Source organism: Nocardia albiluteola, from assembly GCF_018860155.1.
GTDB classification, from domain to species: domain Bacteria; phylum Actinomycetota; class Actinomycetes; order Mycobacteriales; family Mycobacteriaceae; genus Nocardia; species Nocardia albiluteola.
Window position 1 is genome coordinate 168,134 of record NZ_JAHKNI010000002.1, and the last position, 115,343, is coordinate 283,476.

At 69.0% G+C, this 115,343-nt stretch carries 101 protein-coding genes, 4 tRNA genes and 1 riboswitch (1 of these 106 cut by a window edge); of the genes, 52 read left to right on the top strand and 53 right to left on the bottom strand.

Translation table 11 applies throughout. The annotated features are described in order from the left end of the window. Positions 1 to 324, bottom strand: partial view of a helix-turn-helix domain-containing protein gene (locus KO481_RS06780; protein WP_215916142.1) — the 5' portion only. The gene continues 477 nt to the left of window position 1, outside the view; only the first 324 of its 801 coding nucleotides appear in the window; the start codon lies at positions 322 to 324; its stop codon lies beyond the left edge, outside the window. Between the two features lie 125 nt (positions 325 to 449). Here KO481_RS06780 and KO481_RS06785 point away from each other — a divergent pair, with 125 nt between their 5' ends. Continuing rightward, the gene (locus tag KO481_RS06785) at positions 450 to 1,292 is read left to right on the top strand and encodes an alpha/beta fold hydrolase (protein WP_215916143.1); all 843 of its coding nucleotides are present in this window, start codon (positions 450 to 452) and stop codon (positions 1,290 to 1,292) included. Positions 1,293 to 1,433: 141 nt separating this feature from the next. Here KO481_RS06785 and KO481_RS06790 read toward each other — a convergent pair whose 3' ends face one another. Together KO481_RS06790 and KO481_RS06795 are read right to left on the bottom strand one after the other, a co-directional pair. Beyond that, positions 1,434 to 2,414, bottom strand: a complete 981-nt coding sequence (locus tag KO481_RS06790) for an acyl-ACP desaturase (RefSeq protein WP_215916144.1) — start codon at positions 2,412 to 2,414, stop codon at positions 1,434 to 1,436. A 473-nt stretch (positions 2,415 to 2,887) separates the two neighbouring features. Then, a tRNA-Lys gene (locus KO481_RS06795) sits at positions 2,888 to 2,960 on the bottom strand. Positions 2,961 to 3,944: 984 nt separating this feature from the next. On the opposite strand from KO481_RS06795, the gene KO481_RS06800 reads away from it, so the two are divergent. From KO481_RS06800 to KO481_RS06825, 6 genes are all read left to right on the top strand, one after another. Next, complete coding sequence (locus KO481_RS06800) at positions 3,945 to 4,601, top strand: TetR family transcriptional regulator (RefSeq protein ID WP_215916145.1); 657 nt, start codon at positions 3,945 to 3,947, stop codon at positions 4,599 to 4,601. Between the two features lie 131 nt (positions 4,602 to 4,732). Further along, positions 4,733 to 4,805 (top strand) — tRNA-Glu (locus KO481_RS06805). Positions 4,806 to 4,835: 30 nt separating this feature from the next. Then, positions 4,836 to 4,909, top strand: a tRNA-Asp gene (locus KO481_RS06810). Positions 4,910 to 4,945: 36 nt separating this feature from the next. Beyond that, positions 4,946 to 5,019 (top strand) — tRNA-Phe (locus KO481_RS06815). An 823-nt stretch (positions 5,020 to 5,842) separates the two neighbouring features. Next, positions 5,843 to 6,019, top strand: coding sequence for a hypothetical protein (locus KO481_RS06820; RefSeq protein WP_215916146.1), 177 nt, complete (start codon positions 5,843 to 5,845; stop codon positions 6,017 to 6,019). 167 nt (positions 6,020 to 6,186) lie between these two features. Beyond that, a complete protein-coding gene (locus KO481_RS06825) occupies positions 6,187 to 6,888 on the top strand; it encodes a polyprenol monophosphomannose synthase (protein WP_215916647.1) in 702 nt (233 codons plus the stop codon). Between the two features lie 49 nt (positions 6,889 to 6,937). Here KO481_RS06825 and KO481_RS06830 read toward each other — a convergent pair whose 3' ends face one another. The 4 genes from KO481_RS06830 to KO481_RS06845 all read right to left on the bottom strand — a co-directional run bounded on the left by KO481_RS06830 (position 6,938) and on the right by KO481_RS06845 (position 12,146). Continuing rightward, positions 6,938 to 8,458 (bottom strand): HAD-IB family hydrolase, encoded by a 1,521-nt coding sequence (locus KO481_RS06830; protein WP_308166376.1) that lies wholly within the window; start codon positions 8,456 to 8,458, stop codon positions 6,938 to 6,940. 366 nt (positions 8,459 to 8,824) lie between these two features. Next, positions 8,825 to 11,200 (bottom strand): glycerol-3-phosphate 1-O-acyltransferase, encoded by a 2,376-nt coding sequence (locus tag KO481_RS06835; protein WP_215916147.1) that lies wholly within the window; start codon positions 11,198 to 11,200, stop codon positions 8,825 to 8,827. A 149-nt stretch (positions 11,201 to 11,349) separates the two neighbouring features. Continuing rightward, a complete protein-coding gene (locus tag KO481_RS06840) occupies positions 11,350 to 11,985 on the bottom strand; it encodes a disulfide bond formation protein B (protein ID WP_215916148.1) in 636 nt (211 codons plus the stop codon). Beyond that, positions 11,982 to 12,146, bottom strand: coding sequence for a DUF5993 family protein (locus tag KO481_RS06845; protein ID WP_215916149.1), 165 nt, complete (start codon positions 12,144 to 12,146; stop codon positions 11,982 to 11,984). The genes KO481_RS06840 and KO481_RS06845 overlap by 4 nt, the downstream gene beginning before the upstream one ends. Before the next feature lie 156 nt (positions 12,147 to 12,302). Here KO481_RS06845 and KO481_RS06850 point away from each other — a divergent pair, with 156 nt between their 5' ends. From KO481_RS06850 to KO481_RS06865, 4 genes are all read left to right on the top strand, one after another. Then, positions 12,303 to 13,178, top strand: a complete 876-nt coding sequence (locus tag KO481_RS06850; protein WP_215916649.1) for an oxidoreductase — start codon at positions 12,303 to 12,305, stop codon at positions 13,176 to 13,178. 164 nt (positions 13,179 to 13,342) lie between these two features. Continuing rightward, on the top strand, positions 13,343 to 13,813 hold the full coding sequence (locus tag KO481_RS06855; protein ID WP_215916150.1) for a carboxymuconolactone decarboxylase family protein: 471 nt from the start codon (positions 13,343 to 13,345) through the stop codon (positions 13,811 to 13,813). 167 nt (positions 13,814 to 13,980) lie between these two features. Further along, on the top strand, positions 13,981 to 15,066 hold the full coding sequence (locus KO481_RS06860) for a 3-deoxy-7-phosphoheptulonate synthase (RefSeq protein ID WP_215916151.1): 1,086 nt from the start codon (positions 13,981 to 13,983) through the stop codon (positions 15,064 to 15,066). A 340-nt stretch (positions 15,067 to 15,406) separates the two neighbouring features. Beyond that, positions 15,407 to 16,051: a LysE family translocator gene (locus KO481_RS06865; RefSeq protein ID WP_215916152.1), complete on the top strand. Its 645-nt coding sequence runs from the start codon at positions 15,407 to 15,409 to the stop codon at positions 16,049 to 16,051. Between the two features lie 159 nt (positions 16,052 to 16,210). Here the strand turns inward: KO481_RS06865 and KO481_RS06870 are convergent, their stop codons facing one another. After that, complete coding sequence (locus KO481_RS06870; RefSeq protein ID WP_215916153.1) at positions 16,211 to 17,878, bottom strand: MFS transporter; 1,668 nt, start codon at positions 17,876 to 17,878, stop codon at positions 16,211 to 16,213. Positions 17,879 to 17,955: 77 nt separating this feature from the next. On the opposite strand from KO481_RS06870, the gene KO481_RS06875 reads away from it, so the two are divergent. Then, positions 17,956 to 18,594, top strand: a complete 639-nt coding sequence (locus KO481_RS06875; protein ID WP_215916154.1) for a winged helix-turn-helix transcriptional regulator — start codon at positions 17,956 to 17,958, stop codon at positions 18,592 to 18,594. A gap of 154 nt (positions 18,595 to 18,748) precedes the next feature. Beyond that, positions 18,749 to 19,456 carry a class I SAM-dependent methyltransferase gene (locus tag KO481_RS06880; RefSeq protein WP_245400531.1) on the top strand — a complete coding sequence of 236 codons (708 nt, stop codon included), beginning with the start codon at positions 18,749 to 18,751 and terminating at the stop codon, positions 19,454 to 19,456. A 479-nt stretch (positions 19,457 to 19,935) separates the two neighbouring features. Here KO481_RS06880 and KO481_RS06885 read toward each other — a convergent pair whose 3' ends face one another. Both KO481_RS06885 and KO481_RS06890 read right to left on the bottom strand, forming a co-directional pair. Further along, a complete protein-coding gene (locus tag KO481_RS06885; RefSeq protein ID WP_215916650.1) occupies positions 19,936 to 21,117 on the bottom strand; it encodes a pyridoxal phosphate-dependent aminotransferase in 1,182 nt (393 codons plus the stop codon). Between the two features lie 114 nt (positions 21,118 to 21,231). Next, the gene (locus KO481_RS06890) at positions 21,232 to 22,239 is read right to left on the bottom strand and encodes a LacI family DNA-binding transcriptional regulator (RefSeq protein WP_215916156.1); all 1,008 of its coding nucleotides are present in this window, start codon (positions 22,237 to 22,239) and stop codon (positions 21,232 to 21,234) included. Positions 22,240 to 22,424: 185 nt separating this feature from the next. Between KO481_RS06890 and KO481_RS06895 the strand changes: the two genes are divergently transcribed. From KO481_RS06895 to KO481_RS06930, 8 genes are all read left to right on the top strand, one after another. After that, on the top strand, positions 22,425 to 23,840 hold the full coding sequence (locus KO481_RS06895) for an L-fucose/L-arabinose isomerase family protein (RefSeq protein ID WP_215916157.1): 1,416 nt from the start codon (positions 22,425 to 22,427) through the stop codon (positions 23,838 to 23,840). A 38-nt stretch (positions 23,841 to 23,878) separates the two neighbouring features. Next, positions 23,879 to 25,582, top strand: coding sequence for a sugar ABC transporter ATP-binding protein (locus tag KO481_RS06900; protein WP_215916158.1), 1,704 nt, complete (start codon positions 23,879 to 23,881; stop codon positions 25,580 to 25,582). Positions 25,583 to 25,690: 108 nt separating this feature from the next. Further along, entirely contained in the window at positions 25,691 to 26,923 is a 1,233-nt protein-coding gene (locus KO481_RS06905; RefSeq protein WP_215916159.1) for an ABC transporter permease, read from the top strand. A 62-nt stretch (positions 26,924 to 26,985) separates the two neighbouring features. After that, positions 26,986 to 27,963, top strand: coding sequence for a substrate-binding domain-containing protein (locus KO481_RS06910; RefSeq protein WP_215916160.1), 978 nt, complete (start codon positions 26,986 to 26,988; stop codon positions 27,961 to 27,963). Between the two features lie 207 nt (positions 27,964 to 28,170). Further along, positions 28,171 to 29,829, top strand: a complete 1,659-nt coding sequence (locus tag KO481_RS06915; RefSeq protein WP_215916161.1) for a DNA repair helicase XPB — start codon at positions 28,171 to 28,173, stop codon at positions 29,827 to 29,829. A gap of 178 nt (positions 29,830 to 30,007) precedes the next feature. Then, positions 30,008 to 30,673, top strand: coding sequence for a DUF3239 domain-containing protein (locus KO481_RS06920; protein ID WP_215916162.1), 666 nt, complete (start codon positions 30,008 to 30,010; stop codon positions 30,671 to 30,673). A gap of 88 nt (positions 30,674 to 30,761) precedes the next feature. Beyond that, on the top strand, positions 30,762 to 31,406 hold the full coding sequence (locus tag KO481_RS06925; protein ID WP_215916163.1) for a LysE family translocator: 645 nt from the start codon (positions 30,762 to 30,764) through the stop codon (positions 31,404 to 31,406). A 107-nt stretch (positions 31,407 to 31,513) separates the two neighbouring features. Beyond that, a complete protein-coding gene (locus tag KO481_RS06930) occupies positions 31,514 to 32,995 on the top strand; it encodes a M1 family metallopeptidase (RefSeq protein WP_245400532.1) in 1,482 nt (493 codons plus the stop codon). Between the two features lie 95 nt (positions 32,996 to 33,090). On the opposite strand, the gene KO481_RS06935 is transcribed toward KO481_RS06930, so the two are convergent. Continuing rightward, entirely contained in the window at positions 33,091 to 33,900 is an 810-nt protein-coding gene (locus KO481_RS06935; protein ID WP_215916164.1) for a hypothetical protein, read from the bottom strand. Positions 33,901 to 34,372: 472 nt separating this feature from the next. After that, positions 34,373 to 36,772: a helicase-associated domain-containing protein gene (locus KO481_RS06940; protein WP_215916165.1), complete on the bottom strand. Its 2,400-nt coding sequence runs from the start codon at positions 36,770 to 36,772 to the stop codon at positions 34,373 to 34,375. A gap of 138 nt (positions 36,773 to 36,910) precedes the next feature. Here KO481_RS06940 and KO481_RS06945 point away from each other — a divergent pair, with 138 nt between their 5' ends. Beyond that, positions 36,911 to 37,099 carry a hypothetical protein gene (locus tag KO481_RS06945; RefSeq protein ID WP_215916166.1) on the top strand — a complete coding sequence of 63 codons (189 nt, stop codon included), beginning with the start codon at positions 36,911 to 36,913 and terminating at the stop codon, positions 37,097 to 37,099. A gap of 66 nt (positions 37,100 to 37,165) precedes the next feature. Here KO481_RS06945 and KO481_RS06950 read toward each other — a convergent pair whose 3' ends face one another. Both KO481_RS06950 and KO481_RS06955 read right to left on the bottom strand, forming a co-directional pair. Beyond that, positions 37,166 to 37,861 carry a transglycosylase family protein gene (locus KO481_RS06950; RefSeq protein WP_215916167.1) on the bottom strand — a complete coding sequence of 232 codons (696 nt, stop codon included), beginning with the start codon at positions 37,859 to 37,861 and terminating at the stop codon, positions 37,166 to 37,168. Positions 37,862 to 37,869: 8 nt separating this feature from the next. Continuing rightward, a riboswitch (cyclic di-AMP (ydaO/yuaA leader) is annotated at positions 37,870 to 38,057 on the bottom strand. Positions 38,058 to 38,335: 278 nt separating this feature from the next. Continuing rightward, positions 38,336 to 38,569 (bottom strand): hypothetical protein, encoded by a 234-nt coding sequence (locus tag KO481_RS06955; RefSeq protein ID WP_215916168.1) that lies wholly within the window; start codon positions 38,567 to 38,569, stop codon positions 38,336 to 38,338. A 181-nt stretch (positions 38,570 to 38,750) separates the two neighbouring features. Between KO481_RS06955 and KO481_RS06960 the strand changes: the two genes are divergently transcribed. Both KO481_RS06960 and KO481_RS06965 read left to right on the top strand, forming a co-directional pair. Then, positions 38,751 to 39,170, top strand: coding sequence for a cold-shock protein (locus KO481_RS06960; RefSeq protein ID WP_215916652.1), 420 nt, complete (start codon positions 38,751 to 38,753; stop codon positions 39,168 to 39,170). 193 nt (positions 39,171 to 39,363) lie between these two features. Next, complete coding sequence (locus KO481_RS06965; protein WP_215916169.1) at positions 39,364 to 39,735, top strand: nuclear transport factor 2 family protein; 372 nt, start codon at positions 39,364 to 39,366, stop codon at positions 39,733 to 39,735. Positions 39,736 to 39,786: 51 nt separating this feature from the next. Here KO481_RS06965 and KO481_RS06970 read toward each other — a convergent pair whose 3' ends face one another. From KO481_RS06970 to KO481_RS06980, 3 genes are all read right to left on the bottom strand, one after another. Continuing rightward, complete coding sequence (locus KO481_RS06970; RefSeq protein ID WP_215916170.1) at positions 39,787 to 40,317, bottom strand: DUF2771 domain-containing protein; 531 nt, start codon at positions 40,315 to 40,317, stop codon at positions 39,787 to 39,789. 74 nt (positions 40,318 to 40,391) lie between these two features. Continuing rightward, positions 40,392 to 42,197 (bottom strand): MFS transporter, encoded by a 1,806-nt coding sequence (locus KO481_RS06975; RefSeq protein ID WP_215916171.1) that lies wholly within the window; start codon positions 42,195 to 42,197, stop codon positions 40,392 to 40,394. A gap of 77 nt (positions 42,198 to 42,274) precedes the next feature. Then, positions 42,275 to 43,066: a glutaminyl-peptide cyclotransferase gene (locus KO481_RS06980; protein ID WP_215916172.1), complete on the bottom strand. Its 792-nt coding sequence runs from the start codon at positions 43,064 to 43,066 to the stop codon at positions 42,275 to 42,277. Between the two features lie 17 nt (positions 43,067 to 43,083). Here KO481_RS06980 and KO481_RS44685 point away from each other — a divergent pair, with 17 nt between their 5' ends. Then, on the top strand, positions 43,084 to 44,973 hold the full coding sequence (locus KO481_RS44685) for a DUF3027 domain-containing protein (RefSeq protein WP_372451933.1): 1,890 nt from the start codon (positions 43,084 to 43,086) through the stop codon (positions 44,971 to 44,973). A gap of 53 nt (positions 44,974 to 45,026) precedes the next feature. Continuing rightward, positions 45,027 to 48,338, top strand: coding sequence for a sacsin N-terminal ATP-binding-like domain-containing protein (locus KO481_RS42800; RefSeq protein ID WP_308166380.1), 3,312 nt, complete (start codon positions 45,027 to 45,029; stop codon positions 48,336 to 48,338). Here KO481_RS42800 and KO481_RS06995 read toward each other — a convergent pair. Together KO481_RS06995 and KO481_RS07000 are read right to left on the bottom strand one after the other, a co-directional pair. Then, a complete protein-coding gene (locus KO481_RS06995; RefSeq protein ID WP_245400533.1) occupies positions 48,319 to 48,933 on the bottom strand; it encodes a TetR/AcrR family transcriptional regulator in 615 nt (204 codons plus the stop codon). The genes KO481_RS42800 and KO481_RS06995 overlap by 20 nt on opposite strands. A gap of 129 nt (positions 48,934 to 49,062) precedes the next feature. Next, positions 49,063 to 49,299, bottom strand: a complete 237-nt coding sequence (locus KO481_RS07000; protein WP_308166382.1) for a DUF2530 domain-containing protein — start codon at positions 49,297 to 49,299, stop codon at positions 49,063 to 49,065. A 64-nt stretch (positions 49,300 to 49,363) separates the two neighbouring features. Between KO481_RS07000 and KO481_RS07005 the strand changes: the two genes are divergently transcribed. Continuing rightward, complete coding sequence (locus KO481_RS07005; RefSeq protein ID WP_215916174.1) at positions 49,364 to 49,801, top strand: MarR family winged helix-turn-helix transcriptional regulator; 438 nt, start codon at positions 49,364 to 49,366, stop codon at positions 49,799 to 49,801. Positions 49,802 to 49,839: 38 nt separating this feature from the next. Here KO481_RS07005 and KO481_RS07010 read toward each other — a convergent pair whose 3' ends face one another. From KO481_RS07010 to pdxH, 7 genes are all read right to left on the bottom strand, one after another. Next, a complete protein-coding gene (locus KO481_RS07010; protein ID WP_215916175.1) occupies positions 49,840 to 50,241 on the bottom strand; it encodes a YccF domain-containing protein in 402 nt (133 codons plus the stop codon). A gap of 66 nt (positions 50,242 to 50,307) precedes the next feature. After that, positions 50,308 to 51,513, bottom strand: a complete 1,206-nt coding sequence (locus KO481_RS07015) for a GNAT family N-acetyltransferase (protein ID WP_215916176.1) — start codon at positions 51,511 to 51,513, stop codon at positions 50,308 to 50,310. 208 nt (positions 51,514 to 51,721) lie between these two features. Then, complete coding sequence (locus KO481_RS07020) at positions 51,722 to 52,897, bottom strand: AI-2E family transporter (RefSeq protein WP_308166384.1); 1,176 nt, start codon at positions 52,895 to 52,897, stop codon at positions 51,722 to 51,724. 108 nt (positions 52,898 to 53,005) lie between these two features. Further along, positions 53,006 to 54,676, bottom strand: coding sequence for an ATP-binding protein (locus KO481_RS07025; RefSeq protein WP_215916177.1), 1,671 nt, complete (start codon positions 54,674 to 54,676; stop codon positions 53,006 to 53,008). A 223-nt stretch (positions 54,677 to 54,899) separates the two neighbouring features. Beyond that, complete coding sequence (locus KO481_RS07030) at positions 54,900 to 56,213, bottom strand: citrate synthase (RefSeq protein WP_215916178.1); 1,314 nt, start codon at positions 56,211 to 56,213, stop codon at positions 54,900 to 54,902. Positions 56,214 to 56,394: 181 nt separating this feature from the next. Next, positions 56,395 to 57,678, bottom strand: a complete 1,284-nt coding sequence (locus KO481_RS07035; RefSeq protein WP_215916179.1) for an MFS transporter — start codon at positions 57,676 to 57,678, stop codon at positions 56,395 to 56,397. Between the two features lie 82 nt (positions 57,679 to 57,760). After that, positions 57,761 to 58,435 carry a pyridoxamine 5'-phosphate oxidase gene (pdxH, locus tag KO481_RS07040; RefSeq protein WP_281066040.1) on the bottom strand — a complete coding sequence of 225 codons (675 nt, stop codon included), beginning with the start codon at positions 58,433 to 58,435 and terminating at the stop codon, positions 57,761 to 57,763. Positions 58,436 to 58,656: 221 nt separating this feature from the next. On the opposite strand from pdxH, the gene KO481_RS07045 reads away from it, so the two are divergent. The 3 genes from KO481_RS07045 (at position 58,657) to KO481_RS42810 (ending at position 62,282) form a co-directional block, all read left to right on the top strand. Further along, positions 58,657 to 59,802, top strand: a complete 1,146-nt coding sequence (locus tag KO481_RS07045) for a citrate synthase 2 (RefSeq protein WP_215916180.1) — start codon at positions 58,657 to 58,659, stop codon at positions 59,800 to 59,802. Between the two features lie 411 nt (positions 59,803 to 60,213). After that, on the top strand, positions 60,214 to 61,179 hold the full coding sequence (locus KO481_RS42805; RefSeq protein WP_245400534.1) for a hypothetical protein: 966 nt from the start codon (positions 60,214 to 60,216) through the stop codon (positions 61,177 to 61,179). A 140-nt stretch (positions 61,180 to 61,319) separates the two neighbouring features. Next, on the top strand, positions 61,320 to 62,282 hold the full coding sequence (locus KO481_RS42810; RefSeq protein WP_308166386.1) for a polysaccharide deacetylase family protein: 963 nt from the start codon (positions 61,320 to 61,322) through the stop codon (positions 62,280 to 62,282). Between the two features lie 34 nt (positions 62,283 to 62,316). Here KO481_RS42810 and KO481_RS07055 read toward each other — a convergent pair whose 3' ends face one another. Next, entirely contained in the window at positions 62,317 to 63,081 is a 765-nt protein-coding gene (locus KO481_RS07055) for a hypothetical protein (protein WP_245400535.1), read from the bottom strand. A gap of 153 nt (positions 63,082 to 63,234) precedes the next feature. Between KO481_RS07055 and serC the strand changes: the two genes are divergently transcribed. From serC to KO481_RS07070, 3 genes are all read left to right on the top strand, one after another. Then, positions 63,235 to 64,362, top strand: a complete 1,128-nt coding sequence (gene serC / locus KO481_RS07060) for a phosphoserine transaminase (RefSeq protein WP_215916181.1) — start codon at positions 63,235 to 63,237, stop codon at positions 64,360 to 64,362. Between the two features lie 165 nt (positions 64,363 to 64,527). Continuing rightward, positions 64,528 to 65,784: a septation protein SepH gene (gene sepH, locus KO481_RS07065; RefSeq protein WP_215916182.1), complete on the top strand. Its 1,257-nt coding sequence runs from the start codon at positions 64,528 to 64,530 to the stop codon at positions 65,782 to 65,784. Between the two features lie 312 nt (positions 65,785 to 66,096). Next, positions 66,097 to 66,834: a DUF6928 family protein gene (locus KO481_RS07070; protein WP_215916183.1), complete on the top strand. Its 738-nt coding sequence runs from the start codon at positions 66,097 to 66,099 to the stop codon at positions 66,832 to 66,834. A 48-nt stretch (positions 66,835 to 66,882) separates the two neighbouring features. Here KO481_RS07070 and KO481_RS07075 read toward each other — a convergent pair whose 3' ends face one another. Together KO481_RS07075 and KO481_RS07080 are read right to left on the bottom strand one after the other, a co-directional pair. Further along, positions 66,883 to 67,203, bottom strand: coding sequence for a DUF2537 domain-containing protein (locus tag KO481_RS07075; RefSeq protein WP_215916184.1), 321 nt, complete (start codon positions 67,201 to 67,203; stop codon positions 66,883 to 66,885). Continuing rightward, the gene (locus tag KO481_RS07080) at positions 67,200 to 68,006 is read right to left on the bottom strand and encodes a TrmH family RNA methyltransferase (RefSeq protein WP_215916185.1); all 807 of its coding nucleotides are present in this window, start codon (positions 68,004 to 68,006) and stop codon (positions 67,200 to 67,202) included. Before KO481_RS07080 ends, KO481_RS07075 begins: the two co-directional genes overlap by 4 nt. A gap of 148 nt (positions 68,007 to 68,154) precedes the next feature. On the opposite strand from KO481_RS07080, the gene KO481_RS07085 reads away from it, so the two are divergent. Then, positions 68,155 to 68,514, top strand: a complete 360-nt coding sequence (locus KO481_RS07085; RefSeq protein ID WP_215916186.1) for an FKBP-type peptidyl-prolyl cis-trans isomerase — start codon at positions 68,155 to 68,157, stop codon at positions 68,512 to 68,514. A 61-nt stretch (positions 68,515 to 68,575) separates the two neighbouring features. Here the strand turns inward: KO481_RS07085 and KO481_RS07090 are convergent, their stop codons facing one another. The 4 genes from KO481_RS07090 to KO481_RS07105 all read right to left on the bottom strand — a co-directional run bounded on the left by KO481_RS07090 (position 68,576) and on the right by KO481_RS07105 (position 73,352). After that, on the bottom strand, positions 68,576 to 69,958 hold the full coding sequence (locus tag KO481_RS07090; protein WP_215916187.1) for a sensor histidine kinase: 1,383 nt from the start codon (positions 69,956 to 69,958) through the stop codon (positions 68,576 to 68,578). Continuing rightward, positions 69,955 to 70,662, bottom strand: a complete 708-nt coding sequence (locus KO481_RS07095; protein ID WP_215916188.1) for a response regulator transcription factor — start codon at positions 70,660 to 70,662, stop codon at positions 69,955 to 69,957. Before KO481_RS07095 ends, KO481_RS07090 begins: the two co-directional genes overlap by 4 nt. A 113-nt stretch (positions 70,663 to 70,775) precedes the next feature. Continuing rightward, positions 70,776 to 71,162, bottom strand: a complete 387-nt coding sequence (locus KO481_RS07100) for a hemophore-related protein (protein ID WP_215916189.1) — start codon at positions 71,160 to 71,162, stop codon at positions 70,776 to 70,778. A gap of 63 nt (positions 71,163 to 71,225) precedes the next feature. Beyond that, positions 71,226 to 73,352 (bottom strand): AMP-binding protein, encoded by a 2,127-nt coding sequence (locus KO481_RS07105; protein WP_215916190.1) that lies wholly within the window; start codon positions 73,350 to 73,352, stop codon positions 71,226 to 71,228. 318 nt (positions 73,353 to 73,670) lie between these two features. Here KO481_RS07105 and KO481_RS07110 point away from each other — a divergent pair, with 318 nt between their 5' ends. The 6 genes from KO481_RS07110 (at position 73,671) to KO481_RS07135 (ending at position 81,945) form a co-directional block, all read left to right on the top strand. Next, positions 73,671 to 77,774: a sensor histidine kinase gene (locus KO481_RS07110; protein WP_215916191.1), complete on the top strand. Its 4,104-nt coding sequence runs from the start codon at positions 73,671 to 73,673 to the stop codon at positions 77,772 to 77,774. Then, positions 77,771 to 78,184, top strand: a complete 414-nt coding sequence (locus tag KO481_RS07115; RefSeq protein WP_011207200.1) for a roadblock/LC7 domain-containing protein — start codon at positions 77,771 to 77,773, stop codon at positions 78,182 to 78,184. The genes KO481_RS07110 and KO481_RS07115 overlap by 4 nt, the downstream gene beginning before the upstream one ends. A gap of 7 nt (positions 78,185 to 78,191) precedes the next feature. After that, positions 78,192 to 78,566 carry a DUF742 domain-containing protein gene (locus tag KO481_RS07120; protein WP_215916192.1) on the top strand — a complete coding sequence of 125 codons (375 nt, stop codon included), beginning with the start codon at positions 78,192 to 78,194 and terminating at the stop codon, positions 78,564 to 78,566. After that, positions 78,547 to 79,149, top strand: coding sequence for a GTP-binding protein (locus KO481_RS07125; RefSeq protein WP_215916193.1), 603 nt, complete (start codon positions 78,547 to 78,549; stop codon positions 79,147 to 79,149). Before KO481_RS07120 ends, KO481_RS07125 begins: the two co-directional genes overlap by 20 nt. Before the next feature lie 298 nt (positions 79,150 to 79,447). Continuing rightward, positions 79,448 to 80,968, top strand: coding sequence for an acetyl-coenzyme A carboxylase carboxyl transferase subunits beta/alpha (locus tag KO481_RS07130; RefSeq protein WP_215916194.1), 1,521 nt, complete (start codon positions 79,448 to 79,450; stop codon positions 80,966 to 80,968). 119 nt (positions 80,969 to 81,087) lie between these two features. Further along, entirely contained in the window at positions 81,088 to 81,945 is an 858-nt protein-coding gene (locus KO481_RS07135; protein ID WP_215916195.1) for an aldo/keto reductase, read from the top strand. A gap of 21 nt (positions 81,946 to 81,966) precedes the next feature. Here the strand turns inward: KO481_RS07135 and KO481_RS07140 are convergent, their stop codons facing one another. Continuing rightward, positions 81,967 to 83,268 (bottom strand): NAD(P)-binding protein, encoded by a 1,302-nt coding sequence (locus KO481_RS07140; RefSeq protein WP_308166388.1) that lies wholly within the window; start codon positions 83,266 to 83,268, stop codon positions 81,967 to 81,969. A 159-nt stretch (positions 83,269 to 83,427) separates the two neighbouring features. Between KO481_RS07140 and KO481_RS07145 the strand changes: the two genes are divergently transcribed. The 5 genes from KO481_RS07145 (at position 83,428) to thpR (ending at position 89,626) form a co-directional block, all read left to right on the top strand. After that, positions 83,428 to 84,153 carry an enoyl-CoA hydratase gene (locus tag KO481_RS07145; protein ID WP_215916196.1) on the top strand — a complete coding sequence of 242 codons (726 nt, stop codon included), beginning with the start codon at positions 83,428 to 83,430 and terminating at the stop codon, positions 84,151 to 84,153. Between the two features lie 8 nt (positions 84,154 to 84,161). Continuing rightward, positions 84,162 to 85,307, top strand: a complete 1,146-nt coding sequence (locus KO481_RS07150) for an MBL fold metallo-hydrolase (protein ID WP_215916660.1) — start codon at positions 84,162 to 84,164, stop codon at positions 85,305 to 85,307. Positions 85,308 to 85,348: 41 nt separating this feature from the next. Beyond that, complete coding sequence (locus KO481_RS44690; protein ID WP_215916197.1) at positions 85,349 to 86,206, top strand: antitoxin; 858 nt, start codon at positions 85,349 to 85,351, stop codon at positions 86,204 to 86,206. Between the two features lie 473 nt (positions 86,207 to 86,679). After that, complete coding sequence (locus KO481_RS07160; RefSeq protein ID WP_215916198.1) at positions 86,680 to 88,941, top strand: ATP-dependent DNA ligase; 2,262 nt, start codon at positions 86,680 to 86,682, stop codon at positions 88,939 to 88,941. A gap of 109 nt (positions 88,942 to 89,050) precedes the next feature. Next, entirely contained in the window at positions 89,051 to 89,626 is a 576-nt protein-coding gene (gene thpR, locus KO481_RS07165; protein ID WP_215916199.1) for an RNA 2',3'-cyclic phosphodiesterase, read from the top strand. 30 nt (positions 89,627 to 89,656) lie between these two features. On the opposite strand, the gene KO481_RS07170 is transcribed toward thpR, so the two are convergent. After that, complete coding sequence (locus tag KO481_RS07170; protein ID WP_215916200.1) at positions 89,657 to 90,301, bottom strand: cysteine hydrolase family protein; 645 nt, start codon at positions 90,299 to 90,301, stop codon at positions 89,657 to 89,659. Positions 90,302 to 90,577: 276 nt separating this feature from the next. Between KO481_RS07170 and KO481_RS07175 the strand changes: the two genes are divergently transcribed. Further along, positions 90,578 to 91,897, top strand: coding sequence for a lipase family protein (locus KO481_RS07175; protein ID WP_245400618.1), 1,320 nt, complete (start codon positions 90,578 to 90,580; stop codon positions 91,895 to 91,897). Positions 91,898 to 91,963: 66 nt separating this feature from the next. Here KO481_RS07175 and KO481_RS07180 read toward each other — a convergent pair whose 3' ends face one another. From KO481_RS07180 to KO481_RS42820, 6 genes are all read right to left on the bottom strand, one after another. Continuing rightward, positions 91,964 to 92,812, bottom strand: a complete 849-nt coding sequence (locus tag KO481_RS07180) for a GNAT family N-acetyltransferase (protein ID WP_215916202.1) — start codon at positions 92,810 to 92,812, stop codon at positions 91,964 to 91,966. Between the two features lie 94 nt (positions 92,813 to 92,906). Further along, positions 92,907 to 93,584, bottom strand: a complete 678-nt coding sequence (locus tag KO481_RS07185; RefSeq protein WP_308166391.1) for a response regulator — start codon at positions 93,582 to 93,584, stop codon at positions 92,907 to 92,909. After that, positions 93,581 to 94,903 (bottom strand): sensor histidine kinase, encoded by a 1,323-nt coding sequence (locus KO481_RS07190; RefSeq protein ID WP_245400619.1) that lies wholly within the window; start codon positions 94,901 to 94,903, stop codon positions 93,581 to 93,583. Before KO481_RS07190 ends, KO481_RS07185 begins: the two co-directional genes overlap by 4 nt. A gap of 179 nt (positions 94,904 to 95,082) precedes the next feature. Next, on the bottom strand, positions 95,083 to 95,928 hold the full coding sequence (locus KO481_RS07195; RefSeq protein WP_215916204.1) for an ABC-2 transporter permease family protein: 846 nt from the start codon (positions 95,926 to 95,928) through the stop codon (positions 95,083 to 95,085). Beyond that, on the bottom strand, positions 95,925 to 96,860 hold the full coding sequence (locus KO481_RS07200; protein ID WP_215916205.1) for an ABC transporter ATP-binding protein: 936 nt from the start codon (positions 96,858 to 96,860) through the stop codon (positions 95,925 to 95,927). Before KO481_RS07200 ends, KO481_RS07195 begins: the two co-directional genes overlap by 4 nt. A 233-nt stretch (positions 96,861 to 97,093) precedes the next feature. Continuing rightward, complete coding sequence (locus tag KO481_RS42820) at positions 97,094 to 97,381, bottom strand: hypothetical protein (RefSeq protein ID WP_245400536.1); 288 nt, start codon at positions 97,379 to 97,381, stop codon at positions 97,094 to 97,096. Between KO481_RS42820 and KO481_RS42825 the strand changes: the two genes are divergently transcribed. From KO481_RS42825 to KO481_RS07215, 3 genes are all read left to right on the top strand, one after another. Then, positions 97,380 to 97,793 carry a lytic transglycosylase domain-containing protein gene (locus KO481_RS42825; protein ID WP_245400537.1) on the top strand — a complete coding sequence of 138 codons (414 nt, stop codon included), beginning with the start codon at positions 97,380 to 97,382 and terminating at the stop codon, positions 97,791 to 97,793. The genes KO481_RS42820 and KO481_RS42825 overlap by 2 nt on opposite strands. Positions 97,794 to 98,065: 272 nt before the next feature. Then, a complete protein-coding gene (gene secY, locus KO481_RS07210) occupies positions 98,066 to 99,379 on the top strand; it encodes a preprotein translocase subunit SecY (RefSeq protein ID WP_215916206.1) in 1,314 nt (437 codons plus the stop codon). A 55-nt stretch (positions 99,380 to 99,434) separates the two neighbouring features. Then, a complete protein-coding gene (locus KO481_RS07215; RefSeq protein ID WP_245400538.1) occupies positions 99,435 to 100,268 on the top strand; it encodes a LuxR C-terminal-related transcriptional regulator in 834 nt (277 codons plus the stop codon). On the opposite strand, the gene KO481_RS07220 is transcribed toward KO481_RS07215, so the two are convergent. The 8 genes from KO481_RS07220 to KO481_RS07255 all read right to left on the bottom strand — a co-directional run bounded on the left by KO481_RS07220 (position 100,265) and on the right by KO481_RS07255 (position 107,519). Further along, positions 100,265 to 100,540, bottom strand: coding sequence for a hypothetical protein (locus KO481_RS07220; protein ID WP_215916207.1), 276 nt, complete (start codon positions 100,538 to 100,540; stop codon positions 100,265 to 100,267). The genes KO481_RS07215 and KO481_RS07220 overlap by 4 nt on opposite strands. 16 nt (positions 100,541 to 100,556) lie before the next feature. Beyond that, positions 100,557 to 101,294 carry an energy-coupling factor transporter transmembrane component T family protein gene (locus KO481_RS07225; RefSeq protein WP_215916208.1) on the bottom strand — a complete coding sequence of 246 codons (738 nt, stop codon included), beginning with the start codon at positions 101,292 to 101,294 and terminating at the stop codon, positions 100,557 to 100,559. 49 nt (positions 101,295 to 101,343) lie between these two features. After that, complete coding sequence (locus KO481_RS07230; protein WP_215916209.1) at positions 101,344 to 103,467, bottom strand: ABC transporter ATP-binding protein; 2,124 nt, start codon at positions 103,465 to 103,467, stop codon at positions 101,344 to 101,346. A 120-nt stretch (positions 103,468 to 103,587) separates the two neighbouring features. Further along, positions 103,588 to 104,436 (bottom strand): LLM class flavin-dependent oxidoreductase, encoded by an 849-nt coding sequence (locus KO481_RS07235; protein ID WP_215916210.1) that lies wholly within the window; start codon positions 104,434 to 104,436, stop codon positions 103,588 to 103,590. Positions 104,437 to 104,671: 235 nt separating this feature from the next. Beyond that, positions 104,672 to 105,166 (bottom strand): hypothetical protein, encoded by a 495-nt coding sequence (locus KO481_RS07240; protein WP_215916211.1) that lies wholly within the window; start codon positions 105,164 to 105,166, stop codon positions 104,672 to 104,674. A 161-nt stretch (positions 105,167 to 105,327) separates the two neighbouring features. Beyond that, positions 105,328 to 106,527, bottom strand: a complete 1,200-nt coding sequence (locus KO481_RS07245; protein ID WP_308166394.1) for an MFS transporter — start codon at positions 106,525 to 106,527, stop codon at positions 105,328 to 105,330. Beyond that, positions 106,524 to 107,078, bottom strand: coding sequence for a Chromate resistance protein ChrB (locus KO481_RS07250; RefSeq protein ID WP_308166395.1), 555 nt, complete (start codon positions 107,076 to 107,078; stop codon positions 106,524 to 106,526). The genes KO481_RS07245 and KO481_RS07250 overlap by 4 nt, the downstream gene beginning before the upstream one ends. A 78-nt stretch (positions 107,079 to 107,156) precedes the next feature. Beyond that, the gene (locus tag KO481_RS07255; RefSeq protein WP_215916212.1) at positions 107,157 to 107,519 is read right to left on the bottom strand and encodes an ArsR/SmtB family transcription factor; all 363 of its coding nucleotides are present in this window, start codon (positions 107,517 to 107,519) and stop codon (positions 107,157 to 107,159) included. Between the two features lie 98 nt (positions 107,520 to 107,617). Here KO481_RS07255 and KO481_RS07260 point away from each other — a divergent pair, with 98 nt between their 5' ends. Next, positions 107,618 to 109,582: a heavy metal translocating P-type ATPase gene (locus KO481_RS07260; RefSeq protein ID WP_215916213.1), complete on the top strand. Its 1,965-nt coding sequence runs from the start codon at positions 107,618 to 107,620 to the stop codon at positions 109,580 to 109,582. Positions 109,583 to 109,747: 165 nt separating this feature from the next. Here the strand turns inward: KO481_RS07260 and KO481_RS07265 are convergent, their stop codons facing one another. Further along, on the bottom strand, positions 109,748 to 110,236 hold the full coding sequence (locus KO481_RS07265) for a MarR family winged helix-turn-helix transcriptional regulator (protein WP_215916214.1): 489 nt from the start codon (positions 110,234 to 110,236) through the stop codon (positions 109,748 to 109,750). Between the two features lie 78 nt (positions 110,237 to 110,314). On the opposite strand from KO481_RS07265, the gene KO481_RS07270 reads away from it, so the two are divergent. After that, the gene (locus KO481_RS07270; RefSeq protein ID WP_215916215.1) at positions 110,315 to 110,680 is read left to right on the top strand and encodes an antibiotic biosynthesis monooxygenase family protein; all 366 of its coding nucleotides are present in this window, start codon (positions 110,315 to 110,317) and stop codon (positions 110,678 to 110,680) included. A 156-nt stretch (positions 110,681 to 110,836) separates the two neighbouring features. Here KO481_RS07270 and KO481_RS07275 read toward each other — a convergent pair whose 3' ends face one another. Then, positions 110,837 to 112,306, bottom strand: coding sequence for a flavin-containing monooxygenase (locus KO481_RS07275; protein ID WP_215916216.1), 1,470 nt, complete (start codon positions 112,304 to 112,306; stop codon positions 110,837 to 110,839). An 81-nt stretch (positions 112,307 to 112,387) separates the two neighbouring features. On the opposite strand from KO481_RS07275, the gene KO481_RS07280 reads away from it, so the two are divergent. Then, positions 112,388 to 113,449, top strand: coding sequence for an AraC family transcriptional regulator (locus KO481_RS07280; protein WP_215916217.1), 1,062 nt, complete (start codon positions 112,388 to 112,390; stop codon positions 113,447 to 113,449). Positions 113,450 to 113,652: 203 nt separating this feature from the next. Here the strand turns inward: KO481_RS07280 and KO481_RS07285 are convergent, their stop codons facing one another. Both KO481_RS07285 and KO481_RS07290 read right to left on the bottom strand, forming a co-directional pair. Beyond that, positions 113,653 to 114,483: a metallophosphoesterase gene (locus KO481_RS07285; protein ID WP_308166399.1), complete on the bottom strand. Its 831-nt coding sequence runs from the start codon at positions 114,481 to 114,483 to the stop codon at positions 113,653 to 113,655. Between the two features lie 94 nt (positions 114,484 to 114,577). Beyond that, on the bottom strand, positions 114,578 to 115,339 hold the full coding sequence (locus KO481_RS07290) for an RluA family pseudouridine synthase (RefSeq protein ID WP_215916218.1): 762 nt from the start codon (positions 115,337 to 115,339) through the stop codon (positions 114,578 to 114,580). Positions 115,340 to 115,343: the final 4 nt, after the last annotated feature.

Genomic DNA, 115,343 nt, shown 5'->3' on the forward strand with positions numbered 1-115,343 from the left:
GGCCGGAAAGGGATCCTGGGTGTCGAGCAGCCGCTGCAGCGTGGCCTGCACCTGGCCCAGGCCCGGATCATCCAGCGGCGTGCGGGCATATCGGGGCGCATAGCCGGCGGCCAGCAGCCACTCGTTGCGTTCGTGCAGCGGTACGTCCAGCCGCTCCGCGATCCGCAGCAGCAGCTCCGGGCTGACGCCCGAGCGACCCAACTCGACGAAGCCCAGATGCCGAGTGGACACCCCGACCTCGAGGGCCAGCGCCATCTGGGAATAGCGGGCGCCCTCGCGGCGGCGCCGAATCAGCGTGCCGACCTCGCGCTTCGCCATTGCCATGGGCCGAATCGTAGGAGGCGCGACGGCCACTGTCGACTACCTGCTGGGTAGTCGACGGCACTGTCCGGACGGCCGCATGCTCGGTCGGTCGCATGTTCCACACCTCTGCAAGGGAGACCCCCGCCATGTACGTCGACAGCTCCGACGGAACCCGCATCCACTACACCGAATGGGGCGAAAGTGCCGATCCCGCACTGGTTTTGATCCACTCCTGGGGTGCTTCGGCAAAGATCTGGGAGTATCTGATCCCCGGTTTCGTCGCCGCGGGGTGGCGGTGCATCGCCTTCGATCGCCGCGGCCACGGGCGGTCCGATATCGCCCGCACCGGATACGACCTCGATACCCTGGCCGGTGATCTGGCGGCGCTGCTGGAGCGATTGGACCTGACCGGCGCGGTCCTCGTGGGCCAATCCCTGGGTGCGGCCGAAGCGATTCGCTACCTCTCGGTGCACGGCGCCGACCGGGTCGCCGGGCTGGTGCTGAGCGCCCCGACCGCACCGAGCCTGCGTAAATCCCCGGACAACCCGGCCGGACTCGACGACGACACTGTGGCCGCGCTGCGGCAGCTCATCGGCTCGGATATGGGCACGGTCGCGGCCATGCCGACCGAACAGTTCCTCGGGCCCGGCCACCGTATTTCGCCGCTGCTCGACGAGAGCGGGCGCCGGCACCTGATGGATCTCCCGGTGCCGGTGCTGCTGGCGACCTTCGACACCAACACCGACGCCGATCTGACCGCCGAGCTGCCCGGCATCACGGTCCCCACGCTGATCCTGCAGGGCGACCTCGACGTCAACAATCCGATCGAGGCCACCGGCCGTCGCTGCGCGCAACTGATCCCGCACGCCCGGCTGGTGGAATTCGAGGGGGCCGGGCACGGGGTGTACCTGTCCGGAGGAGACCGCTACCGGCAGGAAATCCTCGCCTTCACGGGTGAGGTGCAAGCAGCGCCCGCGGGCCGGCGGTGAGGTCGACCGTGCACCCCTCCGACGACCGCCTGCGCGACCGTCAGGCGGGTCGACCCCGACGGTGAGCGGAGTGCGCGGGACGAGCAGGCCTGAGCCGGGGGCGGTCGGCAGCCGACTCGCGCCCGGGCTCCGGGCGATGAGTTACTGCGCCGTGGCGCCGGCGAATTCGCGCTCGCGCTTGGCGGCCTCGCGGGCGAGCATGCGGTCGCGCTGTTCCTCGAAACGCACCACGTCCTTGGACATCTTCTCGAGGAAGGCGGCCAGGCTGTCGCGGATCTCCTCGCCGAGGGGCGTGAAGTCGGTGCGCTCGAAGATGTTCCACTTCTTCAGCACCGGCTGCACGACCTCTTCGAGGTGCTGGCGCAAGTCGTAGATGCCGTGCTTGGCCATCAGGACGCCGTTGCGGCGGAAGTTGGGCATGCCCGCGCCCGGCATCTGGAAGTTCTGCAGGATCAGGTTGATGGCCTTGAGAGCCTGGTCGGGGGACAGGTCCAGGGCCGCACCGCACATGTTGCGGTAGAAGATCATGTGCAGGTTCTCGTCGGCGGCGACGCGCTGCAGCATGCGATCGGCGATCGGGTCGTCGCACACCTTGCCGGTGTTGCGGTGCGCCACGCGGGTGGCCAGCTCCTGGAAGGTCACGTATGCCACGGAGTAGAGGAACCCGGCCTCGTTGGCCAACTGATCGGCGGGAGAGGCGAATCCGTTGGTCATGTGGATCATCCGGGCCTGTTCGAGCGCGACCGGATCCACGCCGCGGGTGACCACCAGGTAGTCGCGGATCGCGATGCCGTGGCGGTTCTCCTCGGCGGTCCAGCGGCCGACCCAGGTGCCCCAGGCGCCGTCCTGGGAGAAGTTCTCGGCGATCTCGCGGTGGTACGAGGGCAGATTGTCCTCGGTGAGCAGGTTGGTGATCATCGCCGCCTTGGCGACCTCGCTCAGCCTGGACTGCTCCGGATCCCAGTCCACACCGCCCAGCGCGGCGAAGTTACGGCCCTCGTCCCAGGGCACGTAGTCGTGCGGATGCCATTCCTTGGCCATGGAGAGGTGCCGATTGACGTTTTGTTCGGCAACCGGCTCCAACTCCGTGAGCAGCTCGAGTTGAGTCAGATCCCTTGCCATACCTACGCCCTTCAGTGTGTCGTCCTGCCAGCTTGCTCGTCGGCTCAGTGTTGCCGCCCCCCACATAACCGTGCTACCCCCTACCACTGCGGCCCATACCTTACGGCACCGTAGGTGTGATGCGAAACGCAGCGGACGAGGATTGTTGTCCGGTTATGCAACTCCTACGCCCTCGACTGGGCTGTCGAACAACGGTGGTTCAGTGCAGCGGTCGGGGAGCGGTCTGCCCGAGTCTAGGCGTAGGGGCGCCTCCGTGGGGACTATCGTCGGCAGGGCCACAGCGTTAGCCCACGCGGGCCGATCCCCGGACGGATTATTCACTCCGGTAGTTGCCGGCCTTTGCCTGCAAGCCGCCGAGCAGGGCGGGCAGCGCCTTGTGCACCGCATCGGTCGCGGTCGCCTCGTCGCCGGACGATACTGCCCCAGAACGGCTTCGGCCGGCCGGAGCGAAGGCTCCGACCGGCCGAATGACGTGCCCCCACCAGGGCTCGAACCTGGGACCTGCGGATTAAAAGTCCGTAGCTCTACCAACTGAGCTATAGGGGCGCGGTCCGCAATTCTAATGGGCTGCTCGCCGAAGTGGTAACCGGTATCCGGTCGCTCGGGTCTGCGCAGGTCGATACGACTCCCGAGGGGTCGGGAAGGGCGGCGGGGCCATCGGATCTGTGCGCGGGGCGGTCCGGTGGGCCGCAGCCGAGTACTGGGTACGGGTGCCGGCCGGCCCGTCCGTCGGTCGCCACCGGGACGGGAGCGGCGGGGCGGTCGGAGGTAGCGGATATCGGTCACCTCCGGGGCCCCGGACCCTCTGGTGACCTCGCGGGGCGCGAGGTTGGGGGTAATCCCATTGACTTCCAATTTGTTTCAGCGGCGAAGTGTGTAAACATCAACCAATCGCGGTGCGTGACAATGTAATTGGTAGTGGAGGTGAGGGTGTCGAGGGGATCGGCCCGGCGGGCGGCCCGTCGAGCGGGAGTGTGTCCCGGTGCGGGCGGCTCGCAGGGAAGGGCGCGCCCCGGCGATGAACCGCGCTGCGGCCTGGTGGAATTCGCGAAAGGAACTGTGGGGCGAGTGGGTAACCGAATATTTGCCCCAAACATCGGAAAGTGGATTTCACCCACCGACTTTCCGGTACTTCCCACGGTGGACAAGGATCGGGAGTACGGTGACCCGTTGGTGAATTCCGGAAGAACCGGCTGTGGCCCGATGGGAGGGGATTCGGCCTATGGTTGATGTGCCCGTATGCGTCGCGACCGGTGTGGCCGTTCGCGAGGCCCTGGAGATCGCGTCGCGGGAGGCAGATCCGAAGACGAACACAAAACACCCGGGTGCGCACCCCCTGCGGCGCACCCGGGCCTGGAGAACTATACCAGTTGGTGTGTTTCAGGTTTCCCCGCGACTTTTCGTACCTCGAGTTTGAAAAACCGGGCAGTAGCCCGGATCTTGGTATTTAAAAATCTCATAAACTCGCACCGAGGACTGTTCCCGACGGGGGGTCCTCCGGCGGTAAGTAGCTTCGGAGGCGTTTCGAGCATGGCACGGCAGCAAGAGCGGGCCCGCCGGACTCGCGCGGCGATCATCAGGTCGGCCGCCGTTGAATTCGGGAAAAGCGGCTACGCCGCCGCATCGTTGAACCGGATATTGGAGGGCTCGCGCGCCACCAAGGGCGCCATGTACTTCCACTTCGACTCCAAGGAGGATCTCGCGCGCGCGGTGCTGGACGCCGCCGTCGAGCGTTACCGGGGGAGCACTGAACGCTGGCTCGCCAGAACGGATCTCGGCCCCCTGGACATCCTGCACGGGATGCTCGACGAGGTCGCGTTGCGCCTGGACAACGACATCATCGTCCAGGCCGAGTTCCGGCTCATCATCGAGCCGGAGTTCTACCGGGACATCCAGGCGGGCGGCGGGCGGATCCTCGGACGGGCCGTGCGGACCCTGGCCGTGCGCGCCATCGACCAGAAGCAGCTGCGCGCCGACGCCGATCCGGACCGGTTCGCCCGCACCCTCACCGCCGCGCTGGCCGGTCAGCGCTACATCGCCGACCATGCCAGCCCGCTCGATCTGCGCACGCGGTTCGCCGAGGCGCTCGAGGTCATCGTCGAATCCATGGCCACCGCCGAGTGGCTCGGGGAGTTCCGTGTCATCGGCTGGCGGGCCAGTGCGCGGCTGGAAGATCTCAACGTCTAAGCCCGAGGTGGCCTCCCGGAGCCCGATCCAGTCGTCTGACCAGCCGATTTGGGTTTCGCGCCGAAGCTGTCATAAGCTATCCCAGCTCCCAACGGACGCCGTTGAGAAACGGATCGGAGAAATCCGGCCGGGCCCCCTTCGTCTAGCGGCCTAGGACGCCGCCCTTTCAAGGCGGTAGCGCGGGTTCGAATCCCGTAGGGGGTACGGTGGTAACACCGTTGAGAGCAAGAGCAAGGCCCTGTGGCGCAGTTGGTTAGCGCGCCGCCCTGTCACGGCGGAGGTCGCGGGTTCGAGTCCCGTCAGGGTCGCAAGACTGTATGTAGGCATTCGGTTCGGGTGCCCCCGGCCAGGTAGCTCAGTTGGTACGAGCGTCCGCCTGAAAAGCGGAAGGTCGCCGGTTCGATCCCGGCCTTGGCCACTTCCTCAGGGTTCGCCCTGTTCTCGCTTCGCGCTTCACCACGTTCGGAAGTGACTTGTGGGGGCCCGGCCCCCACACCCCCACGCCGGAGGGGCTTCGCCCCCCGGACCCCCTATCACCGGTTCAATCCGACGTATTTCTTCTCTCGTCGGTGCGCTTCTTTGTCGCTGTGTTGGGCTGCATGCCTCTGACCTATTTTCGGTGGTTGGGCCGGTGTGCCTGTGCCGCTTCGATCTGTGTGCTCGTGAGTGTCGGTGTGGGGTGGACGTCTCTTGCGGGGCGAGTGTCCTTCTAGGGGGGTGTCGTTCGTCGGGCTGATCTCGCTGCCTCCCGCTATGGGCTGGTGTCGCATGGTCGGGGGGTGTGGTTCGTCTGCGGGGGCTTTGTTGTGAATGCCCTGCTAATGGGTAAGCGGCTCGCGGAATAGGGGATTGCTGCGAGATTTCCTGGAGCGGGGCGGGGATTGGTTGTCGATCAACTTCCGAGGGGCTCGGGTGGGTGTTGTTCGGCGAAATCGGTTGTCTCGGGTGGGTGTCGGGGGATGTTCTTGTTGTGCCGCCTTTTGTTGTGTTCGCCAACTTTCTCGAGGCGGATAGGGGTGTTCATCGATTGTTTGAGGAGCCATGGATGGCGCTTTGCGAAAATTCCTGTCGTGTCATGCGTTTCGAGCCGAGCGTGGTGCCTATTTCATTCGGAATGACTCTCGGGGTGGGATTGGTCACGATGTGTGCGGTGGGGGCATATTCGGGGCGGGACCGGGGAATCGGTTCGGGGGTTGCGAGGGCGGCCGGCCGTTCCCGGTGGCGGGTGGGATGATGATCACATGGGCGACTCCGACTCCGATTGGTATTACTGCCTCAAACATCACCGGGCCGAGCAGAGCAAGCGATGCTGGTTCGCCGATCGGATGGGGCCCTATCCGGACCGGACGACGGCGGAGCGGGCGTTGGAGATTGTCCGGCAGCGCAATGCAATCGGGGACCGGTACGACGGCAAGTAGCCGGACCATCGGATTGTCCGTCGAGTTCCCGGGCAGTAACGGAGCTCACCCGCCGCGGGAAACCCGGAGAGGCGGGGGAGCCTCGCGCGACGAGGTCCGCTACGGTCTGTGGAGAACAACGTGCGCGCAAACGAGCGGGAGGGTGACCCTTGAAGGTGACCGTTGTGGTGCCGACCTACAACGAGCGGGAAAACCTGCCGGTGGCGGTGGAACGGTTGACCGCTCTGCCGGTCGCGGACCTGCACATCCTCGTCGTCGACGACAGCTCCCCGGACGGCACCGGTGAGCTCGCCGACAAGCTCGTCGCCGAGCGTCCGGAATCGCTGGGCGTATTGCATCGTGTCGAAAAGGACGGCCTGGGCCGCGCCTACATCGCGGGCATCACCCGGGCCCTGGACGAGGGCGCCGATGTCGTCATCCAGATGGATGCCGACCTGTCGCATCCCGCCGACGTCATTCCCGCGATGCTGGACAAGCTCGAGACCACCGGGGCCGGCGTCGTCCTGGGGTCCCGGTACGTTCCGGGCGGATCCACCGCGTCGGAGTGGAAGTGGTACCGCAAGGCCCTCTCGGCCTGGGCCAACTTCTACGTCAACGCGATCCTGCGCCTGGGCGTCAAGGACTCCACCGCCGGATTCAAGGCGTGGAAGGCCGATACGCTGCGCGCGATCGACGTCGCCTCGATCCACAGCAACGGCTATTCCTTCCAGGTCGAGATGAACTACCGGGCCATCAAGAAGGGCATCTCCATCGCCGAGGTGCCGATCCGGTTCGAGGAACGCACCAAGGGCGCCTCGAAGATGAGCCTCGGCGTGCAGCTCGAATCCGCCGCAATGCCGTGGAAGCTGCTGTTCGGCAAGCAGGTCTAGGGCGACGGTGAGCCGGCGGAGCTTACGGAGCCGGCGGGGTGGGTAAGCACTAGCCGGGCCAGTCCACCAGGGTCCGCACGAACAACTCGCGGACTCGCTCCACCTCGTCCGTCATATCCGCGGCATTCCAACCGCTCACGTCGATCGGCGGTAGCACCGCCACGTCGACGGTGCCCTTGCGCACGATCGCGGAATTGCGCCAGGCGATCTCCCCGGCATTGCGGATCACCACCGGAACAACGGGCACCCCGGCCTGCTGGGCGATATGAAATGCGCCCTTCTTGAACGGGCCCACCCGCGGCGTGAGCGAACGGGTGCCCTCGGGTGCGATCACGATCGACAATCCGCTGCGCAGGGTCTGCACCACCGGCGCCAGCGCGGCCCGCGCGCCGGCGGAATCGGAACGATCGATGAAGGTCGCCCCCGCGAAGCGCAGCAGCGGTCCGAATACCGGGTTCGCGGTCACCTCCTTCTTCACGATTCCGGTGAACCCGGCACCGAGGACGGCGGCCAGGACCACCATGTCGAACTGGCTCTGGTGATTGAAGACGAAGACCGCCGGTCGCGGCGCCCGCGCGTATTCGGCGCCGGTGACCCGCATCCGCACGCCGGTCGTGCGCAGGGTCGCCGCGGCGGCGTGGGTGATCATCGAATCGGCCATGCCCCGCTGCCGGCCGGTACGCGAGGCTGTGCCCGATGGCGGCGCTTCCGAGGGCCCGCCGGTGCGCGACGCGACCGCGACCCCGGCGGCGGCGCCGCCGAGCAGACCGGCGAATCCGGCTGCGGTGCGTGCGATATCGAGGGCTCCGGCGGACTCCCGGGGCCGGAAGGTCAGCATCGGCCAGCCCCGGTCGCGGGCCTGGATCGCCATCCCGGGATCCGGATTCACCGCCGTCGCATGCCCGGCCGCCTCCAGCAGCGGCACGTCCGTGGCGGCATCGGCGTAGGCGTACCCGCGGGACAGTTCCACGCCGCGGACCGCCGCGAACCGGCGCACCGCCTCAGCCTTGCCGTTGCGCCACAGTGGCTTTCCCTCCACATGCCCGGTGAGCAGGTCGTCGTGCACGGCCATAGGGGTGTAGAGCACGTGCGCGAAGCCCAATTCCGCTGCGGCGGGCTCGACCTGGAACCGTGACAGGCAGGTGGCCAGCACCAGCGTGTGACCGGCCGCCTCATGCGCGCGAATCAACCGCCAGGCCTCCGGATATAGATGCCCGTAGATGGTGTGGCGGAACAGATCCGTGCCCAGTTCGGCCAGCTCGAGCTCCGAATGTCCGGCCCATATGGACATGATGCGCTGCAGGAATCGCTCGTACTCGCCCTCGGCGCGCGCCCCGCGAATGCTGGTGAGCAGCGTGTCGGTCAGCGCGGCCCGGCCGTCGGGACGGTGCAGCAGCCGCCGTGCGGCGGACTGCGGGGTGAAGCCGTGCACGACGGTGCCGCCGAAATCGAAGACCGCCAAGATATCCGGTCCCTGCGGTCCCGTGCGAACCGCTTCGATCGCGGCCTCCAACCCGGTGTTCGCCTCGGCCTTGCCGATGCGGTCCCTCCGGGGCATCAGTGCGCTCACGACTGCACCTCGCTGGCGCTCGGCTCCGTCGTGCGCGCGGCGCGCTGTGTCACTGGTTCACTCCGCTGCGCTCCGTTCACGACTCCACCTCGCCGGCGCTCGGCTCCGTCGTGCGCGCGGCGCGCTGTGTCACTGGTTCACTCCGCTGCGCTCCGTTCACGACTCCACCTCGCTGGCGCTCGGCTCCGTCGTGCGCGCGGCGCGCTGTGTCACTGGTTCACTCCGCTGCGCTCCGTTCACGACTCCACCTCGCCGGCGCTCGGCTCCGTCGTGCGCGGGGCGCGCTGCGTCACTGGTTCACTCCGCTGCGCTCCGTTCACGACTGCACCTCGCCGGCGCTAGGTGGTTGGCTCCACTTCGCCCCGTTCATGGCCCGTCCGTCCGGTTCGAGGGATCCAGGGCCGCGGCGCGAGAGATCCGGGCGCTGATGATGCGCAGCTCGTCGGCGAAAGCCCTTCTGCGGGTGGGGAGATCGGTGCCGTCGGGGGTGAGCAGGCCGTGGTTGTCGGCGAGTTTCAATGCGCTGGAGAACAATTCGGAGGACACCGATTCGGGGCTGTGCAGCCGCTGCTGCAGCAGCATCTGATGGCCGACCGCCAGGCATTCGTCGATGAATTGCTTGCGATCCAGCGGCCCGCCGTCGTGGGCCGCGAGGCGTTCGGCCACCACCAGTTGCGCGTCGAAGAACGAGCGCAGCACGCGGTGCGCCATGATGAAGCCGGAATCGGCCAGCGTCGCCAGGATGTCGGCGCCCACGGTGCCGTCGGCCGTGCGGGTGCGCCAATCCGGTACCGCCAGCAGCATTTCCGCGGTCATCTCCGCCGCGAATTCGGCGCGCTCGGGGAAGAAGAACTCGAATTTCAGCAGGTCCCGCAGTCGATAGGCGGCCTCCCAGCCGGCCTCGAGCTGCTGCCCCTCCGGCGCCTCCACCGCGGCGAGCACCGACAGCTCGAGGATGGCGCGGTTGACGAACCAGTGCACCGCGCTGTTGCGATAGAACGCCGCCTCCAGGTGCGCGCCGGTCTCGATCGAATACACCGGCTCGAGTCCGCCGCGGTAGACCGTCACCACCTTCGCGGCCGACAGCTGCTCGAGCACCACCGCGAGCCCGTTGTCGTCGTCCAGGGCCTCGAGTTCGCCACCGGGCAGGCCCCGGTTACCGATATAGCCGCGCACCGGCCGCAGCGCCATGCGCACCTCGCCGAGGGTCAGCGCACGCTCGTCCACGCCGAGCAGAATCAGGGTGACCAGCGCGTTCACCGTGATCGGGGTCACCGCGTTGATGCCGACGGCCACCTCGAAGGCCAGCTGCTGCACGGCCTTTCGCTCCTGATCGTGAACCTGCGCGGGCAGCGGCTCGGCCGGGCCCGGATCGGGCTGGAGCGGATCGCCGTGCGCGCCCAGGCGTTCGCGCGCCGAGAGCGGGGTGCCGAAGCGCACGTACACGTGCCCGGCCGAATGCTGTTGGTTGCGAATGTATCGCGCCAGCCAGGGTAGGTTCTCGGGCTTCTTCACCCCGCCCGCCTGCTCGGTGGCGATCGCGCCGAGCTCGTTGAGCCGCTCGTAGGTGATCGACACCGGAACGAGCATCACGTCCTCGACGCGGCGCGAACGAATCGCGGCCGCAAGGTAATTCAGTAGTCCGTACCGCGGCGGGCGGAGCTTGCCGGTGCGTGTGCGCCCGCCCTCGAAATACCACTCCAGGTTGAACCGCTTGGCCAGCAGGTAGGCGAAGTACTCCTCCACCACCGCCTTGTACACCTCGTCGTCGCCGAAACTGCGCCGGATGAACACCGTTCCGGTGCGTCGGGCGATCGGGCCCATCGGCCAGAACCGCAGGTTCGCGCCGCCGATCACATGGTTCGGCGGAAAGTCGTTGCGCGCCAGGGCATCACCCAGCACGAACGCATCCACGTAGGATCGGTGCGAGGGCAGGAACACCAGGGGGTAGCGCTGATTCAGGCGGCGCAGCGCGGCCAGGCCGGACGTGTCCGCCTCGACCTGCCAGGCCGAGGCGTGCACCGGGCGCATGGCCTGGGTGAACAGATCCGAGACCAGCCGGCTCTGCGCCGCCACCAGTTCCCGCAGTGCCCGCTCCGCGCGCCGGTATACCTCGCTCGGGCGCAGGCTCATGTGCTCGGCGATGGCGTCGAGGCGGCGCAGGAATTCGGGGGAGTCCAGGATCTCCTCGGCGACCAGCCGCGGCACCTTGTACCGATCGCCGATCACGGCGCGTTCGGCGCGCTCGAGCGCCACGATTCCGGCCCGGACGATGGCCCGGGCGAACGGTTCGGCGGAGCCGGCCACGGCGGGATTGTTGGCCCGCAGCTCGCTGAGCCGGGCGGGCTGACCGGTCAGCACCAGGTGGCGATCGGGCGCCTTGGCCACCAGGCGGCGTTGCAGCAGCCGGTGCGGGCTGCGTGGATTGCTGAGAGTGGCCAGGTCGGTAAAGGTGATGCGGCGCACCCCGTCTCGCTCCGCGGGCAGCCACAGCACCCGGATCGGCAGCACCAGCGGATCGTCCCGGCGCCCGACCAGCCGCGCCGCCACCGCCTCGGGGTCGAGGTCGAGCTGGGTGACCGGGGTGTCGATGCCGAGCTCCGCGGTGACCCCGCCCTCGGCCAGCCAGCCGCCGATCAGCTCGCGCTCCACCGGCGAGCTCGCATCCACCAGGGCGACCACCGATTGCGGTGTATCGCTCGGGCCGGGCGGCGCCGGAACACCGGCGCGGTGATCGATCATTGCGAAACCTTCCATCTGATGACGCTTTCCCATTCAATCCCGGCCGGTGGGTTTCGCGCAGGAGGTTGGCGACCATCATCTGGAGGCGGCGGCGATGAGCGACGATCGGGCGCCGACCCGGACGTGAATACCCGGGCCCGCACCGTTCCCTACTCCCCGAGCAGGTGCAGATCGTAGAAGAGCCGATAGCGATCGGGATCGTCCGGCAGGAACCAGTGCAGCCCCTCGAGGGCGAAGATCGACACGAGGTTGATCGCGATCACCGCGGTGATGAATCCGAAGCAGATTCGCCCGATCAGCCGGTGCGGCACCGCCGGAACCGTGGGCGCGGCGGTCCGGTACGACAGCGACAGCACCACGCCGATGACCGCGATCGCCGTGACGAACAGCACCAGCGCCCACACGTACAGGTGCAGGCCCAGCACCGGCGCCCCGTACCCCGGGTCCCCGGGCCGAATGTGCAGCATCGTCTGCCGCCAGGATGCGAAACCGCCTGCGGTGCAGCCGATCAGCGCCAGGCCCCAGCCCGTCGCGTAGTCCTGCGGCTCGATGTCGCCGTTCATGGCATTGCGCACGATGTAGGCGCCGCCCAGCCCGGCCAGCAGCATGAACATCCGCTGCACCACGCACAGCGGGCACGGGTAATCCCAGGCGATGAACTGCACGCCCAGCCCGCCGCAGACCACCCCCGTCCAGCCCGCCATGAATACGCAGGCCAGCCAGAATTGGGTCCGGCCGAGCGCCGGCCGCACTCGATCGGTGGCATTTTCCGACTGCACGCTCACCAGGTCAGCCCCAGCCCGAGTCCGCCGGTGATGTGGTGCCACAGCAGCAGGCAGGTCAGCACCAGAACGATCCACCATGCGCCCAGGACGACCCGGCGCGATTGTTGCCGATACATCACCGCCACGGTTGCAAGCAAACCCGCGAAGAGGAGCGTGTCCATGCCCGCGAAGGCTACCGTTTATAGAGGTAGAAGCGGCGTATGCGCGCCGCCCCCGGCCTTTTTCCTTTTACGATGAGCAAACTGCGCGCAAATATCGGCGAATTATTGCGAACCGGGTATCGGACTCGACCCGGTTGCCGATCTAGACTCGAATCCGTGAACGGCTGGAGCATTTCCGACCTACCCGATCAGAGCGGCCGGACGATCATCGTCACCGGCGCGAACAGCGGCCTCGGCGCGGTGACCGCGCGGGCGCTGGCCGGAGCGGGTGCGCAGGTGATCATGGCGTGCCGCGACGAGGTGAAGGCGCGGGCGGTGGCGAACACGATCGGCGAGCGGGCCCAGGTGCGCCGGCTCGACCTTGCCGATCTGACCTCGATCCGTGAATTCGCAGACTCCGTCGAGCGCGCCGATGTGCTGATCAACAACGCCGGTGTGATGGCGCTGCCGTTCAAGCACACCGCGGACGGCTTCGAAATGCAGGTCGGCACAAACCATCTCGGGCACTTCGCGCTGACCGGGCTGCTGCTGGAGAAGATCTCCGACCGCGTCGTCACCCTCTCCAGCGGCGCGCACCTGATCGGCCGCATCGACCTGACCGACCTGAACTGGGAGCACCGCCGCTACGAACGCTGGCGGGCCTACGGACAATCCAAGCTGGCCAACCTGATGTTCGCCCGTGAACTGCAGCGCCGCCTCACCACGGCGAGCTCGCCGAAGATCTCGGTCGCGGCCCACCCCGGTTATGCCGCAACGGATCTGCAGTCCCACACCGAATCCCTCCTGGATCCGGTGATGACGCTCGGCAACCGGCTGCTGGCCCAGAGCGCCGAGATGGGCGCGCTGCCGACCCTGTACGCAGCCACCACCGACGTCGAGCGGGGCGGTTTCTACGGTCCGACCGGCCTGGGCGGCCTGCGCGGCTACCCGGGCCCGAGTGGCTCCTCGGCCGCCTCGAAGGACGAGGTCACCGCCCGCCGGCTGTGGGATCTGTCCGAGCAGCTGACCAAGGTCTCCTACCGCTTCCACTGAGAGCTGTTCCGGAAGGGATTGCGGGACGGCCGGATTCGGGCACGCTGGTCCGGTCCGTCGGAGTGAGACAGCTCACTTCCGGGGTTGTCACACTCGCGAGAGGCGCGTCGTCGTCTTGGTATAGCGCCGCCACACCGGGCGGCACCGAGAGTGAGGACATTGTCATGGAACCTCGTATCGACTTCAGCAACGAGACCTTCGTCAAGTTCATCAAGCGCCTGGGCAACGCCGGTCAGGTCGTGCACCAGTCCACCGTGCCCGCGATCACGCAGCACATGGTGATGCTGCGTGCCAGCCAGATCAACGGGTGCGGCTTCTGCACCGATATGCACGCCAAGGACGCCGTCGCGGCCGGCGAGGACTGGGTGCGGCTGAACCTGGTCGCCGCCTGGCGCGAGGCCACCGTGTTCACCGAGGCCGAGCGGGCCGCGCTCGCCCTGGCCGAGGAGGGCACCCGGCTGGCCGATGCCCACGAGGGCGTCAGCGACGAGACCTGGGAGCAGGTGCGCAAGCACTACGACGACGAGCAGATCGGTGCGCTGGTCTCGCTGGTTGCCGTGATCAACGCCTACAACCGGCTCAATGTGATCGCCCGGACCCCCGCGGGCAGCTACGTCGCCGGGTCGCTGGGCTGAGTCTGGTACAGTCGCCGACGTGCAGCGCGCGTATTTCTGGTTTATCTCCCCGGCCCTGGGTGGGCCGGTCGGTGAACCGCGCTGACCTTCCCCCATCCCGAGCCGCACACAGTCGGCTCGCCGGGATTTCCACATCGTGGGCCGACCTGAGAACAAGGAGCCACACGATGACCACAGCAGCCGACGTCGATGCCAAACACAGCGACCTCGACGATCGTCGCACCCTGAGCATCAGCCCCCTCCTCTCGCCCGCCGACGTGCGCCGCGCGCACCCCATCGACGACACCCTCGCCGACATCGTCCGGGCCGGGCGCAAGGCCACCGTTGATGTGCTGCGCGGCGCCGACGACCGCCTCATGGTGATCGTCGGCCCGTGCTCGGTGCACGACCCCGAGGCCGCCCTGGAGTACGCGCGGCGCCTGGCCGCCAAGGCCGCCGAGATCTCGGACCGGCTGCACGTGGTGATGCGGGTGTACTTCGAGAAGCCGCGCACCACCCTGGGCTGGAAGGGCCTGATCAACGACCCGCACCTGGACGGGTCGTTCGACGTCAACACGGGCCTGGGGCTGGGCCGGGAGCTGCTGGTCGGCATCACCGCGCTCGGGCTGCCCGTGGCCTGCGAATTCCTCGACCCGATCACCCCGCAGTACATCGCCGACCTGGTCTCCTACGGCGCGATCGGGGCCCGCACCGCCGCCAGCCAGGTGCACCGGCAGCTGTCCAGCGCGCTGTCGATGCCGGTCGGCATCAAGAACGGCACCGACGGCGACGTGCAGGTGGCCGTCGACGGTGTGCGTGCGGCCGGGGCCAGCCACGTCTTCCCCGGTACCGACCTGGAGGGTCGGTCGGCGCTGATCCGCACCGCCGGCAACCCCGACTGCCACGTCATCCTGCGCGGCGGCAGCAACGGCACCAACTACGATGCTGCCTCGGTCGCCGAGGCCTGCCTGCGGCTCGAGAAGGCGCAGCTGCCCCAGCGCGTGGTCGTCGATGCCAGCCACGGCAACAGCAACAAGGACCACAACCGGCAGGTCGACGTCGTGACCGATATCGCCGCGCGCATCGCCGACGGCGACCGCGCCGTCGTCGGCCTGATGATGGAGAGCTTCCTCGTCGCCGGACGCCAGGACCTGACCCTCGGCCGCGCCGCCGACCTGACCTACGGCCAGTCCATCACCGACGCCTGCATCGACTGGGACACCACCGCCGCGCAGCTGGATCGCCTGGCGGACGCGGTCGCTGCCCGTCGCTGAGATCGCTTCCCGCGGTGGGGATTCGCGGTCGTTTCACGGCGCTGGAACGACCGCGAATCCCGGACTCGATGCGGAGTCGCCCTGTGCGCCAGCGCATCTCGACTCTGTTATGCGCCGGCAACCTGTGGTCGACGGACCGGCCCGGGGGGACGGACCAAATGCGGATCGGTGACGGCGTGTGTCGTCGGGGTGAGCGCCGAACCCGTGACGGCGTGCGGCGGTTGGCATGTGGGTAACGCGCCTCGGTATGGCCGGTCGCGCGAAGTGGCCGTTGCGATGCAGACCAGTTGTTCCGGATTGGATCGCGACAGCGGGTCGGGTGAACGTCCACTATGGGCTCATGATCGGAACGACTGCGATTGCGGGTGTGGCGCTGGCCTCGCTCGGGCTGGTTTTGACGCCCGGGCCCAACATGATGTACCTGGTGTCCCGAACGGTGTCGCAGGGGCGTCGTGCCGGACTGGTGTCGCTGTGCGGTGTCGCCGTCGGATTCCTGGCATACCTGAGCGCCGCCACGGCGGGGATCACCACGATCTTCGCGGTGGTGCCCGAGCTGTATCTGGCGCTGAAACTCGCGGGCGCGCTGTACATCGGCTGGCTGGCGTGGAAGACGCTGAAGCCCGGCGGGACTTCGCCCTTCGCGCCCACCGAGCTGCCCGCCGATCGCCCGGGCAAGCTGTTCGGGATGGGTCTGCTGACCAATCTGCTGAACCCGAAGATCGCCATCATGTACATGGCGCTGATCCCGCAGTTCGTGGTTCCCGCGCACGGGCGGATCTGGTTGCAGAGCCTGTGCCTCGGTTCGGTTCAGGTGATCATCGCCGTGACCGTGAACGGCCTGATCGTGGTCGGTGCGGGCACGATCGCGGCCTTCCTCGGCGAACGCCCGCTGTGGTTGCGGATTCAACGCTGGGTCACCGGCACCATGCTCGGGGCGATCGCGGTCCTGCTGGCCTCGGACCGCACGCGTCCCCTGCCCGCCTGACCGGCAACAGACCTCCGGATCGCGAACAACGCGAGAAGGGTTGGTGCACACCGTGATCCGGTGTGCGGATAAATCCAGGGCGAGGGTGTCCCCGGCTTCCGTCCAGCGGCCGGGGGCACCTTGTTCTATCCGGGCGGTCTTCCGCGACCGCTGTCGGTGTCAGGACTGCCCAGCCGATATCCCTGGGCGGCCAGGGATTTCGCTGCCGAGGGCTGAATCGAGGTCGTCGAAACCAGCGCGCGCCGGGGCCGCGAGTCGCGTGTGACTTCGGGTGCTGCTCGGTTCGGCCGGGGCGCGGGGTGTTTCGGTCCGTTGCGGTGGCTGGGCGGGTAGGTAGAGCGCAGAGAACACCGCTCCAGCCGCGGCGACTGCTCCGGCTACCACGCAGCCGATGGTGAGCCCGTGGTCGAAGGCGTTCGTCGCGGTCGCGTACACCGCCCGCGCGACGGCGCTCTGGCCGCCTGCGGAGAGCTTTGCGGCAACGTTGTATGCCGCGCCGACGGACTGATGGACGACGGCGACGAGCCCGGAAGGAAGTTGTTTCGGCAGGTCGGCGCCGAGCCGGGTGTCGTATAGGGAGGCGTAGACACTGCCGATGACTGCGACCCCGAGCGTGCCGCCGAGCAGCCGGGTGGAATCGTTGACGGCGGATCCGACGCCCGCTCGGGCGGCGGGGACGGCCCCCATGATCGATTCGGTCGCGGGCGCGGATGTGAGGCCCATGCCCAGGCCGTAGACCACCATCTGGATGGCGATGGTCCCGTAGCCGATGGTGGGTGTGATGTCGGAGGCGACCCAGAAGTAGAAGCCCGCTTGCAGGGCCATGCCGGCCGTGACGATTGCCTTTGTGCCCACCTTGACAGCGAGCCGCGTGCCGACAGCCGATCCGACGGCGACGGAGACGGCCACCGGCAACAGGTGAACTCCGGTGGACAGGGGGCTGTACGACCGGATGAACTGGAAGTACTGCGTCATCAGGAAAATGAACCCCAGCAGCGTGAAGAAGGCGATGGTGACCGCGATGCTGGCCGCGCTGAATCGCATGTTCGCGAACAATCGCACGTCGAGCATGGGCTCGCGGGCCCGCCACTCCGCCGCGACGAATGCGACCAGCAGCACGGTCGCGCCCGCGAAACCGAGCAGCGAGCCCGGCGCGGTCCAGCCCCGCGTCGGAGCCTCGATGATGGTGTAGACGAGCAGCGCCATAAACCCGGCCGACAGCGCCAAGCCCACGAAGTCCAGGCCGTGCGTGGTCGGGAGCTTCGCTTTCGGAACGCACAGTGCCACCAGGGCGACGACGGCCAGTGAGACCGGTCCGAGCACGAAGAAGATGCTCGACCAGCTGTGGTGTTCGAGCAGGAAGCCACCCACGATGGGGCCGAGCGCGATAGCCACGCCGGCCGTGGCGCCCCACAGGCCGATGGCAAGCGCGCGCTCGTTGCGGCTGACGAACACGCCGGTCAGCAACGACAGCGTCGCCGGGAACGTCATCGCGGCGCCCACCCCCATCACCGCGCGGGCCGCGATCAGCGCATCGGGCGAGGTCAGGTAGCCGCCGACGAAGCTTGCAGCGCCGAACACCACCAGGCCCGCCAGCAGCATGCCCTTGCGGCCGAAACGGTCCGACAGGCTGCCGCAGGTGAGCAGTAGAGCGGCGAACGCGAGGTTGTAGGCGTCCACGACCCATTGCAACTGCGCGGTCGTGGCGCCGAGTTCCCTGGTCAGCACCGGTAGCGCGACGTTGACCAGGGTGGTGTCGAGGTTGATCACGAAGGCCGCCGTCAGCAGGGCGGTGAGAATGAGCGGTTTGGATCGGACGCGAGTCATGGTCGAATGGTAGGCGCCGTTGGTTTATTTTTTCAACTTATAAGTTGAAATTCTCAACTATGGTGTAAGCTGAGTTCATGCGAAGCTACGGCCAATATTGCTCGATCGCCCGGGCGCTCGACGTCGTCGGAGACCGCTGGACCTTGCTGATCGTTCGCGAACTGCTCATCCAGGGGCCCTGCCGGTTCACGGATCTGAAAAACGGACTTCCCGGCATTGCCACCAACCTGCTGTCGGCCCGGCTGACCGGTCTCGAGGAGAGTGGTCTGATCAGCCGTGAGGACGCGCCACCACCGGTGGCGGCCACGCTGTTCCAGCCGACCGAGGCCGCGCGGGCGCTGGAACCCGCACTCCGGGCGCTGGGTTTGTGGGGGCTGCGATTCATGAACGCCGAACAGTCCGGCGATGAGTTCCGAGCCCAATGGCTCGCCTACGCTCCGGCGTGGTTCACCACCGCTACCGACCGGGACGGACCACCGGCGACCATCCAACTCGTCGCGGGTGGCGAGCATGCCGTCATCGAGATCGTCGACGGCGAGGTCCGTACGCGGGTGGGGGGAGTGAGCGATCCGGACCTGGTCGTCGAGGGGCCGCCCCGCGCTGTTCTCGGACTGCTCACCGGGAAGGTCGAACTCGATGACGCGGCCGAGTACGGGCTGATCACGCAGGGGCGAATCGAGACACTGAGCCGGTTGCGCCCGATCCAGGAACCCTGAGCGCCGATCGGATCGGCACCGCAATCCACAAGAACCACACGGAGGAACGGCTATGACCGAATCGCACACACTCGCCCATTACGAGACCGGTTCGTCCCGGCCCGACATCGAGCGGGCTCTGGTCGCGGCGGGAAAAGACCTCGGCCAACTTCGAATGGCCGATCTGGCCATGCTCGAGGACTTCCACACCGGCGGCCGCATTGCCACCGGCCAGCTCGCGGACCTGCTCGACATCGGCCCGGACAGCACTGTGCTCGATGCCGGCTCCGGTATCGGCGGCACCGCGCGATTCATCGCCGAGCGCTTCGGATGCAGGGTTTCAGCGATCGACCTGACCGATAGCTATTGCGATACGGCCCGTTGGCTCAATGGTCTGGTCGGGCTGGACGATCGGATCACCGTCCGGGAGGGCGACGTCACGGAGCTCCCGTTCGCTGATTCGTCGTTCGACTTCGTCTTCAGCCAGCACGTTCAGATGAACGTGGCGGACAAGGGGCTTCTCTATCGGGAGGCGCGCCGTGTGTCGAGGGGCGATGGTCGGCTGGCCATCTGGGACATCTTCGCCGGTCAGGGGGGCGAACCGGCTTTTCCGCAGCCTTGGGCCGACCAACCTCGAGACAGCTACCTGGAAACGCCGGCCGCGGTCCGCGCCACGATCGAGGCCTCGGGCTTTGCCGTTGATCACTGGGTCGACCTGACCGAGCAGGCCGTGTCGACCATGCGCATGGTGCAGGCGCTGCCTCCCAATCCGCTCGGGCTCCACGCATTCGTCCCCGACTTCGGTACCCGCATCGAAAATCTGATCAATGCCCTTGCTGACGGGCGAGTCCGGGCGGTCCGGGCAATTGCCCGAGCGGTGTGATCCGGTCCCCCGAGTTCCGGACCGAATCCTCAGCCCGACGTCGCTGCTCCGGGCACCGCGAGACGGATTAGCGCACGCCGTGATCTGATGTGCGGATAAAATCCGGGATGAGGGTGTCCCCGGCTTCCGTCCAGCGGTCGGGGGCACCCTCGTGCGCTTTCCGCGGTTGGGTCGGCGTCAGGGTTTCGCCCTCGCGGCCGGCGTCGCTATGGGTGGTCAGTCCGCCTGGGCGGCAACTCCGATTACGATCATCGGCCCGCATCCGGGTTGTGATGATCACGGCAATTGCAAACCCGGGGCTCCGCGTCCGCACTTTTCCGAAGACGACCAGGATCAATTGGGTCCGACCCTGAAATTCTTTCAGGACTGTATTGCGACCGGTTCGCACAGTTCCACCGGTGGATGGTGCCCGGGCGGCCCGATTCCGCCTGGCGGCATCTGACCGAGCCGCGCGGCTGTGGGTCTTCGAGGTAGGGAATTCAGTGGCTGGGCGTCGCGTGGGCGGCGTGCAGGCGGCGGATACCTTCGGTGATGGTCTCCTCCTTCTTGCAGAAGGTGAAGCGCACCAGGTGACTCCAGGAGTCCTTGTCGTCGGCGAAGACCGTCAGCGGGACCGCGGCCACGCCCAGGCGCTCGGGTAGTTCCCGGCAGAAGGCGTATGCGTCGGAGGCGGTGAGGGGGGTGATGTCGGCGCAGACGAAATAGGTTCCGTCGCTGCGCTTGACGCCGAAGCCCGCGTCCTCGAGCGCCTGGGATAGCCGGATGCGCTTGTCCGACAACGTATCCCGCAGCGAGGAAACCCAGGCCAGCTCGTGCTCGAGGGCGTGCGCGACGGCGGGCTGGAACGGGCCGCCGCCGACGAAGGTCAGGAACTGCTTGGCCGCCAGCACGCCGTCCAGCAGCGGCTCGGGCGCGCACGCCCAGCCGATCTTCCAGCCGGTGACGCTGAAAGTCTTTGCGGCACTGGATATCACGACGGTCCGCTCGTACATGCCGGGCAGCGTGGAGATGCTGATGTGCTCGTGCCCGTCGAAGGTGAGGTGTTCGTACACCTCGTCGGTCACCACCAGCAGATCGCGCTCGATGACCAGGTCCGCGATGGCCTGCAGATCTGCGCGGCTCAGCACCGTCCCGGTCGGGTTGTGCGGCGAATTCAGCAGCAGCAGACGGGTTTTGGGAGTGATTGCGGCGCGCAGGCTGTCCAGGTCGAGGGCGAAGCCGTCCCCGTCGGGCACGAGCCGCGCGGTCCGCCGGGTCGCCCCGGCCAGGGCGACCGCCGCCGCGTACGAGTCGTAGTACGGCTCGATCAGTACCACCTCGTCGCCCGGTTCGACCAGGCCCAGGATCGCGGCGGCAATGGCCTCGGTGGCCCCGACGGTCACCAGGACCTGGCTGTCCGGGTCGTACCGGGTGCCGTACCGGGCGGCGCGGTCGCGGGCGATGGCCTCGCGCAGCGCGGGCACGCCGCGCCCGGGCGGGTACTGGTTGAAGCCGTCGGCGATGGCGCGCTCGGCCACCTCCAGCATCGACGCGGGTCCGTCGGTGTCCGGGAATCCCTGCCCGAGATTGACCGCGCCGTGCCGCACGGCCAGCTCCGTCATCTCGGCGAAGATGGTCGACGCGAACGGGCGCAGGCGGGCGACGGTCGGGATCTGCTGCATGGTCACACGGTAGCTTGCGGCCTCGCGCGCCCGATTGCCGACAGTTTTGCTCACGCTGATCCGTCTCGGGAAAGGCGATCGAGCACGGCGCGGCAGGGCAGGAGCGCCGAAGCATCAGGCGACGGCGGCCCGGCGCGAACTCTCCCGGATCCGCAACTGCGCGGGCAGCACAATATGTTGCGAGGGAAACTCCTCCCCGTTCACCCGCCGCAGCAGCAATTCCGTTGCGTGCCTGCCGATGTCGTAACTCGGCTGCTCTACAAGGGTGATCGGTGGCGCGAACGCGGACCAGCTCATCTCGTCGAATCCGGCCAGCAGCAGATCCCCGGGAAACCGCACGCCGGCCCGGGCGAGCGCGTCCAGCGCGCCGACCATCATCAGGTTGTTGCCGACGAACAGCCCGTCCGGGGGCTGCGGCAGGGCCAGCAGCGCGGCGGCGGCCGCGCGCCCGCCCTCGATGCGGTAGTCGCCGCGGATCTCGAGCGCCGGATCGCGCTCGAGCCCGGCATCGTGCAGGGCCGCGCGGTATCCCGCGCGCCGGCTCGTCGCGGTGGACGCGTCGGCGGGGCCGGTGATCATCGCGATCCGCCGGGCGCCCGCGGCGATCAGATGTTCCACGGCCTGTTCGGCGGCCGCGCGATTGTTCACCGTCACGCTGTCGACCTCGGCCCACTGCAGCCGCCGGTCGATGGTGACGACCGGGATGCCCCGATCGGTGAGCGTGTCGATGCGGCTCGCGCCGGTGGAGGACGGCGACAGGATCACCCCCGCCATGCGTTCGGCGGCGGCGACCTCCAGGTAGCGCAGCTCCTTGTCCAGGCTCTCGTCGGTATTGGCGAGCACCACCGAGTAGTCGCGTTCGCTCGCGGCGTCCTCGACCCCGCGGGCCAGCGCGGTGAAGAACGGGTTCTGGATGTCGGAGATGATCAGGCCGAGCACCTTGGTGGCGCGGGTGCGCAGCGATCGGGCCTGGCTGTTCGGGCGGTACCCCAGCTTCGCGACGGCGACCGCAACGCGCTCGCGCAGCTCGGCGGCGACGCGCTCGTCGCCGTTGAGCGCCCGCGACACGGTGGCGGGGGAGACGCCCGCGAGCGCCGCTACATCGCGGATCGTGACCGCCATGCCTCACCGCCTTCGGGTCGGGAAACGATTTCCCATACTCCCGTCGAGGTTAACAGTCCGCGCCCGAAACACCCTCTTGACCGGCCACCCATGGAATCCTATGGTTGCGTGAAATCGTTTTCTGAGATCCAGGTCACACTAGGGGTGGACCGTCGGGTTCACCGCATGAGGCAAGGAGAGGCGAGATGGCTCGCATCGGGTTGCTGTCCATGTCCGACGGGCGCGCGTTCGTCCACAACGACGTCAGCGATTTCATCGCCGCGGGCGCCGCCGCGCTGGCCGGGGCGCTGCGCGAGGCCGGGCACGAGGTGGTCACGGCCGAGATCGTCTGGACCAACGAGCTGGCCACCAGCCAGGCACGGTGGCTGGCCGACCAGCGCGTCGATCTGACCATCTTCCACTACGCGGTATGGGCGTTCCCGCACTTCACAATGCTCGCCGCGGCGGCGACCCCGGGCCCGCTGCTGTTGCTCGGCGGCCTGGATCCGGTGCAGCCCGGCATGGTCGGCATGCTCGCCGGGGGCGGCGCGCTCGATCAGATCGGCCGCCGCCACACCCGAGCCTGGGGCGATATCGCCGATCCCGCCACCCGCGAGCGAATTCTGGTGCGGGTCCATGCGGCCGCGGCCACCGAATCCCTGCGCGGATCCACCTTCGGCCGGATCGGCGGCCGCCCGATGGGCATGTACACCGCCGTCGCCAACACCGATCAGTGGATGCGCACCTTCGGCATCGATGTCGAGGAGATCGACCAGTGGGAGATCGTGCGTCGCAGCGAGACGGTGGACGCGGGCCGCGTCACCCAGGCCCGGCTGTGGCTGGAAAAGAGTTCCGCCGGAGTGCATTACAACGGCACCAGCCTGACGCCCGAGCTGCTCGAGCGCCAGATCCGTTCGTACTACGCGATGCGCGAGCTCATCGACGAATGGAATCTGGACTTCTCCGGCATCAAGGGCCAGCCCGAGCTGACCAATCACTTCGCCACGATGGACATCGCCGAGGCGTTCCTGAACGACCCCTACGACTGGGAGGGCCCCAAGCCCACCCACGTCACCTCGACCGAATCGGATATGGATGCGGCGCTGACCATGCAGCTGCTCAAGGGCCTGTCCGGCACCCCGGTGCTGTTCGCCGACGTGCGGCACTATCACGCCGACAAGGACGTCTGGGATCTGTGCAATTCGGGCCAGCACGCCACCTGGTTCGCCGCGCGCTCGGACGATCCGCTGGAGAACCTGGCCAAGACCCACTTCTACCCGGAGGTGTTCTTCTTCCCGGCCGGTGGCGCCGCGGTGCATCACATCGCCGCGCCCGGGTCGTTCACGCTGGCCCGGCTCACGCGCCTGGACGGCCGGTATCGGATGCAGGTGATGCGCGGTGAATTCGAAAGCTACGACGCGGCAACGAATGAGGAGATGGCACGGATGTCCACCTTCGAGTGGCCGCACGCCTTCGCCCGGCTGCACGTCGAGGCCGGTGATTTTCTGAACCGATTCGGCGCCAACCATATTCACGCGATCCCCGGGGAATATGTGGCCGAACTGCGAGCGGTGTGCGACCTGCTGGGCATCGACTACGACGGCTTCGGCGACGCGGCCTAGCCGGGAAGCCCCGCACGGCAGGAACATTGCGAGAACCTATGACCGACCCCGAGGCCGATGCCGGTATCGGCACCGAGCGCGCCGCGACTCTGCTCACCATGAGCGGCATCGTCAAGGAGTTTCCGGGCGTCAAGGCGCTGCGCGGCGTGGAACTCACGCTGCGCAGCGGCGAGGTGCTGGCGCTGCTCGGCGAGAACGGCGCGGGCAAGTCGACGCTGATGAACATCCTGGCCGGCGTCCACACCCCGGACGCGGGCGTCATCGAGATCGACGGCGCCCCGGTGCATCTGCGTTCGCCCAAGGATGCGACCCGGCACGGCATCGCGATGATCCACCAGGAGCTGAACCTGGTGCCCGAGCTGTCCATTGCCGACAACATCTTCCTGGGGCAGGAGCGGCGCACCCCGCGCGGCACGCTGGACCGGGCGACGATGCGCGAGCGCACCACCGAATTGCTCGCCCGGGTCGGGCTGCGACTGTCACCGCGCCGCCTGGTGCGCAACTGCCGGCTCGCCGAACAGCAGCTCATCGAGGTCGCCAAGGCGCTCAACCACGACCTGCGGGTGCTGGTGATGGACGAGCCCACCTCCGCGCTGGCCGAGGCCGAGACACAACGGCTGTTCGCCGTCATCCGGACGCTGACCGCGCCCAACTCCACCTCGCTGGCGCTCGGCTCCGTTGCGCGCGAGGCGCGCTGTGTCGATGGTTCGCTCCGCTCACGAGGAGTCGGGGTGATCTACATATCGCACCGCATAGAGGAATTGGAGCAGATCGCCGACTCCGTGGCGGTGCTGCGCGACGGCGCGTACGTCGGGCACCGCTCCATGCGATCCACCAGCCGCGGCGAGCTGATCGGCCTGATGGTCGGCCGCCCGCTGGGCGAGCTGTTCCCGCGCCGTGCCGAACAGCATGCGGGTGATCGGGTGCGCCTGCGGGTGCGTGACCTGCGGACCGAACCGCCGGTAGAAAGCGATTCCGTTCCGCTGCACGGTGTTTCGTTCGAGGTGAGCGCCGGTGAGATCGTGGGCCTGGCCGGGCTGATGGGCGCCGGGCGCAGCGAGGTGTGCCACGCCCTCTACGGCGCGGGCGCCGGTGTCGGCGGCGATGTCGAGCTCGACGGCGTGCCCTACCGGCCGCACAGCCCGAGCCGGGCGATCGCCCGCGGGCTCGCGCTGGTTGCCGAGGATCGCAAGGCGCAGAGCCTGGTGCTGGGAAATACCGTGCGGTTCAACGCATCCCTGGCCGCGCTGGGCCGCTATCTGCGGCCCTGGCGCACCATCGACGCCCGGCGCGAACGCGCGGAGGTCGGCGCCGAACTGAGCGATCTGCGGGTCAAGACCGCCTCGCAGACGACCGTCGTGGGCACCCTGTCCGGCGGCAATCAGCAGAAGGTGGTGCTGGCCAAGTGCCTGCTCACCCGCCCGTCGGTGCTGCTGGTCGACGAGCCGACCCGCGGCATCGACGTGGGCGCCAAGGCCGAGGTGCACGCCCTGCTGGATCGCCTGGCCCGCGGCGGCGCGGCGATCCTGGCGGTGTCCTCGGAGCTGCCGGAGCTGATCGGCATGTGCGATCGGATTCTGGTGCTGTGCGAGGGCCGGATCACCGGGGAGTTCAACCGGGATCCCGCGCGCGGCAACCCCTTCGATCAGGAGGCGATCCTCTCGGCGGCCATGGCTCGCACACCCGCGATCGTCGTGCCCGCCGCGCTCGATCCGTCCGTTCGCCTCGGGGGCGAGCAATGATCCACCCGCACAATGCCGTTCGCGCGATAGTCGACTCGATGCCGCAGCGCCGCTCGCCGGTCCGCACGCCATCCCGGCGTGCTTGTGGCCGGGATCTCGTATGCCGGAATGACTGGAATGCCGCTGCGGCATCAATACACCCTGGGGGCGATCATGACGGTGCCGCGTAGCGATTCGACGAGTGGCGGCGGTCAGGATGCCGCGGAGCCCGACATGCGTCCGGCTCCCGCTCCCGAGGAGGAACAACCCGGGCGGGTGGACCGAATCCGGCTGAGCCTGAGCAGATTTCTGCCGTTCCTCGGTGCCGCCCAGGGATACATCGGCCTGGTGCTGGTGATAGCCGTCGGCATCATCACCAAGGGCCAGTACTTCTGGAATCAGACCAATCTCACCAACGCGATCGCCGCCTTCGCCTCCCGCGGCATCCTGGCCGTCGGCGTCACGCTGGTGATCCTGACCGCGGGCATCGACCTGTCGGTGGGGTCGGTGCTGGGCATCGGCTCGATGACCGCCGCCATGCTGCTGGTCCACCAGGGCCTGAGCCCCTGGCTGATCGTCCCGGCCTCGGCGCTGGTCGGGGCGTTCTTCGGGCTGTGCAACGGGCTGGGCACCACCGTGCTGCGCATTCAATCCTTCGTGATGACGCTGGCGATGCTGTCGGTGGTGCGCGGGATCGACCGCCAGGTGTCCGGCAATGTCGCCGTCGGCACCGCGCTGCTGGACCAGAACGGGCATCCCACCCCGGCCGCGCAGCAGTTCTCGCTGCTGGGCACGCCGGGCCGCACGCTGTTCCAGGGCACCTGGCTGCCGCTGTTCGGCACCTCCGGCATCGGCTATCCAGTGCTGGCCTTTGTCGTGGTCTGCATCGTGTTCCAGCTGGTGCTGACCAAGACCCGATTCGGCCGCCACATCTATGCGGTCGGCGGAAACCCCACCGCGGCAAGGCTGTCCGGCGTCAACGTGACGCTGGTCGTCGTCGCGGTGTTCACCCTGTCCGGCCTGCTGGCCGGATTCGCCGGGCCCATCGACGCCGCCTACAGCGCGTCGGCGGACCCCCTGGCAGGCACCGGCTACGAGCTGGACGCCATCGCCGCCGCCGTGATCGGCGGTGCGAGCCTGGCGGGCGGGAAGGGCACCATTACCGGCACCTTCGTCGGTGCGCTGATCCTCACGCTGCTGGACAACGTGCTGGGTCTCAACTCGGTCAGCGCGAATCTGCAGCTGATCATCAAGGGCCTGATCGTCGTGGTCGCCGTCGTGCTGCAGCGGCCCGGCTTCTTCCGCAGCATCGCCGACCCGCTGGTCCGGCTGCTGCGCCACCCACACCCCAGCGGCAGCTGATGCCGCCCAGCCCCGGCCGAGACTGCCCGGCCGGCGTCCCGCAGAACATCCAGGAGTGAGAAATGCGTTCTGTACGTAGATATTTCGTTGCGGCGGTGGCTCTGGCCGCGGTGGCGGCGTTCGGTTCGGGGTGCGCCTCGAACGCGCCGAACTCGTCGAGTTCGGGACAGTTCGTCGTCGGATACTCCCAGTCCAACAACGCCGAGCCCTATCGCGCGCAACTCAATCTGCAGCTCCAGTATTACGCCAAACAGCATCCGGACCTGAAGCTGCTGCCCATCACCGACGCCCACCAGGACAGCGCCACCCAGGTGAGCCAGGTGCAGAACTTCATCCAGCAGAAGGTGAACGCGCTGATCGTCTCGCCCAATGAGCCCGCGCCGCTGACCGCGGCGGTCCAACAGGCCTGCGCGGCAAAGATTCCGGTGATCATCCTGGACCGCAGCGTCAACACCGACTGCTACAGCGCGTTCATCGGCGGCGACAACTACGGCATCGGCAAGCTGGCCGGGCAGGCCGCGGTGCAGGCGCTGCCCAACGGCGGCAACGTCGTCGAGCTGCAGGGCATCCTGTCCGATCAGCCGCAGATCGATCGCGACAAGGGCTTCCGGGATGTGATTGCCGGGCACAACATCACGATCATCGACAATCAGGAAGCCAAGTGGCTCAAGGCAAATGCCAACACGATCATGCAGCAGTGGGTTGCCAAGGGTGACAAGATCGATCTGGTCTATTCGCAGAACGACGACATGGCACTGGGGGCACAACTGGCCCTGGCGGGCGCGGGCAAGGCGTCGATCCCGATCATCGGCATCGATGGGCTGGCCATCCCGACCGGCGGCATCCGCGCCGTGCAGCAGGGGCAGATGCTGACCACGTTCGTCTACCCGACCTGCGCGCAGCAGGCCGTGGACGCCGTGGAGAAGCTGATGCACAACCAGCCGGTGGACAAGAAGCAGGTCCTCGGCACGACCCAGGTCACCAAGGACAACGCCGCGCAGCTGTACCAGCAGTACGACATGTCCGGCAAGGTCGGCTGAGCGCGCCCGCGCCCGGGTGCGCCGTGTGGGGTCGGCGCACCCGGGAGTCCCGGACGCACCTGTGAGGTGCGACACGCCGTGCGGGCCGTCGACGACGGCGGTCCGCACGGTCGCGCCCGGATAAGGTCCCGTCCGCGGTGCGCCCCCGGGGAGCCTGTCGGTCCCATCGATAAGAATGGACACCGGCCGCAATCCGCAGGAGGTGCCGTGACAGACGGACCGCTCATCGTTCAAAGCGACAAGACGCTCTTATTGGAGGTCGATCACGAGCAGGCGAATGCCGCGCGACAGGCGATCGCGCCGTTCGCCGAGCTCGAGCGCGCGCCCGAGCACGTGCACACCTATCGCGTCACCCCGCTGGCGCTGTGGAACGCGCGCGCGGCCGGGCACGACGCCGAACAGGTCGTCGATGCCCTGGTCACCTACTCGCGCTACGCGGTGCCCCAGCCGCTGCTGGTCGACATCGTCGACACCATGGCCCGCTACGGCCGCCTGCAGCTGACCAAGCATCCCGCCCACGGCCTGATGCTGGTCAGCCTCGACCGCGCGGTGCTGGAGGAGGTGCTGCGGCACAAGAAGATCCAGCCGATGCTGGGCGCGCGCATCGACGAGGACACGGTGGTGGTGCACCCGTCCGAGCGCGGCCGCATCAAGCAGATGCTGCTCAAGATCGGCTGGCCCGCGGAGGATCTGGCCGGGTACGTCGACGGCGAGGCGCATCCGATCGAGCTGGACTTCGGGACCCACGAATGGCATCTGCGCGACTATCAGGAGTTGGCCGCGGAGTCGTTCTGGGCGGGCGGCTCGGGCGTGGTGGTGCTGCCCTGCGGCGCGGGTAAGACCATGGTCGGCGCGGCCGCGATGGCCAAGGCCGGTGCCACGACGCTGATTCTTGTCACCAATACCGTCGCGGGCCGGCAGTGGCGGCGCGAGCTGCTCGCGCGCACCTCGCTCACCGAGGACGAGATCGGCGAATACTCCGGCGAGCGCAAGGAGATCCGCCCGGTCACCATCGCCACCTATCAGGTCATCACCCGCAAGACCAAGGGCGAGTACCGGCACCTGGAGCTGTTCGACAGCCGCGACTGGGGCCTGGTCATCTACGACGAGGTGCATCTGCTGCCGGCGCCGGTCTTCCGGATGACCGCGGATCTGCAGTCCCGCCGCCGCCTCGGGCTGACCGCGACCCTGGTCCGCGAGGACGGCCGCGAGGGCGATGTGTTCTCGCTGATCGGGCCCAAGCGCTACGACGCGCCTTGGAAGGACATCGAGGCCCAGGGGTGGATCGCGCCCGCCGACTGTATCGAGGTGCGCGTCACGCTCACCGACGCCGAGCGGATGACGTACGCCACCGCCGAGCCCGAGGAGCGCTACAAGCTCTGCTCCACCGCGCGCACCAAGATCCCCGTCGTGGAGTCGATCCTGGCCCGGCACAAGGATTCTCCCAGTCTGGTGATCGGCGCGTACCTGGAGCAACTGGACGAGCTGGGCGAGCACCTGAACGCCCCGGTGATCCAGGGCTCCACCCGCACCAAGGAGCGCGAGGCGCTGTTCGACGCGTTCCGCAACGGCGAGATTCCGGTGCTGGTGGTGAGCAAGGTCGCCAACTTCTCCATCGACCTGCCCGAGGCCTCGGTGGCCGTGCAGGTTTCGGGTACGTTCGGTTCACGCCAGGAGGAGGCGCAGCGCCTGGGTCGGCTGCTGCGCCCCAAGCACGATGGGGGTCAGGCGCACTTCTATTCCGTCGTAGCCCGGGACACGTTGGATGCGGAATATGCCGCGCACAGGCAGCGTTTTCTGGCGGAACAGGGCTACGCCTACCGCATCACCGATGCCGACGATCTGCTGGGCCCGGCGATCGGATAGCCGTGGCCCGGTGCGGGTCGCGGGTGGTCCGCAGACCCGCTCGCGGTACCGCGCTTCCGGGGTGAATGGGGTAAGAGCGGGCAGTATCGACTCACGCGGCGGTGGGTCGTCAGACGGAGGCGAACAACACAGCAAATAACCGGAGGCAAGATCTCCGTTAACGTGTTAGGAATGATACGTGCGACGCTTCGAATTCGCGGTCGACCGCGAACACGCGCGCGCGGTGAACGAGGTGGTCGCGGACACCAGGCGGCTGCGATTCGTTGCGTTCACCGCGGCGATCGTGCTCGGGCTCGGCACCGCGGCGCTGATCTGGCTCAATCACCCGTACTCCTTCCTGCTGGCCGTCGCCTTCGGGCTGGGCACGGTCACCGCGCTGTTCGTGGCGTTGTGGACGCCGCATCGGGCGCGCATCGAAAAGCTCTACGCCGAGGGTGAACTCGTGCCCGCCGTGGTGGCCGAGCGGGGGCCGCGGCGCACGGTCCTGCTGGTGCTGGTCGACGTCTCCAAATCCGGCGCCGAGCCGCGCTACGGGCTGATCACCCGGAATGTGCGGTCCCTGCCCGGATATCGGTCCTGGCCGGGGGAGCAGGTACCCGCGGTGACCATCCGCGCCGATCGCGCCCCGCTGTCGATGGGCAGCCTGCGCCAGGCCGTGAGCGCCATGCCGATCGCCTGGGGCACCCGCGATCCGGCCGTGCTCGAGCGGGCCCGAGAGGTGATCGCCGAGGCGGAATGGCGGCTGCTGGCCGACAACCTGGACCTGGCCGACAAGGTGCAGCGCGCCGATTCCTGGCGGCTGCTGCTGGATCCACACCAGTTGCCGGAGGAGCTGCGCGGCTAAGGGGATGGCATGGCGGCGGAGCTTGCGGAGCCGACGGGGTGGGTGAATGCAGCGGTAAAGGGCTTGCGCGCCTTCATAAACTGAGACGATGATCCCCTCCGCCAATCTGCTCGCCTTTCTGGCCGCCGCGACGATCATCATCGTGATTCCCGGCCCAGGCGTGCTATTCACCATCGGCCGGGCGTTGACGCACGGCAAACGGGCCGCGCTGGTCTCGGTGCTGGCGCATTCGCTGGGCGTGTTCGCGATGGTGGTGCTGGTCGCCGCGGGCCTGGGCACGCTGGTGGCGGCCTCGGCGGCGGCGCTGACCATCATCAAGATCGGCGGTGGGCTGTATCTGATCTACATTGGCGCACAGGCGATCCGGGAGCGGAAGTCGCTGCGCGCGGCGCTGGAGACGACGGTTCCGGCGCAGCCGGTGTCGTACCGGCGGCTGTTCCGTCAGGGGGTCGTGGTCGGGGTGACGAACCCCAAGGCCATCATCTTCTTCTCCGCGGTGCTGCCGCAGTTCGTCGATCGCGCCAGCGGTTCGGTGCCGCTGCAGATGCTGGAACTGGGCCTGCTCTTCCTGGCCGTGGCCCTGGTGTGCGACAGTGCCTGGGGGTTGCTGGCCGGTACCGCGCGCGACTGGTTCGCCCGGTCGCCGAGGCGGCTGGAGGCGGTCGGCGGCGCGGGCGGGGTGATGATCATCGGTCTGGGCACGAGCGTGGTGGTGTCGGGTACCAGCAGTTAGCGGGAGATCGGCGATCGCCCTGGTGCGGCACCCCGGCGCGGGCATTCGCGCGGGTTAGCATCGACCCCTTGGCCGGCATGCTGTACCGGAAGGGGTGGATCGTCCGCATGGCATTGCACAATGCGATGTGCACACTGGTGGCTGGAACATTGCTGGCCGCCGGGCCGTTCGCACCCGCGCACGCGGAAGCGTTCACATCCGCGGTGGCACAGCAGATTACGCCCGGGGCCTCGCAGCGGATCGGCGCCGGGGAGCCGCAGCCGCGCGTCGATCCGCTGGTTGGCGCGCCGGGGCTCGGCGATTCCTACTATCCCGACGACGGCAACGGCGGCTATCACGTCCGCCACTACGACATCGCCATCGACTACGACCCGCCGAGCCGCCACCTCACCGGCACGACGCGGCTGGACGCGGAATCCTCGCAGCCGCTGCGCATGTTCGATCTGGACTACAACGGCCCCGGGGTGCAGCAGGTCTCGGTCAACGATCTGCCCGCCGGCTTCGCGCGCCACGGCGCGCACAAGCTGACGGTCACCCCGGCGCTGCCGATCCTGCCCGGGCTGCCGTTCACGGTCACCGTCCGGTATTCCGGTGTCGAGGGCGACCATCCGGATCACGGCTGGACGATCTCGCCCAGCGGCGGCGCATTCGCCGCGGGCGAACCGCATTCGGCCGCGACCTGGTACCCGCTCAATGACACGCCGCTGGACAAGGCGACCTTCAGCCTGAAGGCGACGGTTCCGCGGGAATGGCAGGTGATCTCGAACGGGCTGCGCCTGCGCGAGGAGGAGAACGGCGACACCCGGACGGTGGAGTGGGCGACTCGGCGGCCGATGCTGGGTTACCTGACCACCGTGGCCATCGACCATTTCGATTTCCTGAATCAGCGCCGCGCCAACGGAACCCCGCTGATCAGCGCGTTCGCCCCGAAGGCCGCGCCGCGCAAACCGCTCGAACGGCGGCTGCCGGAGGTCCTGGACTTTCTCGAATCTCTCTACGGCCCCTACCCTTTCGAGAGTGGCGGCGGCATCTATGTCGACACGAAGCTGGACTTCTCGCTGGAGACCCAGACGCGCCCGGTCTATGCCCCGTGGACGGATCTGAACACCGTCGTGCACGAGAACACCCACCAGTGGTGGGGCGATTCGATGTCGGTGCGGAACTGGTCGGACATCTGCCTCAACGAATGCTTCGCCAGCTACACCGCCGACTATCTCTGGCCCGAACGCAAGGAGGGCAAGAACGTCGACGACCAGTACCGCCGGACGGTCACCAAGTATCGGAACACGCCGAAGTTCTGGGCGATTCCGCTGCAAAATCCGGGCGCTGGAAAGGAATTCACCGCCGTCTACTATCGCGGCCCGCTGTTCCTGCACGCCCTGCGCCGCACCATCGGCGATGACGTCTTCTTTTCCGCCACGGCCGAATTCGTCCAGTCGCATGCCTACGGCCGCGCCTCGATGCCGGAGTTCCGCCGGTTCGTCCAGTCGAAAACCCCCACCGACCTGTCCGGCTTCTTCGCCGCCTGGCTGGACACCACCGTCCCGCCACCCGAGGGGTACCTGTACCCCGGCTCGCTGCACGCGTAGAGCCGCGCGCGCGTCGTTTCGGTATCCGTCAGACGGGATCTCATCGAGATCACACAGGGGTGCCGGCCGACGGAATTCCGGGATGATCCCGCGCCCTAGGTCTGCTCGGCCGGGCGCGCTCTCTCGACCCGGTGCTGGGCGTGGGTGAGGTGGAGTTCGGCCTTGCGCAGGGCCTCGCGGGCGGCCCGTTCGGCCGATGCGGCGAATCGGCGCTGCTGTTCGGTGTCGTCGAGCTCGCGGCGCAGGGTCGCGAGCCGGTCGTCCAGGCGGGCCAGCTCCGCGGCGCGCAGGTCGAGTTCGGCGCGGGCGGAATCGGTTGCCCGGGTGGCCGATTCGAGCGCGGCGACGGCTTCCTCCAGCTCCTTGCGGACGGCGGTGCCGGGATCGGGTGGGGGAGTGGGGGGTTCGGGCACCGTGGTCAGGGCCGGGCCGGACGGGCCGAAGCCCTCATATTTGGCCGTGGTGGTCAGCGTTCCGGTCCGGACACGTTCGGCCACAGCGGGATCCGCGAGTGCCGCGTTCAGGGTCTCGCCGATTTCGCGCAGCACCGTGGTGCTCGGCGGGCGGCCGTGCTCGGCGGCGACCCGGCCGGCCTTGTCCGCCAGCGCATTCACCGCGCGGCGGCGCTGCGTGGTGAGGCTGCGCAGCTGATCTCCGGACAGTCGCCGCTGCGCATCGTTCAGGGCCGCACCGAGATCCAGGAGCGCGCCTACCTCGGCGGGAGCGTCGCGGACCAGCAGATTGATCGCCCACGCCGCGACCGCGGGCCGGCGCAGTCCGCCGATCTCCGTGGCCAGCGCCCGATCTCCGGCGTCCCGGGCGGCGCGTGCGCGAGCGTCCCGCGCCTCGATGAACTCCCCGGGATCGAGCCCGTAGAGCTCGGCGGTGACGTCCTCGAGCGTCATGGTTGAAGCGTAACGGTGGCGTGGCCTACGGCGATGTGCTTACGCGCTTGCAGTTGGCGAATGTCGCGACCGAACAGTTTGCCGAGAGCGCTGCAGGGTACGACCGTTAACAATTCTGCTTACAACCTTGTTTGTAAGTGGTCGAGGGAAGGCACGGACAAATGAATATCTTGGGGCTCATGCTGTTGACCGACTCGCTGGGCCGTTCCCTCGGTTACCTGATGCTGGGTATCCAGGGCCTCACCCATCAAAACCCTTACGACTACTGACCTTTCGGTCCGGTGACGCCGTATACGGCGGATCGGACCGGACCTCATCACCGCATCGGTCGGCGCAACCGGCCGGCGGAACCCGGAGTTCCTTTGGCCACACCGCTCGACCCGCCCCTGATTGGTGGTCCGGCCTGCCGATACCGGTCCGCCGCACGACGATTCGCGCCGCCCGCGTAACCGCGGTCGGTTGGGCCTCGGGGTCAGTCCCCCGGCTGTTCGTCCACCAGCGCGACCGATGCGATCCGGTGCAGCGTGAAATGCCGTACCGCGCCCGTCACCGGATCCAGCGCGTCCAGCTGTCCGCCCGAGACCTGCAGCGGTTCGACGATGCGCTGGGTGGCGACGCCCTGCGCGTCGACATAGCCGATGTGGACCGGCCTGCGCACCCGCGCGGCCAGCTGTAGCAGCGCCATCGTGGCCGCGGTGCTGGTCCGGCTGCCGTCGGCGCGCACCGCCTGCCCCGAGCGAGCCCGCGCGGCCTTCTCCCCGGCCCGCAGCTCGGAGACCAGCAGCCGGAGCTGTTCGGTACTGGGCGGGTTGGGTTTCCAGGCATTGCGGCCGCTCGGGCGGGCCGGAATGCGCGCGCCGTGCGGGCGCAGGTCGACGATCGCGCCCGACGAATCCTCGCCCGCCGGACTGAATCCCGCCGCGCGCAGCTGATCGAGCACCTCGCCCAGCGGGGCCTGGGAGATCGCCACGGTCGGCGCGACCGCGCGCAGCGCCAGCCGCTCCGCCACCGGCGCGGCCAGCACCTCGGCCAGCAGCGCGGGATCCTCACTGCGGACGAACGATTGCGCCACCCCGGCCCGCAGCCGTCCGTGCCGGCGGGCCACATCATCGATCAGATAGGTCAGCGACTGCGGTACCGGCGTCCGCGAGTGCGCGGTGAACAGCTGATGCAGTTCCGCCGCTGTCATTCCGGCGTCCAGCGCGCGCCGCACCGAGGCCTCGCCGATCCGGTACACCGTTGCCGCGCCCGCGGATTCGATATCGGCGACCAGCGCGATCCGCCCCTGTAGATCCGGCACCAGCGGGCCCGGCGCGATCACCGTCAGATCGGCCTGTACCAGTACGTGGTCGACCGGCTCGGGCAGCGCGGATTCCATCTCGGCCTCGGCATTGCGCAGGCCCGCGTCGGGTGTGGATCCCTCGTGCACGCCGTGCAGCAGCGCCCGCCCCGCGGAGGTCATCGCGCCGCGGCCCACCAGGCCCAGCACGGCCGCCTCGGCGAGGGTGCGCTCGATCGCCTCGGTGCGAAAGTGCCTGCGCCAGCGCGGCTGCCGCCAGCTCAGGACGCGCGCCAGATCGCCCGGGGTCACCGCGCAGCCGGCGGGCGATTCGGCCAGCAGCGCGAGCATGGCCGACCGGTCCCGGACCGCGTGCATGTTGCGCAGTTCGAGCGAGAGCGCGGCGAGCGGTTTGTCGTTGGCGTCGCGTAGGCCGATCATCCACGGGAAGCGGTCCAGCTCCAGCCAGGCGTGCGCGAGTACCGCCCAGCGCCGTGCGGGCGGATTGTCCCGCCAGCCGTCCGCGGCCGTCGTCGGGGCCCAGCAATCCTCGAGGGAGTCGTCCTCGGGCGGGGGCTCCGGAATTCCCTTGTCCAGCAGCCGCGCCGCCGCGAGCACCTCGGCGAGCAGGCCCACCCGGGTCTCGTCGATGCCGGTCTGCTTGGCGACGCGACGCAGCTCCCGCACACCCAGCCCGCCCGAGCGCAGCGCGGGGGCGGGCGCCTGCCCGAGCACCTCGAGAATGTCGCCGCAGTGCCGCAGCAGCTCGCCCACCTCGCCCGCGGCCGCGGCATTGACATCGGCTGCGGTGTATTTGATCGGCTCCGGCCGGGGCGGCACGAGCGCGTGCGGATCGGCCACCGGTTCGCGGCGCAGCACCTGCCCGACCGCGGACGGCAGTTCGACGGTCTCCTCGTCCACCCAGTTCAGCAGGCGGTGGGCCAGCAGCCGCTGGATGGGCCGCTCCGGCGGGGTGCCCTGGGCGGCGTCGCGGGTGCGTCCGCGCGGGCCGGTGGTGGCGAGCTTGTCCAACAGGGCCCGTTCGGCCGGGCCGATCTCGGTCAGCGCCACCACGATTTCCGGCTCGGTCAGCGCGTCCGGAAGTTCGGTGGTGCTGCCCAGCGGCCACGGCAGCGCATCCTTGGCGGCCGCGGCCAGCGACATCTCCTTCTCGCCCCAGACCAGCGCGCGCGCCGTGAGCCGGGCCAGGGCCGCGTCGACGGTCTTGGCGGGCACCCGGTCGGAGAGCAGGGCGTGCAGGCGCTTGCGGGGCAGCGGGGCCGCGGTGCGGCCGGGAAATCCGGCGCCCTGCACGCTCAGGGTCTCGATGATCGCGAATTCGAGCGTGTCCAGTTCCTCGCAGGCCCGCAGTACCGAGGCGCGCTGCTCGGCGCGCGCCGCCAGGACCGTCATCGAGGCGGGCAGGGGGACAGCGAGATCGGGACGCAGCTCCAGGAGGGTCACCAGGTCGTCGTCGCCGCGGCCGTCCAGCCAGTCGGCCAGGTCCTTGCCATCGGCCGAGCCGCGGGTAGCGGTGCGTTTTCCCGTGGGGCGATCGCCCCCGGCCCGGGGCGCTTGGTCGGTCGTGGTCATCCCATCCAGCCTACGGCGATGTGTCCGGGGCCGCTGCGGGGATCGGTCGTCGGCGCCACATCGGGAACAGCGGTGGGCCGGCCGCCACATCGGGGACAGGGGCGTGCCTGATATTCACGGGCGTGCCAGAATGATGCCGTGGTGAACAAATCGAAGAAACCCTACGTCGACAACGGCTGGCCGTCGCTCGCCAATGGCGACCACGCGGTCACAGAGCTGTCGTCGGCCCGTTCCGGTGGGCTCTCGCCGTTCGGCGAGGACACCGAATTCCCGTTGCCGGCGGACGAGGTTCCGTATGTGCACCCGCACACGGTGATCAACCGCTGACCGATATATAGAAGAAAGGCCCCACATCCGAGAGGATGGGGGGCCTTTTTTATGCCCGAAGGAAATTCAGTTGGGCAGAACGTTCTTGTTGGCCTCGAAGAAGTTGATCACGTTGGGATCGAGCTTCACGCCGCTGGCCTTGGCCGCGTTGTACGCGTCGAGCGCGGGCTGCGGCATCTGGATGCCGTGCTGCTGCGCCAGGGTGATGCCCTTGTCGACGGTCTGGAAGACCTGCTGGTTGGGGTTGGCCGGCGCGGGGTGCTGAACCGGGGCCTGAACCTGGGGGGCCGCCTCGGACTGCGGCTGGGTCCAGTGCTGGCTGGCCGTCTGCGCGGGGGCGGTGTCGTTGGTGGTGGAGGGGGTGTACGTCGCGGGCTCCACACGCGGGGTCGAGCCGCTGTGCAGGCCCAGATGCGAGGAGCAGGAGGGCCATGCGCCCCAGCCCTGCGCGGCGAGAACCTTCTCGGCCACCGAGATCTGCTGCTCGCGGCTGGCGTGCTCGGGGGCAGCGGCATACGCACCGCCGCCGTAGGACCGCCACGTGCCCTGCGAGAACTGCAGCCCGCCATGGAATCCGTTGCCGGTGTTGGTGCCCCAGTTGCCACCGGACTCACACTGAGCGAGCCTGTCCCAGTCGGAGTCTGGAGCCGCGGCTGCATGACCGGCGAGAGCCACACCGGCACCGCCCATGATCGCGCTGGTGACAGCGACCTTGGCGACGGTGCGACCGGTACTGGTCGGCTTGCGATGGCGTCCACTCATATCTGGTGTCTCCCTCTCGTACGCGCCTGCGAGGTGAGCTGTCGGGTTCGGACTGAGAGGCCGTCCGGCCCTGGTGCACCGGGTGGTGCGCCGGGGCTTCACCCCAAGGGATCGGTCGTTGCCGTCCGATCCCGCTTCCCTGCGTGGTGGGAACGTGGGTTCCCCGCCCTCGCCCCTGATTCCGTTGGGGTCCGGTACCCGCGGGGCGAGGTTCGGTGCGGCGGGCCGGGTGGTGTCGGGAGTGATCCCGACTGCGTTAGACCGTACGACGATCGCCGCGAAAAATCACCATTTGGTAACCGGCGTGTACGACCGGGTCGCGGTCCGGCGCAACGCCTTCCGGTATGGCGTCTGTGCTGGTGGATGCACTGTATTCCGTCCGAGCACGGTCCGTGACCACCCTGTGACCCTTCTGTTATGTGACGAAGATCACATGTGTAATAGGAAACTCAACAGGGCAAACAAGGAGGTTGCTCACCGCGCCCGGCGGCCGGACCACAGCGCGAAGACGATCGCGAGCAACAACCCCAGGGGTGTTGCGCCCATCGCGACGAGATACAGCCATAGCCCCGGTTTCGCGTCCGAGACGAGAGGGGTCACGAAGATGGCGACGATCGCCAGCAGGCCGATCGCGAAAAGGCCCAGAGCGAAGGGCAGCAGCCGATCCGAGGCGCGGCGCGGCGAGCGGTCTGAGGAGGAATCCGGCATTGCTGCACCGTAAAACTGATGTGCTTGGGCAATCGCCACCGGGGTAGACTCCATAGCAATCGCGTCCTGCATGCCTGTGTGGGGCGCGTTCTTTTCGCAAACAGAAAGGCGCCGGACCACATCCGGTTGCCCATGGCTGTGCCCGGGCCGTCCGGGCATCGAAGATGAACGGGTGAGCGCAGTGCCGACCGGCAAGGTGAAGTGGTACGACGTCGAGAAGGGCTTTGGATTCCTTTCCCAGGATGAGGGGGAGGACGTCTATGTTCGGTCGTCTGCGTTGCCCAAGGGTGTCGAGGGATTGAAGCCCGGGCAACGGGTCGAATTCGGAATGGCGGCCGGCCGCCGCGGTCCGCAGGCCCTGAGCCTCAAGCTGCTCGAGCCGCCACCGTCGGTGCGCGGAGAGCGGCAGGGGCACAAGGAGCTTCCGGCGCAGCATCCCCGCAAGGAGCCCGACGATCTGCACGGGATGATCGAGGACATGATCACCCTGCTCGAGGCGAAGGTGCAGCCGGACCTGCGCAAGGGTAAGTACCCGGACCGCAAGATGGCCCAGCGGATCGCCGAGGTCGTGCGCGGCGTGGCCCGCGAGCTGGACCACTGAGCGTGCTCGCCTGACTTGTGTTGTGCCGCAGCCCCCGACGCCGTGTGTGCGCCGGGGGCTGTCGCGTGTCACGGGCCGGATCGGCGCCGGCGTCACGACCGGTCGTCATTACCTAACGACGACAGATTCGGCACCGTCGCCCGCTGAATAACTTTGTGGTCAGCAAGAACGAACTACCACGAAGGAGAACATCATGAGCGACATCAACGAGCTGGTCGAGCGCTACCTGGCCGCCTGGAACGAGACCGATCCCGCGGCCCGCGCCGCCCTGGTCGCCGAGGTCTTCGCCGAGGGCGCCTCCTACACCGATCCGCTGGTGGCCGTGCGCGGACACGACGGCCTCGAGGCCACCATCGCCGCGGTGCAGGGACAGTTCGCCGGACTGGTGTTCAGCTCCGGCGGGCCGGTCGACGCCCACCACGACATCGCCCGATTCACTTGGCATCTCGGCCCCGAGGGCGCCGAGCCGCTGGTCATCGGATTCGATGTCGCGCAGATCGGCGAGGACGGCCGGATCACGCAGGTGCTGGGGTTCCTGGACAAGGTCCCCGCGGGTGCCCTGTAAACCGGTGTGGCGCAGCCGCATCGGCGGGCCGGGACCGGATCCCGGTGCGGCTCAGGCGGTCTTGATCGACCAGGCCTGATACGGCTCGAAGAACTCGCGGCCGGTCTCGTCCCGCGCCGGGACGACCAGCTGCATTTCGACGCCGATCAGGCGCAGGTCGGGACGCGACGGGACGGTCACCGCGAGGGTGCCGGCCGGGTAGTCCCGGTAGGTCCTGGTCGCACGGACAACGGTGCGGTGATCGGGAAGGAGGTACTCGGCCAACATGATCCACGGCGCGTTGGCGATCTTGGGCGGCAGCGACAGCTGCAGCGGGTACCCACCCGGCACATCCAGCGGCACGGTGACGTCGTTCTCGCGGCACTGCAGGCTCAGCTGCCCGCTCTGGGCGACCCCGGCCACGGTGCAGTAGCGGTACGGGGCGACGGTCACCGTCTTGCCGTGCGCATAGGCGGTGAGCGCCGGATCCGGCGTCTTCGCATTCCGCACGGCCACGGTGACGACGGCGGCAACTGCGACGATCACCACGAGCACCGCCGCCACGGCCAGCGCGACGATCGTGCGAGTGTTGGGCTTGGTCACAGCTGCGCCTCGCTGGCGCTCGGCTCCGCTGCGACCACCGGTGCTGTGTTTATCGGTTCCCTCGCTTCGCTCGGTCACGGGTGTCCTGTCGCTGGTCGGGGAGCGGTGCCGGGCGGGATGCCGCTGTCGGCCGCGAGATCCGTCGGGATCTCCTGTCCGGCGTGCTGGGGTCGGTTGCCGCCCAGTCCGGGCAGCAGCGAATGACCACGGTAGCTCACGAAGGTTTGCACCAATCCGACCGCCAGCACCCCGGCCACCACGGTGAAGCCGATCCACCACGTCGTCGGCAGCAGTACCCCGCCCGCGCCGCCGATCACCCAGGACAGCTGCAGCACCGTTTCCGAACGCCCGAAGCCCGACGCGATGGACTCCGGCGGCAGATCGTCCTGGATCGAGGCGTCCAGCGACACCTTCGCCAGCGCACTGGCGCACGCGGCGACCAGGGTGGCCACGGCCGCGCCCAGCAGCCCGTCCAGCAGCGCGGCGAAGACGGCCACGGCCGTGCACGCCGCCGTGCACTCCAGCACGATCAGCGAGGGCCTGCCGAGTTTCATGCGCGCGCCGGTCGCATTGCCGAGGAAGTTGCCGATGGCCGCCGCCGCGCCGACCATGCCCAGCATCGCGGCCTGCTGCACCGGCCGGTGCTCGGTCGACTTCGCCACGAATGCGACATAGAACGTCAGGAACCCGGTCAGCACCCGGATCGCGCTGTTGCCCCAGAGTCCGGTCACCACCGACCTGCCGAGGGGCTGGCGGCGCTTGCTCGGAACGACCGTGGTGTCCTCGCCGTCGCGCAGCACCTCGGTATGGCCGTGCTCGCCGTGATATCCGAGGGTGGCGGGTACCTCGCCCTCGGTGAGCTCGACCCACGACGGGATATGCAGGCTCAGATAGGTTCCGGCGCAGGCGATCACGGCCGCGAAGACCAGCGCACCGGGTGATCCGGCGGCCGCGGCGATCGCGCCCGCGACGCCGCCCGCGCCGAGCGTGCCGCCGACCAGGCCGAAGACCGTGAGCCGGGAATTGGTGCGCACCAGATCTATCCCCGGCGGCAGCACGCGCGGCGTGACCGCGCTCTTGAGCACCGCGAACGACTTGCTCAGGATCATCATCAGCAGCGCCAGCGGATACAGCGCCCAGCCGTGGAAGTTGAAGATCAGCAGGATCGCGATCACCACGCGGGCGGCGAACGAGCCCGCCAGCGCGAGGCGGCGGCCGCGCTGCAGTCGATCCAGCAGCGGGCCGATGAGCGGGGCGATCACGGCGAAGGGGGCGATCGTGATCAGCAGGTACAGCGCGACCTTGCCCTTGGATTCCGCGGTCGCCGCGGAGAAGAACAGGGTGTTGGCCAGCGCCACGGCGATGGCCGCGTCGAGGGCGAAATTGGCCATCGTCGCGTAAACCAGTGCGGTGAGCCCGGATTCGTCGGCGCCGTCGGCCTTGGCCGCCCGCTGGAACGTCCGGAAACCCCGTTCGGTGAGCTCGACGCTGCGCATCGCCACCACCCGGGCGACCGTCAGCTTGCGTGGAACCCGCTGGTGGGCACCGGAGTCGGTGGTGTCGTCGGCCGGATCGGGTGGCGGCTGGGGAGTTTCGCGCAGCGGCCGGGTGGGCGGGGGCTGGTTGCTCCGGTTCCGGCCCGCGGCCAGCCGCCGGGTCACGAATTCGGGGACGTCGGGTTCGGCGCCCCGCCGCGGGAGCGGGGGGAGCCGCTCGCGCTCGTGGCCGTCGTCGTCGCGGTCGGAGCCGGGGAGATCGCGCGCCGGAGTATGCGGCGGCGGGGGATACCGGTCATAGCCCGGGTGCCGCGGGGTGAGCGGGGATTCCTCGCCGTCCCAGCGGCCTGGATCGGCGCCGGAGGGGTCACGGGAGGCAGGCACACCATCGATTCTCGCGCACCACGGGCGAACGCGGGGCCAGGGCCGGGTGTGATTCTGCTGCCAGCGTGATCAGGGGATCACCGCGGGACGAATCGCACCTCGAACATGACCGGCCAGTATTTGCCGGTGATCAGGAAGTGATCGGTGCCGGGCAGGTCGGTGATGCCGTTGAGGACGTCCGCGTTCGCCTGCTGGGTGGGGGTGAGCAGCCCGGAGCCGTCGATGTCGCCCAGGACGCGCCCGGAGTCCGGGTCGATGTGCAGGATGTGATCGGTCGGCCACACGTTGGCGTAGACCGAGCCGTCGGGTGCGCATTCGAGCTCGTTCAGCCTGGCGCTGTGGTGGCTGGTCAGGCGCACCGATCCGGTGGGGGCGAAGCTGACCGGATCGCGGAAGGCCAGGGCGTCGGTGCCGTTGCTCATGACGAGCTTCCCCCGGCGCGTGCACAGGCCCCAGCCCTCACCCTCGTAGCGCGCGGTCCCGCGTTCGGCGAGGGTGTTCGGGTCGCGGGCGAAGGCCACGCCGCTCTTCCAGGTGAGCTCCCACAGGGTGTTGCCGGCCAGGGTGATGCCCTCGCCGAAGTACTGGGAGGGCAGGTCGATGCGGGCCAGCTCGGCGCCGGTGGTCGAATCGGTCGCGCGCACGCCGGAGTGGCCGTCGAGGCCGGTGGCCTCGTACAGGACGTTCCCGTCGATTTCCAGCCCCTCGGTGAAGGCTGTGGTGTCGTGCGGCCGAGTCGACAGGACCTGAACCCGCAGTCGCGGCGTGTTGTCGGGGTCCTCGGAGCTGTCGCAGCCGGTGGTCGCGGGCAGCACCGTTGCCAGCAGGATCAGCCCTATCGCGGCCAACGCACGGGGGTTGCGCTTCATGGGGCAAAATGTAGGACGTGAGCGCAGTTTCTGTTTCGGAGCCCGGCGTGCGACCGATCCTGGCGGAGGCGGTCGACTTGGCCCGTCGTGCGCTCCTGGAGCTGCAGCCGGACGGTGTCGGCGAGCATCTGGGGGTGACCGCCGAGGACGAATGTGCGGCTACCCATCATTTCGCCGCGACCCTGGCCGGGTATCGCGGCTGGCAGTGGGCGGTCGTGGTGGCCGCGCCGCCGGAGGCCGACCGGGCGACTGTCAGCGAGTCGGCGCTGCTGCCGGGGCCCGACGCCCTGGTCGCGCCCGAGTTCGTGCCGTGGGATCAGCGGGTGCGGCCCGGCGATCTGGCGCCCGGCGATCTGCTGGCGCCCCCGCCGAACGATCCGCGCCTGGCGCCCGGATACCAGGTCACCGGAGATCCGGCCGTCGACGACATCTGCGAGGAACTCGGCCAGGGCCGCCCGCAGGTGCTCAGCCGCGAGGGCCGCGAGGAGGCCGCCGAGCGCTGGTTCACCGAATACGGCCCCGACACCGACATGGCCCGCGCCGCCCCCTCGACCTGTCGCCTGTGCGGCTTCTACGTCCCACTGGCCGGATCGCTGCGCGCGGCCTACGGCGTCTGCGCCAACGCGATGGGCGCGGACGGCCATGTCGTGCATGCCGAATACGGTTGCGGCGCGCACTCGGACACCGAACTCCCGACCGGCGGCGGCTCGCCGCTGTACGAGGCGTACGACGACGCCGCGGTTGAAATGATCGCTGCCGAGGAACTGCGCGCGCCCCGAGCGGAGGCTGAGCCCGCCGAATCGGTCGCCATGGGTGCCGAGGTTGTCGCGGGTGCCGAGGTTGTCGCGGGTGCCGACACGGTGGTAGCGGACTCCAGCCCGGAGGCGCCGGAATCGGTTGTCGTCGAGCCCCAATCCGGAGATGCCGCCTCGCAGTCCGACGCCGACGCGTATTCGGGCGTCGAAGCTGCTGCCGGGCACGTGACCGCCGAGCCGGAATCGGTTCTGGCTGGGCAGGAGTCCGGCATGGCCGATACCGAGGCCGCTGCGGGCGCAATCGTTGCCGGGACCGCCGCCGGGCATGCCGTGACGGAACCGGTTGTGGCTGAGCCGGAGTCCGGTGCCGTTGGTGCGACCGGTGCTGCGGAGGCGGTCACCGAGGCATCGACCGGCGCTGCCGATGCCAGGGTTGCCGAAACGGGATCGGTTGCGGCGGAGCCTCAGATCGGTTCGGACGAGACCGGCGTCGGTGCGCAGGACGCTGCCCGGCGTGTGGGGGCCGAAACAGCTGCTGCGACTACCGGCGGTGCGTCGGCCGAGGCGTCCACGCAGGAGGAAGCCGCGGAGCGGGCGATTCGGTCGGTCGAGTCGGCCGCGGCATCCCTGCGGCAGGCGGCCGAGGTCGGCCGGCAGAGCTCCGAATTTTCCGCCGCATTCGCCGAGACGGTGATCGACCCGGCCGAGTCCGCCGGGGGCGCGGTCGAGTCGGCGGCTGCGGAATCCGTGGTGACCGAGGAAGATCCGGCCCCGTCGGCGACAACGAGCGAAGCGTCCGGCACGGCCGCGGCCCACGACATCGCGGCACCGGGCGGAGCGGATTCCGAGATCGCCGCGGGGAGCGATGCTACGGCCGCCGAGTCGTCGAGCGCGGTCGGCGAGTCGTCCAGCCCGGCCGCGGAGTCGTCGAGCGCGGTCGGCGCGGCATCGGGTCACGAACCCTCCGGGACGGCAGTCGATCCGGCCGCCCCCACCGAGCCCGGCTCGGCCGAGGCTGCGGCGCCGGGCGATTCGGCGGCGGAACAGGTTGGCGCGGATCGGTATCGGGACGCCTGGTCGGTGTCCGCGGTGCAGGTGCGGCAGGAGCAGCAGATGCCCGAGGGGGCATCCGGGACATCGGAGCAGAGCTGAACGACGGCGGAACGATAGGGGATCCGTTCGGCACGGCGGCGCTGCGGGCGGGTGTGCTCGATGCGTGGCGCGGCTCGCCGACGCGGTTGCGGGAGGACGGCGCCACCGAGGCCGATCTGGTGCGCGCCGGGTATCGCGACCGGCTGCTGACCGAGCTGGCGCAGAACGCGGCCGATGCTGCGGCCAAGGCATCGGTGCCGGGACGGCTCGCGGTGTGGTTCGACGGACCGGACCTGCATGTGGCCAACACCGGTGTGCCGCTGGATGTTTCGGGTGTGCACGCGCTGACGGCGCTGCGGGCCTCGGCGAAGTCCGGCGCCGATGCCGCGGTCGGTCAGTTCGGCGTCGGATTCACCGCGGTGCTCGCGGTCGGCGACGAGATCGAATTCCGTTCCGCCGCGGGCTCGGTGCGATTCTCCCGGTCGCAGACCTGGGAGGAATTGCGGCGCAACGATATCGCCGTCCCGGACGAGCCGGGCTTCACCGCGCCCGCGCTGCGGCTGGTCTGGGCGATCGATACGGCTCCGGTCGCCGGTTTCGACAGTGAGATCGTGGTGCGCCTGCGTGCGGATGTGGACGCCACGGCGCTGGCGGCCGCGCTGCGCGCCGAGGCCACCGATCTGCTGCTGGAGCTTCCCGCGCTGCGGTCGATTCGCGTCGACGAGATGGAAACCTGGAGCGAGAGCAGGGATCTGGGCAACGGCCTGGAGGAACTGCGCCTGTGCGGTACCGGAATCGGCGACCGCATCTGGTGGCAGTTCACCGCTTCCCGCGCCCGCTGGCTCCTGCCCGTCTCCGACGGCCGTCCGGTGCCCGCCGGGCACGACGTCCTGCGCGCCCCGACCCGCTCCGACGAGGAACTCTCCCTCCCCGCGCTGCTCATTGCCGACATCCCGATGCAGCCCGACCGCCGTCGCATGCTGCCCGGCTCCCGCGTGGCCGAATTGGCAGCAGGTTACGCCGATTTCGCCCGTGCCCTCCCGCCCCGCGACCGCTTGGTCCTGGTACCCCCGCCCGGCTTCGCTCGCAGCGAGACCGACACCCTCCTTCGTGAGGCCCTGATAGCCGAACTCCGCACCGAATCCTGGCTTCCGGTCGTCGTCGTGGACCGTGCCGGTGTACCCGCGCCCGGTACCGCTGCTGTCGCACGTGATGCCGAATCCGCCCGCGATGCCCTGGCATACCCGGCCGACACCGTCCCGGACCTGCTCGGCGCGCCATCGGATCGTGTTGTCGGTCCGGCGGCTACGGGTGGAGCCGTCAACGCGGGCGCCATACCATCGGCAGGATTCGACGCCGACTCGTCCTCGGATTCGCTTGGTGCGCAATCGGATAGGCACGCCAGTCCGGCTGAAGCGGTGCGAGCTGACAGCCCAGCTGTTCGCCCCGATGCCGCAGCCTATTCGGCGCCGGCCGCATCGGATCTTCCCGGTGCACAATCGAGTCTTCCCGGTGCACAATCGGGCCGAGTCGGCGGTTCGTCGGAATCGCCCGGTAATGAAGCGGATCACTCCGATGCGGTGCGGGACTCGGACGACATACTGGGGCCCTGGGGGGATTCCGTCGCCGATCCGCTCGATGCGCGGGCCCATGGGAGCAATGGCTCCCGCGGTCCGCTGGGCGTCGAAGGCGTCGAGGATGCGGCCGTGTCGTCGTCCGTCGAAGTGGCATTCCCGACTGTTGTGCGGGATATCGCCTCTCCCCGGCAGGCGAGCGTATTCCCCGGTGTGACAGCGGAGTTGGCCGAGTTGCTCGCGGATCTGATCGGCCCCCTGGTGATTCCGGAGCTGTCGGGTCGCGCGGTTCCTGATCCGCTCGCGGTGCTGGATGTGCATCGCATCGGCCTGGCGCGGATCGCCGAGCTGTCCTCGAGCCTGGAACGGCCGCTGCAGTGGTGGTATTCGCTGTACGACGCGCTCGAACCGTTCGTCGTAGACCCGCTGGCCGCGGAGGAGCTGGGTGCGCTGGCGGTGCCGCTGGCCGATGGTCGCCTCGTGACCGGACCCCGGACGGTGGTGCTCGGCGACGAGCTGGAGCTGGCGGAATGGGAGACGGGCGAGGCGCTTCCGGTGCACTGGGCCCGCCTGGTGCACCCCGAGGCCGCGCATTCGCTGCTGACGCGGCTGGGGGCACGCCAGGCCACGGTCGAGGATCTGCTGAGCGATCCGGCGCTGGAGGCGATGCTGGAGGACGATCCGGCCGATCCGGACACCGTCGACGCCGTGCTGCGTCTGGCCGGCAAGCTGCCCGAATCCGCCGTGTTGCCAACCTGGCTCGGGTCGCTCGAATTGTCCGATGAGACAGGCGAACCGGCCCCCGCGGACGAGCTGCTGCTGCCCGGCGCCCCGCTGGCCGAGGTGCTGGTGCCCGAGTCTCCGTTCGGCACCCTCGCTGCCGCGGTCGTGGATCGCTACGGCGAGGGTGCGGTGCGCGCGGTGGGTGTGGGCTGGGGCTTTTCCGTTGTCGCGGAAAGCGATCCGACCGGGCCCGACCACGACCTCGACGACGAGGAAGCCTGGTGGGACACCCTGGCGGAGGATCCGCCGGAACTGATCGCCGTGCGCGATCTGGACCTGGTCGACGACGACGCCTGGCCGCGGGCGTTGCGACTGCTGTTGTCCGAGCCCAGGATTCGCCGTCAGCTCGCCGACCGCGACGGGTACACCGCCTGGTGGCTGCGGCGGCACGCGCGCCTGGGCGGCACCCCGCTCGGCCTGTTCCGCGCGCCCGGCGATCCGGCGTTCGCCGGTCTGCTCCCCGAACCGGACGGCATCCCCGCGGCGGACCTGGACGCCCTGCGCGCCGTGCTGGCCGATCCGGAGACGATCACGCTCGACCTGGCCGAGGCCCTGCTGGCCGCGCTGGGCGATCCGGCGCGGACGCCGTCGCCGGACACGATCGCGCAGGCCCATCGCCGGCTCGCGGCGGCGCTGGACCGCCTCGACCTGGACGAACTGGTCCTGCCCGAGCGGGTGCGAGCGCTGTCGGGGGCCGTGATCGAGCCCGCCGACGCCCTGATCCTGGACGAACCCTGCTACGGCCTGGCCGTTCCGCCGGCCCGCCTGGTCGTCGGCGATCCGGCCACGGCGCGCGCCCTGGGCACCCTGCTGGATCTGCCGCTGGTCTCCGAGGCCGTCACCGCCGAGGTGATCGGTGCGGGCCGCGCGAGCACCTGGTCGGCCGAGCCCCTCGGGGTCCTGCTGCGCCTGCAGTTCGGGCTGCCCGCATTCGACGGCGAGCTGGTGCTGCACGAGCGGCTACAGGTGCACCTGCGCGGTGCTTACGAGGCCACCGTGGAGGTGCCGTGGTGGCGCGACGGTGCCACCACTCACGTTCAGGCGCAACCTATTTCGCGTACGTCGTAATCATCGCGGCGAGCACGTCCAGCTGCGCCCGCACGGCCTCGCTGTCGTTGTCGACCAGCCAGCGCAGCACGATGCCGTCGATGACCGACAGGGTGAATCGGCTCAGCGTCGCGACCGGTACGGCCCACTGGGTGCCGGTGGCATCACGGCCGTGCTCGAGGACGTCGGCGACGGTCGAGTCGTTGAATGTGTACTGTTCGCGCGCAATGGCGAGTTTCGCCGGGGTTTGTTCGCTTTCTCGCAGCGCATAGGTTGTCGTTTCGTAGGTGAGCAACTGCCGTTCCGGAGTGGCCTCGATGTTGAGCCACAGCAGTTCCAGACTGGCGCGCACCAGTTTTTGAAGTGATTCTTTTCCACTTCCGACGTCCTGCCAGACCGTTTCGTTGGTCTCGACAGAATCGCGTAATTCCATCGATAACGCCTTGACTAGTTCGGTCATCAGCGCATCCTTGTTTTCGAAACAGTAATGCACCACACCGAGCGAAACACCGGCTGCTTGCGCAACATCGCGCGTGGTTACCCCGGCCACGCCCTTCTTTTCGGCCAGACCGATAGCTGCCTCGATGAGGTGGGCTCGGCGTTCTTCGACGCTCAATCGGGAGGACACCCACGCAGTTAAGCGGTAATAGGCCGAACAGTCAATTCGCGGCCCCGTTAAAGTCCGCACGGGCGACCGACCAGTACCGCGTCTTCGGCCCTGCTCAGCCCCGGCGGTAGCTCTCGGCTACAGCCCTTTCTGAGCGCCCTTGTGCCCGCGCCGCGCGCCGCGGCGTTGAATCACGAAGATGGTGTAGCCGAGCAATCCGACGGCCAGCCCCATAAGGCAGATCGGCCGGGCGTCGGCCCAGTCGCGATTCACCCAGACCGCGATAGTCGCGATCGCCCACAGCGCGCTGCCGACTGCCAGCACGGGGCGCGGATCGGTCAGACGGGGCGGAATCTCGGGGACGGTCGGCGGCACGCTGCCAACGATACCGCCGCGAACGAACATCCCGCGCCGAGCGGGTCCCGTATCGTTTGGCTCTGTGACAACGGCTTCCGACATACGAGCCCTCGCCGCTGACCTGTCCCTGGCGGTGGTTCGGCTGACGCGTCATCTGCGTGGGCGTCGCAGCGATGCCCAGATTTCGCTGACGCAGCTGTCGGCATTAGCGACCCTCAGCCGTGACGGCTCGATGACGCCGGGCGCGCTGGCGGCAAAGGAGCGGGTGCAGCCGCCCTCGATGACGCGCGTGATCTCCTCGCTGTCCGACCTGCGGCTGGTCAAACGCGATCCGCACCCCACCGACGGCCGCCAGGTCATCGTCTCGCTGTCCGAATCCGGCCAGGCGCTGATGGAAGACGAGGCCAGCGCCCGCGAGGCGTGGATGACCGAGCAGCTGTCCGGCCTGACCGGCGATCAGCTCGGCGTGCTGCGCGAGGCGGTCGCGATTATGAAACAGATTGTCGACGAATCCGAATAATGCGCGGGGGAATGCGGAGCCCCGAAAGGGGCTCTCGCTCAATACCGCCCGAAGTACCTGTCGGTGTCTACGATCTCCCGCCCCAAGGGCATCAGTGACACGGGTACCAGTTTGAGATTTGCCCACCCGAACGGGATTCCGACTATGGACACGAAGAGCGGAATACTGGTGAGCAGGTGGCCCAGCGCCAGCCACCACCCGGCCACGATGAACCAGATGACGTTGCCGATCGCCGACGGCGCTCCCGCCCCGGGCCGGACCACGACCTCGCGCCCGAACGGCCACAGCACATAGGCCGCTATCCGGAACGAGGCGATGCCGAACGGGATCGTCACGATAAGCACGCAGCAGATGATTCCGGCAAGCAGATAGCCCAGGGCCATCCAGAAGCCGGCCAGCACCAGCCACACCACGTTGAGAACGAACCGGATCTCAGTCACGCTTCCAGTTTGCCACCCGGCCGCTCCCGGCACATCAGGGCAAACCCCGAGGTACTGGGACCGCCCTCAGAAGAACCAGCCGAGCACGGGGTCGCGCTCGGTCTCGAAGGCGGCGTCCAGGGCGCGCAGGTGGGCGGCGTCCTTCGCCTGGATGCGGCCCGCCGCGGCGAGGACCCGGGCGCGGTGGGCGCCGAGGTAGAGCGCGCCGAGCACGTCGAGCCCGAGGTCGATATCGGCGGGACGGGACGTCGGTGCGCATTCGGCGATGCCGTCGCGTATCCGCAGCGCGAAGGCTCCGCCCGCATCACGGAACGGATCACGCACCGCGACAACGACATCCAGCTCGTCCCGGTACGTGCGCGCGGTCAGTGCCGCGGGAACGTCCATCGGGCGCAGCCAGAGCCCGTCGAAGCGCCCGGTGGTCCGGACCAGCCGGGCGTCGGTGAACAAATGGGGGAGTGGATCGTCGGGCGCGACGACCGCCTCGATCCGTTCGTTCAGCTCCAGCGCGGCCAGCGCCCGCCACAACGCCGCGTGCGCCTCGGCGGTCACCGCGCGCAGCTCCACCACCTCGATCGAGTTGCCGGATTCGCGCCGGTGGTAGCGGTACAGCGCATACCCGTCGTCGTGGACGAACGCCGCCAGCGCGCTGCCGCCCCCGTGCAGCCGGGGCAGGTCCTCGAATCGCCAGTTCCACGAGGGTTCGGGCCGCGCCTGGGCGCCCGGGACCAGCCGCCGCCAGCGGTCGTACAGCGCCGGAACCACCTGCCGCGCAACGGAAATCGGTGCGATGGTGACGCCGCCCGGATCGGGGGCCTCGGGGTGGAATTGCGCGAACCGCCGATCGAAGCGGATGTGCTGCGCGACGACGGCCGGTCCGTATCCGAAGCGCCCGTAGATTCCGCCCTGACTGGCAGTGAAGATCGTCAGCGGCAGCCCGTCCGCCTCGGTGCGCCGATGCTGTTCGACGTACATGGTGCGCAGGATGCCCCGGCGCCGATGAGTTGGCGCCACAACGACATTCGCCAGCGCGGCCACCTCGACCGCGCGCCCGCCCGGTACCGTCAGCAGCTGGCGGCGTGCGGCGGCCGCGCCGACGAGCCGCTCGTCATCGTGTACCAGGATCCAATCCTCGAGCGGGAACAGTTCGAATTCCCGGTCGATCTCGTCGGGATCGCTGAACGCCCCGAAACAGATGCCGGTCAGCAGTCGTACCTCGTCCGCATCGGCCGCGGTACCGGATCGCAGAGTCATGCCCGACGTCGATGTCATACGTGCACCATTGCACGCATCGGCACAACTCCGCACCCCCGTTATCGGCGTGCCCCGGACGTCGATTCCGTACCTGTCCCGTGGACCGGCCGACCTGTCATCCCCTCCGAGACAGGTCGGCCGGGCTCCGCGATCGTGAGCCTCACCCGGCCTCACACCACCTACGATGCCGCCCCGCGCTCGGCGCGCGCTTAACAAGACCTTGCAGCTAGCGCTTGCGTCGCCGCCACAGCCGGTAGCGGGAATTCGTCCGATCGATCCGCGGATCCTCGGCCACCTCGTACCGCTTGACGTACTCGCTCAGGAAACCCTGCACGGTCGCGGTCGCGGGAATCGCCAGCAGCGCACCGACCGCACCCAGCAGCGCCCCACCGGCCAGCACCGCCAGCAGCGCGACCGCGGCGTTCACATCGACGGTGCGCGCGGTGATGCGCGGCTGCAGCAGGTAGTCCTGGAACCACTGGTAGACGATCGAGAACACGATGATCCACACCGCATCGATCGGGTGGATGGTGAGCGCCACCAGCACCGGCAGGCTGCCCGCGATGTAGGTGCCGATCGTCGGGACGAACGAGGCGACCACGCCGAACCACACGCCCAGCGCGAGCGCGTTGGGCAGCCCGAGGATCGCCAGGAACACCCCGTGCGCCAGGGCCGAGATCACCGCCAGCAGCGCACGCGAGTACAGGTAGCCGCCGGTCTTGGCGATGGCCAGGTCCCAGGCCCGGAGCACCTCGTGCTGGCGGGCGGGCGGCAGCATCGAGCAGACCGTGCGACGCAGTTTGGGTCCGTCGGCGGTCAGATACACGCTGAACAGCCCGGCGGTGATCACCTGGGCCAGTCCGCCCAGCACGGTGCTGGACAGACCCCAGGCGTTGTTGGCCGCGGTCTGGGCGTAGTTGCTCAGGACGTTGGAATCGTGCAGCAGCCGATCGCGCAGCTGGGTGACCGTGAAGTGTTGATGGAACCGGTGATTGATCCACTCGACGAGTTGGTTGATCAGCCCGGGCAGCTCGTGCAGCAGATTTGTCACCGTCTCGACCAGCAGCGTGACCAGCGCCGCGAGAAATCCGCCGACACCGGCGAACAGCAGCACGAACACCGCCGCGGTGGCCAGGCCACGATGCACCCCGTGCGCGGCCAGCACGTTCACCGCGGGCTCGGTGGCCAGGGAGACGAAGAAGGCGACCATCAAGATGGTGAACAGGCCGAGCAGTTTGTGTCCGGCCCAGTCGATGATCTGATAGGCGCCCAGCAGCGCGAACGCCAGGACCATCGCCCGGGGCAGCCAGGGGGGCATGTGGCGGCCGCCGAGTGCGGTCGCCGGTGTCTGCTCGCTTTCCGGCGCCTGCGCTTCGCCTGACTCGTCCGGATTTTCAGCCACCGTCCCAGTCTGCCCGCAACGGCGCGGTTTACGCCTCTGCGACCCGCGCGGCGCGTGGGCTGGAGTGTCGTTTCGGAACGTCGCGGGGCCTGGACATCACCACGGCGCTCAGCCGACGTTCTCGAAGTCGAGCGCCGGTGGATCTTCCGCGGTGCCGAGCTCCAGCCGTGCCGACGCGCGCAGAAAATTCGTCGCCGTGGGGCTGAGGGTGGGATCGGCATGGTTGATCGCCGTGGTCAGGCGGATGCTGCGATAGAGCAGCCCGAGATCGCGTCCCGCGGAATCCCATTCTGCCGCATCCTCCTCGATTCGCTGCCGCCAGAGCAACATCGGGCGATTGTCCGCGATCCAGCCGCGCAGCCGGTCCCAGCGCAGCAGCGCGTCGTGAATCAGGCTGGCGTGCCGGGATTCCAAGGAGATGAGCCGGGCCTGGACCAGGCGCTCCAGGAGCGCATGACCGGACGCGCTGCGGTCGGCGATGCGCCGCAGCTCGGTGATGGGGGCGCGGCGGGGCAGCACGCCGTCGCGGTGCACGGTGATCAGGGTCAGTAGAAGCTGTCGCGCGTCGACCCGTTCGGATGGGGACAGCGACGCCCACACCTGCTCCGCCAGTGCGCAGGTGACCTCCGCGACCCCGCCGATCCGGCGGTACGTCCCGAGGTCCACCCGGTCGGCCGTGTGTGCCGACCACAGCTCCTGCATCGTGGCGAACAGCAGGGGCAGGTTGCCCGGATCGGCGGCGGGGCGATCGGGCCGCCGCCGCCCGGCCTCCAGCGCGGTGAGCACCAGCTCGGTGACTCCCGGGTCGATCGAAACACCCTGCGCCCGAAGCGGTCCGGTGATCACCGACGCCATCTCCTGCCGCAGCATGGGACTCAGCGTGAAACTGTTGTGCTGCACCGCATTCAGTAGCCAGGAGTATCGCGTGCAGCCGATCAGCGCGTCGGATCGGACCGAGATGAGCACCGTGCCCGCGCCCGCCAAGCGTTTGAGCCGGATCAGAAACGACTCGCGGGCAACGGGGGAGACGTCCGGATCGTAGAGCTCCTCGAACTGATCGACGATGAGCAGCAGGCGACGCTTGCCCGAGCGCCGTTGTGCCGCCTCGAGATCGCCGCCGAAGGCCCGGGTCAGCGCGCGCAGCGGATCTCGGCCGGGCGTGATGTAGGCGACCGACCACTGCCCGCCCTCCGCGCCCAGCGCCGGCAGCAGTCCGGCCCGCAGCAGCGCCGTCTTCCCGACCCCCGAAGCGCCGGTGAGCACGATCATGTCCGCCGGCCGCTGCGGGCTCGCGGACATGCGCACCATGCCAAGCAGGGCGGTGAGAGCCCTTCTGCGCCCGTAGAAGACCGCCTCGTGCTCCCCCGAGTACGCGCCGCCGGCGGGATAGGGGGAGCTCGTCCGGGGCGTTGCCGCCTCCGCGGGTGCGGCACGCGCGGCCTCCCACAGGGAGCGCCACGCCCGCAAATTCACTGTGTCGCTGGGAGTTCCGGCCCGCCGCCGGGCCCGCGCCCCCAGGACCTGCAACACCGGGAGCAACGACTCGAATCGCGCCGGGACATTGCGCCCGTTCAGCCAATCGCTGATCCGCTGCGCCGAGGCTCGCGCCGGGCGCCGCTCCCCGCTCGCGTGCCGGACGCGCTGCTGCGCCAGCATCGCGACGTTGCGCAACGACGGTGCGCCCGCCGCGCGATGCAGGGCGGACAGGCGCCGCGTGAACTCGAGACGTGCCGACCCCCCGAGGTCGGCGTGACGGTCAATGCCAGGTACTACCTGCATCCGATCCCCCGAAATGCTTCATGGTCCACCCCGTCGAACGGGTGCACCGTCGAATGTCTTCAAGGCGATTAGACGCAGCCGGTGCTGTTTCGGTTCCCGCCCGGCGGGCGCGAAATCTCGACGGCCGGTAGGCCCTTGCCACCGGACGGCACAGGGGCCCGCTTCCGAATTCGGGAGCGGGCCCCTGTGGGGAGAGTCGGCGCGAGCCGCGGGGGATTCGGCCTCAGCGACCGTTGATCTCGGTGAAATCGCGCTCGCCGTAGCCGGTGTAGATCTGGCGCGGGCGGCCGATCTTCAAGGGCTCGCTCTGCAGTTCGCGCCAGTGGGCGATCCAGCCGGGGAGCCGGCCCATCGCGAACAGCACGGTGAACATGCGGGTGGGGAAGCCCATCGCGCGGTAGATCACGCCGGTGTAGAAGTCGACGTTCGGGTACAGGCGGCGTGAGACGAAGTAGTCGTCGGCCAGGGCGACCTCTTCGAGCTGCTTGGCGATGTCCAGCAGCGGGTCCTGCACGCCGAGCTTGCCGAGGATCTGGTCGGCGGTCTTCTTCACGATGGTCGCGCGGGGGTCGTAGTTGCGGTAGACGCGGTGCCCGAAGCCCATCAGCTTCACGCCGTCTTCCTTGTTCTTGACCTTGCGCACGAACTCCTTGACGTCACCGCCGGAATCCTTGATGCCGTCGAGCATCTCGAGCACGGCCTGGTTGGCGCCGCCGTGCAGCGGGCCCCACAGCGCGTTGATGCCGCCGGACACCGAGGTGAACAGGTTGGCGTCCGAGGAGCCGACCAGGCGCACGGTGGAGGTGGAGCAGTTCTGCTCGTGGTCCGCGTGCAGGATCAGCAGCATGTCCAGCGCGGCGGCGACCTCGGGGTCGACCTCGTAGGGCTCGGCCGGGAAGCCGAAGGTCATCCGCAGGAAGTTCTCCACCAGCGACAGCGAGTTGTCCGGGTACAGGAACGGCTGGCCGACCGACTTCTTGTAGGCGTAGGCCGCGATGGTCGGCAGCTTGGCCAGCAGGCGGATGGTGGACAGCTCGACCTGCTCGGGATCGCGCGGATCCAGCGAGTCCTGGTAGTAGGCCGACAGCGCGTTCACCGCGCTGGACAGCACCGGCATCGGGTGCGCGTTGCGGGGGAAGCCGTCGAAGAAGCGCTTGAGATCCTCGTGCAGCAGGGTGTGCCGGCGGATCCGGTCGGTGAAGTTCTCGAGCTGGGCCGTGGTCGGCAGCTCACCGTAGATGAGCAGGTAGCTGACCTCGATGAAGTTCGAGCGGGCGGCGAGCTGCTCGATCGGGTATCCGCGGTAGCGCAGGATCCCGGCCTCGCCGTCGATGTAGGTGATGGCCGACTTGGTCGGCGCGGTGTTGGTGAAACCGGGGTCGTAGGTCACGTACCCGGTGCTGGCCAGCAGCTTTCCGAGATCGATTCCGTCGTTGCCCTCGGCGGCCTTGGCGATGGTCATGGGATACTCGCCACCCGGGTAGGAAAGTACCGGCTTGGCGTCGTCGTCGACGTTGATGATGTTCTCAGCGGGCACGGAAGGATCCCTCTCAGGCTAGAACCGGTGGGCACCGGGCACGGTCGGCGTCCGATGCGCTCGGCGTCAACGCTAGCCGCTGGCCGTAAGTAGACATTCGGGAGGGTCGCGTTAACTACCTCTCGGTCACTTGTGTTCGAAGTGAGCTCGGACGGGGTCGCGTGGTAGAACCCTCGGGCGCTCAGGCAACCGGGATTTCGGCATGTGCGCGGCCTACTCGGTACCGTACGAAGGCCGGGAAAGCCAGTGCCGCGACGACCATTCCGGCGACCACCAGCGCCCCGCCGCCCGCCGCGGCGACCGCGGTGCCCAGTGCCGCCGCCGCGAAACCGTGGGCAACATCACCCAGGCGCGGCCCGCCCGCGACCACCACGATGTACACCCCCTGCAGCCGCCCGCGCATCTCGTCGGTCGCTACCTGCTGCAGCATGGTGGTGCGCAGCGCCGCGGAGAACATGTCGACCGCGCCGCCGAAGGCCAGGCAGCCCACCGCGACCCACAGCCCGGTGCTCGTGCTCAGCGCATGCCCGGTCGCGCCGACGGCCACCCCGAAACCGACCATCGCCGCACCCCACAGCGCGATGCAGATCACCACGGCCCGCCCCTGCCGGCGCACGTGCGTCAGCCAGCCCGAACAGATTCCGCCCGCCACCGCGCCCGCCGAGAGCGAGGCGAACAGCAGGCCCAGCGCGCGCCCGCCGGTGATCGGATCGCCGAAGGTCTCGTGGGCGAGTTCGGGGAACAGCGCGCGCGGCATGCCGAACACCATGGCGACGATGTCGACCGCGAACGAGGCCAGCAGGATCCGCTGGGTGGCCAGATACGCGAATCCGTCGGCGACCGCGCGCAATCCGGCCCGCCTGGTCTCGCCGGTCGGCGGCACCGCGGGCAGCCGCCACACCGCCCACAGCGTCGCCAGCAGCGCCACCGAGTCGATCAGATAGAGCGTCGCCAGCCCCGTCACGGGGATCAGCACACCGGCCAGCACGGGCCCGGCGATCGCGCCGAACTGCATCACCGTCGCGTTCAGCGAGTTGGCCGCGGGCAGCAGATGCCCGGGCAGCAGGCGCGGGTAGATGGCGCTGCGGGTGGGCTGATTGACCGCGAAGAACGCCTGCTGCACCGAGAACAGGCCCAGGACCAGCCAGACGTTGTGCACTCCGGCCGCGGCCTGGGCCCAGAAGGCCACCGAGGTCAGCCCGGTGCCGGTGCTGGTGATCAGCAGCAGCGTGCGGCGGTCCATGACATCGGCCAGCGCCCCGCCCCACAGGCCGAACACGATCAGCGGGACCAGCCCGAACAGCCCCGCGAGGCCCACATAGCCCGAGCTGTGGGTGATCTGGAAGATCTGCTGCGGCACCGCCACGACGGACAGCTGCGCGCCGATCACGGTGACGACATTGGTCGTCCAGAGACGGCGGAAGTCCGCGGTGCGGAGCGGGGTGATGTCGGCGAGCAGCTTCACCGGCGGCGCGTTAACGGTTTCGGCACGATCACCTATCTTGGGCGATTCATCCCATGACTTCAACCCGTCGCGGCGAGCCCCGCTACGGCTGGAGGCGCTCCACCGCCACCGCCGCCTCCGGATTCGCCCCGTCCAGCGTCACCCGGATGCGGTTGTGCAGGCGGCTGCGACGGCCCTGCCAGAACTCGACGGTGTCGGGGCGCAGCTGATAGCCGCCCCAGTTCGCGGGCACCGGAAGCTGTTCGACGTCGGCGAAACGGGCGGTCACGTCCGCCAGGGCCTTGTCCAGCTCGGCCCGCGAGGCGACCGGCCGCGACTGCTGCGAGGCCCAGGCCCCGAGCTGGGAGTTGCGCGGGCGCGAACGCCAGTACACGGCGGTGACCTCGGGGGCGACCTGCCGCACCGGGCCGCGCAGTGTCACCTGCCGCCCGAGCGCGGGCCAGGCGAAGGTGATCGACGCGTAGGGGACCGCGGCGAGTTGATCGCCCTTCGCGGAATCGTAATTCGTGTAAAAAGTCACACCCGCGCCCGAGAGGCCCTTGCACAGGACCGTGCGCGAGGCGGGGCGCGGACCGGAATCGGTCATCTCCACGGTGGCCAGCGTCATCGCATTCGGCTCGGCCAGGCGGGCTCGGGTGGCCTGTTCGATCCAATTGCGCAGCAAAGGTTCCCAGCCGTCGTCCAGCCAGGATTCGTCCAGATCGGGGTCGCCGCCATATTCGGCGCGCATCGCCGCGATATCCATTTCCGCGCGCATCACCGCATCCACATCGGCGTGCGTTCCGGTTGCCACCGAACCTGGGAAATTCTGTTCCTCGCGCATGGACCAGACGTTACTCGGAAGTAGAACAGGGACTATCGTTCTTATCGATCGACGCGCGGCGCATTGCCGGAGACCCCCGCGTTGCCCGCGGATCGCAGTGAAACAGCGTGGTCGCCCACGGATCGTGCGGCCCGATTTGCAAGGAGAGTCATCGCATGACTACCAGCGCCGCGGCATCCGCCGGCCCCGCAGTTCCCCCCGATTTCGTCAGCGGCCTGGAAGGTGTGGTGGCATTCACCACCGATATCGCCGAACCCGACAAGAACGGCGGATCGCTGCGGTATCGGGGCGTGGACATCCAGGAGCTGGTCGGAAACCGGGTGACCTTCGGCGACGTGTGGGCGCTGCTGGTCGACGGCGAGTTCGGGCACGGGCTGCCTCCGGCCGAGCCGTTCCCGCTGCCGATCCACACCGGCGATGTCCGGGTGGACGTGCAGGCCGGTCTCGCGATGCTCGCCCCGATCTGGGGCTATCAGCCGCTGCTGGACATCGACGACGCCACCGCCCGCGAGAATCTGGCGCGCGCCTCGGTGATGGCGCTGTCGTATGTTGCGCAGTCCGCGCGCGGCATCTACCAGCCCGCGGTGCCGCAGAAGAAGATCGACGAGTGCACGACGGTCACCGAGCGGTTCATGACCCGCTGGAAGGGCGATCCGGACCCGCGGCACACCGAGGCCATCGACGCCTACTGGGTCTCCGCGGCCGAGCACGGCATGAACGCCTCCACCTTCACCGCCCGCGTCATCGCCTCTACCGGCGCGGACGTGGCAGCGGCGCTGTCCGGCGCGATCGGCGCGATGTCCGGCCCGCTGCACGGCGGTGCCCCCGCCCGGGTGCTGCCGATGATCGAGGCGGTCGAGCGGTCCGGTGATGCGCGCGCCCTGGTCAAGGGCATCCTGGACCGCAAGGAAAAGCTGATGGGCTTCGGCCACCGGGTGTACCGGGCCGAGGATCCGCGCGCCCGCGTGCTGCGCGCCACCGCCAAGCGCCTCGACGCGCCCCGCTACGAGGTGGCCTCCGCGCTCGAGCAGGCCGCCCTGGCCGAGCTGCGCGAGCGCCGCCCCGACCGTGCCATCGAGACCAATGTCGAATTCTGGGCCGCAGTGATCCTGGACTTCGCCGAGGTCCCAGCCCACATGATGCCCGCCATGTTCACCTGTGGCCGCACCGCCGGCTGGTGCGCGCACATCATGGAGCAGAAGCAGCTCGGCAAGCTCGTGCGCCCGGCCGCGATCTACACCGGCCCGGCCCCGCGCAGCCCCGAGGCCGTGCCCGGCTGGTCGCTGGTCTCCGGAAAGTAGTTCCGCACAGGAGCTTTCGAATGCCCGCAGCGCCTTGGTGCTGCGGGCATTCGATATTCGAGACCGGCGTGCGCAAGCGCACAGGGTATGCGGCGGAGGGCTTCCCGCCAGAGGGGGCAGTGACCCTGAGCATAGGCGTTAGCCTGATCACAGCGTGGCGCATGCTTGCGGGTCCCGCGAATCGTTTCGCCTCGGCCGCGAATCCCGATATCGGAGAACGGAATTCGGATTCCTGTCGGCAACCGGCACTTTCGCCCCGCTGATCTTCCACAACAGCGCCTGGCCTGTGCCCGCCACCCGAGAGTGCCAAGTGCGCTTGCCCTCGGATGCGGTCGATCCTACGGTCTGAGCTGTCATGGCCGGAGTCGTCCACGACGAATTCGATACCTCTGCACTGTCATGGCCGGAGAAATGGTTCATCCAACACCCTCGCAAGTCCTCGAAAGCCCGCACCACCAGAGCAAAAGCGCCGAACTACCGACTCCGGCCGAACACTCCGATCGTCGCGACCACCGCTCGCGGTGGGGGCTGTTGTGCTCCGCCGGTCTCAGCCTGGTCACCCTGGTGCTGATGTGCAAGCCCTGGTTGTCGGCACACGGTCCGAACGGGGAGGTGAGTTCCGATGCGTTCGGACGGATCAGCGGGGCCACGGGGCCGCTCGGCTGGGTGCCGGGCGGGAGCGACGGCGCCGGAGCCAGCGGCGGTATAGATGTCAGCGGCGGTGTGAATATCAGCGGCGTCTGGGCCGTGCTGGCCGCCGCCGCGGCGGTCGTGACGATCTTCGCGGCCGTGATCAATCTGCGGGTGCGCCGCGAGATGCTCGCGTATCTCGTCGTCGGATCCAGTGTGGCCGGTGCGCTGTGCGTTCTTTTCACCGTGCTGTATCTGAACGGCATGGAGCCCGAGTTGCGGGCCATGACCGAGGGCAACCAGCATCTGAGCGGTGGGTTGGACAACCTGCTGGGTTCGTTCCTCGGGGATCGTGCCGATGGCGGCCGACGTCAAATCGCCAGTGCGAGTCTCGATCTGGCGGCATTGCTCGGCGGCGTCACGGCCCTGGGCGCGGCCCTGAGTGCGATCATGCTCGGGTTGCCGAAGGGGATCGGTGGCGCGAATCGGTATCTGGCGCCGATCGAGACCATGCCGGTCGAAACCACGACGGTGAGCGTTCCGGTGGTACCCGCGAGCCCCGCGCAGGCCCCGCGCCGAATCGGGCAGCCAGGTCGCGACCGCGATGTGCTGTTCTGGCAGCTGACCTCGGAAGGGACCCTCGCACCGATCGAGAGCAACCGGGTGACCTCGCGCGTCGTCATCCTGGCCGGCGCGACCGCAGACCGCCGCGGTGCGGTCTACCAGGAGCCGGTGCTGGTCCGGTAGGACTGTCGCGGCGCTGCCGTTTCGCGGCATTCCGTCCGGTTGAACAGTGTGCCAAGGGGATATGTCGGTTACGGGGCAAATCTGTGACTGGGCTGGGAGTGGCTGGGAGTGGCCGGGGGTGTCGGCGTAGAGTTCGGCGGGTGTTCGAGCGAGGTCTGACGCGACGCGGATTGCTGGTGGCGGGCGCGGCGACCGCTGCGGGCCTGCTCAGCGCGGCATGCGGTACGGCGCAGGGGAGTTCGTCGTCCGGGGGCTCGACCTACGTCGGCACCCAACCGCTCGAGACCGGTGCCCAGCCCGTCGCCTCCGCGGTTCCCGGGACCTTGGCCCGTGCCGTAGCGCCCACGGCGCCGACAACTCCCGCGATGCCCCCGGCTACCACGCCCGCGCCGGCCCTGGCCGCCGAGGTGGTGCGGCCCCCGGCGGTGGCCGCGTCGCACAACGGGCAGCGCCCCACGGCCTGGGGCATGGATCTGATCGGAATCACCACCACATTCGTACCCGCGGGCAAGCAGGTCGCGCTCACCTTCGATGCCTGCGGCGGGCCCGGTAACGATGCGATGAGCGACGATCTGATCAATTACCTTGTCGCGCAGAAGATTCCGGCGACACTCTTCCTGAACAAGCGCTGGATCGATGCCGATCCGGGGCGCGCGGCGAAGCTGGCGGACAATCCGCTGTTCGAGATCGGCAACCACGGCACCCGGCACTGCCCGCTGTCGGTGACCGGCCGCGCGGTCTACAACATCCGGGGTACGGCATCACCGCAGGAGGCGGTGGACGAGGTGTGGGGCAATCACGAACGCCTGATCCAGCTGACCGGCCGCGCACCGCGATTCTTCCGCACCGGCACCGCCCACTACGACGACGTCGCGGTCAAGATCGTGCACGAATTGGGCGAGATCCCGGTCGGTTTCAGCGTCAACGCCGACGGCGGCGCCACACTCACTTCCGTGCAGGTGCAGCGTCAGATGGCCACGGTCGTCCCCGGCGCGATCACCATCGCGCACATGCACCGCCCGAAATCCGGTACCCCCGCCGGCATGCTGGCCTCCCTGCCTCGATTGCGCACCGCCGGTTACGATTTCGTCCACCTGCTATGACGCGGCGGCACCGCCGCCGGTGTGATCCGGCCCGCTAGTCGTAGAGCGAGGTGGCCCAGTCCACCGCGACGGACTCCCCGTGGTCGACGGTGAAGAACGCCACCTCCAAATGCCTTCCCAGATCGACCAATTCGATCGCGGACAGCGGTACCGGCTGGACGATGCGGACCCGCCAGGGGTGTGGCTCGTCCCAGGCGTGCAGTTCCAGATCCAGGCGCAGGACCGGATCGTCGCGGCCGGTGTAGTCGGCCGCGACGGGGGTGGCCGCGAGCACCGTGGCGTCGGCGCGGCGGCCGTTGGTCAGGATCTTGGCGATGCTGACCCGGGTGGCCTCCTCCGCGCCGGGCACGTACAGCACCACCCGGTCGCGGTCGCCGGGATCGACGCGACACCCGACGACATCGCCGGGCTGCATCGATTCCAGATCGGTCTCGGCTACTCGCTGGCGCACCCGCGTCTCGTAGGGGTGCTGCTCCTCGGTCAGGATGCGCACCCAGAATCGGTGGCCGGGCTCGGTGCGGCGCTCGCGCACCCCGAGAATCGTTGCGGTGCCCGCCAGTCCGCGCGCCAGCACCTCGCGCTGCGCGAATTCGGACAGCGCGCCGTGCCGCAACGCGAAGCCGTGCGAGTTCAGGCGCGCGGCCAGCCAGCCGAGCAGGCCAGGGCCGATGCCCACGGTCGTCTCCCCGCGGCGAGCCACCGCGCCCGGTGCGGGATTGCGGTCACCGTCGGCGCCCCAGGCCGCGGCGCCCACCTCCACCGCGGCGAAATCCGGCCGACCCTGCGCAGCCTTGCCCATCCGCTCACGGTAGCGGCAGTCCGGTCGCGGCAGTGCCATTACGGGCAAGTCAGTAACCGCGCCGTTACCGCACCCCGGCGCCTTTCTGTGACCTAGGTTGTACTCGGTACCCACCGGTTTTCCGCGCCATCCCCGACCACTAGTCTGGTGGCCATGACCGCTGCCTTCCCGAACATCCCCGCCGAACTCAAGCCCGCCGACGGACGTTTCGGCTGCGGCCCCTCCAAGGTCCGTCCCGAGCAGCTGAGTTCCCTGGTGGAGGTCGGCGCCTCGGTATTCGGTACCAGCCACCGGCAGAAGCCGGTCAAGAACGTGGTCGCGCGGGTGCGCTCGGGCCTGCGCGAGCTGTTCTCCCTGCCCGACGGGTACGAGGTCGTGCTCGGCAACGGCGGCACCACCGCCTTCTGGGACGCGGCCGCGTTCGGCCTGATCCGCGAGCGCTCGCTGCACCTGACCTACGGCGAGTTCAGCTCGAAGTTCGCCACGGTGGCCAAGAAGAACCCGTTCATCGGCGATCCGATCGTGGTGTCCACCGATCCGGGCACCGCGCCCGAGCCGGTGTCCGATCCGGCCGCCGACGTGATCGCCTGGGCGCACAACGAGACCTCCACCGGTGTCGCGGTCCCCGTCCAGCGCCCGGCCGGTTCGGACAACGCGCTGATCGCCATCGACGCCACCTCGGGCGCGGGCGGCCTGCCGGTGAACATCACCGACGCCGATGTCTACTACTTCGCCCCGCAGAAGTGCTTCGCCTCCGATGGCGGCCTCTGGGTCGCCCTGATGAGCCCCAAGGCGCTGGAACGCGTTGCCGAGATTCACGATTCGGGCCGGTTCACCCCGGAGTTCCTGTCGCTGCCGATCGCGGTCGACAACAGCGGCAAGGACCAGACCTACAACACCCCGGCGCTGGCTACCCTGCTGCTGTTCGCCAACCAGCTGGAGTGGATGAACGGCAATGGCGGCCTGGAGTGGACCGTCAAGCGCACCCTGGATTCGTCCTCGCGGCTGTACTCGTGGGCCGAGTCGAGCGAGTACGCGACCCCGTTCGTCGTGGATCCGGCGCACCGCTCGCAGGTCGTCGGCACCATCGACTTCGCCGATTCGGTGGATGCAGCGCAGGTCGCGAAGGTGTTGCGCGCCAACGGAATCGTCGATACCGAGCCGTACCGCAAGCTGGGCCGCAACCAGCTGCGCGTCGGCATGTTCCCGGCCATCGACCCCGAGGACGTCAGCCAGCTCACCCGCAGCATCGACTGGGTGGTCCAGGAGATCGCCAAATAAGTACTCGAACTGAGTCGAATTGAACACGATAGCGCGCGCGGAAGTCCGAGATGTGATTTCCGCGCGCGTGTCTTGCCCCAGGAATCCCAGAAGTGCACTACTGTTCCAGAACGTGGGCGGTGTCGCGAGCCTTGCTGTGATCGACGCGGCGATAAGGAGGTAACGGTGCGTGAGCTTCGAGTGATCGGTCTGACGCCCGATTCCGCGCACATCGTGTGCATCGATGCCGAGTCCGGCCAGAAGTACAAGCTGGCCGCAGACGAGAAGCTGCGCGCCGCCGCCCGTGGAGACCTTGCCCGATTCGGCCAGATCGAGATCGAAACGGAAGCAACTATGCGTCCTCGCGATATCCAGGCCCGTATCCGTGCCGGTGCGTCTGTCGAGCAGGTGACCGAGGAATCCGGAATGCCGCTGAGCCGCGTGGAGCGGTTCGCCTATCCGGTGCTGCTGGAGCGGGCTCGCGCCGCCGAGCTGGCCCAGAAGGCCCACCCCGTCCGCAAGGACGGCCCGGCCGTGGAGACGCTGATCGACGTGGTGTCGGCCGCCTTCGCCGAGCGTGGCCACAACATCGATATCGCCGAATGGGACGCCTGGAAGGACGAAAAGGGTTACTGGGTAACCCAATTGCAGTGGCAGGCGGGCCGTTCGGTGATCGCCGCGCACTGGCGTTTCCAGCCCGACGCGCACGGCGGCTCGGTGACCCCGCTGGACGACCCGGCCACCGATCTGGTCGATCCCGATTTCGGCCGGGCCCTGCGCGGCCTGGCCACGATCCTGCCCGAGCCCGCCGCCGAACAGCCCCTCCCGGTCGAGCCGGTCGCGCCCACCCCGGCGCCCCGCGAGGAGCCGGCCACCGCGCGCGTCGCGGTGCAGGAGCGCGAGCCCCGGGTCGAGGAGTTCTACGAGAAGCGCGCCGCCGCGGGCGGTGCCGGGGGCTCGATGCCGGTGAGCGCCAAGCCCGCCTCCGGCTCTCCGGCTCGCGAGAACGCCCCGGCCCGCGAGAACACCGCCGCTCCGGCGCGCGAGCAGTCGGCCCCCGCGGCCGAGTATGTGGCCCCCGGCCGGGACACCACCGCGGTCCGTGAGGGCGGCGCCGCCGCCCGTGAGCAGTCGGCCCCCGCCGCCGAGTACGTCGCACCGGCCCGCGAAAACTCCTCGCCGACACCCGAGATCGCGGCCACCTCCGCGCTCGCGACCCAGGCCGCCAAGGCGCCCGCGGTCAGTGCGCCCGTTCCCGCGGCCAAGGCCCCGGCAATCAAGGAGCCTGCCGTCAAGGCTTCCCCCGCCGCGTCCGCGAGCGAGCCCGCCGCCGAGGAATCCAAGCAGCCCGCCAAGCAGGCTCGCTCGAAGGCCAAGCGCGGCAAGGCCCCTATGCCGTCCTGGGAGGACGTGCTGCTGGGCGTGCGCAGCTCGGGTCACTGATACCGAGCTCGGCGAGGGCCGGGACCGTACTCACCCGGGTTCGGGCAGCGCACCGATCGGGCCGGTATTCGTGCAGTGTGGCCTGCGGAGTCGGCAGTGCTCGTTCGAGGTCGGCACGGCCACCGCTCGGATTGCCCAGGGATTGCGCATGTTACGGGCACCTTTTCGCGCGTCTGCGAGTAGATTTTTATTGTGACGCCCAGGCAATTCGGGCGGGCGCCGGGCAGGTCGTGGGGTCGACATGCGATTCGACCTCCTAGGTTTGCTACGGAGTAGCTATGCTTACCCGTACGAGATCGGGAGGTGTCGCAAGTGCCATCCACTGCTTCGTCCCTCTGGTACATCGACGCGCCCGACCCGATCGCGGTGCTCCGGGACCATCCGGATCCGGATCCGGCGGCCGCGTTCGCCCTGGCCAAACAGCTCAATCCCGATCGCGACGTGATACCGGCCGCCTCGGGCACGCTGAAGGTGTGGGCCGGACCGGATCCGGGCTCGATGTACATCGGCTGCTATCCCGGCGTCACCGTGGTGTGCACGACCCAGGCCGCGCTGGGTTGCCCGACGAAACTGCCGGAGCTGCTGGTTCGCCCGCTCGCCTCCGAGCACACCTACCTGATCTCCTACGACATCTCCCACGGCTGGGGCGCGTTCGCCCATTGGGAGCGCGGTGAATTCCGTCGGGCCTTCAGCTCCACCCGGGTGAACATCCTCGAGGACGAAGGCCTGCCGCTGGTGTGGGAACGTCCGTATTGGGCGGGGGAGCATCCGGTCCGGTTGCATCCCGGCGAATTTCCCGATCCGCAGACCCTGCCGTTCGACGCGGCCGACTTCGCCGACGGCGCCAACGCCGAATGGCTCGGATTCCATTACCGCGGTGCGGTTTCCGGCGACGAGCTCGGGCCCGCCGACATCGCGGTCTGCGGCTTCAGTCTCTTTCCCAAGGGGCAGGCGCCGCCGCCGATCCGGCCGGAGGAGCTGCGGGCGAGCGAGCCCGACACCAACCACCGGTGGTTCGGCTGGCTGCGCGGACCGGACCGGGTGAGCTAGGCCCACCCGTCGCCCGACCACCACCCCTCACGGAATCGCTTCGCGATGCTAGCTCGAGACCGCGACGACCAGCAGCGCGAACCAGGCCAGGGCGATCCCCACGGTGGCCCCGGCCAGCACCCATCGGACCACCGGAATCGAGCGCCAGCGCCAGGCCGTGGGCGTCGCACCCCCGACGGCGATCACGTTGACCGCCACCGACAGCGCCCAATGGACCTGTGCCAGTGCGGCTCCGAAGGAGTACACCGCCGCCGCGGTGAGCGCGGCCACCAGGGCGGCGACCGCGATGCCCGGCGCCCACGGCGTCGGTTCGGGGGCGGCGCCGGAGCGGGTGTCTCCAGGTGCGGGTGTGAGATGTGGCCCGGTCATGAGGTGCATCGCACCCTTTCGTAGAAGGCCATCGCGGCGGCGGTGGCCACGTTGAGCGAATCGGTGCCCGGCGTCATCGGGATGCGGGCGCGAATATCGGTGGCGGACATGGCCTCTTCGGTCAGCCCCGGCCCCTCGGCGCCCAGCAGCAGCGCCACCCGCTCGCCGGTCATGGCCGCGGACAGCGTGGCCGCGGACGGATTCGGAGTCAGGGCAATGATCTGGAATCCCCGCTCGCGCAACGACTCCAGGCTACCGGGCCACTCGGGCAGGCGCGCGAACGGCACGCGCAGCACATGCCCCATCGACACCCGGACCGCGCGCCGGTACAGCGGGTCGGCGCAGCGGTCGCCGAACAGCACCGCATCCGCACCCAATCCGGCGGCGTTGCGGAAGATCGATCCGATGTTCTCGTGATCGTTCACACCCTCGAGCACCACGACGGTGCGCGCGGACTCCAGCACCTCATCCAGGTTCGGTTCGGGCGGCCGTCGCGCCGCGGCCAGCACCCCGCGATTGAGATGGAAGCCGACCACCTCGGCCATCACCTCCGCGGTCGTGCGGTAGTACGGCACGTCCGTGCCCTCCAGATCGGCGGCCAGCTCCTCGTATCGCCGCGCCACCCCGAACAGCCCGAACGGCGTGAATCGCGAGGTCAGCATCCGCTGCACCACGACGACGCCCTCGGCGATCACCAGCCCCTCGCGTCCGGGCAGATCCGGCCGCCGATCCGCGGACTTGAGGTCCCGGAACCCGTCGACGCGGGGGTCCGCGGGGTCGTCGATATCGATCACTTCGGCCACGGACGCTATCTTGCCCTGTGCCCGATCCGGCATCCCCGGCCGTTCCCGCAGGCCGCGCCGCCTACGCGGCCCTGTCGGGTTTCTGGTTTCGTCGGCAACGTTATGGTGAACAATCAAGTGGCTTTATCCATCGAACGGAAGAGGACGCATGACCAAGCCTGAAATCGAGTTCCAGGACGGCCCCGCGCCCACCACGCTGGTGATCAAGGACCTCGTCGAGGGCGAGGGCAAGGAGGCCGTGCCGGGTGGCACGGTCGAGGTGCACTACGTGGGTGTGGAATACGACACCGGCGAGGAATTCGACTCGTCCTGGAACCGCGGAGAGTCCATTACCTTCCCGCTGCGAGGTCTGATCCAGGGCTGGCAGGAGGGCATCCCCGGCATGAAGGTCGGCGGTCGCCGTCAGCTGACCATCCCGCCGGCGCTGGCCTACGGCGCCGCGGGCTCGGGCCACCAGCTGTCGGGCAAGACCCTGGTCTTCGTCATCGACCTGCTGAACGCCAACTAGGCATCGGCGCCACCGGCCGACCTCGACCTGAACACCGGGCGAGGCCGGCCCCTCGACGCGACTATCGCGGCGGCAGCTCCAGGACCAGCCGCACCCCGCCCAGCTCGCTGTCCTCGAAATAGGCTCGCCCGCCGTGCAGTTGGGCCTGCTGGGCGACCAGCGCCAGGCCCAGTCCCGAGCCGCTCTTGGTGGCCTCGCTGCCGCGGATGAAGCGCTCGAACACCATCTCGCGCTCGGCGGCGGGAATGCCGCGGCCGTTGTCGTCGACCGCGATCACGATCGTGCGATCGGCGCCGCGATGCGCCGACACCCGCGCCTGGGTCGCCCCGCCGTGCTTGAACGAATTGGTCAGCGCGTTGTCCACGGCCAGCCGGAGCCCCGTCGGCAAACCGCGGGTGATCAGCTCCGCGTCGGTATCGATGCGCACGGTCAGCGCCGGGAAGTGCCGCATCGCGTCATGGGCGGACTGGTCGACCAGGTCGGCGATGTCGGTCTCGACGTGATCGCCCTCGTTGGTGAGCTCGCCCGCGGCCAGGCGCTCCAGCGCGGCCAGCGTCGCCTCCACCCGGCTCTCGCTGCGCTGCAGGTCGGCCAGGATCTCTGCGCGCTGGTTCGCGTCCAGGTCCAGGGTGCGCAACACCTCGATGTCGGTGCGCATGGCGGTCAGCGGGGTGCGCAGCTCGTGGGCGGAGACCGCGGCGAAATCGCGGGCGGTGTCGAGCGCCGCGGCCGTCTCGGCCTGGGCCTTGCGCACCCGTTCCAGCAGCGAGTTCACCGCCTCGGCGAGCTGCTCGGCCTCGCGCACCCCCGAGCCGTCCACCGGCGCCTCCGACTCGCCGGTGCCGCTGTGCTCGCCGACCTGCCGGGTCAGGTCCACGATCGGGCGCACCGCCCGGCCGCCGAACACCCAGCCCAGCCCGGCCGCGGCGACCATCGCCAGCGCTGCGGCGGACAGCACCCAGCGCCGCTGTTCGCTGGTCGCGTGATAGGAGTCGGTGAGCGGAATGCCCATCGACACCACCCGGCCCTGCGGCTGGTTCACGGTCGTGGTCAGCACCCGATAGGGCGTGTCGTCGAGGGTGACGGTGTGCGAGCCCGGATCCAGCTGCGGCAGCTGGACCGTGGTCGAGGCGTTCAGCGCGCCGTTGCTCTCCCGGATGGTGATCGCCAGATCCCGGTTCGAGTTGACCAGCGACAGCACACCGACCGCGATCACCGGCTGCATCAGCACGATCCGCGAGGCGACGGTCAGCTCCTGGTCGGCCTGGGCCAGGTTGTTGCGGTTGATCGCGAGCACGGACAGCCAGCCCAGCAGCACCGTGAGGATGATCGCGCCCAGCGCCGCCGCCGCGGCGACCCGGGTGCGCAGGGAGAACGAGCGGCGACGGGGACGGCGAGCCGGCGGAGCTTGCGGAGCCGGCGGGGTGGGTAGGCGCTGTCTCATTTGGGGGTCCGCAGCACGAAGCCGACGCCGCGGATGGTGTGCAGCATGCGCGGGGTGCCGTCGGCCTCGAGCTTGCGCCGCAGATAGCCGACGAAGACATCGACGACGTTGGTGTCGGCGGCGAAGTCGTAGCCCCACACCAGCTCCAGTAGTCGTTCTCGGCTCAGTACCACCCCGGCATTACGGGCCAGCGTCGAAAGAAGTTCGAATTCCCGCTTGGTGAGCTCGATTTCGCGGCCGTTCAGCAGCGCGCGATAGCCGGCCTCGTCGATCTCCAAGGGGCCCACCGCGATCGCGCCCGGCAGTGCCGGGGCCGCGGTGTCGGTGCGGCGCAACAGCGCCCGGATCCTGGCGACCAGCTCGGCCAGCACGAACGGCTTCACCAGATAGTCGTCGGCCCCCGATTCCAACCCGGCGATCCGGTCGTCGACCGAATTGCGCGCGGACAGCACGCAGATCGGTACCTCGTTGCCCATCGCCCGCAACGCCGTGACGACGCCGGCACCGTCGAGCACCGGCATATTCATGTCCAGTACGAGCGCATCCGGGGACTGTTCGGTCACGCAGCGCAGCGCGTCGGCCCCGTCGCGGGCGATCACCACCCGGAACCCGGACAGCCGCAGCCCGCGCTCGACCGACGCCAGCAGATCCTCGTCGTCGTCGACCAGCAGGACGGTCGGAATAGTGCCACGCTCGCTCGTCACGACTTCATTCTGCACAGCGAAGCCGTCCAGCCGGAGCGTTGGCGCTCCAGGCGTGCCGATCGGTGGTTATTCCCACCCGTCGTGGTGGCGGGTGGGAACGACACAGCGGCGGTTCAGTAGTTGTGGCAGGAGTCCGCGACGGCCTGGATGGTTTGCTGCATGCTGCCGGCCTGCGGGGAGTTCTGGGCCTGCTGCTTGGCCTCGGGATGCTGGGCGAGGTACTGCTGCACCTCGGCCTTGCGCTGGGCGGGCGGCTGGTCGAACTGCTGCTTCAGCATCGCCTTCTGGCTCGGGTTGGCGTCCAGCATCTGGGCCAGCTGGGGGTCCTTGGCGTGCAGCGCGCGGTCGACCTGATCGAAACTGCAGGTCGAGTTCAGCAGCGGCGCCATGAGATCGGTGGGGTCGGCGGCGGCGACACCGGGGAAGAGCAGGGCGGCGGCAACCGCCAGGCCGCCCGCGGCGGCGACGGTACCGGCGAGGCGGGAACGCAGGGTGGTCATGGTCTCGAATCTATGCGCCGGATCTGGGACCGCTGTGAACCGATCCTGAGAAGATTATGAAGATTATGAGGAGGGGCCGTTGTGGGCCCGGGAGTCGGCGGGCGCGTGGTCGGGATGCTCACCGACGATGATCTGATCGGCGATCGCGACCAGCACCGCCGGATCCTCGATCGTGGCGGGCATCTCCCAGGCATCCCCGGCCATGATCTGCCGCATGGTCTTGCGCAGGATCTTGCCCGAGCGGGTCTTGGGCAGCGCCTGCACGACGACCACGTCGTGCAGGGTGGCAATGGCGCCGATCTGCCCGCGCACCCGCTCGATCAGCTCGGCCCGCAGTTGCTCGAAGGGGATCGCGACGGTCTCGCCCGCGGAGTCGGCCTTGAGCACCACGTAGGCGATCGGCAGCTGCCCCTTGAGTTCGTCGGGGACGCCGATGACCGCGCACTCGGCCACCGCGGGATGGCCGGCGACGGCGGCCTCGATACCGCCCGCCGAGAGACGGTGCCCGGCCATGTTGATCACGTCGTCGCTGCGGCCGAGCACGTACAGGTAGCCGTCCTCGTCGAAGTAGCCGGAGTCGCCGGTCAGGAAGTGGCCCGGGAAGGCCGAGAGGTATGAGCGGACGAAGCGGTCGTCGTCGCCCCACAGCCCGGTCAGCGTGCCGGGCGGCAGCGGCAGCCCGATGACGATGTTGCCCTCGGTGCCCGGGGCGACCGCGTCACCCTCGTAGTCCAGCACCCGCAGCCGGTAGCCGGGCACCGGCAGCGAGGCCGAACCGGTCTTGATCGGAAGTTCCTGCAGGCCCAGCGGATCCGCGCAGATCGGCCACCCGGTCTCGGTCTGCCACCAGTGGTCGACCACCGGGCAGTCCGGGTGGTCGGCCAGCAGCACGTCGCGGGCCCACTCCAGGGTGGCCGGATCCAGCCGCTCGCCCGCGCAGAACAGCGCGCGCAGGGTCGACAGGTCGTGACGGTGGGCGGTGGCGGCCTCGGGATCGGCGCGCCGGATGGCGCGCAGCGCTGTGGGTGCGGTGAACATCACATGCACCCGATACTGCTCGACCAGCCGCCAGTAGGCCCCGGCGTCCGGGGTGCCGATCGGCTTGCCCTCGTACAGCACGGTCGTCGCGCCGATCAGCAGCGGCGCGTAGACGATGTACGAGTGCCCGACCACCCAGCCGATATCGGAGGTCGTGAGCATCACCTGACCGGGGGCCATGTCGTAGATGTAGCGCATCGACCAGGCCAGCGCGACGGCGTGGCCGCCGTTGTCGCGCACCACGCCCTTGGGCCGTCCGGTGGTACCGGAGGTGTAGAGGATATAGAGGGGGTCGGTGGCCGCGACCGGCACCGGATCGGCCGGTTCCGCGTCTAGCACCATGTCTTCCCAGTCCAGCCACTGCGCCGCGACGCTGTCCGCCGATCCGGGCAGATGATCCGTCGCGGCCTGCGGGGCGGCGAAGCGCAGCGCCGGGAATCCGGACCGCTGCTTGACCACCACGTGTCGCGGCGCGACCGTATCGGCCAGATCGAGCGCGTCCAGCACGATCGGCGGATATTCGATGCGCCGGCCCGGCTCCAGACCGCCCGAGGCCGTGACGATCAGGACGGGTTCGGCATCGTCGATGCGGGCGGCCAGCTCATGTGCGGCGAATCCGCCGAACACCACCGAGTGGACCGCGCCGATGCGGGCGCAGGCCAGCATCGCGATGACGGCCTCGGGGATCATCGGCATATAGATGACGACCCGGTCCCCGGTGCGCACCCCCAGCCGCAGCATCGCACCGGCAAACGTCGCGACCTCCGCCAGTAGTTCCGCGTAGGTGTAGACAAGTGTGGCGCCCGTCATAGCGGAGTCATATATTAGGGCGGGCTGATCGGCGCGACCCCCGGCCGCATCACCCGCGAAAGCGCGCGAGGGTTCCGAGTCCGTATCGAAGTGATCACGGCTCGAGACATTCGCCGTAGAGGGCCCTTTCGGTGTGATATCGCGCACATGTCGATCAAGTGCGTTGTAGGAGGTGTTCAAGCGAGCGTCCGGGAACCAGCGGGCCACCGGCCGGGCGGCCCCGTCGAGGACCTGAGTGGGTGGAACATCCCAGCTGATGGCCTCTGCGGCCGCGCCCCAGAAGTCCGACGGGTCGACCAGGCTCGTCTGGTAGGTAGGCCGGTACTCCTGCTTCGCGTTCAACCGTGTGACTCCCTGCTGCGCCTCGATGCCCGCCTCGATAGATCAGCCTGATTGTGGCAGACTTCACGCGACGTCCGGGCGGCCGCCGCGACCTTTGATTTTGTCTGGAACAGGCAGGTCAGTGGGCGGAGGTTGCCAAGAGGTCACACAAGAAGTTATTGATCCGTTAGAATCGCATGTCACATGTTTCGGCCGTCAAGGTCGCAATTTCACGGCCTACCGCAGTTCTCGGCCCGCTGTGCCAGACGAGCTCAGCCATGCGATCGTGGAGGCTCGCTGATGGCGCATGGCTGGGGCCAGTTTGGAAAGTGAGTGGAGATGCGTGACGCCGCTAGGTCCGGCAACAAGCGTTGGGCGCTTAGCAACTGGGACCTGCGCTGGAAGGTTACGGCAGTCCTTGCCGTCCCCCTCCTCGTCTCCGTGGTGCTCGGGGCGTCCAGGATCGCGGCGCAGTTCAGTGATTCGAGCCAGCTCGATGCCGCGGCCACCGAGGTCCAGGCGATTCCGGCCGTCACCGGCCTGAGTGCCGCATCGGCGGTGGTGTCCAGCGAGCAGATGGTCGAGTTGAGTCCGACCCAGTCGATGGTGCAGGACGCCGACCTCACCCAGCTGGACAACGCGCTGACCGCCGCCCAGAAGGCGGCCTCGAAGCTGGACGGGGTGCCTGGCGGCCGGGCGGCCATCGACGGCATGATCAATGGGGCCAAGGCCGTGCGAGCGGGCGGCAACACCCCCTCGGCCACCGTGCAGGCCTCCATCGACCAGGAGGAGGCGATCCGGCAGGCCAGCGTCAAGACCACCGAGGCGATCACCTCGACGGTCGCCGACCAGGGCGTCGAGGCGGCCAAGCTGCGGTTGGTCGACTCGCTGAATACCCGCGCGGTGATGGTCTCCGAGGCCGCGGGCATGGCCCAGGCGCTGCGCGGGGACACCAAGGGCGGAGTGCAGGCATTCCTGGTCGCGGCCAGCACCGAGCGGCAGATGCTGGGCATTCTGGCGCACCGCTTCCCGGACGGCGATCCGATCATCGCCCAGCTGTCCCAGTGGGTGAACAACCGGATCCAGCTCGCCAGCGGTCCGCAGGTGGCTGCGGGGCAGATCCCGATCCAGGACCTGCGGCAGTCGGTGCTGGACAGCCTGAACAACTATCAGAATGTCGTGAACAAGGCGAGTAACGACATCATCAGCCGGGTCAACACCCTCGCCGACAACGCCCGCACCGGCGCGATCCGCTACGCCGCGATCGTCATCGTCACCATCATGGCGGCGCTGTTGCTCGCGGTCGTCATCGCGCGGTCGTTGATCGTGCCGCTGCGCAAGCTGCGCCTGGCCGCCCTGCGCGTCGCCGAGCACGACCTCGGTCACGAGGTGGCGCGCCTGCGCGATGGCGCCAGCCCCGAGGACGTGCCGCTCGAGCCGATGCCGGTGCACAGCGAGGAGGAGGTCGGCCAGCTCGCCCGCGCCGTCGACGACATCCACGGCCAGGCGCTGCGCCTGGCCGCCGACCAGGCCTCGATGCGTTCCCAGGTCAACGACATGTTCGAGACCCTGGCACGCCGCTCGAAGTCCCTCGTCGACCATCAGCTCTCGCTCATCGAGGCGATGGAGTACGACGAGAAGGACCCGCGCCTGCTGGAAAACCTCTTCCGGCTCGACCACCTTGCCGCTCGTATGCGCCGCAACGGCGACAACCTGCTGATTCTGGCCGGTACCCGGCAGCGGCGCGGCAAGTCCGCGCCGGTCGAGATCGCCGACGTGCTGCGCGCGGCCATCTCCGAGGTGGAGGACTACGAACGGGTGAAGCTGGGCGCCACCCCGCGCGGCGCCATCACCGAACCGGCGGCCTCGGACCTCGCGCACCTGTTCGCCGAGCTCCTGGACAACGCGCTGCGAGCCTCGCCGCCCGAGACCGACGTCAAGTTCACCTTTGCCCAGGCCCACGATCAGGGCCTGTTGGTCGAGGTCGCGGACCGCGGTATCGGTATGCCCCCGACCGAGATGGCCGATATCAACCGGCGCCTCGAGACCTCCGCCGAGGTCGGCCCCGACACCGCGCGCCACATGGGCCTGTTCGTGGTCGGCCGACTGGCCGAGCGGCACGGCCTCACCGTGCGGCTGCGGCCCACCTTCGACACGGCCCGGGATCCCGGCGTGACGGTGGTGGTGCACCTGCCCAAGCCGATCATCGTGGCGCCGGTCGGCGGCACCGTGTCGGTGCCGGCGCAGTCCAGCACGTCGCAGCCGATTCCGGTGCAGCAGCCCAGCCTCGCCACGGCGATGCAGACGCGCGCGGTGACCCGCACCGCCGGCGGCAACATGATGGTGACCGTCGATCCCGGTCTGAGCGGGCCGATCTCAGCAGATGCGGACGAACGTGCCGCGCTTGTCGACGCCCCCGTGGACGATGTCGCGGGCAACGGCGTCATCGGGCTGAGCCGTGGTGGTGCGGGTATAAGGGATACGGTCCCGCCGCAGCGCCAGTCCGGTCCGGGCGGCCTGCCGCAGCGCCAGCCGGGCACCGCGGTCCCCGGCGGCCTGCCCCAGCGTCAGCCGGGCACGAACGGGCCCACCGTGCGCCACGGCCTCGCGGAGAGCGGCTCGGGCGGGCTGCCACAGCGTGAACCCGGTGCGAACGGCCCACAGGCGCCGGCCTCCCAGCCGGGCGCGAATCTGCCGCAGCGTTCCTCCGGTGGCCTCGTGCAGCCGCAGGCGAACCTCGCGGCCAGCATGCTCAAGCGTCAGCCGGGCGCGGCCGGTCAGCCGCCGCGGCCGGGCAACACCGGCGGTCTGCCGCAGCGTTCGCGGAGCGAGGGGCTGCCCTCGCGTGAACCGGGTGCGGGCGGCCCGCCGCCACGCGAGCCCGGTGCCGGTGGGCTGCCCCGGCGTGGCCTGGGCGCCGCGGGTCTGCCGCGGCGTGGTGGTCCCGCGGGCCCCGGCGGTCAGCCGGAGCGTCCGGCCGCCGCGCGGCCGCCGCAGGACGCGGTGCCGCCGCAGCGGGAGTCCGGTGCGAACGGGCTGCCGCAGCGTGGGTCCGGTGGTCTGCCGCAGCGTGATTCGGCGGCCAACGGTCTGCCGCAGCGCGGTGACACCCCGGGCAACGGCCTGCCGCAGCGTGAGGGTGGATTGCCGCAGCGCGGTGACACCGCGGGCAACGGCCTGCCCCAGCGTGATGCCGGGAACGGCCTGCCGAAGCGCGATGCGCTCAGTGGTGGTCTGCCGCAGCGTGACTCCGGCGGTCTGCCGCCCCGGGATTCCGATGACGGTCTGTCGCAGCGGGATCCGTTGAGTGGTGGCCTGCCGCAGCGTGACTCGGGAGGCAACGGGCTGCCGCGACGTCAGCCCGGCATGAACGGTCTACCGCAGCGCGGGGCCGGTGGTCTGCCGCAGCGTGATTCGGCCGCCGACGGCCTGCCGCAGCGTGGTGACACCGCGGGTAACGGTCTGCCGCAGCGTGATTCGGGTAACGGTCTGCCGCAGCGCGACGCGTTGAGTGGCGGCCTGCCCCAGCGTGACTCGGGCTTGCCGCAGCGCGACAGCGCCGGTAACGGTCTGCCGCAGCGTGATTCGGGCAGCGGTCTGCCGCAGCGCGGTGACACCGCGGGTAACGGTCTGCCGCAGCGTGATTCGGGTAACGGACTGCCGCAGCGCGACGCGCTGAGCGGTGGCCTGCCCCAGCGTGATGCCGGCAATGGCCTGCCCCAGCGCGACGCTGGGAACGGACTGCCGAAGCGTGACGCGCTGGGTGGTGGCCTGCCGAGGCGTGATGCGCTGGGTGGTGGCCTGCCGCAGCGGAACACGGGTTCGTCCCGGCTGACGCAGTCGGACGCCGCCGAAACCGGTCTGCCGCAGCGCGACTCGGGGATCGGGCTGCCGCAGCGGCAGCCGGGCGCCGAATTGCCGCCGCGACCGCTGCCGACCCCCGGTCTGAGCCGTCCTCCCGTGGACACCCCCGACAGTGCCGACGAGTCGGGCGAGGGCCGCGAGCGCGGTCGCCACAGCTTCCGCTCGAACCCGCAGAAGACAGCCGCGTTCTTCCAGACTCGGCTGCAGCCGGCGGACGACACACCGTCGTCGATGGCGGACAGCCCGATCTTCGCTGAGATGATGTCGGCCTGGTTGTCGGATCCGAACGCGGACCGGTCCTCGATGGCCGCCTCCTTCGAATCGCCGGGTGACGAGGGCTGGGAGGCCGCCCGCCGGGCGGTCGAGTCGCAGGCGGAGAAACGCACCGCGTCCGGCTTGCCGCAGCGCAATCCGGGCAACCGGCTGGTTCCCGGCGGTGTCAACGGCAAGGGTGATCGGGCATCGAGCAACCGTGACCCCGAGTCGATCAGGTCAAGTCTGAGTCGTCACCAGCAGGGCGTCCGGGATGGCCGCGCAATGAAGGCAATGAACCTAACCGGAGATAAAGGAGACCGATGAACCCCGATCTAGGTGGCACAAACCGTCAGCTGGACTGGCTGGTTTCGAACTTCGCCAATGAGGTGCCTGGCGTTGCTCATGCCGTGCTGGTGTCGGCGGACGGTCTATTGATGGCCGCGAGCGCTCAGTTGCCCGTGGACCGTGCCGAGCAGTTGTCCGCGGTGACGGCGGGACTGGCCAGCCTCTCGGTTGGTGTGTCGAACCTGTTCGAAGGCGGTACCGTTCTGCAGTCGGTAGTCGAGATGGAACACGGCTACCTACTGCTGATGGCCGTCGGTGACGGGTCCTACCTGGCCGTGCTGACGAACACGTCCTGCGATATCGGCCAGGTGGGATACGAGATGGCGTTGTTGGTCGAGCGAGTAGGCCAGACAGTCCAGGCCACACCTCGCGTCACGATGGGTTCCTGATGGTGGGATGGACATAGACAACCAGCGCATGGGAAGTGCCGAGCCCAGCCTTGTACGCCCTTACTCTCTCACCGCCGGTCGCACGCGGCCGAAGGTGGAGTTGGCGTTGGAGGCTCTCGTCGCATCGCATCCGGTCGCCCTCGAGCGGCAGTTCGAACTCACCAATATCGAGACGTCAATCGTCGAGTTGTGCAGAGAGTCGCCTTCTGTTGCTGAATTGGCCGCCAGGCTGGGTATTCCGATCGGGGTGGCCCGAGTACTCGTCGCTGACCTCATCGAGGCCGGACACGTACGGGTTTCGGCGACATTGAAAGACGATTCGAGCGACGATGAACGTCGCGAGCTGATCGAAAGGGTTCTTAGTGGACTCCGGCGTATATGATTCGACGGCCCAGGTCGATACCCGCACCAGTAAGCCCACCTCGGCGAAGATCGTGGTCGCGGGTGGCTTCGGTGTCGGGAAAACGACCTTGGTCGGTGCAGTTTCGGAGATCGTTCCGCTGCGCACCGAGGCCTTGGTGACCAATGCCAGTGTCGGGGTCGACAGCCTGGCCGCCGTGCCGACGAAGGCCACCACCACGGTGGCCATGGATTTCGGCAGGATCAGCCTCGCCGATGATCTGGTGCTCTACCTGTTCGGTACCCCTGGGCAGTACCGCTTCTGGTTCATGTGGGACGACCTGATCCGCGGCGCCATCGGCGCGGTGGTGCTGGTCGACACCCGCCGGCTGGAGGACAGCTTCGCCGCCGTCGATTACTTCGAGGCACGGAGCCTACCCTTCCTGGTGGCCATCAACGAGTTCGACGATGCACCCCGGTATCCGACCGAGGACATCCGGCAGGCGCTGGCGGTCCCTGCGGATGTGCCGATCATGTCGATCGACGCGCGCCGGCGCGAGCCGGTGAAGCAGGCGTTGGTCTCGGTCACCGAGTACGCGCTGCGCAAGGTCGTTCAGGGTTACTGAGTTCACCTGCCCCGCCGGATCGCCATCCCCGTGGGTCCCGGCGGGTTGCCGAATGCATTACTCCGCGGCGTGTTCCGGCGCTACGGCGTAGTACGCATCACAGCGACCCGCACGGCAGGGTGTCTCCGCGGGGATACGCGCTCGCTCCACCAGGCTGGAACCGGCTCGTATCTCCGACAGGGGCCGATTGCTCTTTCGGTGTGCGGTAGTTCCGGGGTGCGGGTGCGGCGAAGGCACATCGGACCGACCGGGTTGCGCGCTGGAATGCGAAGGGCCCGGCGGCGGTTACGCTCGGGCGATGAAGATCTCCGCGCGCGAACTTCTGGATGAACTGCTCGATCGCGGTTCGTTCGCGAGCTGGGATCGGCAGGTGGTCGAGGTCTCCGCGAGTCCCGGGTACCGCACGGAACTGCGGGAGGCCCGGGCGCGGTCCGGCGCCGACGAGGCCGTGCTGACCGGCGAGGGAATGCTGCGGGGTCGGCGAATAGCCGTGATCGCCTGTGAATTCGGATTTCTCGCGGGCTCGATCGGGGTGGCCGCGGCGGAGCGGATCGTGACGGCGGTCGAGCGGGCGACGGAGCTGGGGCTGCCGCTGGTGGCCTCGCCGACCTCCGGGGGAACGCGGATGCAGGAGGGCACCGTCGCGTTCGTGCAGATGGTCAAGGTCGCCGGGGCCGTGGCGGCGCACAAGGCGGCCGGGCATCCCTATCTGGTGTATCTGCGTGATCCCACGATGGGCGGGGTATTCGCCTCGTGGGGGTCGTTGGGGCACATGACATTTGCCGAACCGGGCGCGCTGATCGGGTTCCTCGGGCCGCGGGTGTACCGGGCGCTGTATGGGCGGCCGTTCCCGGAGGGGGTACAGACCGCGGAGAATCTGTATCGCAGTGGGGTGATCGATGGCGTGGTGCCGGTCAAGGTGTTTCGCCGGATCGTGCATCGGGTGCTGGCTGTCGTCGAAACTGCTGCGGGATCGAAAGGTTCGAGTCTCGACATCGAAACTCCCACTCGCGCTGTCGATTCCGAGACTGCGCGCGATTCCGGCACCGAGAAATCCGCATGGGATGCCGTGCTGATCTCGCGCCGTCCGGACCGTCCTGGCATCCGCGAGCTCTTACGTCATGTGACGGACCGCGTTCCGTTGAGCGGCACCGGCCAGGGCGAGTCCGATAGGACCGTGCTGCTCGCCCTGGCCCGCCTGCGCGGCCGCCCGTGCGTGCTGTTCGGTCACGACCGCGCCGGACAGGACGGCGAAAACACCATGGGCCCAGCCGCTTTGCGAGAGGCGCGGCGGAGCATGCAGCTGGCCGCGGAACTCGCGCTGCCGCTGGTGCTGGTGATCGACACCGCCGGTGCGGCGCTCTCGCGCGAGGCCGAGGAGCGCGGGCTGGCCCCCGAAATCGCGCGCTGCCTGGCCGATCTGGTCACCCTGGACACCCCGACGGTCTCGGTGCTGCTGGGGCAGGGCAGCGGCGGCGGCGCGCTGGCGCTGCTGCCGGCCGACCGGGTGCTGGCCGCCACGCACGCCTGGCTCGCGCCGCTGCCGCCAGAAGGCGCCAGCGCCATAGTCTTTCGCGACACCGCGCACGCCCCCGCGCTGGCGGCCGCGCAGCGCATCCGCGCGGCCGACCTGCTGGCCGACGGTGTCGTCGATCGCATCGTGCCCGAGTATCCCGACGCCGCCGACGAGCCGACCGACTTCGCCCACCGCATGGTGCGGGCGATCGCCGAGGAGCTGACCGACCTCGGGGGCCGGTCGCCGGAGTCGCTGCGGTCCGAGCGTCACCTGCGATACCGCCGCCTGGGTCTGAGGTCTTGACCCGGCACAGGCCGGGCCCGCCGTCATCATCGGTCCGGCTACTCGAGTGGGGGCTGGGCCGCCGACACACGGTCGGGGTGTCCGTTGACGGCTCGGCCAACCGCTTCTACGGTCGTGGGGTGACCTTTCGCAGCGAGACCAGCTCCGTGCCATCGGTCGTCCTGAACGACGGGACCGTGATCCCCAAGCTGGGCTACGGCGTGTTCCAGGTCGCCGAGGAGGAGGCGTTCGACGCGGTCACGGCAGCGCTCGAGGCCGGGTACCGCAGCATCGACACCGCGGCGATCTACGGCAACGAGGTCGAGGTAGGCCGCGCGGTGAAGGAGTTCGCCCTGCCGCGTGACGAGGTCTTCGTCACCACCAAGCTGTGGAACTCCGACCAGGGCTACGATTCGACGCTGCGGGCGTTCGACGCGAGCATGCGGCGCCTCGGTCTGGACTACCTGGATCTGTACCTCATCCACTGGCCGGTGGCCCGCGCCGACCGCTTCGTGGATACCTTCCGCGCCTTCCAATCGCTGAAGTCGCAAGGCCGTGTCGGCTCGATCGGCGTCTCCAATTTCACCCGCGACGACCTGGAGCGAGTCATCGCCGAGACCGGTGAGACGCCCTCGGTCAACCAGATCGAGCTGCATCCCGGTCTCGGCCAGTCCGAGCTGCGCGCATTCCACGCCGAGCGGGGCATCGCCACGGAGGCGTGGAGCCCGCTGGGGCAGGGCGCGGAGCTGAAGGATCCGACGATCGCCCAGATCGCGACTGAAACCGGGCGCACCCCGGCCCAGGTGATCATTCGGTGGCATCTGCAGCTCGGTAATATCGTCATCCCGAAGTCGGTGACGCCGAGCAGGATCCGGGAGAATTTCGACGTCTTCTCCTTCGAGCTGTCCTCGGACCAGATGCAGATTATTGCCGCCCTGGACACCGGGCAACGAATGGGTCCGGATCCTGCCACACTCACCGTCGGTCTCGACGTCTGACGTCGCGCCGCCGCGGGTCTTTCAGCTCTCGCGCAGACCGAGATACGTCGTAAGCTCCACCGCGGCGGCCCGCCCGGCCCGGTTGGCGCCGATGGTGCTGGCCGAGGGGCCGTATCCGAGCAGGTGAATGCGCGGATCGGCGGCGACCTGGGTGGCCAGGCGCCCGGTCATCGTGATGCCGCCGCCGGGGCCGCGCAGCCGCAGCGGCGCCAGATGGTCCAGCGCACTGCGGAATCCGGTGGCCCACAGGATGACATCGGCGCGCTGGAGGGTGCCGTCCGCCCAACGCACGCCGTCGGGTTCGATGCGGGCGAAGATCGGGTGCCACTCCAAGACGCCGCGGGCGCGGGCGGCGCGGACACGGGCGTCCACGGGCAGCCCGGTCACGGACACCACCGAGCGGGGCGGTAGCCCGCGCCGCACCCGATCCTCGACCATCGCCACCGCCGCCCGCCCGATGTCGGCGGTGAATTCGTCATCGCGCCAGCGGGGTTCGGTGCGTGCGGTCCAGGTCGTCGTGGTCACCTGCGAGATCTCGTCCAGCAGCTGCACCGCGGAGATCCCGGCCCCGACAACGACCACGTGCTTGCCCGCGAATTCGTCCGCGGTGCGATAGTCGTGCGCGTGCAACTGCCGCCCGGCGAAGGTCTCCGCGCCGGGATAGTAGGGGATGAACGGCTTCTCCCAGGTGCCGGTGGCGTTGATCAGCCCGCGCACCCGCAGCGTTCGGCCGAGGGCGCCGCCGGGCTTTGTATCGGGCGCGCGGCCGGGCCCGCTCGACCCGTCCGCGGCCGGGGTGGAGTTGCCGGTCGCGGTGTCGGCTCCGGGACCATCGCCGGGCGTTGCGGGGCGATCGGCCGGTACCGAGCGCCGATCCGTCGGGCCCGCGTGCCCGTTGCCCGTGGTCGTCGCGCCCGGGACGGTCTCCGCGTGCAGCAGCCCGTCGACGGTTTCGGTGGGGCACGTCGCCGGAGTGGCGCGGTCACAGACGACCCGCACCGAGGTCGGGCGGTGCACCCGCAGCTCGAAGCGCTCCTCGTAGCGCGCGTAGTACTCCGGCACCGCGGTGGATGCCCGGGCCTGCGCCGAATCGGGCGGCAGCACCTCGGCGAACGACATTCCGGGCAGGTCGTGTACCCGGTTCACGGTGGTCAGCGTCAGCGACGGCCAGCGGAACTGCCAGGCCCCGCCCGGGCCGGGAGCGTGATCGACGATGAGAAAGTCGTGTTCGGCCCGCAGTCCGAGCCGCTGCAGATGATATCCGGCCGACAGTCCCGCCTGCCCGGCGCCGACCACCAGGATTTCGACATCAGGTGCTACCACCCCGTCACAGTACGTGGGAGCTCCGAATGCTCGCCGACCGTGGCCGCGGGCCGGCCGGGTGCGTCGGGTACGACCCCGCCGCCGGTGGCCGCATACAGTGAAGGTATTCGCAGTGCCTGATGAGACCGATCCACTACCGCAGAAATTGGGGAGGCCCCTGTGCTCGCAGTGAGCCGCGATGGTGACGTGGTCACCATCGAATTACAGCGTCCGGAGCGTCGCAACGCCCTGAACGAGGAGTTGGTGGAGCAGCTGCGCCGGGCCGTGGTCACAGCCGCCGAGGACGCCCGCGTCATCGTCCTGACCGGCCAGGGCACCGCGTTCAGCGCCGGCGCCGACCTCTCGGGCGTGTACTCGCAGACCTTCCTGGACGCCCTGCAGGACATGCTGGCCACTATCGAGACAGTGCCGGTGCCCGTCATCGCCGCGATCAACGGCCCCGCGCTGGGGGCCGGGGTGCAGCTGACGCTGGCCTCGGATCTGCGCGTGATGAGCCCGGACTCCTACATCGCGATCCCGGCCGCGAAACTCGGTATCTCCGTGGACCGTTGGACGGTCCGGCGGCTGGCGTCGCTGATCGGCGGCAGCCCCGCGCGCACGATCCTGCTGGGCGCGGAAACCGTATCCGCCTCCGACGCATACGCTTTCGGCTACGCCAACAAGATCGGCACGCTGGCCGACGCGCAGGCGTGGGCGAAGTCGATCGCTGAGCTGGCCCCGCTCTCGCTGCGCCACCTGAAACTGGTGTTCAACGAGGACGGCACCCGTGGCGAGGACACCCCCGAGCAGCGCAAGGCTCTCGAGGCCGCCTGGAGCAGCGCCGATGCGCAGGAGGCGCGCACGGCGCGGCAGGAGAAGCGCCCGGCCAGGTTCGAGGGGCGTTGATGGGCGGGATGACCACGCTGGCCCGCCGCGTCGCGCTGGGCGCCGCCGGCCTGGTCGGTCTGAGCTGGGTCGCGCGGGCGGTGTGGGAGATCCCCACCGCGATGGGCGCGTCCGTGTCGGCCATCGCGCCGGTAGCCATGCGCTCAGCGCGCTATCGCAACCGGCAGTTCCACAACTCCGAGCCGAGCAGTCAGTTCGTCTCGGGATCCGGTCTGTCGCTGCTGTTTTCGGCCCTGACCCGGCGCGGCGTCGGGCGCCCGGTGGGGCGGATCCCGATGGCCGAGCCCGATGCGCCCGAGCAGGCCGCCGAGCTGGCGGTGACCTGGTACGGGCACGCCTCGACGCTGATCGAGGTGGACGGCTACCGGATTCTCACCGATCCGGTATGGAGCGAACGGGTTTCGCCGTCCGCGGTGGTCGGCCCGGCCCGGCTGCATCCGGTGCCGGTGGCGCTGTCGGAGCTGCCGCCGCTGGATGCTGTGGTCATCTCGCACGATCACTACGACCATCTGGACCGCGAGACGGTCGCGGCCCTCGTCGCCGGTCAGGAGGCGCCGTTCGTGGTGCCGATCGGCATCGGCGCGCACCTGCGCACCTGGGACGTGCCCGAGCAGCGGATCATCGAATTGGATTGGGGCGCCTCGATTTCCCTGTCCGATATCGGCGGTTCACGTGACGGCGGCGATCTGGTCATCACCTGTACCGAGGCTCGTCACTTCTCCGGGCGCGGGCTGGTGCGCAACACGACGCTGTGGGCCTCGTGGGCCATCGCCGGTCCCGCGCACCGCGTGTATTTCGGCGGAGATACCGGATATACCAAGGCATTCGCCGATATCGGCGCCAGCCTGGGGCCGTTCGATCTGACCCTGCTTCCCATCGGGGCCTACGACGTGCACTGGCCCGATATCCACATGAATCCGGAGGAGGCGGTGCGCGCGCACGCGGATGTGTGCGGTGGTGCCGGGCACGGCCTGCTCGTCCCGATCCATTGGGCCACCTTCAATTTGGCGTTCCACGGCTGGTCGGAGCCGGTGCGGCGGTTGGTTACGGCGGCCCGCGCCGCGGGCACCGCGGTGTCGGTTCCGTTGCCGGGTCAGCGAATCGATGCCAATGCGGTCGCGCCACAGGTGAGCTGGTGGGAGGATGTGGGCTGACCAGCGCGGCTGATTAACAATTTATGAAGGAGTAAGGGCCGATGGGCTTGATGGATACGCTCAAGGGTTTGCTCGGAAGGGGCAAGGAGGTTGCGGCGGAGAACGCCGACAAGATCCAGCAAGCCGTTGACAAGGCCGGGGAATTCATCGACGAGAAGACCGGTGGCAAGTACTCCGATCAGATCGAGAAGGGCGCCGCCGCAGTCAAGAGCGCCATCCCGGAACAGGCCGCGGGCGCGTCCGAGGCGAAGCCCGAGGCCGCAGCCGAGCAGACTCCTGAGGCCGAATCTGCCACTGCCGCAACCGAACCGGCGGCCGAGGCCAAGGCCGAGCCGATCGCCGAGGAGGCGGCGGCCGATCCCGCCGCTGCGGCTCTGTCTCCGGCCGTTGCCGCGGCCGAGGCGGCCGCGAAGGCGGCGCAGGAACTGCTGCAGGAGGGCGACCTCGCTACCAAGGGCACTCCGAACCCGGCGGCCGTGATCGCGGCCCAGGCCGAGGCTGCTGCGGCGGAGGCCGCCAAGTCCGCGACCGATGCCGCTGCGGCGCAACCGGAGCAGGCCCCGGCTGCGGCCGAGCCCGCCAAGCCCGAGGCCGCGGCCGAGCCCGCCGCCGAACCGGCTGCCGCTGCAACCGAATCGGCGACCGAGGCCAAGGCCGAGCCGATCGCCGAGGAGGCTCCGGCCGAACCGGCTGCTGCTGAGTCGGCTGCTGCCGAATCGGCCGCCGCCGCTGAACCCGCGGCCGAGCCCGCTGCCGCTGCTGCTGAGCCTGCGGCCGCTGAGCCTGCGGCCGAGTCGGCTGCCGCTACCGAGGCCGCCGCACCCGCGACCGAGGCCGCACCTGCGGCCGAGGAGTCTGCCGCGGGCGATGCGGCTCCGGCCGAAACGCCGAAGGACTGATACATCCCCGACGGGCCGTTCGCTATCTCCCCGGGCAGCGAGCGGCCCGTCGGTGTGCGCAGGGCCGGACGCCATTCCGATGGGTCGCTTGACCGATACCGGCTGCGAGCGTCCGCGAGGGCGTGAGGTTGTCGCTGCGCACCCCCTTCAGGCTCGGCACTCGGGACGACCGGTCGCGCTCTCGAATCCGACGATCTGTGTCCGGGATTGCACCGACTCGCCGGCTGTGATGGTGCGAGATGCTCGTTCCGTCGTCGGTTGTGGCAAGGAGGATCGTCGCCGAGGGGTGTGGTCGCGGGCGACGCTCGCCCGTCTGTGACGGCGCCGGCACCCGCTCGCCCGCCGATTGTGGTGGCGCGATGTGTCGGAGGCCGGTCGCGGGCTTGTCGCTGCTGGTCACCCGAGGAAGGTGAACGCTCTGGTGTGGCGTGCGCCGCGCCGGATTTGTCGGTCCTTGGCTCTAGACTTCGGATATGGTGGCCCGCCGGGATTTCGGGGGTATCGAGGTTGAATTGAGCAACCTCGACAAGGTGCTGTATCCGGCCACCGGCACCACCAAGGGGGAGGTTGTCGCCTACTTCACCGCGATAGCGCCCGCGCTGCTCCCGCATATCGCCGGTCGTCCGGTCACTCGCAAACGCTGGCCCAACGGCGTGGAGGAGCCCTCGTTCTTCGAGAAGAATCTGGCCGCCCACGCGCCGAAATGGCTGGACCGAGCCGCGCAGCGGCATTCGGGCCGCGAGGTGGTCTATCCGCTGATCGATTCGGTCGCGGGCATGGCCTGGCTCGGGCAGCAGGCGGCACTGGAAATCCATGTGCCGCAATGGATCTTCCAAGGCGGTGAGCGCGGTCCGATCACCCGCCTCGTGTTCGATCTGGATCCCGGGCCGGGCGCGGGGCTGGCCGAATGTGCGCTGGTGGCGGTGTGGATTCGCGATACGGTGCGCGACGCCGGGCTGGAGGCCTACCCGGTGACCAGCGGCAGCAAGGGGATTCACGTCTACGTTCCGCTGGATCGCACGGTCAGCGCGTCCGGCGCGTCCACGATCGCCAAACAGGTGGCCACCGGGTTGGAGCGACTGCACCCGGATCTAGTCACGGCCACCATGGCCAAGCGCGCCCGGCCCGGAAAGGTCTTCCTGGACTGGAGCCAGAACAATCCGTCCAAGACCACCATCGCGCCGTATTCGCTGCGCGGGCGCACCCAGCCCACGGTGGCCGCGCCGCGCCGCTGGGAGGAAATCGAGGATCGTAAACATCTGCGGCACTTGACCTTCGACGAGGCGCTGGTCCGCTGGCGGGAGCACGGCGATGCGCTCGCGGGCCTCGACGTGCAGGTGCCGCCTCGCGGTGGGGGCGCCGACGCGTTGAGCACCTACCGTTCGATGCGCGATCCCGCGCGCACCCCCGAACCGGTTCCGGCGCAGGCCCCGGAGCCGGGCCCGGGCGACAGGTTCGTTGTCCAGGAGCATCACGCCCGTCGCACGCACTGGGATCTGCGGCTCGAGCGCGACGGCGTGCTGGTCTCCTGGGCCGTGCCGAAGGGGCCGCCGACCTCCACGAGCGAGAACCGGCTGGCCGTGCACACCGAGGATCACCCGTTGGAATACCTGGACTTCCACGGCGCCATCCCCAAGGGCGAGTACGGCGCCGGGGAGATGACCATCTGGGATACGGGCACCTACGAGACCGAGAAATGGCGCGACGACGAGGTGATCGTGCGGCTGCGGGGCACCCGGCTCGACGGCCGCTACGCCCTGATCCAGACCAACGGCAACCAGTGGCTGATGCATCTGATGAAGCCGGAACCGGCGGCGCCGCAACCGATTCCGGACGGCAAGCGGGGGCCGGTGGAGTTCCCGCGGGGCCTGACCCCGATGCTGGCCACCCCGGGGGATGTGACGACTCTCGATGCGGGGGAGTGGGCGTTCGAGACGAAATGGGACGGCTTCCGGCTGATCGCCGAAATCGATGGCGGCGCGGTGACTTTGCGCAGCCGCGCCGGAAACGTTGTCACCGGCCGTTATCCGCGCGTCGCCGCGATGGCTGTCGAGCTGGCCGGGCATCGCGCGGTGCTCGACGGCGAGGCGGTGGTCTTCGACGATCACGGCGTCGCGAATCTCGGCCTGCTGCAGGCGGATGCGGCGCGCGCGGTCTTCGTCGCCTTCGACGTGCTGTATCTCGACGGCACATCGCTTGTCCGCAAACGTTATTCGGACCGCCGCCGGGTGCTGGAGGCGCTGGCGGGCCGCTCGGCCGCGCTGGTGGTGCCGCCCCGGCTCGACGGTTCCGGCGCGGAGGCGCTGCAGTACAGCCAGCGGCACGGCATGGAGGGCGTGGTCGCCAAGCGCCTGGATTCGATCTACCAGCCGGGGCGGCGCGGGCAGTCCTGGGTCAAGACCCGGAACTGGCGCACCCAGCAGGTGGTGATCGGCGGCTGGCGGCGCAGCGATGCCCGGCAGTTCGCGTCGCTGCTGGTCGGGGTGCATCACGAGGACCGGCTGTACTATGTGGGCCGGGTCGGCACCGGATTCAGCGAGCAGGAGATGGCGGAGCTGTCGACCCGGATGTACCGGCTGCGCCGCAAAACCAGCCCGTTCGACAACGAGCTCACCCCGGACGAGCGCAAGGACGCTATCTGGGTCACCCCGAAGCTCACCGGGACGGTGCGCTACATGAACTGGACCGAATCCGGGCGCCTCTGGCACCCGGCGTGGATACCGTCCACCGATTGATCGGTTGCGCCCCAATTGCCGCACGCTATTCCCCGGGAAACAGCGGGGTGATACGAGATACCCGTCGTTGTAGCATGATCGGTATTCGGAAAGCGAGGTGACGTGGCCCATGCCGGAAGCTTTGCGATTATTCCTGGCCATCGAACCCGATCCGGAACTACGCCGCGGCCTGTCCCATCTGATCGGTGAACTCAAACGAGAGTCGTGGGCGGCACACGTCAGGTGGGTGCGCTCGGCTAATTTGCACCTCACCCTGAGGTTCCTGGGCGACGTTGCGGCCGAGGACATTTCGGGGATATCCGGGGGTGTGCGCACCGTAACCGGCGGGATCGAACCATTCCGCATAGGGGTACACCGCATCGCGCCATTCCCGACGCCACGTAGACCGCATGCGATCGTGGGCGAAACTACTCCCTGCCCGCAGCTGTTCGCGCTCGCCTCGACATTGGAACAGGTTGCCGTGAGTGCGGGTTTGGCCCCGGAAAGACGGCCATTTTCACCCCATTTCACCCTTGGGCGCTTGATCAAATCTCGGACACCGCATCTGAACGAATCCGCGAAGTCGAACCTAGGGCCGATGACGGTCGGCAGAATCGTCTTGCTGAACAGCGAGCAGACCGAACGCGGCCGGACGTACACACCGTTGGAATATTTCCCGCTAGGGAAATCCGGGAGCGCCGCGTAGCGACGCAGGGCCACGATGAACCATCTCCGCTCAGGCGTCCCCGGCCAGTAGGGGCTCGATCGTGTCGACATCGGTGACGATCGCGTTCCCCTGGAAGGCGAAATCGTCCAGCGCGCGGTCCATGGCCGCCTTGTCGCGCCCGCCGCAGGCGTCGCCGATGACGACAGGCACGAATCCGAGGTCAGTGGAATGCGAGACGGTGGGCGCGACGCCGATCTCCAGCGCCACCCCGGCGATGGCGTAGGAGACGATGCCCAGATCGCGCAGCGTCGCCGCCAGCGGGGTGCCCTCGAAGGCGGACATGGTCGTCTTGTCGAAGACGATCTCGTCCGGACCGGGCCGCAGCTCCGGCACCAGCTCGAAGCCAGGAGTGTCGCGCAGCAGGATCGGCTTCAGCTCGTCGACCGAGTCGACGCCCTGCCAGGCCATCGCCATGCGCATCGCGAACAGGCCGCTCAGCCGCGGGGGCAGGAACATGTGCCGCAGGAAGATGACCGGATATCCGCCGCGGCGCGCGGCCCGCACCACCCGCGCGACGCGCTCGATGATCGCCGCGCTGTCCTCGAGCTGCGACAGCACTCCCACCTGCATGTCGTAGACGATGACGGCCATCCGCCCCGGCGTGCAGACCTCGGCCAGTCCGCCCGGTATCTGAAGCCCATTGCCTTCTCGCATTGTGCCCTCCCTGTGTTCATAGTGAGCGCCACTCCCGGGCCGCCGGCGTGTGTTCGGTTTCCGCGGTAGTCTGCTGCCCGTGCGCCGGCCCCTCGGTCGGCAGCGGTCTCGCCCCACACTACCGGCGATTTTCACCCGCCCGACGGCCCGGTGATCGCCGCCGACTCGCCGTCCTCGAGTTTCCGACACGTCCCCTGGTACGGCCCGACACGCCCGAAACATTGCCGATACACGCTTGAATGGTCGTTGACCTGGGCATTTCTGGGAGATACGGTGATGTCCCCGAAGGGTGTGGTGCCGGCGCGGATCGGTGCCTACGGTAGCCGCGCGGCGACGCAGGAGGGCTCGATGGATTTCGGGTATTTCGCGGAAAAGGCTGCGCCGCGCCCGTTCTGGGCGGCGCTACTCGTCGTGGCCGCCGCCGTAATGCTGGCCTCGGTGATGTCGATATCGCCCGGGCACGCCGAGGTGCCCTTCCCCGACGACGATTCGTTCTATACCGCGCCCGCGGACCTGGACAGCCAACCGAACGGCGCGGTGCTCGGCACCCGCCCGATCGCTGTGTTCGGGCTGCCCCTGCCGGTGTCGGGATGGCAATTACGGTATCGCACAAACGATTCGGGCGGACATCCGATCCTGGATGTGGCCACGGTGCTGGTGCCGCCGACACCCTGGCCGGACGGCCCGCGACCGCTGCTGAGCTACCAGGTGCCCGAGGACAGCATCGGCACCCGCTGCGCGCCGTCGTTCGCGCTGTCCGGCGGGTGGGATCCGGGCGTGATCAACACGCTGCTGGACGTGCCCTTCATGACCGCGGCGCTGCTGCGCGGCTGGGCCGTGGTGGCCAGCGACTACGAGGGCCCGCAGTCGCGATTCTTGGACGGTGTCAGTGCGGGTCGTGCGGTGCTGGACGGTGTACGCGCGGCCCGATCGTTCGCCCCGAACGGAGTCGATGACTCGAGTCCCATTGGGGCATGGGGATATTCGGGCGGGTCCTTCGCGACGCTGTGGGCGGCTGAGCTGCGCCCGAGTTACGCGCCGGACGTCCGGTTCGCGGGCATCAGCACCGGCGGCGTGCCCGCCGATATCCCGGCGATCGCGCGGCGGGCGGACGGCGGGCCGCAGTCCGGGCTCGCCGTGCTGATTCTGCTGGCCCTCACGCGCAACCAGCCCGAGTCGGGCCTGCCCGGCCTGCTCAACGCCCGCGGCTGGGAACTCCTGGCGACCAATGAAACCGCCTGCGGTTCGGATCTTATGCCCGCATACTTCAACGCCCACGTCGACGACTACTCCACGATCCCGAACATCCTGGACAGCAGCGCCTTTCGCGGCGCGGCGGCAACGAACGAACTGGGCGGCACGGCCCCGGACACCCCGCTGTACATGTACCACAGCATCTCCGACGACATGATACCCGTGGCGGGCTTCGACGCAGTGGTACAGCGTTACTGTGCGGGGGGCACGACCCTGACGGCCATCCACTCGCCGTTCCCGACGCATAACGGCGCGGCGATCGGCGAGGCCCTGGGCGGGATGAACTACCTGTCGGACCGCTTCGCGGGTGTGCCCGTCCCGCCGGGGTGCGTGATTCGGTAGTCCGGCTCTCGAGCACGGGCAGATCAATTCCGGGCCGGCGGTGGTGGCGCCGGCGAGCGTGGCGCGTCAGCCCAGTTCGAGCGTGGTTACACCGAAAACTTTTTCCTGATAGTGGTTTCGAACCGGCCCGGTGTACATGCGCGCGGTTTCGAAACTGGGTTGCAGGCCCGCCTCCTGCGCCAGGGCGACGGCGGGTTCGTTGCACAACGGCACGTCGATGGCCACCTCGGCCCCGTCCGCCAGCGCGGACAACAGCTCGCGCGCGTCCGCGGCGGTGTCGGCGAACAGCGGGCCGATGCGCGGGGAATCCCTTGCGGGACGGATGGTTCCGAATCCGGTGAGCACGCCGTCGACAACGCGGACGACGGTGCGATGCGCCGGATCCGACAGCCAGGCGCCGAGCAGGGCGGGACGGTCGGCAGGGATGCACGAGGAGTCGTAGGTCCGCACGGTCGGGATATCGGCGGGACTCAGGGGGCGCACGGTGCCGTCCGGCGGCGCCAGCCGCGGCACGCCCGCGAAACGTGCGGTGCGGTAAGCGAGTTCGAAGCCGCTGCGCCGGTAGTTGTGCTGCTGGGCGACGACACCGTCGAGTCCCACGACCCGGGTACCGGCATGCTCGAGTCCCGCCCGCCAGGTGGCCAGTCCCAGGCCGCGACCGCGCAGGTCCGGACGCACGAGATAGAAACCCAGGAAGGCGAATTCGGGCCCGTAGTTGACCACCGATACGGCGGTGGCGGGCTCCCCGTCCACACGCCCGAGGAAGAACCCGTCGGGGTCCTGGGCGAAGAATGCCGAGACGTCTCCCAGCCCCGGATTCCACCCCTCGTCCGCGGCCCACGCGACGACCGTCGCCCAATCATCCTGTGTGGCATGGCCGATGACCAACTCGGCGGGACACGCGGCATCCGGCATGCCTTCAACAGTAATGAAGAACTGCCTCCCGGTAGGACAAGCCGGGCGGAGCGTCGTGCAGCGCGGGCCGCCGCGAACGCGCGGCAGCCACCCATCAGCTCGGCGAATTGGGCCGGGTCAGCCCCAGGTCGTAGGCCAGGATCACCGCCTGGATGCGGTCGCGAGCCCCGACCTTGGCCAGGACGCGGCCGACGTGGGTCTTGACGGTGGATTCGGAAAGCACCAGGCGCTCGGCGATCTCGCCGTTCGTCCAGCCCTGGCCGATGGCGACCAGGATTTCCCGTTCCCGATCGGTGAGTGCCAGCCAGCGCGGATCGTTGCCGCCCGGCGGTGCGGCCGGTTCCGCGGGCAGGTGCTGGGCATAGGCGTCGAGCAGGCGCCGGGTGAGCCTGGGGGCGATGACCGCGTCACCGCCCGCGACCGCGCGGATCCCGGCCAGGAGTTCCTCGGGATGCGCATCCTTGAGCAGGAACCCGCTGGCCCCGGCGCGCAGCGCGGCGTGCGCGTATTCGTCGAGGTCGAAGGTGGTCATGACGAGGATGCGGGAGCGCCCCCCGGCGGCGACGATGCGCCGGGTGGCCTCGATGCCGTCCATGCCGGGCATGCGGATGTCCATCAGCACGACGTCGGGCCGGAACTCGGCGGCGGCGCGCACGGCCTCGGAGCCGTTGGCGGCCTCGCCGACCACCTCGGTCTCGGACGCGGCGTCGAGCAGCATGCGCAGGCCGTACCGCTGCAGCGGCTGGTCGTCGACGATCAGGACGGTGATCACTGTTGTCCCCCTGCGGAATTCGGGTGTGGGTCGAGGTCCAGGACGGCCTCCACGGTCCAGCCGCCGCCGGCCGCGGGGCCCGCGGTCACGGTCCCGTCGTACAGCGCGGCGCGCTCGCGCATCCCGGCGAGTCCGTGGCCCTCCCCGGGGGAGCCGGGCCGGGTGCGGCCGTCGCGCGGCCCGGTGTCGTGGACGCGAATGCGCAGCCGGTCGCCGTCCGTGCCAACCGTGACGTCGGCCCGGCTGCCGGGGCCGACGTGCTTGAGGGTGTTCGTCAGCGCCTCCTGCACGATGCGGTAGGCCATCAGCTGCACGCCGCGATCGAGCCCGTCCAGCTCGCCGATGCTGTGGTAGACGACCTCCGTCCCCGCCGCCCGCACCCGGGCGTACAGCGCCTCGAGGTCGGCGATGCCGGGCTGCGGCTCCAGTTCGGGCGCGCTGTCCTGCTCGGGGCCGCGTTCGCGCAGGACCCCGAGCATGCGTCGCAGTTCGCCCAGCGCCTGCCGTCCGGCGTCACCGATCAGTAGCAGCGCCTCCCGGCCCCGCGCGGGATCGGACTGCGCGGCATACGCCCCACCGTCCGCCACGGTGATGATGACCGACAGGTTGTGGCCGATGATGTCGTGCATTTCCCGGGCCACCCGGGTGCGTTCGGTGGCGGCGGCCAGCCGGCTGCGCTGGTCGCGCTCGATTTCCAGGCGGGCCGCGCGCTCGCGCAGGGCGGCGAGCTGCGCCCGGCGCGACCGCACCGTCAACCCCAGGGCGACGGCCGCGGTCACGGTGCTGAGCAGGAAGAACAGCACCTCCAACCGGAGCACGGCGCCGGTCGCGACCCGGAGTGCGACCGGCACCAGCACCGCGGCGGCCACGGCACACACCCACGGCAGGTGAGCCGGGCGGGCCCGCAGGGCCACGCTGTACAGCGCGATCAGCAGCGCGACATCCGCGCGCAGGCCCGCACCCAGCGACCACTGCAGCAGGAATACCGCCGCGATCACCCCGAAGGCCGCCGACGGCGCGCGACGCCGCCACAGCAGCGGCAGCAGCAGTCCGGCCTGCAGCGCGAGGGTGCCGGGTGCGGACAGCTGGGTCAGCACGATCTGCGGGTCGTGCGGTCCGCCGGAGTGCGCGGGCCCTCCGAAATCCGGCCCGCCGAAGATCAGGAAGACCACCGCGGTGAACGCGGCGTCGAAAATCCACGGGTGCGCCCGGTCCAACCGCCCCAGCCGCAGCCGCAGCCGGGCGAGCCGCGCGATGACCGGCGCGGCGAATCCCGGGATCGGCCAGGCGGCAAGCCCGGCCTCGGCGTCGGTGCCCATCGGTGTCACCCGTCCATCGTCTAGGAGAACTGTGCGTAGTAGAAACTGCCCGCGCCGTCGGCGCCCGGCCACCCACCCGCAGGCCGCGCCGGTAACAAACCGACACCGTCATTCGCGGCATCGGGCAAGGCCCGGTGCCGCGAATGCGAGTGTCGCCTCATGCGTCGGTACAAGCAGGCTCAGGCGTCCGTGCGTGCCAGGCGGTAGGCCGCCCCGCCCAGCGCCAGCGCCGTCCAGCCGAGGAAGACGAACAGTCCGGCCATCGGAGACAGCGCGTTCGTGTCGTGGTGCAGGGCGAACATCGCCTGTCCGGCATTGCTGGGCAGGAATTCGGAGACGTGGTTCTGCCAGCTGTGCGGCAGCAGCGAGACCAGGGTGGGAACCAGCAGCAGCGCGCCGATCAGCACCGCGACGCTGCCCGCCACCGACCGCATCAGCACGCCCAGGGCGGCGCCGATGACGCCGACCAGCGCCAGGTACAGCCCCGCTCCGAAGAGGCTGCGCAGCACCCCCGACTCCGTAATGGACTGCGCCGCAGGGGTTCCGGCGAGGATGTAGTGGTCGATCAGGTAGGTGGCGAAGGCGCCGGCCGTGCCGGCGACCAGTGCGACCACGCCGTAGACGGCCGCCTTGGACCACAGCACGGGCAGCCGGCGCGGGACCGCGGCCAGCGTGGAGCGGATCATGCCGGTCGAATACTCGCCCGCCACGATCAGCACCCCGAGCACCCCCAGCGCGAGTTCGGCGAAGTTGATGCCGAACAGCGACAGGCTCAGCACGGTGGATCCGATCCACTGCGTGTCCAGGCTCTGCCCGGAGTGCACCTTCGACTTGTATTGGATCGCCGCGATGACGCCGAAGCCCACCAGGAACACCAGCCCGAGGCCGAGCGTGATCCAGGTCGAGCGCAGCGACCACATTTTCGTCCACTCCGAGCGCAGTACGCGCGGTCCGGTCACCCGGTAGACGGGCCGGGTGGACCGCGCCGGGGCGGGTGTGGATGGTGTCGCGATAGTGGTGGTCATGCCGCCCTCCCGAGGGTGTCGATTCCGGTGTTGCCGTGGTACTCGACCGAATCCCGGGTCAGGTCCATGAAGGCCTGCTCGAGCGAGACGGTCCGTGCGGTCAGTTCGTAGAGTGCGATGCCGTGCGCTGCGGCCGTGGATCCGATTGCGCGCGCGGACAACCCGCTCACCTGCAGGGTCTCCGAACCGGAGCGTCCGGTGATCTCCACGCCGGGCCCGGCCAGCACCTCCCGCAGCCGCACCGGATCCGCGCTGGCGACGGTGACAGCATTGCCACCGGCCTCGCGGACCAGGTCGGCCACGGTGGTGTCGGCCAGCAGCCGGCCGCGGCCGACGATGATGAGATGCTCTGCGACCAACGCCATTTCGCTCATCAGATGCGAGGAGACGAAGACCGTGCGGCCCTCGGCGGCCAGCGCGGTGAGCAGGTTGCGGATCCACAGCACGCCCTCGGGATCCAGGCCGTTCACCGGCTCGTCGAGCATGACGGTGGCCGGATCGCCGAGCAGCGCGGCGGCGATGCCGAGCCGCTGTCCCATGCCCAGCGAGAAGCCTCCGGCCCGTTTACCCGCCACCGCGCTCAGGCCGGTCAGCTCGATCACCTCGTCCACGCGGCGGCGCGGGATCCCGTGCGTCTGTGCCTGTGCCAGTAGATGATTGAAGGCCGACCGGCCGGGGTGGATCGACCGGGCCTCCAGCAGCGCGCCGACCTCCTGCAGCGGTGCGGCATGCTCTGCGTACCGGCGGCCGTTCACCGTGACCGAGCCGTCGCTCGGCGCGTCCAGGCCCACGATCATCCGCATCGTGGTCGATTTCCCCGCCCCGTTCGGCCCGAGGAATCCGGTCACGATTCCTGGCCGGACGGTGAAGTCCAGCCCGTCGACCGCGGTCTTGTCCCCATATCGCTTGGTCAGCCGATGTGCCTCGATCATCACTCGTCCCTGCGGTCACGCGGTCCGGCCGATCCGGGCTCGCCTCTGCATCCGACGGTAGGAGCGCGGGCGAGGCGATTCGTGGTACCGCGGAAGGAATTCCGGGGCGCGTAGTGGTACCGCGGTACGACCTCGACTCAGGGTTTGATGCACATTGCGCGGCCGTTGTCGGTACAGTGGCATCCGCTCGTATGAGGCGTGCGCATGTCACGGAGGTAGCACCGAGTGGGACGTCACCGGATGAAGTCGGAGTCAACGATCCGGCGTAAGTCAGTGATCGCATTGTCCGGACTGGTTCCCGGGGTGGTGTCCGTAACCGCCCTTGCCACACAGGCTTCGGCCGCGACGACCGCGCCCGAGGTTCGCATGGTGGCGTTACCCACCGGATCGAGCTCGGGTTCCGCCGATTCCGGATCGAGTTCCGGCTCCGCCGATTCCGGGTCGTCGAGCGGGTCGAGCAACACGAACATTCCGGGGATCGCCGCCACCGCATACAAGGTCGCCGCGTTCGAACTCTCCATGGACCAACCGCAGTGCCACATGCCCTGGCAGTTGCTCGCCGGCATCGGACGGGTCGAGTCGCATCACGCCAACAACGGGAACGTCGACATGTTCGGCACTACCCGGCGCGCGATCTACGGTCCGGCCCTGGACGGTACGCTGCCCGGCAACGAGATCGACCGCGCCGCCAGCGGCAAGTATCTCCGTGCCGAGGGCCCCATGCAGTTCATGCCCGCGACGTGGGCACACTACGCCCGCCCGGGCAGCAACCCGCAGAATCTGTTCGACGCGGCCTACACCGCCGGAAACTACCTCTGCTCCGGCGGTCTCAACATGCAGGACCCGGCGCAGCGCACCCGAGCGATCCTGCGGTACAACCACTCCATGGATTACGTCAACCAGGTCAACGGCTGGGCCCGCAGCTACCAATAGCCCCGCCCGGATCCGGCCCTTCGCGGTCGAACCGATAGACCGAAGATCAACGGCCCGAGACCATCTCGGGCCGTTTGTCATGTGCGCACCCGTCGATGACGGCCGTGTCGATTCGCCCCGACTTCCCCCGATCGGGGGAAGCGGAATTGCGACTTCCGGCCGACGTGGACGGGTATGGATTTCCGTACCGTCGAATGCGTTCGACAGGTTCATCTTCCCGTTGTCGGTAGGTGAATTCTCCTGTACTGCAATCATATTCGACGGGAGGATCGGTGCTGTCCGCACTCGCGACCGGGCTCCGGACGCCGGATGTCCGGCGCAGGATTCTATTTACGCTGAGCCTGCTCGCGCTGTTTCGTCTCGGCGCGACACTGCCATCGCCGGGTGTGGACTACGCGGCGGTGCGCGACTGCATCGGCGCCGCCTCCGGCGGTAGTGCCGGCGGCATCTATCAGCTCATCAGTCTCGTGTCCGGCGGCGCACTGCTGCAGCTGTCGGTCTTCGCGATCGGCGTCGGGCCGTACATCACCGCGAGCATCATCACTCAGCTGCTGACCGTCGTGATCCCGCGGTTCGAGGCGTTGCGCCGCGAGGGCGAGTCCGGCCAAGCCAGGATCGCGCAGTACACCCGCTACCTGGCGATCGCGCTGGCGGTGCTGCAGGCCTCGACCGTGGTGGCGCTCGCCGCGCGCGGGCTGCTGTTGCGCGGCTGCCGCACGCATGTGCTGGCCGATTCTTCGCTGCCGGGGATGATGAGCATCGTGCTGGTGATGACCGCGGGGGCGGCGCTGGTGATGTGGTTCGGTGAACTGATCAGCGAGCGCGGCATCGGCAACGGCATGTCGCTGCTGATCTTCGCCGGCATCGCGGCGCAACTCCCGAGCCAGGGCAGGGCGATCCTGGACGCTCGGGGCGGGATCGTCTTCGCCGGGGCCTGCGTCGCGGTATTCCTGACGATGGTCGCGGTGATCTTCGTCGAGCAGGGCCAGCGCCGAATTCCGGTGCAGTACGCCAAGCGCATGGTCGGCCGCCGGATGTACGGAGGTTCGTCGACGTATCTACCGTTGAAGGTGAACCAGGCGGGCGTCATCCCGGTCGTCTCCGCCTCCTCGGTGCTCTACGTGCCGGGACTGATCGCGAAGTCGTTCCAGGGCTCGAGCCATCCGCCCGAGTGGCAGAAGCTGATTCAGGAATATCTGTCGAATCCGGACAGTCCGCTGTACGTCGCGGCGTATTTCGCGCTGATTCTGTTCTTCGCCTACTTCTACGTCGCGATCACCTTCGATCCGCACGAGCGAGCCGAGGAGATGAAGAAGTTCGGCGGCTTCCTTCCGGGATACCGTCCCGGCCCGGCGACCGCAGACCACCTGAGCCACGTGCTGAGCCGGATCACGCTGCCGGGCTCGATCTATCTCGGTTGCGTTGCCGTGCTGCCCAAGCTGGTTCCGCTCGGCGCCGCCGGGGCGGCGCGGGGTCTCGCGTTCGGCGGCACCTCGGTACTGATCCTGGTGACCGTCGGCCTGGACACCCTGAAACAGCTGGAGAGTCGGGTGATGACCAAGAACTACACCGGATTCCTTCGCTGACAGGCCTTCCCGGCTTCGCTTCGGCGCAAACGCCGGCCCGCTACGATCGGAGAACATGACCACGACGTCATCGACGCGCCCCCTCCTGCGGCTGGTGTCGTCGCTCGTGCTCGCGATCACCGCCATGATGCTGACCACGGGCAGCGCGGTCGCCGAATCGCCGATCTCGGCATCGAATGAAGCCGCCGAACTCGACGTCGGTGCCGCCCAGCATCCAGCGATCTCGATACTGCTGGCCGGCGAGCACATACTGTTCCGCACCGGGCTGCACGCGGTGATCAACGGCCAGCCGGACATGCGCTGTGTCGCCGAGATCGGCGACGGGGCGGCGGCAGCGGGGGAAATCCGGCGCCTGCGCCCCGATATCGTCCTGCTGGATCTGGACATGCCCGGACTCGACGATCCGGCGATCGACAGGATTGCGACCCTCGGCCATTCGACCCGCATCCTGACCCTGGCCACCTCCGGCAGCGATGAGAACCTATACCGCGCACTACGTCTCGGCGCGAGCGGCTTTCTCACCAAATCGCTGCCCGCGCTGGAACTGATCGAGGCCGTCCGCACCGCCGCCCGTGGCAACGCGCTGATCGACCCGCACCAGACGCGCCGCCTGATCACGCGACTGACCAACGGAATCGAGCCGTTTCCGGCCGCGCCGGAGATCGAAACACTGACCGCCCGTGAGCATCAGGTGCTGCTGCTGATCGCGCGGGCGTACACCAACCCGGAGATCGCTCGAGCCCTCGGCGTGGGCGAGCAGACGGTGAAGAGCCATGTCTCCAATTTGCTCACGAAACTCGGTGTGCGCGATCGGGTGCACGCCGCGGTGTACGCGCACACTCGCCGCATCGTTTCCCCGCATCCGGCGCCGGACACCTTGCCGACCTAGCCGGGGTGCCACGCGGATTCGGCTGCGTTATTTGTCATTCCAGATAGTGGTGCCCGGCGGTGCCGAAATGCCTGGATGAGTCCGATGCCCGCGACGACCAGGGTCGGGCCTCCGGCGACCAGGGCGCCGATGATGCCGCCGAACGCGGCGCCGGCGGCCACGGTGGCGATGACGCCGGGGCCGGTGATGATGCCGGGGCCGGTGATGATGCCGGTGAGGCCGACCAGTCCGCCCAGGACGGTGCCGACGAGAAAGCCGATCGCCGTGGCCACGCCGAGCTACCGCGAATCAGTGCACGAACGTGACGACGATGGCGGCCACGCAGATCGCGGCGACGATGGTCAGCGCGATCGCATCGCGTCGCCCCGGCTTGCTCGGGTAGGCGGTGAGCTGTCCGGTGCCACCGCGCGCGGTGATCGCCTCGCCGAGTTCCCCTGCGCGGCGGGTAGATACCGCCATCGTCGCGGTGAGGATGTCGACCAGCGGATTGTCCGTGGCCCGCTGGACCAGGCTGTCCTTGGGGCGCAGGCGGCGTGCGGCCCGCAGGATGCGCATCTCCTCGATCAGCAGCGGCAGCCCGCGCAGCGTCAGCGCGACCACCACCGCCCACTCGTCGACGGGCACCCGCAGCACCCGCAGCGGCGCACCCAATTTCGCCAGGGCGGGCGCGATTTCGCCCATGGGTGTGGTCCAGGCGATCAGGAACGAGGTGACGACCATGATCAGTGCGAACGTCATCGTCAGCGCATACTGCAGGACCGCACCGCCCCCGGCCGGAATGTTGAGCACCGCACCGATGCCGAGCAGCGCCCAGAACTGCCAGGGCAGCCGGGGCAGTGTGCCCAGTGGCAGTCGCGCGACCAGGCCGATGACGATCAGGAACGCCACCACCATGCCGAGCACCGGCCAGGACGGCAGCAGCATCACGACCAGGTTGATCAGGAAGACCGCGATCACCTTCGTCCCGGCCCAGAGCCGGTGCACCGGACTCTGGACCGGCACCTCGCGCAACAGCACCATGGTCATTGTCCGGCTCCCGTCGTGCCGTGCGAAATCCGTTCTGCGGTCCGGTGTCTCATTGGTGACCTCCGGTCGCGTCGGGCCGGTGCAGGTCCAGCCGGGCGAGGGTGGGGGCGGAGGGCCGCGGGGAGCACACGGCGGCGGGGTGCGTCGCGGTTTCCGGGATGCGTCCCGCGACCAGATGCACGGTGCGGTCGCACAACGCCGCCATGTCCTCTACATCGTGCGAGATGACGATCAGCGTCAGCCCCGAATCCCGCAGCCGGGCAAGCAGTTCCACCACCTCGGCGCGGCCCGCCGGATCCAGCCCGGCCAGTGGTTCGTCGAGCACCACCACCTGCGGGCGGCTCGCCACGATCGCCGCGAGCACCACGCGCTTGGCCTGGCCACCGGACAGTTCCTCGATCGAGCGAGAGGCCACCGTGCGGTCCAATCCGACCGCGTCCAGCGCCTTTCCGACCGCGGCCGATCCGGTGCCCTGACCGCCCCAGTCCTCGATCTCCGTGGCGACGGTCTGGCGCTGCAGCTGCAGGCGCGAATGCTGGAAGGCCAGCGCCACCGCGCCGATCCGCTTGGCGACAGGCCGCGTGCCCGCGTAATCGCGCAGCTCGCAACGGCCCTCGGTCGGGTCGACGAGTCCGGCCATGATCCAGGCCAGCGTCGACTTGCCGGATCCGTTGCCGCCCACGATCAGCAGCGCCTCGCCGTGCCGGACGGTCAGGTCGATGCCGTGCAGGGCCGTTGCGGCCCAGGGGGTTCCGCGATTGTAGGTGTGCCGGACGCCGGTCAGCTCCAGCAGCGGCTCGCCCATCGGGCGACGGCGCTCGTCGCGTGCCGGCCGCGGCCAGGCGGGCAGCCGGTCCACCTGCCGCCCGCCGGACAGATGGATCACCCGGTCCGCCGCGGCCGCGTCGGCCTCGTGATGGGTGACCAGGACCACCGCCATCGGGTGCCGCCTGGGCAGTTCGGACAGCAGCGCGACCAGTTCCCGGCGGCCGTCGGGGTCGATCATCGAGGTCGCCTCGTCGGCGATGAGCAGTGCGGGCCGCCGGGCCAGCGCCGCGGCCACGGCCAGACGCTGCTGCTGGCCACCCGACAGCGTCGCGGTCTCGGTCTTGCCCATGCCGGCGAGCCCGACCTCGCCCAGCATCGATTCGATGTCGACCCGGTCGGCGAGCTCCGGCGGCAGGCCCCACACCACGTCGTCTGCGACCTGCACGCCGAGGGTCTGGCTCTCGGGCCGCTGCAGCACCAGCGCGGTGCCGCCGAGCATGCCCAGTCCGGCCGAACCGGGCCGCTCCACCGTGCCGCCCGTGGGCGGGCGCCCGGCAAGCAGCCTGGTCAGCGTGGATTTGCCCGAGCCGTTGTGCCCGACCACCGCCACGAATTCGCCGACTCGGATGGTGAGATCGATCTCGCGCAGGGCCTCGGTGCGCGCCCCCGGATAGCGGAACGAGGCCCGGTGCAGCGTGACCGGCAGCGGATCGACGGGCCGCGGGTCCGGCGGGGCGGCCAGCTGATCGCGGCCGGGCAGCCAGGTCAGCCGGTCCAGGACCGAGCCGAGCGCGAACCAGGAGAACACCGCCGTCGCGATGACTCCGACGGCCACACCGGCCGCGATGTAGACCCACCACCAGTGCAGGACCAGATCGGTGATCGTCCCGATGGTGTGGCTCACCCCGTGCAGTTTCGGCTGGCGATCGATGATCTTCTGCACGCCCTCGGAGGTATTGCGGATGGTCCGGAACAGCAGTTCCCGTGCCCTCGAGAACACCAGCAGGAACCCCACCGATATCACCGACCACGCCAGCCCGGCCAGCACGGACAGCCCCACCACCGCCGGAAGTCCGCCACGCCGCCGCTTGACGATCCCGACGATGCCGCCGATCGTAGCCATGGACACCGTCGTGAAGGCGGGTAGCAGCCCGGCGACGACGAAGGTGACCAGGCTGGCCGCCACGGTCGCGGTGAACAGCGTCCGCAGCCGGTACCGATGCGCGAGCAACCCCAGCGGCACGGCCGCGATCAGATTCAGCGCCGCGGCGATCGGAACCACCGTCCCGACCACCACCAACCCGACCGTCACCCCGGCCAGCACCGCCCCGGTCGCAAGCTCGATCGGCCGCAACGGACCTTCGCCGATGCGCTGGCGGTCGCTGTCTGCTGGTAGAGCGGTCACGCGTTCAAGTCTGCCAGTTCCGCTCGGGGCGGGTTCGCGGCGAGTGCGCGGGGGCGGATTGGCTATGGGCCTAGTAGGGCTGCAGGGACGACGGCTATGCGGCAGGCACGGCTTCTGGCGTCACAGCACGATCTCGGCCAGGCGGTCGACCTGATCAGGATCTGTGCCGTAGCAGTAGAGCATGACCTCATCGGCGCCGAGATCCTCGAATTGCCGGATAGCGGAACGGATCTGGTCTGTCGTGGTGAGCAAGCCGCCGGCCATGTAATCGGCGCGGCCGCTGAACTCGTAATAGTCCAGGATGGCGCCGCGGGCCCGGTCGATCAGTGGCTGCGGGCCCACGACCGTGTTCAGCTGGGCAACGATGCGCGGCGATCCGGACCGGCCGTGCTCGCACCAGGACTTGCGGGCCAGATCGATGAGATTGCCGGCCCAGGACGGCGCGGCCGCCGCCAGCAGCCCACCACCCCAGCGGCCGACGCGGTCGATGGCGGCGGGCCGGAAGCCGCCGAACAGCAGTTCGGGACCGCCGGACGTGCGGGGTGCGGGACCGATGGGACCGCAACTATCGCTGAACCGCTCACCTGACCACAGGCGTTGCATCACACCGAGCTGCTGATCCAGGCGGCGGCCGCGCTCGTGGATATCGGTACCGCTGGCCTCGTGGTCGTCCTCGCGACCGCCGACACCGAGGCCGAGCACAAAACGGCCGCCGGACATCAGATCCAGCGTGGCGGCCTGCTTGGCCAGCAGCGCAGGATCGCGCAGCGGTGCGATCAACACCTCGGTCTGTATCCGGATCCGGCTGGTGGCGCCGGCGAGCATCGCCAGCGTGACCAGCGGTTCCGGATTGTCGTAAACAAGGCGGTCGAGCAGGCCGAGCGTCGAGAACCCGGTGGCTTCGGCGCGGCGAGCCCATTCGGGCAGCGCAGTGGGATCGGCAATGGGCAGGCCGAGACCGATATGCATGAAATCCTCCGTAGGAGTTGGGCGTGCGTCATCACGTCGCCCACCCCACGCCTCCTCAGATGAGGCGGGTCTCCCACTCTGCGACTGTCTTTCCTGGAGAGCACCTATCGGGTTGCGGTCACGGTACGACGTCCGCGGCGCCGCTCGCAACTCGCCTCGGCCCCACCGCTATCGGCGCGCGCCTTGCACTCATTGGAAGTCATCCAACCCGCCGTGGAATCTATCGGCATATCACCTAGATATCGAGCGTGCGGTCGGTGATCATGTGATTCAGCTCGTTTACTATCCGCGTTAGATCCGTCAAGGCGTTACGGCAGAATTCGGAGTCCTCTTGTGTTAGGTGATGGATTGCCTGGGCATCCGTAGCGAGGTGCTGCCTTGCCTTTACTTCGACGATCCTGGACGGCATCAGGACCCAATTTCTCCGGGATGTGTCGATTGTCCAGTCAATTTTGCGTTCTGTCGATTCGGTCATGCGGCGGAGCTGATCGATGAACATAGTTGGTCGAGGCTCGGTGAAGCGCCAGACGATAATCGGTGGTACAGGATTTCCGTCCTTATCCGAGCTGGCCGAATAGCGAAACCACTCTACCTCCCCTACGTGGCGCAGCTGCTCGATGAACGATGACGATTCGTCGGTCATTTTTTCACCGCCTTGATCGTGGCTCCTGGGTTCGGGAACCACCGAGATCGATTGCCCCGCTGCAGAATTACCCCCGTCATCTCCCATGGCTACTTACGGTATCAGCCAGTCTCGGCGTTGGGCGGAGGACGGCGGCGCTCTCGGAAACAGCCAGAGCCGCGATTGCATCCACGGGTGGCCAGGCAAGACCAGAGCCGATGACCTGAACGGATTCACCTGTCCGAAAGCCGTTTCCGGTCGCGCGGAACTCAGCCGGCGGATCGGGTCCGGTGGTCTGCTTGCCGGGGGGCGCTGCGGCAGGCGACGAGGACGGCAAGTACCCCCAGCATGGTTGTGAGGGTCAGTAGTCCCGTATTCATGGTGGCCGCGGTGGCGACGGCGCCGACGAGCAGCGGCCCGCCCGCGTCGCCGAGTTCGCGTCCGAGTTCGGCGGCACCCATGGTTTGGCCCAGGCGTTCGGGTGGGCTGGTCGCGGCCAGGTGGGCGAAGCCGAGGGGCGTGATAAGCCCGGTGCCCGTTCCGATCAGCACGGCAGCGAGCATGATGCCCGCGATTCCCGGTAGGAGGGCGGCCACCGCGATTCCTGTCGCGGCCAAGCCCAACCCGGCCGCCATGCCGGTGCGGTCGCGCAGACGCCCGGCGTCTCGGGCGCGTCCCGCCCGCGGCTGGACCAGTGCCGCCGTGGCGGCGAGCAGCGAGACGACGACACCGGTCTCGAGGGGGCCCAGTCCGTGCCGGGCCCCGATCGCGGGCAGAAAGCCGACCCCGGCGGCGAGGGCGGCGGTGGCTCCGGCCAGGGCCGCGGTGGGACGCAGGAACGCTCCGCCGGTGAGCCGGCGGGCCAGATCCAGCACAGTCTGGCGGGTTTTCGGCAACACCTCGACGGTGGGCACGGCCAGCGCGGCCCACACCGCAACTGCCGCAGCGAGTGCCGCCAGGGCGGTGAACAGCAGTCGGTAGCCGCCGAGGGTGACCAGCAATCCACCGAGCACAGGGCCCAGCGCGTAGCCCGCGCCCTTCCACGCGCCATAGCTTCCGAACGTCCGGCCGTGCCCGGTCGCGGGTGTGAGACGGGCGACCAACGCCGAGGCCGCCGGGGAAAACGCGGCCGCGGCCGCGCCCTGAGCGAAGCGCGCGACCCCGACCAGTCCGGGATTACCCGCCACCACGAACGCCGCGGACGCGAGCGCGAACGCCACCAGCCCGCCCAGCAGTACCCGGCGCGGGCCGACGCGATCCGCGAGCGCCCCGAAGACCGGTTTGAGCAGCACTTCCGCACCGTCGTAGACCGCCAGCAGCGCACCCAGTGCGAGCAGGCTCGCGTGTTCGGCCGCGGTGAAACCGGCCAGGCTCGCGGCAATGCTGTGCGCACCGAACGCGGTGACGAATCCGGCCGCATACAGCGGCAGCAGTCGTGGCCGGCGCGGGCCGGTCTCGGTGGTGGTCACATCTGGTGCAGGGCCGCGAAGACCCGCTCGGTGTAGTCGGCCAGCCGCTCGGTGCAGTGCTCGAGCTGCCCGGCGGCCTCGGCGGCGGCGGGAGCGCCGAACACGTCGCGGGCCTTGATGTCGCGGTGCCAGCGGCGTAGTCGTTCCAGGCTCTGCTCTTCCTCCTCGAGTTCGGCCATGGTGAATTTCGCCTTCGCGATCTCCTTGTCGATCTCGGCGTCGAATCCCGCGCAGTCGGAGAGGAATTCGCCCCATTCCTCGCTGCGCTCGGCGGTGAACAGCGCCTCGAGACGGGCGGAGTCGGGCTCCTCGCGTCCGGCGGCATCGAGCACCAGGACTTCGCCCTCGCCGCGGCGCGCCAGCTCGATCACTTTGGTAACGCCCTCGGCGAACACGGGCACGTCCGGCACGACCCACACGCCCTGCCCGATCTGCAGTGCACCAACCCGGCGCAGCTCGCGCCACACCGCAACCCGATGCCGCGACGGTTCGGTCGGCACCCGCACCACCAGCACCAGCCAGCGCACACCGGCGCTCCGATTGTCTGTCACGGATTGAAATGTAACAGCAGTTACTTCTGAGAAGGTAGCGTTCGGTTCAATATTGGGTGCGATGGCGTGCAGCGGCGCTCAGCTTGCGGTTTCGGGCCGGTCGGACAACCCGAGGCGCAGGTGTTCGCTGTGGTAGACCGCTTCGTCCAGGAGTTGAGCGACGTGGTTGTCGTACAGGCTGTAGACGATGGAGCGGCCGGCGCGGGTGCCGGTCACCAGGCCCAGGTTGCGCAGCAACCGGAGCTGATGGGAGACCGCGGACTGCTCCATACCGACCGCTTCGGCCAGGTCGGTGACCGGGCGCGGGCCGTGACGCAGCTCGGTCAGGATCAGCAACCTGCTCGGGGTGGCCAGAGCCTGCAGAGTGGTCGCGACGTGGGCGGCGGATTCGGCATCCAGCCGCGCGGCGGGGCGGTCGCGGCCCTCGATCCCGTGTCCCATACCTGCGCAGCCTACCCCCCAGCGGACACATGAAGACATGTTCATGTCTTCTGTTATGGTGGGTCGAGTCCGTCGAAATGCACATGTGGAGGTGACTCGTGGTCGCGCCGACCCTCGCGCCCGATCGCTCGGTCCCGGCTGCCGGACGGGTACCCGCGCGCCGCACGAAGCTGTTTGCGCTGCCCGAGATTCGTTGGGCGGTACTGGCTTTGGTCTTGTTCACGGTTGGTCTGGCCGCGCAGCTCGCCGGTGTGCCGCAGGGGATCTGGTGGGCGTTGTATCTGGCCTGTTATGCCGCGGGCGGCTGGGAGCCCGGCCTGGCCGGGCTGCAAGCGCTGCGCGAGAAGACCCTGGACGTGGATTTGCTGATGGTCGTCGCGGCGATCGGTGCGGCGTCGATCGGGCAGATCACCGACGGTGCGCTGCTGATCGTCATCTTTGCCACCTCCGGCGCGCTGGAGGCCTTGGCGACCGCCCGTACCGAGGACTCGGTGCGCGGGCTGCTGGACCTGGCCCCGGACACCGCCACCCGCATCGACGCCGTCGGAAAAGAGACGACGGTGCCCGCGGCCGACCTCGGGGTCGGTGACGAACTCGTAGTGCGCCCGGGTGAACGGATTCCCGCCGACGCCACCGTGATCGGCGGCGGGAGCGAGGTCGACCAGGCCACCATCACCGGCGAACCGCTGCCGGTGGACAAGGCCCGCGGTGACGAGGTGTTCGCGGGCACGATCAACGGCACCGGCGCGCTGCGTCTGCGGGTGGACCGCCGCGCCGAAGACTCCGTCGTGGCCCGCATCGCCACCCTGGTCGAGCAGGCCAGCCGGACCAAGGCCCGCACCCAGCTGTTCATCGAGAAGGTCGAACAGCGCTACTCGGTCGGCATGGTGGCGGTCACCCTGGCCGTGTTCCTCGTGCCGCTGCTGCTGGGCGACCCGCTACAGCGAGCTCTGCTGCGAGCGATGACATTCATGATCGTCGCCTCTCCCTGCGCGGTCGTCCTCGCGACCATGCCACCGCTGCTGGCGGCGATCGCGAACGCGGGCCGCCACGGCGTGCTCGCCAAATCCGCGGTCGTGATGGAACAACTCGGCGCCACCACCCGTATTGCGTTCGACAAGACCGGCACCCTGACCCGTGGCACCCCCGAACTCGCCGAAATCCGCACCCTCGACACGCAATTCGACGACGACGAACTGCTGCGGTACGCCGCTGCGGCCGAACACCCCAGCGAGCACCCCCTCGCCGCGGCGATCGTGCGCGCCGCGCGCGCACGCGGCCTGGATCTGCCCGCTGTCGAGGAGTTCACCGCCCAACCCGGTCGCGGAGTCAGCGCCCTGGTCGGCGACCGCTTCATCGGTGTGGGATCCCCCGCCACGCTGCTGCCCGCCGCCGACGGCAGCGCCGAGTCCGCCGCGGTGGAGGCGTTGCAGGCGCGTGGCTATACCGCGGTGATCGTCACCTGCGAGCAGCGTCCGGTCGGTGTCCTGGCGCTCAGCGATCAACTGCGCGGCGAGGCCGCCGCCGCGGTGACCGCCGCCGCCGCGCTCACCAGCGCCGGGCCGGTGCTGCTGACCGGCGACAACCCCGCCACCGCCCACCGGCTGGCCGAACAGGTCGGCATCACCGATGTGCGGGCCGGGCTGCTGCCCGAGGACAAGGTCGGCGCCGTACAGCAACTGCAAGCCGACGGTGCCAAGATCGCGATGGTCGGCGACGGCATCAACGACGCTCCCGCCCTGGCCGTCGCGCACGCCGGGATCGCGATGGGCGGCGCCGGATCGGACCTAACCCTGCAGACCGCCGACGCGGTCGTGGTCCGCGACGACCTCACCGCCATCCCCACCGTCATCAACCTCTCCCGCCGCGCCCGCCGCGTGGTCATGGCCAATCTGATCATCGCCGCGACCTTCATCGGCGTGCTCGTGATCTGGGACCTGGCAGGCACACTGCCACTGCCGCTGGGCGTGGCAGGACACGAAGGCTCCACGGTCATCGTCGGCCTCAACGGCCTGCGGCTGCTGCGCGCTGCCGCCTGGCGCCGCGCCGCTCGCCTCGGTTGACCAACCGGCACACGCGGCGGCTCGCGAACACCCCACCCCGCGCCCGGCGACCCCGAACCACCTTCTTCGACGCAGTCCCACAACCTTTTTCGTGCGGAGGCCGCCTGGTGGATTCCGGAGGCACAGTGCGGGAGTAGCCGTCGGCCCGGCTGTGATGGGCCTAGCTCACTGCGATTCCCGGCGGGCGCGCCGCCGGCGCTGCAACCCGGGGTGGATTCCGGCGGGGAGGTTTGCGCGGGCGGCGATGCGCTGGAGGAGGGGCAGGAGCAGGGCTCGTTCGGATTCGTCCAGGGGGGCGAGGATTTCGGATTCCAGGGCGTCGGCCTCGGAGTGGATGGCCTTCAGCACTTCTCGTGCGTGATCGGTGAGGTGGACCGCGTGGGCGCGCCGGTCGTCGGGGTGGGGGCGCCGGGTTACCAGGGCGCGCTCCTCCAACTCGTCGACCAGACCGACCATTGCGTTGCGGTGCACCCGTAGTAGGTCCGCGAGTTCCTGCTGGCTGCGGCCATCCCCGGCGGCCAGGTTGCCCAGGACGGCGAAGTGGGCCGGGTTCAGATCCAGTCGTGCCAGCTGCTCGGTGAACCGGTCGGCCACGTGATGACCGATCTGCGACAACAGGAAGACCCCACGCGAGTCCAGCGACCGGTTCATCATGACCTCACACTAGCAACTCAACGGGATTGCCATAGCTAGGTATTGACATCTAAGAAGATTGTCATTTACGGTGACAATATGACCAACGCAAGCAACCCGGCCGTCCCCGACACCGACGCCCCGGTCACAGTGATCAACACGATGTCCGTACCCGCCGCGCAGCGGGACCTGTTCCTGGAGCGCTGGCGCGACAGTGCCCAGTGCATGGCGGCCGCTGCCGGTTTCCGCCGAACTCGAATGTTCGAGGCGGTCGGTGCGGCCGCCGAGGCGGTCTTCGTCAACGTCGGGGACTGGGACAGCGGCGCCGCCCTGGGTAACGCCCTCAGCACTCCGGAATGGCGTGAGCTGACGACGCGGATCCAGAACGATCTCGATCTCACCGCACGGCCGGCGGTCTACCGTCTCGCCCTCGAACTGGCGCCCGGCGAAATGTTGTCCCGGTGACCGCCGATCGGTGACTCGAAGTTGCAGCGCCCGGCCGGCTCGTACGCAACACCGGTCGGCCGGGCACAAACCCGGCGGGGCCGAATACCTTGTCGGACAACAATTCACCAGGCACCGAAGAACAGTGCAATCCGACGGCAGGCCGACTCTCGTGGGTCAGCTGGAAGTCGTGTCGATCAGCTCGTAGTCCGCGAGATCCACTGAGCGAGTCCGCAAACGGTAGGCGGTGACTGTGCCGGGCCAGTTGTTGGTGATGCGCCCCGCGGCGTTGCGGTACCAGCTGGAGCAGGCCGTCCACGGTGTGCGTTCGAGCCGGTGCTGGGTGTGCTCGTCGAAATCCCTTGCGACGCCAGGCTTTACCTCCAAGGCGCGGCCCGGATGCGTTGCCAGGTAGCCCAGGGCCTTGCGGATGTAGCGGGCCTGGCATTCGATCATGTAGATGATCGAGCCGATGCCGAGATTGGTGTTGGGGCCGTAGAGCAGGAACATGTTCGGGAATTGCGGGACCGTCATGCCCAGGTAGGCGCGGGCGCCGCCGGACCAGGCGTCGGCGAGGTCGCGGCCGCCGCGGCCGAGAATGCGTATCGGCCAGAGGAATTCGCTGCCCTTGAAGCCGGTGCCGTAGACGATCACGTCCGCGGGATGCACCGCGCCGTCGGCGGTGCGGACCCCCTCGGGCACGATCCGATCGATCGGGGTGGTCTCCACGTCCACGGTGGGCAGGGTCAGGGCGGGGTAGTACTCGTTGGAGAACAGCACCCGCTTGCACAGCACCGGATAGTCCGGGGTGAGCTTGGCGCGCAGCTCTGGATCGACCACGTCGTGTTCCAGGCTCTTCCGGCACACCAGGGCGAGCACGCGCCGCAGGACCGGCAGATCGGCCAGCCCCAGGGCGAAGAACTCCAGGAAGCACCACACCCAGAGCCGTTGCGCCAGACGCAATCCCGGCACGTATCGGAACAGCGCGTGATGGATCGGCCGGTACTCCCGGTCGGTGCGGCGCAGCACCCAGGGCGCGGTGCGCTGGAAGACCGTCAGCCGCGCCACCTCCGGGGCGATCGCGGGCACGAATTGGATTGCGCTGGCGCCGGTTCCGATAACGGCGACCCTCCGGCCCGACAGCTCGGCCGAGTGGTCCCACTGCGCCGAGTGGAACGACGGACCCCGGAAGCTCTCGCGCCCCGGAATATCGGGCAGCCGCGGCCGCGAGAGCTGACCCACGGCACAGATCAGTACGTCGGCGGAGTACTCCGTCCCCTCGGCGGTGCGCACGGTCCAGACCCCGGCGGACTCGTCGAAGGCCGCCTCGGCGACCTCGGCCCCGAACCGGATCCGTTCCAGCAGCCGATGGCGTTGCGCGAGCCCGTCGAGATACTTCCGGATCTCCTCGGCGCCCGAAAATCGGTGCGGCCAGTCCGCCCGCGGCGCGTAGGAGTACGAATACAGCGGCGAGGGCACATCGCACGCCGCGCCCGGATAGGTGTTCTCCCGCCATACCCCGCCCGCCGCGGTCGCCCGCTCCAGAATGGTGAAGTTGTCGAACCCGCTGCGCCGCAGTTCCATTGCCATGCCGAGGCCGCCGAATCCGGCGCCTATGATGATGACCGATGGTGTCGTTGTCGACATAGCGATCTCCTGACGTGGGTGTTCACTCCACTCTAGGCAGTCGCCGACCGCAATATCGAGATATTCGGCCATAATCGTCGTATGGTAACGGTGCAGCATCCCGGAATTCGCGACTGGGATTTCCCGCGGGGCGTAGCGAGCGTCGCGCTCATGGTGGGTTACGCGCGCGAACACGGGGTCCCGGCCGTGGCGATGCTACGCGGCACCGCCCTCACCGAACGTATCCTGGCCGATCCCGACGCCCAGATCGACGCGCACACCGAGCTGACCGTGATCCGCAATCTGGTGCGAGCCCTGGGCGGGCGACGCCCCGCGATGGGCGTGGAGCTGGGCCGCCGCTATCACATCACCACCTTCGGAATTTTCGGCTTCGCCTGCGTCAGCAGCCCGACCCTGGGCGACGCGATCGCCTTCGCGCTGCGTTACCTGGAACTGAGCTTCACCTTCTGCCTGCCGGTCGTGCGCTCGGAACCGGGCGAATTCGTCGCCGACATCCACGACGAGCTGGTCCCTGCTGACGTGCGGCGCTTCCTGGTCGAGCGCGACGTGCTGGCCATGCATCAGGTGATGAGCGATCTGCTGGGCCGTCCGCTCACGCTGCTGCGGGCCGAATTCGACTATCCGGAACCGGAATACGCGGGCACCCTCGCCGAAATCGTCGGCGTGCGACCGCTTTTCGGACGACCGCAGAATCTGTTCTCGCTCGACCCGGCGCTGCTGGACCAGCCGCTACCGCAGGCCAACGAGCACACCTGGGCGATGTGCCTGGCGCAGTGCCGAGAGCTCGTGCATCGCCGCGGCGCCCGCACCGGAATCGCCTCCCAGGTGCGCGAACGCCTGGTCCCCCGGGGCGGCGCCGACGGCTACGCCGCCCCGCTGGGCATCGATGCGGTGGCCCGCGACCTCAATATGAGCACCCGAACCCTGCGCCGCCACCTCGACGCCTCCGGCACCAGCTACCGCGCCCTCCTGGACGAGGTGCGCCGCACCCTGGCCGAGGAAATGCTCACCGCCACCCCGCTTTCGGTGAGCGACGTCGCGATCCGCCTCGGCTACGCGGAGGCCTCGACGTTCATCTTCGCCTTCAAGCGCTGGACCGGCACGACCCCCGCCTCCTACCGCCGCGAGCGGGTGCGCAGGTAGCCCCGGGACACCGTCACGAGCGGCTTCGGCTGGCGGGCGAGGTTTCGCCGGGCGATTCGTCGATGTGGGTCCGACCCGCGGCGGACGATGCGCCAGCTGAACGGCCGTCATTCGCCCCGGGTCTGCAGTAACAGCACGATGGACAGCAACCTGCTCGCACGCACCGCCCCAGTCTGGCCGTTACCACCGACAAGCGGGAGGCATCAGAGCGTGGCGACGCTGCCGCCCATGGGGACCGGGCGGTGCAGGGTCGTGAGGCGCCCGTCCTGCACCGCGTGCAGCAGTACCGCCGGGTCCGCCGCGTAATCGACGGGGAAGTCGTCGGGCGCACCGACCTCCCAGGCGCCGCCGATCACCGAGGAAATGCCGGGTGCGACGATCAGTGGCTTGCCGCCGAACACGCTGACTCCCATCGCATGTGTGTGCCCGGCGAGCACGCCGAGGATGCGATGGTCCGCCGCGACGATCTGCTCGAGCCAGGTCGGGTTGGCGAGGCGAATCGGATCGCACACCGTGCTGTGCATGGGTATCGGCGGGTGATGCAGCGCCACGAGCACCGCGTCGTTGTCGGGGGTCGCGCGCAGCAGATCGGTCAACCAGGCGAACGTGTCGTCGTCCAGTTCGCCGCCGCCCTCGCCGGGCACCGTCGAATCCAGCAGCGCCACCGTCACACCGTCCAGCCGCATCGCCTGGTTGATCGGTTCGGCCGAGGCCGGTTCGCCCAGCACGACCTCGCGCAGATTCGAGCGATCGTCGTGATTGCCCGGCAGCACCCACAGCGGGACCGGCGAACGCAGCGCCGCCAGGGCCTGTTCGTACTGTTCGGCCTTGCCCGAATCGGTGATGTCGCCGGTGACCAGGATCGCGTCGGGCTTGCGCGGCAGCGTGGCCAGATAGGCCATCACGCGTTCGACACGTTCGGTAGTGCGCGCCTGCAGATTGAAGTGGGTGTCGCTGAGCTGAGCCAACAGAATCACGGCGTTCGCTTTCTCGTGGGAATCGCGCCATTGCGCCCGAGCGTGCCTGGTCGGCACCTCATCAGGGTAGATTGCCGATTGCTATGAAGTCTTCATGAGACGCGCCACCAAATATAGCGAAAAGGCATGAATCCGCGGCGTTGCCGGCGAATCACGCCTGGGTGACGCCGTCGAGCAGGGTCGCTGGATCGTCCGTGAGCTGTGTCCCGCCGATTGTCCAGAAGTCCGGCCCGGGCGCGGCCTCCAGCGCGAGCTCGCCACCGTCGCGCCACGACGCGTCGAGCCGCAGCCGCCACGAATGCAGGTGCGTCCGTTGGTAGGCGCCGGACTTGTCGAACAGCGGGTCACCGGCGATCGGATGCCCGATCCAGGCCAGGTGCACCCGAATCTGATGGCGACGTCCCGTGATCGGCCGCACCGCCAGCACCGTGTGCTCCGCGCCGCGCAGCACGGTCGTGAACTCGGTGCGCGACGGATAGTTCTTGCCTGCCAGCAGATCTCGTTCCGCGACGGACCAGGTATCACCGTCGCGAACGATGGCCTCGCGTGGCGCGGCGATTCGCACCCGGTTCTTGCGTCCCACGCTCAGCGGCAACTCGATGACGCCGGAATCGGGCAGCCCGGTGGACGCGGTGACCGCCAGATACGCCTTCTCGGCGGTGCGCTTGTTGAATTGCCGCGTCAGTTCTCCGTGCGCGGCCAGTTCCTTGGCCAGCAACACCAGCCCCGAGGTGACCTTATCGATCCGATGCACCGGATACAGCGTCTCGCCGTGCTCGGCGGCCAGCCGCACGATATCGGTATCGTGCCGCTCTCCCGTCACCGAGATCCCGGCGGGCTTGTTCAACGCCAGCACCGCCGCATCCTCCTCGAGGAAGGCTTGTTTGCGCAGCTCCGGCCAGTCCACATCCACCGGA

Bases quoted from the DNA above. Each gene is read 5' to 3' on its own strand.
- KO481_RS06785 (WP_215916143.1), top strand. From the start codon at position 450: ATGTACGTCGACAGCTCCGACGGAACCCGCATCCACTACACCGAATGG.
- KO481_RS06790 (WP_215916144.1), bottom strand. From the start codon at position 2,414: ATGGCAAGGGATCTGACTCAACTCGAGCTGCTCACGGAGTTGGAGCCG.
- KO481_RS06800 (WP_215916145.1), top strand. From the start codon at position 3,945: ATGGCACGGCAGCAAGAGCGGGCCCGCCGGACTCGCGCGGCGATCATC.
- KO481_RS06820 (WP_215916146.1), top strand. From the start codon at position 5,843: ATGGGCGACTCCGACTCCGATTGGTATTACTGCCTCAAACATCACCGG.
- KO481_RS06835 (WP_215916147.1), bottom strand. From the start codon at position 11,200: ATGATCGATCACCGCGCCGGTGTTCCGGCGCCGCCCGGCCCGAGCGAT.
- KO481_RS06845 (WP_215916149.1), bottom strand. From the start codon at position 12,146: ATGGACACGCTCCTCTTCGCGGGTTTGCTTGCAACCGTGGCGGTGATG.
- KO481_RS06855 (WP_215916150.1), top strand. From the start codon at position 13,343: ATGGAACCTCGTATCGACTTCAGCAACGAGACCTTCGTCAAGTTCATC.
- KO481_RS06860 (WP_215916151.1), top strand. From the start codon at position 13,981: ATGACCACAGCAGCCGACGTCGATGCCAAACACAGCGACCTCGACGAT.
- KO481_RS06865 (WP_215916152.1), top strand. From the start codon at position 15,407: ATGATCGGAACGACTGCGATTGCGGGTGTGGCGCTGGCCTCGCTCGGG.
- KO481_RS06870 (WP_215916153.1), bottom strand. From the start codon at position 17,878: ATGACTCGCGTCCGATCCAAACCGCTCATTCTCACCGCCCTGCTGACG.
- KO481_RS06875 (WP_215916154.1), top strand. From the start codon at position 17,956: ATGCGAAGCTACGGCCAATATTGCTCGATCGCCCGGGCGCTCGACGTC.
- KO481_RS06880 (WP_245400531.1), top strand. From the start codon at position 18,749: ATGGCCGATCTGGCCATGCTCGAGGACTTCCACACCGGCGGCCGCATT.
- KO481_RS06885 (WP_215916650.1), bottom strand. From the start codon at position 21,117: ATGCAGCAGATCCCGACCGTCGCCCGCCTGCGCCCGTTCGCGTCGACC.
- KO481_RS06890 (WP_215916156.1), bottom strand. From the start codon at position 22,239: ATGGCGGTCACGATCCGCGATGTAGCGGCGCTCGCGGGCGTCTCCCCC.
- KO481_RS06895 (WP_215916157.1), top strand. From the start codon at position 22,425: ATGGCTCGCATCGGGTTGCTGTCCATGTCCGACGGGCGCGCGTTCGTC.
- KO481_RS06900 (WP_215916158.1), top strand. From the start codon at position 23,879: ATGACCGACCCCGAGGCCGATGCCGGTATCGGCACCGAGCGCGCCGCG.
- KO481_RS06905 (WP_215916159.1), top strand. From the start codon at position 25,691: ATGACTGGAATGCCGCTGCGGCATCAATACACCCTGGGGGCGATCATG.
- KO481_RS06910 (WP_215916160.1), top strand. From the start codon at position 26,986: ATGCGTTCTGTACGTAGATATTTCGTTGCGGCGGTGGCTCTGGCCGCG.
- KO481_RS06925 (WP_215916163.1), top strand. From the start codon at position 30,762: ATGATCCCCTCCGCCAATCTGCTCGCCTTTCTGGCCGCCGCGACGATC.
- KO481_RS06930 (WP_245400532.1), top strand. From the start codon at position 31,514: ATGGCATTGCACAATGCGATGTGCACACTGGTGGCTGGAACATTGCTG.
- KO481_RS06935 (WP_215916164.1), bottom strand. From the start codon at position 33,900: ATGACGCTCGAGGACGTCACCGCCGAGCTCTACGGGCTCGATCCCGGG.
- KO481_RS06940 (WP_215916165.1), bottom strand. From the start codon at position 36,772: ATGACCACGACCGACCAAGCGCCCCGGGCCGGGGGCGATCGCCCCACG.
- KO481_RS06950 (WP_215916167.1), bottom strand. From the start codon at position 37,861: ATGAGTGGACGCCATCGCAAGCCGACCAGTACCGGTCGCACCGTCGCC.
- KO481_RS06955 (WP_215916168.1), bottom strand. From the start codon at position 38,569: ATGCCGGATTCCTCCTCAGACCGCTCGCCGCGCCGCGCCTCGGATCGG.
- KO481_RS06965 (WP_215916169.1), top strand. From the start codon at position 39,364: ATGAGCGACATCAACGAGCTGGTCGAGCGCTACCTGGCCGCCTGGAAC.
- KO481_RS06980 (WP_215916172.1), bottom strand. From the start codon at position 43,066: ATGAAGCGCAACCCCCGTGCGTTGGCCGCGATAGGGCTGATCCTGCTG.
- KO481_RS07015 (WP_215916176.1), bottom strand. From the start codon at position 51,513: ATGACATCGACGTCGGGCATGACTCTGCGATCCGGTACCGCGGCCGAT.
- KO481_RS07025 (WP_215916177.1), bottom strand. From the start codon at position 54,676: ATGCAGGTAGTACCTGGCATTGACCGTCACGCCGACCTCGGGGGGTCG.
- pdxH (WP_281066040.1), bottom strand. From the start codon at position 58,435: ATGCGCGCGGAAATGGATATCGCGGCGATGCGCGCCGAATATGGCGGC.
- KO481_RS07045 (WP_215916180.1), top strand. From the start codon at position 58,657: ATGACTACCAGCGCCGCGGCATCCGCCGGCCCCGCAGTTCCCCCCGAT.
- KO481_RS42805 (WP_245400534.1), top strand. From the start codon at position 60,214: ATGGTTCATCCAACACCCTCGCAAGTCCTCGAAAGCCCGCACCACCAG.
- KO481_RS07055 (WP_245400535.1), bottom strand. From the start codon at position 63,081: ATGGGCAAGGCTGCGCAGGGTCGGCCGGATTTCGCCGCGGTGGAGGTG.
- serC (WP_215916181.1), top strand. From the start codon at position 63,235: ATGACCGCTGCCTTCCCGAACATCCCCGCCGAACTCAAGCCCGCCGAC.
- KO481_RS07075 (WP_215916184.1), bottom strand. From the start codon at position 67,203: ATGACCGGGCCACATCTCACACCCGCACCTGGAGACACCCGCTCCGGC.
- KO481_RS07085 (WP_215916186.1), top strand. From the start codon at position 68,155: ATGACCAAGCCTGAAATCGAGTTCCAGGACGGCCCCGCGCCCACCACG.
- KO481_RS07090 (WP_215916187.1), bottom strand. From the start codon at position 69,958: ATGAGACAGCGCCTACCCACCCCGCCGGCTCCGCAAGCTCCGCCGGCT.
- KO481_RS07100 (WP_215916189.1), bottom strand. From the start codon at position 71,162: ATGACCACCCTGCGTTCCCGCCTCGCCGGTACCGTCGCCGCCGCGGGC.
- KO481_RS07110 (WP_215916191.1), top strand. From the start codon at position 73,671: ATGCGTGACGCCGCTAGGTCCGGCAACAAGCGTTGGGCGCTTAGCAAC.
- KO481_RS07115 (WP_011207200.1), top strand. From the start codon at position 77,771: ATGAACCCCGATCTAGGTGGCACAAACCGTCAGCTGGACTGGCTGGTT.
- KO481_RS07120 (WP_215916192.1), top strand. From the start codon at position 78,192: ATGGACATAGACAACCAGCGCATGGGAAGTGCCGAGCCCAGCCTTGTA.
- KO481_RS07130 (WP_215916194.1), top strand. From the start codon at position 79,448: ATGAAGATCTCCGCGCGCGAACTTCTGGATGAACTGCTCGATCGCGGT.
- KO481_RS07150 (WP_215916660.1), top strand. From the start codon at position 84,162: ATGACCACGCTGGCCCGCCGCGTCGCGCTGGGCGCCGCCGGCCTGGTC.
- KO481_RS44690 (WP_215916197.1), top strand. From the start codon at position 85,349: ATGGGCTTGATGGATACGCTCAAGGGTTTGCTCGGAAGGGGCAAGGAG.
- KO481_RS07160 (WP_215916198.1), top strand. From the start codon at position 86,680: ATGGTGGCCCGCCGGGATTTCGGGGGTATCGAGGTTGAATTGAGCAAC.
- thpR (WP_215916199.1), top strand. From the start codon at position 89,051: ATGCCGGAAGCTTTGCGATTATTCCTGGCCATCGAACCCGATCCGGAA.
- KO481_RS07170 (WP_215916200.1), bottom strand. From the start codon at position 90,301: ATGCGAGAAGGCAATGGGCTTCAGATACCGGGCGGACTGGCCGAGGTC.
- KO481_RS07175 (WP_245400618.1), top strand. From the start codon at position 90,578: ATGTCCCCGAAGGGTGTGGTGCCGGCGCGGATCGGTGCCTACGGTAGC.
- KO481_RS07180 (WP_215916202.1), bottom strand. From the start codon at position 92,812: ATGCCGGATGCCGCGTGTCCCGCCGAGTTGGTCATCGGCCATGCCACA.
- KO481_RS07190 (WP_245400619.1), bottom strand. From the start codon at position 94,903: ATGGGCACCGACGCCGAGGCCGGGCTTGCCGCCTGGCCGATCCCGGGA.
- KO481_RS07195 (WP_215916204.1), bottom strand. From the start codon at position 95,928: ATGACCACCACTATCGCGACACCATCCACACCCGCCCCGGCGCGGTCC.
- KO481_RS07200 (WP_215916205.1), bottom strand. From the start codon at position 96,860: ATGATCGAGGCACATCGGCTGACCAAGCGATATGGGGACAAGACCGCG.
- KO481_RS42825 (WP_245400537.1), top strand. From the start codon at position 97,380: ATGGACCAACCGCAGTGCCACATGCCCTGGCAGTTGCTCGCCGGCATC.
- KO481_RS42820 (WP_245400536.1), bottom strand. From the start codon at position 97,381: ATGGAGAGTTCGAACGCGGCGACCTTGTATGCGGTGGCGGCGATCCCC.
- KO481_RS07215 (WP_245400538.1), top strand. From the start codon at position 99,435: ATGACCACGACGTCATCGACGCGCCCCCTCCTGCGGCTGGTGTCGTCG.
- KO481_RS07225 (WP_215916208.1), bottom strand. From the start codon at position 101,294: ATGACCATGGTGCTGTTGCGCGAGGTGCCGGTCCAGAGTCCGGTGCAC.
- KO481_RS07235 (WP_215916210.1), bottom strand. From the start codon at position 104,436: ATGCATATCGGTCTCGGCCTGCCCATTGCCGATCCCACTGCGCTGCCC.
- KO481_RS07240 (WP_215916211.1), bottom strand. From the start codon at position 105,166: ATGGGAGATGACGGGGGTAATTCTGCAGCGGGGCAATCGATCTCGGTG.
- KO481_RS07255 (WP_215916212.1), bottom strand. From the start codon at position 107,519: ATGGGACACGGGATCGAGGGCCGCGACCGCCCCGCCGCGCGGCTGGAT.
- KO481_RS07265 (WP_215916214.1), bottom strand. From the start codon at position 110,236: ATGATGAACCGGTCGCTGGACTCGCGTGGGGTCTTCCTGTTGTCGCAG.
- KO481_RS07270 (WP_215916215.1), top strand. From the start codon at position 110,315: ATGACCAACGCAAGCAACCCGGCCGTCCCCGACACCGACGCCCCGGTC.
- KO481_RS07275 (WP_215916216.1), bottom strand. From the start codon at position 112,306: ATGTCGACAACGACACCATCGGTCATCATCATAGGCGCCGGATTCGGC.
- KO481_RS07280 (WP_215916217.1), top strand. From the start codon at position 112,388: ATGGTAACGGTGCAGCATCCCGGAATTCGCGACTGGGATTTCCCGCGG.